The 98,704-nt window shown below is 32.1% G+C and carries 93 protein-coding genes and 3 riboswitches; of the genes, 25 read left to right on the forward strand and 68 right to left on the reverse strand.

The window, feature by feature from the left end:
• The 5 genes from F553_RS0103695 to recG form a co-directional block, all read right to left on the reverse strand.
• Window positions 1–318 (reverse strand): helix-turn-helix domain-containing protein (locus F553_RS0103695; protein WP_018999050.1); only part of this gene is annotated, 318 nt, incomplete at its 3' end.
• 87 nt (window positions 319–405) lie between these two features.
• Window positions 406–1,443 carry an aspartate-semialdehyde dehydrogenase gene (locus F553_RS0103700; RefSeq protein WP_018999051.1) on the reverse strand — a complete coding sequence of 346 codons (1,038 nt, stop codon included), beginning with the start codon at window positions 1,441–1,443 and terminating at the stop codon, window positions 406–408.
• A 26-nt stretch (window positions 1,444–1,469) separates the two neighbouring features.
• Entirely contained in the window at window positions 1,470–2,264 is a 795-nt protein-coding gene (gene dapB / locus F553_RS0103705) for a 4-hydroxy-tetrahydrodipicolinate reductase (RefSeq protein ID WP_008538578.1), read from the reverse strand.
• Window positions 2,265–2,366: 102 nt separating this feature from the next.
• Window positions 2,367–3,053, reverse strand: a complete 687-nt coding sequence (locus F553_RS0103710) for a TVP38/TMEM64 family protein (RefSeq protein ID WP_008538580.1) — start codon at window positions 3,051–3,053, stop codon at window positions 2,367–2,369.
• A gap of 44 nt (window positions 3,054–3,097) precedes the next feature.
• Window positions 3,098–5,179: an ATP-dependent DNA helicase RecG gene (gene recG / locus F553_RS0103715; protein WP_018999052.1), complete on the reverse strand. Its 2,082-nt coding sequence runs from the start codon at window positions 5,177–5,179 to the stop codon at window positions 3,098–3,100.
• Window positions 5,180–5,381: 202 nt separating this feature from the next.
• Between recG and F553_RS0103720 the strand changes: the two genes are divergently transcribed.
• Together F553_RS0103720 and F553_RS0103725 are read left to right on the forward strand one after the other, a co-directional pair.
• Window positions 5,382–5,861 (forward strand): copper amine oxidase N-terminal domain-containing protein, encoded by a 480-nt coding sequence (locus tag F553_RS0103720; protein ID WP_008538582.1) that lies wholly within the window; start codon window positions 5,382–5,384, stop codon window positions 5,859–5,861.
• Window positions 5,862–6,033: 172 nt separating this feature from the next.
• Window positions 6,034–7,188, forward strand: coding sequence for a hypothetical protein (locus tag F553_RS0103725; protein ID WP_018999053.1), 1,155 nt, complete (start codon window positions 6,034–6,036; stop codon window positions 7,186–7,188).
• A 106-nt stretch (window positions 7,189–7,294) separates the two neighbouring features.
• On the opposite strand, the gene F553_RS0103730 is transcribed toward F553_RS0103725, so the two are convergent.
• The 9 genes from F553_RS0103730 to rplU form a co-directional block, all read right to left on the reverse strand.
• Window positions 7,295–8,131 carry a YitT family protein gene (locus F553_RS0103730; RefSeq protein WP_018999054.1) on the reverse strand — a complete coding sequence of 279 codons (837 nt, stop codon included), beginning with the start codon at window positions 8,129–8,131 and terminating at the stop codon, window positions 7,295–7,297.
• Window positions 8,132–8,261: 130 nt separating this feature from the next.
• Window positions 8,262–10,064, reverse strand: a complete 1,803-nt coding sequence (gene aspS / locus F553_RS0103735) for an aspartate--tRNA ligase (protein ID WP_015562740.1) — start codon at window positions 10,062–10,064, stop codon at window positions 8,262–8,264.
• A gap of 22 nt (window positions 10,065–10,086) precedes the next feature.
• Window positions 10,087–11,349, reverse strand: coding sequence for a histidine--tRNA ligase (hisS, locus tag F553_RS0103740; RefSeq protein WP_008538586.1), 1,263 nt, complete (start codon window positions 11,347–11,349; stop codon window positions 10,087–10,089).
• Window positions 11,350–11,373: 24 nt separating this feature from the next.
• Window positions 11,374–12,864 carry a coproporphyrinogen dehydrogenase HemZ gene (gene hemZ / locus F553_RS0103745; protein ID WP_018999055.1) on the reverse strand — a complete coding sequence of 497 codons (1,491 nt, stop codon included), beginning with the start codon at window positions 12,862–12,864 and terminating at the stop codon, window positions 11,374–11,376.
• Window positions 12,861–13,325 (reverse strand): Fur family transcriptional regulator, encoded by a 465-nt coding sequence (locus F553_RS0103750; RefSeq protein WP_018999056.1) that lies wholly within the window; start codon window positions 13,323–13,325, stop codon window positions 12,861–12,863. Before F553_RS0103750 ends, hemZ begins: the two co-directional genes overlap by 4 nt.
• Before the next feature lie 206 nt (window positions 13,326–13,531).
• A complete protein-coding gene (locus tag F553_RS0103755) occupies window positions 13,532–14,599 on the reverse strand; it encodes a branched-chain amino acid aminotransferase (protein ID WP_015562741.1) in 1,068 nt (355 codons plus the stop codon).
• A 280-nt stretch (window positions 14,600–14,879) separates the two neighbouring features.
• Window positions 14,880–15,158 carry a 50S ribosomal protein L27 gene (gene rpmA / locus F553_RS0103760; protein WP_008538610.1) on the reverse strand — a complete coding sequence of 93 codons (279 nt, stop codon included), beginning with the start codon at window positions 15,156–15,158 and terminating at the stop codon, window positions 14,880–14,882.
• A 6-nt stretch (window positions 15,159–15,164) separates the two neighbouring features.
• Window positions 15,165–15,485, reverse strand: a complete 321-nt coding sequence (locus F553_RS0103765) for a ribosomal-processing cysteine protease Prp (RefSeq protein ID WP_018999057.1) — start codon at window positions 15,483–15,485, stop codon at window positions 15,165–15,167.
• Window positions 15,485–15,796, reverse strand: a complete 312-nt coding sequence (gene rplU / locus F553_RS0103770) for a 50S ribosomal protein L21 (protein WP_008538612.1) — start codon at window positions 15,794–15,796, stop codon at window positions 15,485–15,487. The genes F553_RS0103765 and rplU overlap by 1 nt, the downstream gene beginning before the upstream one ends.
• 240 nt (window positions 15,797–16,036) lie before the next feature.
• Between rplU and F553_RS0103775 the strand changes: the two genes are divergently transcribed.
• Both F553_RS0103775 and F553_RS0103780 read left to right on the forward strand, forming a co-directional pair.
• Window positions 16,037–16,930, forward strand: a complete 894-nt coding sequence (locus F553_RS0103775; protein ID WP_018999058.1) for an MBL fold metallo-hydrolase — start codon at window positions 16,037–16,039, stop codon at window positions 16,928–16,930.
• A gap of 109 nt (window positions 16,931–17,039) precedes the next feature.
• Window positions 17,040–17,471 (forward strand): MarR family winged helix-turn-helix transcriptional regulator, encoded by a 432-nt coding sequence (locus tag F553_RS0103780; RefSeq protein WP_008538614.1) that lies wholly within the window; start codon window positions 17,040–17,042, stop codon window positions 17,469–17,471.
• A 68-nt stretch (window positions 17,472–17,539) separates the two neighbouring features.
• On the opposite strand, the gene rnc is transcribed toward F553_RS0103780, so the two are convergent.
• From rnc to F553_RS0103840, 12 genes are all read right to left on the reverse strand, one after another.
• Complete coding sequence (rnc, locus tag F553_RS0103785; RefSeq protein WP_018999059.1) at window positions 17,540–18,250, reverse strand: ribonuclease III; 711 nt, start codon at window positions 18,248–18,250, stop codon at window positions 17,540–17,542.
• 14 nt (window positions 18,251–18,264) lie between these two features.
• The gene (fabF, locus tag F553_RS0103790; protein ID WP_008538617.1) at window positions 18,265–19,506 is read right to left on the reverse strand and encodes a beta-ketoacyl-ACP synthase II; all 1,242 of its coding nucleotides are present in this window, start codon (window positions 19,504–19,506) and stop codon (window positions 18,265–18,267) included.
• A gap of 16 nt (window positions 19,507–19,522) precedes the next feature.
• A complete protein-coding gene (locus F553_RS0103795) occupies window positions 19,523–20,467 on the reverse strand; it encodes an NAD(P)H-dependent flavin oxidoreductase (protein WP_008538618.1) in 945 nt (314 codons plus the stop codon).
• Window positions 20,468–20,554: 87 nt separating this feature from the next.
• The gene (locus tag F553_RS0103800) at window positions 20,555–20,785 is read right to left on the reverse strand and encodes an acyl carrier protein (RefSeq protein ID WP_008538619.1); all 231 of its coding nucleotides are present in this window, start codon (window positions 20,783–20,785) and stop codon (window positions 20,555–20,557) included.
• 48 nt (window positions 20,786–20,833) lie between these two features.
• Window positions 20,834–21,577, reverse strand: a complete 744-nt coding sequence (gene fabG / locus F553_RS0103805; RefSeq protein WP_008538620.1) for a 3-oxoacyl-[acyl-carrier-protein] reductase — start codon at window positions 21,575–21,577, stop codon at window positions 20,834–20,836.
• Between the two features lies 1 nt (window position 21,578).
• On the reverse strand, window positions 21,579–22,523 hold the full coding sequence (fabD, locus tag F553_RS0103810; RefSeq protein ID WP_018999060.1) for an ACP S-malonyltransferase: 945 nt from the start codon (window positions 22,521–22,523) through the stop codon (window positions 21,579–21,581).
• Between the two features lie 42 nt (window positions 22,524–22,565).
• Entirely contained in the window at window positions 22,566–23,513 is a 948-nt protein-coding gene (gene fabK, locus F553_RS0103815) for an enoyl-[acyl-carrier-protein] reductase FabK (protein WP_008538622.1), read from the reverse strand.
• 3 nt (window positions 23,514–23,516) lie between these two features.
• Window positions 23,517–24,521: a beta-ketoacyl-ACP synthase III gene (locus F553_RS0103820; protein WP_018999061.1), complete on the reverse strand. Its 1,005-nt coding sequence runs from the start codon at window positions 24,519–24,521 to the stop codon at window positions 23,517–23,519.
• On the reverse strand, window positions 24,502–25,536 hold the full coding sequence (gene plsX / locus F553_RS0103825; protein ID WP_008538624.1) for a phosphate acyltransferase PlsX: 1,035 nt from the start codon (window positions 25,534–25,536) through the stop codon (window positions 24,502–24,504). Before plsX ends, F553_RS0103820 begins: the two co-directional genes overlap by 20 nt.
• Window positions 25,533–26,108, reverse strand: a complete 576-nt coding sequence (gene fapR, locus F553_RS0103830; protein WP_008538625.1) for a transcription factor FapR — start codon at window positions 26,106–26,108, stop codon at window positions 25,533–25,535. The genes plsX and fapR overlap by 4 nt, the downstream gene beginning before the upstream one ends.
• A gap of 233 nt (window positions 26,109–26,341) precedes the next feature.
• Complete coding sequence (gene rpmF / locus F553_RS0103835; RefSeq protein WP_008538627.1) at window positions 26,342–26,521, reverse strand: 50S ribosomal protein L32; 180 nt, start codon at window positions 26,519–26,521, stop codon at window positions 26,342–26,344.
• A gap of 54 nt (window positions 26,522–26,575) precedes the next feature.
• On the reverse strand, window positions 26,576–27,079 hold the full coding sequence (locus F553_RS0103840) for a YceD family protein (RefSeq protein ID WP_008538628.1): 504 nt from the start codon (window positions 27,077–27,079) through the stop codon (window positions 26,576–26,578).
• 149 nt (window positions 27,080–27,228) lie between these two features.
• Between F553_RS0103840 and F553_RS0103845 the strand changes: the two genes are divergently transcribed.
• Entirely contained in the window at window positions 27,229–28,479 is a 1,251-nt protein-coding gene (locus tag F553_RS0103845; protein ID WP_018999062.1) for a nucleotidyltransferase, read from the forward strand.
• A gap of 15 nt (window positions 28,480–28,494) precedes the next feature.
• On the opposite strand, the gene rodA is transcribed toward F553_RS0103845, so the two are convergent.
• From rodA to F553_RS0103915, 14 genes are all read right to left on the reverse strand, one after another.
• Window positions 28,495–29,613, reverse strand: coding sequence for a rod shape-determining protein RodA (gene rodA, locus F553_RS0103850; RefSeq protein WP_033405476.1), 1,119 nt, complete (start codon window positions 29,611–29,613; stop codon window positions 28,495–28,497).
• Between the two features lie 108 nt (window positions 29,614–29,721).
• Window positions 29,722–30,279, reverse strand: a complete 558-nt coding sequence (gene yfcE, locus F553_RS0103855; protein WP_008538631.1) for a phosphodiesterase — start codon at window positions 30,277–30,279, stop codon at window positions 29,722–29,724.
• Window positions 30,280–30,420: 141 nt separating this feature from the next.
• Window positions 30,421–31,098 (reverse strand): transaldolase family protein, encoded by a 678-nt coding sequence (locus tag F553_RS0103860; RefSeq protein ID WP_008538632.1) that lies wholly within the window; start codon window positions 31,096–31,098, stop codon window positions 30,421–30,423.
• Window positions 31,099–31,109: 11 nt separating this feature from the next.
• On the reverse strand, window positions 31,110–32,057 hold the full coding sequence (locus F553_RS0103865) for a glycyl-radical enzyme activating protein (RefSeq protein WP_018999064.1): 948 nt from the start codon (window positions 32,055–32,057) through the stop codon (window positions 31,110–31,112).
• Window positions 32,020–34,356, reverse strand: coding sequence for a glycyl radical protein (locus F553_RS0103870; RefSeq protein WP_018999065.1), 2,337 nt, complete (start codon window positions 34,354–34,356; stop codon window positions 32,020–32,022). The genes F553_RS0103865 and F553_RS0103870 overlap by 38 nt, the downstream gene beginning before the upstream one ends.
• 118 nt (window positions 34,357–34,474) lie before the next feature.
• A complete protein-coding gene (locus F553_RS0103875; protein WP_018999066.1) occupies window positions 34,475–35,239 on the reverse strand; it encodes a DeoR/GlpR family DNA-binding transcription regulator in 765 nt (254 codons plus the stop codon).
• Window positions 35,240–35,369: 130 nt separating this feature from the next.
• Window positions 35,370–36,563, reverse strand: coding sequence for an ATP-grasp domain-containing protein (locus F553_RS0103880; protein ID WP_026296917.1), 1,194 nt, complete (start codon window positions 36,561–36,563; stop codon window positions 35,370–35,372).
• 53 nt (window positions 36,564–36,616) lie between these two features.
• Window positions 36,617–37,369: an esterase family protein gene (locus F553_RS0103885; RefSeq protein ID WP_018999068.1), complete on the reverse strand. Its 753-nt coding sequence runs from the start codon at window positions 37,367–37,369 to the stop codon at window positions 36,617–36,619.
• 46 nt (window positions 37,370–37,415) lie between these two features.
• The gene (locus F553_RS0103890) at window positions 37,416–38,180 is read right to left on the reverse strand and encodes an alpha/beta hydrolase (protein ID WP_018999069.1); all 765 of its coding nucleotides are present in this window, start codon (window positions 38,178–38,180) and stop codon (window positions 37,416–37,418) included.
• A gap of 348 nt (window positions 38,181–38,528) precedes the next feature.
• Window positions 38,529–38,996, reverse strand: coding sequence for a 6,7-dimethyl-8-ribityllumazine synthase (gene ribH / locus F553_RS0103895; RefSeq protein WP_008538641.1), 468 nt, complete (start codon window positions 38,994–38,996; stop codon window positions 38,529–38,531).
• Between the two features lie 64 nt (window positions 38,997–39,060).
• Entirely contained in the window at window positions 39,061–40,260 is a 1,200-nt protein-coding gene (locus tag F553_RS0103900; RefSeq protein ID WP_018999070.1) for a bifunctional 3,4-dihydroxy-2-butanone-4-phosphate synthase/GTP cyclohydrolase II, read from the reverse strand.
• 18 nt (window positions 40,261–40,278) lie between these two features.
• Complete coding sequence (locus F553_RS0103905; protein ID WP_018999071.1) at window positions 40,279–40,926, reverse strand: riboflavin synthase; 648 nt, start codon at window positions 40,924–40,926, stop codon at window positions 40,279–40,281.
• Between the two features lie 4 nt (window positions 40,927–40,930).
• Window positions 40,931–42,058, reverse strand: a complete 1,128-nt coding sequence (ribD, locus tag F553_RS0103910) for a bifunctional diaminohydroxyphosphoribosylaminopyrimidine deaminase/5-amino-6-(5-phosphoribosylamino)uracil reductase RibD (protein WP_051081842.1) — start codon at window positions 42,056–42,058, stop codon at window positions 40,931–40,933.
• Window positions 42,059–42,188: 130 nt separating this feature from the next.
• A riboswitch (FMN riboswitch) is annotated at window positions 42,189–42,305 on the reverse strand.
• Between the two features lie 60 nt (window positions 42,306–42,365).
• Window positions 42,366–43,172 carry an MBL fold metallo-hydrolase gene (locus F553_RS0103915; protein WP_018999073.1) on the reverse strand — a complete coding sequence of 269 codons (807 nt, stop codon included), beginning with the start codon at window positions 43,170–43,172 and terminating at the stop codon, window positions 42,366–42,368.
• A 247-nt stretch (window positions 43,173–43,419) separates the two neighbouring features.
• Here F553_RS0103915 and F553_RS0103920 point away from each other — a divergent pair, with 247 nt between their 5' ends.
• The 8 genes from F553_RS0103920 (at window position 43,420) to F553_RS0103955 (ending at window position 50,966) form a co-directional block, all read left to right on the forward strand.
• On the forward strand, window positions 43,420–44,397 hold the full coding sequence (locus F553_RS0103920; RefSeq protein ID WP_018999074.1) for a polyprenyl synthetase family protein: 978 nt from the start codon (window positions 43,420–43,422) through the stop codon (window positions 44,395–44,397).
• A 27-nt stretch (window positions 44,398–44,424) separates the two neighbouring features.
• On the forward strand, window positions 44,425–44,754 hold the full coding sequence (gene tatA / locus F553_RS0103925; RefSeq protein ID WP_018999075.1) for a twin-arginine translocase TatA/TatE family subunit: 330 nt from the start codon (window positions 44,425–44,427) through the stop codon (window positions 44,752–44,754).
• An 81-nt stretch (window positions 44,755–44,835) separates the two neighbouring features.
• Entirely contained in the window at window positions 44,836–45,027 is a 192-nt protein-coding gene (locus tag F553_RS0103930) for a twin-arginine translocase TatA/TatE family subunit (RefSeq protein WP_008538649.1), read from the forward strand.
• Window positions 45,028–45,038: 11 nt separating this feature from the next.
• Complete coding sequence (gene tatC / locus F553_RS0103935; RefSeq protein WP_008538650.1) at window positions 45,039–45,833, forward strand: twin-arginine translocase subunit TatC; 795 nt, start codon at window positions 45,039–45,041, stop codon at window positions 45,831–45,833.
• Window positions 45,834–45,875: 42 nt separating this feature from the next.
• Complete coding sequence (locus tag F553_RS0103940) at window positions 45,876–47,336, forward strand: menaquinone biosynthesis decarboxylase (protein WP_018999076.1); 1,461 nt, start codon at window positions 45,876–45,878, stop codon at window positions 47,334–47,336.
• The gene (locus F553_RS0103945; protein ID WP_008538652.1) at window positions 47,329–48,177 is read left to right on the forward strand and encodes a 4-hydroxybenzoate octaprenyltransferase; all 849 of its coding nucleotides are present in this window, start codon (window positions 47,329–47,331) and stop codon (window positions 48,175–48,177) included. Before F553_RS0103940 ends, F553_RS0103945 begins: the two co-directional genes overlap by 8 nt.
• Before the next feature lie 17 nt (window positions 48,178–48,194).
• Complete coding sequence (folD, locus tag F553_RS0103950) at window positions 48,195–49,061, forward strand: bifunctional methylenetetrahydrofolate dehydrogenase/methenyltetrahydrofolate cyclohydrolase FolD (protein ID WP_018999077.1); 867 nt, start codon at window positions 48,195–48,197, stop codon at window positions 49,059–49,061.
• A gap of 33 nt (window positions 49,062–49,094) precedes the next feature.
• A riboswitch (ZMP/ZTP riboswitch) is annotated at window positions 49,095–49,180 on the forward strand.
• A gap of 115 nt (window positions 49,181–49,295) precedes the next feature.
• The gene (locus F553_RS0103955) at window positions 49,296–50,966 is read left to right on the forward strand and encodes a formate--tetrahydrofolate ligase (protein WP_018999078.1); all 1,671 of its coding nucleotides are present in this window, start codon (window positions 49,296–49,298) and stop codon (window positions 50,964–50,966) included.
• 71 nt (window positions 50,967–51,037) lie between these two features.
• Here the strand turns inward: F553_RS0103955 and F553_RS0103960 are convergent, their stop codons facing one another.
• The 7 genes from F553_RS0103960 to F553_RS0103990 all read right to left on the reverse strand — a co-directional run bounded on the left by F553_RS0103960 (window position 51,038) and on the right by F553_RS0103990 (window position 57,385).
• Window positions 51,038–52,222, reverse strand: a complete 1,185-nt coding sequence (locus F553_RS0103960; RefSeq protein ID WP_018999079.1) for an MFS transporter — start codon at window positions 52,220–52,222, stop codon at window positions 51,038–51,040.
• A 130-nt stretch (window positions 52,223–52,352) separates the two neighbouring features.
• On the reverse strand, window positions 52,353–53,006 hold the full coding sequence (locus F553_RS0103965; RefSeq protein WP_018999080.1) for an HAD family hydrolase: 654 nt from the start codon (window positions 53,004–53,006) through the stop codon (window positions 52,353–52,355).
• Between the two features lie 41 nt (window positions 53,007–53,047).
• A complete protein-coding gene (locus tag F553_RS0103970) occupies window positions 53,048–54,190 on the reverse strand; it encodes a mannitol-1-phosphate 5-dehydrogenase (RefSeq protein ID WP_018999081.1) in 1,143 nt (380 codons plus the stop codon).
• Window positions 54,191–54,217: 27 nt separating this feature from the next.
• Complete coding sequence (locus F553_RS0103975; RefSeq protein ID WP_018999082.1) at window positions 54,218–55,630, reverse strand: PTS mannitol transporter subunit IIBC; 1,413 nt, start codon at window positions 55,628–55,630, stop codon at window positions 54,218–54,220.
• Between the two features lie 48 nt (window positions 55,631–55,678).
• Window positions 55,679–56,113: a PTS sugar transporter subunit IIA gene (locus F553_RS0103980; protein ID WP_018999083.1), complete on the reverse strand. Its 435-nt coding sequence runs from the start codon at window positions 56,111–56,113 to the stop codon at window positions 55,679–55,681.
• Between the two features lie 17 nt (window positions 56,114–56,130).
• Window positions 56,131–56,688, reverse strand: coding sequence for a 6-phospho-3-hexuloisomerase (gene hxlB, locus F553_RS0103985; RefSeq protein WP_018999084.1), 558 nt, complete (start codon window positions 56,686–56,688; stop codon window positions 56,131–56,133).
• A gap of 4 nt (window positions 56,689–56,692) precedes the next feature.
• Window positions 56,693–57,385 carry a ribulose-phosphate 3-epimerase gene (locus tag F553_RS0103990; protein WP_018999085.1) on the reverse strand — a complete coding sequence of 231 codons (693 nt, stop codon included), beginning with the start codon at window positions 57,383–57,385 and terminating at the stop codon, window positions 56,693–56,695.
• Between the two features lie 189 nt (window positions 57,386–57,574).
• On the opposite strand from F553_RS0103990, the gene F553_RS0103995 reads away from it, so the two are divergent.
• The 3 genes from F553_RS0103995 to F553_RS12185 all read left to right on the forward strand — a co-directional run bounded on the left by F553_RS0103995 (window position 57,575) and on the right by F553_RS12185 (window position 61,538).
• A complete protein-coding gene (locus F553_RS0103995; RefSeq protein ID WP_018999086.1) occupies window positions 57,575–58,348 on the forward strand; it encodes a DeoR/GlpR family DNA-binding transcription regulator in 774 nt (257 codons plus the stop codon).
• A gap of 62 nt (window positions 58,349–58,410) precedes the next feature.
• Window positions 58,411–58,496: riboswitch (ZMP/ZTP riboswitch) on the forward strand.
• Window positions 58,497–58,583: 87 nt separating this feature from the next.
• Window positions 58,584–59,825, forward strand: coding sequence for an L-lactate MFS transporter (locus F553_RS0104000; RefSeq protein WP_018999087.1), 1,242 nt, complete (start codon window positions 58,584–58,586; stop codon window positions 59,823–59,825).
• A gap of 147 nt (window positions 59,826–59,972) precedes the next feature.
• A complete protein-coding gene (locus F553_RS12185; protein ID WP_018999088.1) occupies window positions 59,973–61,538 on the forward strand; it encodes a serine/threonine-protein kinase in 1,566 nt (521 codons plus the stop codon).
• Here F553_RS12185 and F553_RS0104010 read toward each other — a convergent pair whose 3' ends face one another.
• Entirely contained in the window at window positions 61,539–63,530 is a 1,992-nt protein-coding gene (locus F553_RS0104010; protein WP_018999089.1) for an ATP-dependent DNA helicase, read from the reverse strand. It abuts the gene before it with no gap.
• Window positions 63,531–63,632: 102 nt separating this feature from the next.
• Between F553_RS0104010 and F553_RS0104015 the strand changes: the two genes are divergently transcribed.
• Both F553_RS0104015 and F553_RS0104020 read left to right on the forward strand, forming a co-directional pair.
• Window positions 63,633–64,058, forward strand: coding sequence for a helix-turn-helix domain-containing protein (locus F553_RS0104015; protein WP_018999090.1), 426 nt, complete (start codon window positions 63,633–63,635; stop codon window positions 64,056–64,058).
• A gap of 198 nt (window positions 64,059–64,256) precedes the next feature.
• A complete protein-coding gene (locus F553_RS0104020; RefSeq protein ID WP_018999091.1) occupies window positions 64,257–65,036 on the forward strand; it encodes a hypothetical protein in 780 nt (259 codons plus the stop codon).
• Between the two features lie 58 nt (window positions 65,037–65,094).
• Here the strand turns inward: F553_RS0104020 and ileS are convergent, their stop codons facing one another.
• Window positions 65,095–68,208: an isoleucine--tRNA ligase gene (gene ileS, locus F553_RS0104025; protein ID WP_018999092.1), complete on the reverse strand. Its 3,114-nt coding sequence runs from the start codon at window positions 68,206–68,208 to the stop codon at window positions 65,095–65,097.
• A gap of 512 nt (window positions 68,209–68,720) precedes the next feature.
• Here ileS and cysK point away from each other — a divergent pair.
• Both cysK and F553_RS0104035 read left to right on the forward strand, forming a co-directional pair.
• Window positions 68,721–69,650, forward strand: a complete 930-nt coding sequence (gene cysK, locus F553_RS0104030) for a cysteine synthase A (protein WP_018999093.1) — start codon at window positions 68,721–68,723, stop codon at window positions 69,648–69,650.
• Window positions 69,651–69,769: 119 nt separating this feature from the next.
• Entirely contained in the window at window positions 69,770–71,062 is a 1,293-nt protein-coding gene (locus F553_RS0104035) for an O-acetylhomoserine aminocarboxypropyltransferase/cysteine synthase family protein (protein WP_018999094.1), read from the forward strand.
• A gap of 49 nt (window positions 71,063–71,111) precedes the next feature.
• Here the strand turns inward: F553_RS0104035 and F553_RS0104040 are convergent, their stop codons facing one another.
• The 14 genes from F553_RS0104040 to F553_RS0104105 all read right to left on the reverse strand — a co-directional run bounded on the left by F553_RS0104040 (window position 71,112) and on the right by F553_RS0104105 (window position 88,246).
• Entirely contained in the window at window positions 71,112–71,870 is a 759-nt protein-coding gene (locus tag F553_RS0104040) for an SDR family NAD(P)-dependent oxidoreductase (protein WP_018999095.1), read from the reverse strand.
• Window positions 71,871–71,976: 106 nt separating this feature from the next.
• Window positions 71,977–72,252, reverse strand: coding sequence for a non-specific DNA-binding protein Hbs (locus tag F553_RS0104045; RefSeq protein ID WP_008538666.1), 276 nt, complete (start codon window positions 72,250–72,252; stop codon window positions 71,977–71,979).
• Window positions 72,253–72,471: 219 nt separating this feature from the next.
• Complete coding sequence (gene yabN, locus F553_RS0104050) at window positions 72,472–73,929, reverse strand: bifunctional methyltransferase/pyrophosphohydrolase YabN (protein ID WP_018999096.1); 1,458 nt, start codon at window positions 73,927–73,929, stop codon at window positions 72,472–72,474.
• A 108-nt stretch (window positions 73,930–74,037) separates the two neighbouring features.
• Window positions 74,038–75,690: an alpha,alpha-phosphotrehalase gene (gene treC, locus F553_RS0104055; protein ID WP_018999097.1), complete on the reverse strand. Its 1,653-nt coding sequence runs from the start codon at window positions 75,688–75,690 to the stop codon at window positions 74,038–74,040.
• A gap of 72 nt (window positions 75,691–75,762) precedes the next feature.
• Window positions 75,763–77,700, reverse strand: coding sequence for a PTS system trehalose-specific EIIBC component (gene treP / locus F553_RS12650; protein ID WP_018999098.1), 1,938 nt, complete (start codon window positions 77,698–77,700; stop codon window positions 75,763–75,765).
• Window positions 77,701–77,837: 137 nt separating this feature from the next.
• Window positions 77,838–78,560 (reverse strand): trehalose operon repressor, encoded by a 723-nt coding sequence (gene treR, locus F553_RS0104065; protein ID WP_018999099.1) that lies wholly within the window; start codon window positions 78,558–78,560, stop codon window positions 77,838–77,840.
• Window positions 78,560–81,889: a transcription-repair coupling factor gene (mfd, locus tag F553_RS0104070; protein ID WP_018999100.1), complete on the reverse strand. Its 3,330-nt coding sequence runs from the start codon at window positions 81,887–81,889 to the stop codon at window positions 78,560–78,562. The genes treR and mfd overlap by 1 nt, the downstream gene beginning before the upstream one ends.
• Before the next feature lie 254 nt (window positions 81,890–82,143).
• On the reverse strand, window positions 82,144–82,488 hold the full coding sequence (locus tag F553_RS0104075) for a hypothetical protein (RefSeq protein ID WP_018999101.1): 345 nt from the start codon (window positions 82,486–82,488) through the stop codon (window positions 82,144–82,146).
• A gap of 78 nt (window positions 82,489–82,566) precedes the next feature.
• Complete coding sequence (locus F553_RS11670; RefSeq protein ID WP_018999102.1) at window positions 82,567–82,899, reverse strand: response regulator transcription factor; 333 nt, start codon at window positions 82,897–82,899, stop codon at window positions 82,567–82,569.
• A gap of 194 nt (window positions 82,900–83,093) precedes the next feature.
• A complete protein-coding gene (locus tag F553_RS0104085) occupies window positions 83,094–84,701 on the reverse strand; it encodes a CTP synthase (protein WP_018999103.1) in 1,608 nt (535 codons plus the stop codon).
• A 31-nt stretch (window positions 84,702–84,732) separates the two neighbouring features.
• Complete coding sequence (gene rpoE / locus F553_RS0104090; RefSeq protein WP_018999104.1) at window positions 84,733–85,080, reverse strand: DNA-directed RNA polymerase subunit delta; 348 nt, start codon at window positions 85,078–85,080, stop codon at window positions 84,733–84,735.
• A gap of 39 nt (window positions 85,081–85,119) precedes the next feature.
• Window positions 85,120–86,775, reverse strand: a complete 1,656-nt coding sequence (argS, locus tag F553_RS0104095; protein ID WP_008538679.1) for an arginine--tRNA ligase — start codon at window positions 86,773–86,775, stop codon at window positions 85,120–85,122.
• Window positions 86,776–86,844: 69 nt separating this feature from the next.
• Window positions 86,845–87,258, reverse strand: coding sequence for a YwiB family protein (locus tag F553_RS0104100; RefSeq protein WP_018999105.1), 414 nt, complete (start codon window positions 87,256–87,258; stop codon window positions 86,845–86,847).
• Between the two features lie 79 nt (window positions 87,259–87,337).
• Window positions 87,338–88,246, reverse strand: a complete 909-nt coding sequence (locus tag F553_RS0104105; RefSeq protein WP_051081843.1) for a DUF2156 domain-containing protein — start codon at window positions 88,244–88,246, stop codon at window positions 87,338–87,340.
• Between the two features lie 234 nt (window positions 88,247–88,480).
• Between F553_RS0104105 and F553_RS0104110 the strand changes: the two genes are divergently transcribed.
• From F553_RS0104110 to F553_RS0104130, 5 genes are all read left to right on the forward strand, one after another.
• Complete coding sequence (locus F553_RS0104110) at window positions 88,481–88,882, forward strand: cytidine deaminase (RefSeq protein ID WP_018999107.1); 402 nt, start codon at window positions 88,481–88,483, stop codon at window positions 88,880–88,882.
• A gap of 63 nt (window positions 88,883–88,945) precedes the next feature.
• A complete protein-coding gene (gene deoC / locus F553_RS0104115; RefSeq protein ID WP_018999108.1) occupies window positions 88,946–89,587 on the forward strand; it encodes a deoxyribose-phosphate aldolase in 642 nt (213 codons plus the stop codon).
• Between the two features lie 19 nt (window positions 89,588–89,606).
• Window positions 89,607–90,788 carry a NupC/NupG family nucleoside CNT transporter gene (locus F553_RS0104120; RefSeq protein WP_018999109.1) on the forward strand — a complete coding sequence of 394 codons (1,182 nt, stop codon included), beginning with the start codon at window positions 89,607–89,609 and terminating at the stop codon, window positions 90,786–90,788.
• 14 nt (window positions 90,789–90,802) lie between these two features.
• Window positions 90,803–91,993, forward strand: a complete 1,191-nt coding sequence (gene deoB / locus F553_RS0104125; protein ID WP_018999110.1) for a phosphopentomutase — start codon at window positions 90,803–90,805, stop codon at window positions 91,991–91,993.
• A gap of 26 nt (window positions 91,994–92,019) precedes the next feature.
• Window positions 92,020–93,321, forward strand: coding sequence for a pyrimidine-nucleoside phosphorylase (locus F553_RS0104130; RefSeq protein WP_018999111.1), 1,302 nt, complete (start codon window positions 92,020–92,022; stop codon window positions 93,319–93,321).
• Between the two features lie 57 nt (window positions 93,322–93,378).
• On the opposite strand, the gene ahpC is transcribed toward F553_RS0104130, so the two are convergent.
• The 5 genes from ahpC to F553_RS0104155 form a co-directional block, all read right to left on the reverse strand.
• A complete protein-coding gene (ahpC, locus tag F553_RS0104135) occupies window positions 93,379–93,942 on the reverse strand; it encodes an alkyl hydroperoxide reductase subunit C (RefSeq protein ID WP_018999112.1) in 564 nt (187 codons plus the stop codon).
• 169 nt (window positions 93,943–94,111) lie between these two features.
• Window positions 94,112–95,134 (reverse strand): aldose 1-epimerase family protein, encoded by a 1,023-nt coding sequence (locus F553_RS0104140; RefSeq protein WP_018999113.1) that lies wholly within the window; start codon window positions 95,132–95,134, stop codon window positions 94,112–94,114.
• 3 nt (window positions 95,135–95,137) lie between these two features.
• Window positions 95,138–96,454 carry an L-fucose:H+ symporter permease gene (fucP, locus tag F553_RS0104145; RefSeq protein WP_018999114.1) on the reverse strand — a complete coding sequence of 439 codons (1,317 nt, stop codon included), beginning with the start codon at window positions 96,452–96,454 and terminating at the stop codon, window positions 95,138–95,140.
• 320 nt (window positions 96,455–96,774) lie between these two features.
• Window positions 96,775–98,100, reverse strand: coding sequence for an anaerobic C4-dicarboxylate transporter family protein (locus F553_RS0104150; protein ID WP_008538695.1), 1,326 nt, complete (start codon window positions 98,098–98,100; stop codon window positions 96,775–96,777).
• Window positions 98,101–98,161: 61 nt separating this feature from the next.
• Window positions 98,162–98,704: sugar-binding transcriptional regulator (locus F553_RS0104155; RefSeq protein WP_018999115.1), on the reverse strand; the 543-nt coding region annotated here is incomplete at its 5' end.

Raw genomic sequence — 98,704 nt, forward strand, 5'->3', positions numbered from 1 at the left:
AGAAAATCCATAAGAACAATACAACTTTTCCCATGTAGAAATTGTACCAGTATTAGGAATGGAAAATTTGGCTGCGGTTTGATTTAATGATAAATGATGTAGCCATTTATATTCAATAACTTTTTGCTTAAAGATAGGAGTATATTTACGATTTTTATGAAGAAGTTGTGGAATACCACCATGTTCATAATGAGATATCCATCTGCAAAGAGGAGCTATATCTGGCATGTTTAGAATTTTAGCTACATGAGAAATAGAATTTCCTTTTAAAAGCATTTTAATTGCTTTAACTTTAAATTCATTTGAGTATTTAGTCATAAAAAAACTGCACCTCCAAAAGTTGTTTTGTGTCCAACTTTTGGGGTGCAGTTCATCCATAAACTGCTTTTTATTTATAATTATATATTATTTTTCTAACATATCGTTTTTAATCATGTATTCAGCGATTTGAAGTGCATTTAATGCTGCACCTTTTCTAATCTGGTCACCACAAAGCCATAAGTTTACAGCATTAGCTACAGAATAATCTTTGCGGATACGTCCTACATAAACATCATCTTTACCAGATGTCATAAGAGGCATTGGATATTCCATTTCTGCTGGATTATCTTGAACTGTTACACCATCAAATTTTGCCAAAGCTTCTTTGATAGCATCTAAGCTTACTTCTTTTTCAAGTTCTACGTTAACAGATTCAGCATGGCTACGATATACAGGTACACGAACTGTTGTTGCTGTAATACCGATTTCATCATCTTCTAAGATTTTATGTGTTTCATTGATCATTTTCATTTCTTCTTTAGTGTAAAGATTATCTTGGAACACATCAATCTGTGGAATTAAGTTAAATGCAATCTGATAATGTTTTGGAAGAGAAGCACCTGGTAAAATATTAGCTACTACTTCTTTACCTTCTACAATAGCTTGTACCTGGTCTTCAAGTTCTGCCATAGCTTCTTTACCGCCACCAGAAACAGCCTGATAAGTAGATACTACAATACGTTTAATTCTTGCTAAATCATAAATTGGTTTTAAAGCCATTACCATGATGATAGTGGAACAATTTGGATTTGCAATAATACCTTTATGACGAGCAATAGCCTGTGGGTTTACTTCTGGAACAACGAGTGGAACTTCTGGATCCATGCGGAATGCACTGGAGTTATCAATTACTACTGCACCAGCTTTTACAGCAGATGGAGCAAATGTTTTACTTGCAGCACCGCCAGCAAAAAGAGCAATATCCACATTTTCAAAAGAATCATGAGTTGCTTCTTCTACTGTATATTCTTTGCCCATGAATTGAATTTTTTTACCAGCAGAACGATGAGATGCTAATAATTTTAATTCATTAAAAGGGAAATTTCTTTCTTCAATAAGATTTAAAAATTCTTGACCTACGGCACCTGTTGCCCCTAAAATCGCCACATTATATTTTTTCATTTATATCACCTATCCAATATTAATAATTAGTCCATAATATTATCTAAATTGCAAGTAAGTCCTGCATTAAGACCCATGATTTTTTTACAAGCAAGTACAACACCTGGCATGAAAGAAGTACGGTCAATAGAATCATGACGAATAGTCAAAGTCTGTCCTAAGCCACCAAAAATAACTTCCTGATGAGCTACATAACCTGGAAGACGTACACTATGAATTCTCATACCATCATACTCTGCCCCTCTAGCACCAGCTAATTTTTCTTTTTCATTTTCATGACCTTGTTTATGGCTTTCACGAACTTGTTTAATCATTTCAGCAGTAACAAGAGCTGTTCCTGATGGAGCATCAAGTTTATTATCATGATGAAGTTCAATGATTTCTACATCTGGCATATATTTTGCTGCTTCGCAAGCCATTTTCATCATAAGCACAGCACCGATAGCAAAATTAGCTGCAATAAAGCAAGGTGTATTATTTTCTTTTCCTAAAGCATCTAATTGAGCTTTTTGTTCATCAGTGAGTCCAGTTGTACCAATTACAGGGCGAACATGATTTTTAATAGCGATACTTGCAGTATTAAATACTACAGATGGCTGAGTAAAATCTACCATAACATCTGGATTTGTTTCTTTAATAGTAGCTTCTAAATCAGTGGATACAATAACACCAGTTTTTCCACAACCAGCTTTATCACCAGCGTCCATACCACCAACTATATCTACAGCTCCAACGAGCTTTAATTCACTATCTTTCATTACAGCATCAACTACGGTACTACCCATACGACCGCAAGCACCATTTACAATAACTTTAATCAAAATAATTCATCTCCTAGTAAATTATACGATTTTAACTATGAACAATATTATAATGGGAAAAGACTTTAAAATCAATAGATTTAATCTTAAATATGGACTTTTTTATGCTGTTTTTCTCTCTTTTCTCCTGTTATAGTACCATATTGCACCATAAATAATACATACTAACACTATTACAATCATTAAACGGTCTAAGTTATTTTTATAGTTAACTACATCATGACCTATTACTACTTCAAGTGCAGTAGAGGGAAACTTTCCAATCAAATTTGCCAAAGCATAATCTTTTAAACTAATGCGACTAACAGCACCAAGTGCAGTCAATATTCCAGAAGGAAAATATGGCATAGCACGTAAAATTAACATTATTTTAAATCCATTTTTGCCACTGAATTCATCTGCTTTTTTCAGATATTTAGATTTAGCAATTAATTTTTCTGCTGAAGAACGCAAAATAGTCCTCATCAAAATAAAAGAAATAATAACGCCTGTCGTTTCAGCAAGCCATGATAAAATAATTCCCGGCACTATGCCAAAAAGCAAGCCATTTGCTGTTGATACAAATATTGACGGCAAAAATCCTAAAGCATTTATCAACACATCTAATAAAAAGCTAAATACCATCGCCCATATACCGAATGAAGCGATATAATCCATTGTTTCTTGCATACTACCACTTGTAGCTACACGCCAAAAATCACTATAAAAACTAGGATTTAAAATATAAATAACAACTAATATCGCCACTAACATTAAGACCGTGATTATTTTTATCGTAGACTCTTTCATTAACTTATATCCCTTCTTTATCTCAAAATTTATCTATAAAATATTTACACATCAGAAATCTTTAAAAATCTATGTTTATATTGTAATTCTAATATCTCATTTAACACTTTTTTATCTATGCCATAATCAATAGCTCTTTGAGCTTCTACCCTTGCATTGACTAAGACATTTACATCATTTAATACATCTGCAATTTTTAAATCAGGTAAACCATGTTGCATTGAACCAAAAAATTGCCCTGGTCCACGTAATCGCAAATCTTCTTCAGCTAAAACAAAACCATCAGAGATTTTTTCCATGAGATGCAATCGCTCTAAAGAATTTGCATTCTTACCACGATTAATCAAAATACAATATGAAGCATACTCACCTCTACCAATACGACCACGAAGCTGATGAAGCTGAGCCAATCCGAAGCGTTCAGCGCCTTCAATCACCATAATACTAGCATTTGGCACATTTACACCAACTTCAATTACTGTAGTTGATACTAATACATTTATTTTTCCTGATAAAAATCCCTGTAATAAATCTTCTTTTTCTTTCGGTTTTAATTTACCATGAAGCAAGGCACAATTTAAACCATATAAATAACCTGATGTAAGTTCATCATATATCATTTCTACAGAAACAGCATCACTATTTTCACTTTCTTCAATCAAAGGACAAACTATATAAGCTTGTCTTCCTTTAGCTACTTCATCTTTTACAAATTTATAAATCAAATTTCTTCTATCTGGCATACGCACAAAAGTCCTTATAGGTTTTCTTCCTGGTGGTAATTCCTTGATAAAAGAAACATCTAAATCACCATATACTGTAAGTGTCATCGTTCTAGGAATAGGTGTCGCTGTCATCACCAATACATCTGGTAAAAAATCTTCTCCTTTTCCTTCTAATTTTGCTCTTTGATTTACGCCGAAACGATGTTGCTCATCAGTTACTACCAAGCCTAAATTTTTGAATATGACATTATCTTGTATCAAAGCATGTGTACCAATGACTAAATCTATAGTTCCATCAGCTAAGCCTTCTAATATCTGTCTTTTTTCCTTAACTTTCAAACTACCAGTCAATAAGCCTACATGTATATTCAACGGCTCTAATAATTCTTTTATCTTGCCATAATGTTGCAATGCCAAAATTTCCGTCGGTGCCATCAAAGCGCCTTGGTATCCATTTTCAATAGCTCTTACTAAAGAAAGTATAGCTATTACTGTTTTCCCTGAACCTACATCACCTTGTACTAAGCGTTGCATTTGCACATCTTTTTGCATATCTAAACAGATTTCTTGCCAAACTTTTTCTTGTTCTGCTGTTAAATTAAATGGCAAATTATTTTTTACTGTTTTTACTAATTCACTATTAGATAAAAATTTTATGCCTTTATTTTTTACCTGATGTTGCTTTTTCAACAGTAATAAACCTGCTTGAATTAAAAATAATTCTTCAAAAATTAAACTTTTCTTCGCTTTTTCTAATTCTTGCCTTGTCTGAGGAAAATGTATTTTCTTTATAGCTGTTTGTTTATCCCATAAATCGTATTTTTCACGAATAAAATTTGGTACTACATCTTTTACCAAAATATCTTGAGTACAGACTTGTTCTATTAGATTGCGAAAATCCTTTGGTTTTATATAATCTGGAATTGTATATATGGGCATAAAAGCACAAGGATTAATATTTTCTTCACTATCTATATTATCGTTATTTATAATGTCAAAAGAAATAATCTGACTTATAGCAAGTTGACCATATCCACCATAGGCATAGCCCACTTTGCCATGTACAAATAAACTACTTTTTTGTACCTTTAATTTCTTTTTTAGATAATCTTGATTAAAAAAATTAAGCTGAACAACACCTGTATCATCAGCTAACATAATCGTTAATAATTTTAAACCTCGCCTTGTATTTTTTTCTGCCATAGCCATAATTTTACCTTGAATATTTACCACTTCACCGACTTTTATTCTGCCGATAGAAACAATTTGACTTTGGTCTTCATAACGACGAGGATAATATGTGATTAAATCATATATATTTTCAATGCCTAATTTTTTTAAAGCCTGTGCTTTTTTAGGACCTACACCTTTTAAAAACTGTATATTTTCTCGTATATCCATTTATTACACCTATCTATAAAAATTAATTTTAATTATAACATATCTAAATATAGACTGCTTTAACTTAATTTTAATCTTATTTTAATTTTTTTGTAATTGATTTTAAACTTAATTATGCTCTAATATGTATTTGAGATGCATTAACAATTTATCTCTAATCTAAAATAAATTTTACAATCTACAAAAATCAGAAGGTGATTTAATGAAATTAATTTCTCGCTTATTACTTCTATCTTTTTTTGCTTTAGCCGTATTTACCTATATTCTACCTGTAGAAGCCACTTCTACTAATCAAGAAAGTACACCAACCCAACAAGATGAAATAATCGTCAATGGTACTAAAATCAATTCTTACCCTATTATAATTAATGATTGTACATTAGTGCCAGCTCGTGATGTCTGCAAAAATTTAGGTTTCACCATATCTTGGGACAGCGACGAACAAACAGCTACTATTAACAGTAAAAATATGAAATCTACTGTAAAAATTGGTCAAGATTTATATACTGCTCAAAGCACTATTGCCCTTGGCATGACTGCACCTATCTCCCTTGGTTCTGGGCCATTGCTCATCAATGACAAATTATACATTCCAGCAGAACTTTTCCGCATTTTACAAGGAAATAATCCAGAAAGCTTGATTTACAATAATCATCAAATCCTTTTAAATACTATTGAATAAATTAAAAATCATTAAGATATATATTTTATATTCTTAATGCTTTTTTTATCTATTTTTTGCAAATTATTTACCTAGATTTAGCCAAAGCTAAATTAAAATTATACATTCACTATATATACTAAAATCAACTTAAAAATATTGCTCAACCGTTAGCAGATTGGAATGTTGATATATGCAAAATTTGTCTCGTCGTAATTTCTTTAAATTAGGTGCTGGTGTTTTAGCTGGAGCTGCACTTTTCGATTTAACAGGCTTAAATCATAAAGCTTTCGCTCAAAAAATAACACCTTCTAATTTTAAAATAAATCCAATTAAATTATCTGATTTACCACCAGCTACAAAAGCACCACTTAACTCACAGCTTGTCAATAATGCTTATGATTACATAATCTCTAGTGTGGAAAAAATAACAGATAATAAACTTCGTCAACAAACATTAAATTTAATCAAAGATACACGTCCTAAATTTATGCAATTATACACATCTTCTACAGATGTAACTAATATTTACAATGAACTTGCTAATAAAGGCTTGATTGATACTTCCATCATCAGCCCAGAACAATTATTTCCACCACTAAAAACTAATAAAAATCCACAAGATTTCATTTCTGCTCCAGGCAGTGGCTATGCTAGCCATCATTCTTATCCTGGAGGACTTCCAACTCATACAGCAGCCAATTTATCTATTTCTGAAGGCGTAGTCAATACTTATAAATTAATCTTTGGTTATGCTGTAAATACTGATATTGTACTTTCTGCTCAAGCTTTACATGATTTAGCTAAACCATGGGTATTCCAGTGGAATGAAGATGGAACTTGTCTTCCTGAATATTCCATTGCAGGTACAGGAGCACATCATATTTTAGGGCTTGTTGAAGCTATTTATCGCAATTTACCTGCTGAAGAAATTGTCGCTCAAGCTTGTGCTCATAATCACCCTGGCAGTGATAAAGACGAAGAAAGTGTAGTTAACTGGATTAAAGCAGCAAGTATTATTGCTCAAAAAAACCCTGTAAAATATGGTTTACTTGATAAATCTGGAGATAAATTACCTACACCACAACATCAAGAAGGTTATATTGTCCACTTAGGCGACCATGACTGGGTATTAAGTGGTATTGTTGCTAAAAACACAGTAATTTACCTCAAAGAAATTGCTAAAACTGATTACAATTTCTCCGATAAAGATTTAAATGGTAAATTATTCAATGATTTTAGAAATTATATTGGTGCACAAGTTTCCTTCATGTATTTGCATAATCTCATGGCTCAAAATGGTCTTGAAGATGTACGCAATCTTGTTCATCAAATAGTTTTAAAATAAAATATTAAAATCTTACCTATCCCAATGACTCCTCTTATTGTCATTTATATAAAAGCCATAACTCTTTAACCCTTAGAGTTATGGCTATTTTCTTTATCTAAAATTATCAGTGATGTGAAAAGCCTTCTCCAGTTACTTCTCTTGCATCAGAAATAATAAAGAAAGCATTTTTATCTATATCCAAAGTTAACTCTTTTATTCTACTCACCTGTCGCATAGTAATCACTACATAAATGACTTTACGATTATTCTTAGTATATGCACCCTGTCCATAGAGAAAAGTAACTCCTCTATCTAATTCAATCATAATCGCGTCTGCTATCGCTTCCGGTTTTTCTGTAATTATCATGATGGATTTTCGCATATTAAAACCATCAATCATCTTATTGGTGAGTACACCACCTAAATACATACAAATAAAAGTGTATACTGCAATATTATAATCAAATAACCATACACTAGATAAAATAATCAAACAGTCTAAAACAAATACCATCGTTCCGACATTATATGAATATAATTTTTTAATCAGTGCTGCTATTACATCTACACCGCCTGTATTACAATTACTGCGAAAAATCAGACCAAATCCAATACCTGAGATAACGCCTCCTACAATAGCACATAACATAGGCTCTGATAATGGTGGATAAGCGTTTAAAAAAGCTGTTAAATCCAAAGCAACAGAAAATAAAATTGTGCCTAAAATTGTATCAAAAAAATACAATCTGCCAAAATAACGATAAGCAATATATAAAATAGGAATATTTAACAAAAAGTTCATTATCCCAATCGGCAAATTAAATAAATAATACAAGATAAAGGCAATCCCTGCTAACCCACCAGATAAAAAATTCATCGGTATTAAAAATAAATTATAAGCAGCGGCAGCCAGTAAACACCCAATAATAATTATTACATAACGCATAGCATGATTTAACATTAAAAACCCTCCTATCATTTCATAATAAAAATACTATATAAAGAAAAAAGAACAGACCAAAATTGTCTGTTCTTTAATCATAAATAATTCGCTAATCGCTAAAATTATTCATTCTTTTTAATTTATCTAATTAGTTTTCAGCTTTTTTCTTAGGAGCTACAGCAGTACGAATAGAAAGTTCACGTAACTGTTTTGCATCAACTTCAGAAGGAGCTTGTGTCATCAAGCAACCAGCACTTTGAGTTTTAGGGAATGGAATAACATCACGAATAGAATTACGTTTAGCCATGAGCATAACCATACGGTCAAGACCAAATGCAAGTCCGCCATGTGGAGGAGTACCATATTTGAAGGCATCAAGCATAAAGCCGAATTTTTCATGAGCTTGTTCTGGAGTTAAGCCGATTGCTTCAAATACTTTTTCTTGAGTATCGCTATTGTAAATACGAAGGCTACCGCCACCGATTTCTACGCCATTTAATACCATATCATATGCTTTTGCTTTTACGCGACCTGGGTCAGTTGTGAGATATTGTACATCTTCATCACGTGGTGCAGTGAATGGATGATGCATAGCTTTCCAACGTTTGTTTTCTTCATCATATTCAAACATAGGGAAGTCAACAACCCAAAGGAATTTATATTCATTTTCGTTAATAAGACCACGACGACGGCCCATTTCAAGACGTAATTCGCCAAGAGCTTGAGCTACTACAAGTGGTTTATCTGCAACTACGAGTAATAAGTCGCCTGTCTGAGCATTAGTTGCTTCTTTAATTTTCTGGAATGTTTCTTCACTGTAGAATTTTTTGAATGGAGATTTGATTTCTGTTTCAGTGTACTGAATCCATGCTAAACCTTTTGCACCATATCTTTGAGCATATTCTACAAGACCATCAAGTTCACGGCGAGGAATATTTGCATAGCCATCAACTTTGATAACTTTAACCTGTCCGCCATTATCAAGTACAGATTTAAATACTTTAAAGTCAGAGCCTTTAACGTATTCGGAAATATCCATGAGTTCCATACCAAAACGGATATCTGGTTTATCAGAACCATATCTTTCCATAGCTTCGTCCCAAGTCATACGTAAGAATGGAGTCTGTACTTTTTCGCCGATAGTTTTTTCAAATAAGCCGGATACTAAACCTTCCATTAAGTTTAAGATATAATCTTGGTCAACGAAGGACATTTCAATATCGAGCTGAGTGAATTCAGGCTGACGGTCAGCACGTAAGTCTTCATCACGGAAGCAACGTACGATTTGGAAATATTTTTCATAGCCAGCTACCATTAATAACTGTTTGAAAATCTGTGGAGATTGTGGTAATGCATAGAATTTACCAGGATTTACACGGCTAGGAACTAAATAGTCACGTGCACCTTCTGGAGTACTCTTTGTAAGCATTGGTGTTTCAATTTCTAAGAAACCATGTTCATCAAAGTAATCACGCATTAATTTTGTAACGCGATGACGAAGCATGATATTTTTTTGCATTTCAGGACGGCGAAGGTCTAAATAACGATATTTTAAACGAACGTTTTCATCAACATCAATACCATCTTGAATATAGAATGGAGGAGTTAATGCTTTATTTAAAATACGTAATTCTTCAGCATAAATTTCAATTTCGCCAGTTTCCATATTTGGATTTATTGTTTCTTTATCACGTAAAGAAACTTTACCACGTACAGCTACTACGAATTCAGAACGAAGGGATTCTGCTTTTGGAAATTGGTCTGCACCAATTTTATCTTCAGCAAAAACGAGCTGAACAAGGCCACTTCTATCACGTAAATCAATAAAAATAAGTCCACCATGGTCACGACGGTGAGATACCCAACCGCATAATACTACTTCTTGACCTTCGTTTGTGGCACGAAGTTCACCACAATGGTGAGTTCTTTTCATACCTTCCATTGTTTCCATTTTACTAATTCCACCTCAATAATTATTTTGTTAATGTAGTGAGTTTATTAAGCAATTCATCTATAGAGATTGTTTCTTGTGTACTTTCATTCATATTTTTAAGTACAACAGAATTTGCTTGCAATTCATCTTCACCTAAGATAATAGTGAATTTTGCATTAGCTTTATTTGCTTGTTTCATTTGAGCTTTCATACTACGTCCTGCAAAGTCCATAGCAGCTTTAAATCCACCTCTACGCAAATTAGCTAAAATTTCAAAGGCTTTTGCCTGTACAGTATCACCTAAAGCTACAATAAATACATCTGTATCATAATTAGTTTCAGGTAATAAATTCTGCATTTCAAGAGCGAGCAATACTCTTTCAAGACCTGTAGCAAAACCTACAGCAGGTGTAGATTTACCGCCACATTCTTCAATAAGACCATCATAGCGTCCACCACCTAAAACGGCAGATTGAGCACCAAGTGGTACATATTTTAATTCAAATGCAGTCTTAGTATAATAATCAAGACCACGTACAAGACCTGGATCTAATTCAAATTCTATACCAGCAGCTGTTAAGAATTCTTGTACTTTATGGAAATGATCATTACATTCATCGCAAAGACAATCAGTAATAGCAGGAGCGTCTTGCGCCAATTCTTTACATTTTTCATTTTTGCAATCTAAAAGACGCATTGGATTTCTATCATAACGAGATTTACAATCATCACACATCTCATCAATTACAGGTTTGAAAAATTCTTGTAATCTTTGACGATATACAGGTCTACATTTTGGACAACCTACAGAGTTTAATAATAATTTTATATCTTTAAGCCCTAAATCTTTTAGGAACTGTACAGCTAAAGAAATGATTTCAGCATCAACTGCTGGATTTGCTTCACCTAAAGCTTCTACACCAAACTGATGGAATTCACGATAACGACCAGCTTGTGGGCGGTCATATCTAAACATTGAACCGATGTAGAATAATTTGCATAAATTTGTATCTGCATATAATTTATTTTCTAAGTAAGAGCGTACTGCTGCTGCTGTATTTTCAGGACGAAGAGTAATGCTTCTATTACCTCTATCTGTGAAAGTATACATTTCTTTTTCTACAACATCAGTAGTTTCACCAATACCACGTTGGAATAATTCAGTATGCTCAAAAATAGGTGTTCTGATTTCACGGTAACCATATTGACCGCATAATTTTCTAATTAAATTTTCAAGATATAACCAATTTCCTACTTTATCTGGAAGTATGTCTTTCGTTCCACGAGGAGCTTTTGTCAACATATAAAATATCACCTCTACATATTTTTAATCGCCATAAGCTTCTTTTAAAAGCATTGCTCGGCGTTCAATATATTTATCTATACTATTTAAATAAGTATATAAATCTTTTGCATTAAATGATGTTTGTAATCTCTTACCTGGATAAGTAATCTTACTAGTTGCTGCACCGCCAACACCTAAAATAGTCTGGCGTTCACCCATTATTTGAATATTATAAATGCCTTCTTGACCCTTTTTGCTATAACCTACATTTTCTAATTGACCACTCATATATCCTTGACGATAAATATAATATGGAATTAAACCATATTCATCAATAGCATTTGTCATTATCTTAGCCATAGCTTGAACCGTTTCATCATCAGGCAAAACAATATTATCTCTTATAAGCTTTAATTCTGAACCTTTCTTTAGTGCCAAAGCATGCAAAGTTATATCATCTGGAGCTAAATCAATTACTTTATTAATCGTATCTTGAGCATCTTTTATATCTTCACCAGGAAGCCCAATGATTAAATCAGCATTCACATGTTTTATACCAGCTTGACGCACTTGTTTAAATGCACGCAAAATATCTGCTGAAGTATGTTTTCTACCAATTAAAGATAATGTTCTATCTTGCATTGTCTGTGGATTTACACTAACTCTATCTGCACCATATTTTACTATGGATTTTGCTTTTTCAAGACTTAAAGAATCAGGTCTGCCTGCTTCCACAGTGAACTCTTCAACATAATCGCCTTTAAATGATTTAGCCACTAAAGATAATAAATCATCAAAATCATTTTCATTTAAACTTGTAGGAGTGCCTCCACCTACATAAATACTTTGTACTTTAAAATCATATTGTTCTATTAAAGCTTTAATTTTAGTAATTTCATAATTTAAAGTCTGCAAATATTTGCGAGTCATCTCGCTACTTGGCAATATACTTGAAGGAAAAGAGCAATATAAACAACGTGATGGACAAAATGGAATTCCTACATAAACACTGATGAGTTTTGGGTCATTTGCTTTTGCCAAAAAAGGTAATTGTAAATAAGCAATATCTGTGATTAGATTAGCTTTATCTATTTGTACCTCATAATCACCTTGTAAACGTCCTATCACACCTTGACGGTCTAATCCTTGTTCCATTAAACGGTGTACGATTTTTGTTGGTCTAACTCCATGAAGTATTCCCCAAGGAGCTTTTTTAGCTTGTAAATCTTCGCAAAAGATATGATATAAATTTAATTTAATTAAACGATTAGTCCCTGCTTTTACACTTTCATCATCATGTAAAAAGCTTTGTCTTGTATAAGTCCATAATTTTTCATCTTTACGCAAAGTCAAGACTGTTTTTACACCATTTAAAGCCACATCATCATATATATTCTCTATTTTCAATTCATCGTAATCGAAAATAGTATCATCTGCATCATTTATTTCTACTTTAAATAATACTAAAATCTCTTTTACTATCTTTACAATAATTTCTTTTGTACTATTTAAATAAAATGTTTTTATTTTCACGATTTCATTTCACGCTTTTTCTGACAATCTTCACAATAACCAAAGAATTTTAACTGATGGTCTACAATTTTGAATTTGCATGTATCTTCTATTTTTTCTTCGAGATTACCTAAAAGGTCATCTGTGAATTCTAAGACTTTGCCACATTCTACACAAATTAAATGATGATGTTGATGTTCATTAGGACTTGCATCATTTAATTCATAACGACGGCAACCATCGCCAAAATCGAGATAGTTTAAAATATTTAAGTCGCTCAATAATTCTAAACTACGATATACTGTAGCTAAACCAATTTCGCATTTTTGTTCTTTTAAAATAAAATGCACATCTTCAGCGCTTAAGTGCTGGCTAGGTCTATCTAAAAAAATTTGCAATACTATTTTTCTTTGAGGAGTTAATTTATATTGAGGACCCGCTAACTTTTGCTTTAAATCCTCCATAGTTATTTTTACAGGCACTAAAAACCCTCCTTTAATCTCTGTTAGTTTCAAATATATATATTTTAGCAAAAATATACTTATATTACAAAGTTTTTATTATGATTATTATAACATTTTCTCAAAAAAGCTTTCAACTAAAGTATTATCTAACAAATTTAAAACAAAAAAGCCCCCGAAAAAATAATCTCTCGAGAGCTTTTTTATATTTTATATCTTTAAGAAAATTAGTCTACAGTTGTTACTTTATCAATGAAGCCATGAATATCTTTTTCTTCACCACTTTGAAGTCCTGTGATATAATTGAACATTTTTTGAGCAAATGGTCCAATTTTACCATCATTGATAGTCATTACTTTATCTTTATAGCCGAGTACACCAACAGGGGAAATTACAGCTGCTGTACCAGAACCGAATACTTCTTCTAATTTACCGTTTTCGTAGTCTTCTACTAATTCATCAATAGTGATAGGACGTTCTTCTACTTCCATGCCCCATTCTTTAGCTACAGCAAGAACAGTTCTTCTTGTGATACCATTTAAAATAGTACCATCTAAAGCAGGAGTTACGATTTTACCATCAATTTTGAATAAAATGTTCATAGAACCAACTTCGCCGATGTATTTACGATGTACACCATCTAACCACAATACTTGGTCATAACCATTTTTGTGAGCTTCAAGACCTGCATGGAGGCTTGCTGCATAGTTAGCTGGAGTTTTTGCTTCGCCTAAACCACCTTTTGTTGCACGAACATATGTATCTTCTACCATGATTTTTACTGGAGCAAATCCATGTGCATAGTAAGCAGCTACTGGAGAAAGAATGATATAGAATTTATATCTTTTAGATACGCTAACACCTAAGAATGGGTCATCTGCAAAGATGAATGGACGAATATAAAGGCTCTGACCTTTTTTATTTGGCACCCAATCTTTTTCAATAGTGATTAATTGATGAAGAGCATCATATACTAAATCAACATCAATTGGTGGAATATCAAGAATACGAGCTGAATTATTTAAACGATTTAAATGGTCTTTAGTACGGAAAATAACTACATCTTTGCCCTGACGGAAAGCTTTCATACCTTCAAAAATAGCCTGACCATAATGAAGTGTTGCATTTGCTGGGCTAACTTTTATTTCTTCGTAAGGTACAATCTGAGCATCATGCCAGCCTTGACCTTCATCATAAGTCATTTCAAACATATAATCTGTAAAATGTGTTCCAAAACCAATAGTGGAAACATCAACTTTTTCTTTTAATGTTTTTGTTTCAACAAATTTAACCATAATTACATCTCCCTAATTGATAGTGTATTCATTGTACAACTTATCTATTACATAGTCAAGAAAAAAGTTTACATATTTACATATTTTTTACCAATAAAATAACTTTTTATGCTGATTATTCTATCTTTATAGCTTAATAAATTATTATAACAAGGATAAAATAATATTTATTTTATTTAAACTTCGCCAATAATGTAAAATAGAAAATCTAATAAATTTTATCATTATAAAACAAAAAAGCCGTAACCTTTTAATAAAAGGCTACGGCTTTATTTCTTAATTATTCAGCGTATACACTGATTTGACGGTTGTAACGACCTTTACGTTCGAAAGCAACACGACCAGCAATTTTAGCGAATAAAGTATCATCTTTACCGATGCCTACGTTAGCACCTGGATGGAAATGAGTACCTCTCTGACGAACTAAAATGCTACCTGCAGTAACGATAGTACCAGCATGTTCTTTAACGCCAAGACGTTTAGATTCGCTATCACGACCGTTACGAGTACTACTAACACCTTTTTTATGAGCGAAAAGCTGTAAATCAAAATTGAACATTCAAATTCACCTCCTGATATTTAGAACAGAAACGTTTTTTGGATTAGATTTCTCTATTTCCGCAAAACCAAGTACAGCTACAGCAAAGACAGCTTCTGTTAAATCATCAGCTTTATCTTTCAGAGCCACACTTAAATATCCGGGCTTTACATCATAATTTATTTCACGATGTAAATGTTTTGCCAAACCTAAAATAACTGACTGAGCCAATGCAGAAATCCCAGCACATACAATATCTTGACCATATGCGCCTGCTCCTGCATGTCCTTCTACTAAAAGACCGATGACTTTATTATCATCTTGACGCATTACAGATATTTTTATCATTATGCTTCGATTTTTTCAATAGTTAATTTAGTGAAAGGCTGACGATGACCCTGACGACGACGATAGTTGGATTTAGCTTTGTATTTGAAAACTAAGATTTTTCTAGCTTTATCTTGTTTTTCAACTTTTGCAGTGATTTTAGCACCTTCAACAACTGGAGTACCAACTTTAACATCTGCATCATTAACAACAGTTAAAACCTGATCAAAAGTTACAACATCGCCTTCATTAGCTGCGATTTTTTCAACAGTGATAACGTCACCTTCGGAAACACGATACTGTTTTCCGCCTGTCTGGAAAATAGCGTACATTCAATTACACCTACCTTAATTAATACTCGCCAATTACGGTTAGTCAAAGACTATTTATAAACCTTTTTGTGCGGTTGGGAAACCTTAATTTCTTAAGGCTTACATCTTGAAATTCTATCATATTTAAACTAATAATGTCAATAAAATTATTAAATAAATAAAATTATTATTTGACAATAATACGTATACATACTAATATAATTTTATACGTATACGTACTATTATAAAGGAGGATTTTTTATGTATTATATTACCAAAGCAAAAAATATTTTATTTGCACTCTTTTGCTGTTGTATTTTATTATCTAATGTTGCTTATGCACAAGATAAATCGCAAACAGCCCCACCACCTAATTTACCTAGTGAATTATTTGATAATACTCCTCTAACACCTACAAAAGTTTTTGACAATCTTTATTGTATAGGTACAAAAAGCGTTGTAGTTTGGGCATTGCAAACTTCTGATGGAATCATACTCATAGATTCAATGTGGGATAATAACGACGCCCAATTAATCATTGATGGCATGGAAAAATTAGGATTAAATCCACAAAATTTAAAATACATCTTGATATCTCATGGTCACGGTGACCACTATGGTGGAGCACAATACTTAAAAGATAAATATAATGCTAAAGTCTTTATGAGCAATACTGATTTTTATTATATGAATAATACTTTTGATGGAGCAAATGGTTCTCGTTCACCAAAATGTACTGTAGATGAATTTTTAACAGACGGACAACAAATTACCTTAGGTGATACTACTGTTACTGTCGTATCCACTCCTGGTCATTCTCCTGGTTGTGTTTCTTTTATCTTCCCTGTAAAAACTCAAGGTAAAACTTATATGGCTGCTCAATGGGGTGGCACAGGTATTCCTAAATCTATGGAAAACAAAGTCCAATATAAATCTTCCCTAGAACATTTTGCTCAATATTGTCATGATAATAATGTAGTTGTTGAAACTACTGCTCATTTATTCGCTGATAACGGTTATGCTAAATTAAATAATGTAGTAAATTCTACTTCCATAGAAAATAATCCATTTTATCTAGGTCAAAAAGGCATTGATAATTATCTCAATAACTTATCTTTAGAAATAGATAGAGCTATCTCTAATTCTATAAAATAAATATCTAAATATAAAAAAGGAGTCTAAATATCTTAGACTCCTTTATCTATCTTCACCTTTATATTTTATGTTACAATAAAATATATTTAAAACTTGAGGTGTTATTTTAATGTTTCTTGAAAAATCTTTAGGATATACAATTTGTACCATAGCTAGAAAAATTCATCAAAATTTGACACATAAATTTTCCCCATATAATATTACGCCAGAGCAATGGGTAGTATTAAATCAAATTCACATCAATAAAAATATATCTCAAAAAAAATTAGCTGATATTATCCAAAAAGACCCTAATAATGTAAAAGTTCTTGTTGACAAATTAGAACAAAAAGAATTAATTAAGAGAGCTTCCAACCCTAACGATAAAAGAGCGTTTTTTTTATCTACAACAAATAAAGGTATCGAGCTTATTGATACTTTAAATGAAGTGGATATTTCTGTAATTTCTGATGTAGAAAAAAGCTTAACTAAAGAAGAAAATATTTTATTATTAGAATTGTTATCTAAAATTGAAAAAAATTTTTCATCTTCTTCAAAATAAAATATTTACCATCAAGTAAAAAAGGTTAAGACAAATGAGTATATCTCATCATCTGTCTTAACCTTTTTTTATTTCTCTATACCATATTTTTTTAATGCTTCATAAGCTGCATGTTGTTCAGCTTCTTTTTTAGTAGTGCCTTTTCCTTTGCCATCAATTTTTTTATCAACAACTACAGCAAATTCAAAAGTTTTTGCATGGTCTGGACCTGTTTCTGCCAATAATTTGTACTCAACATGTTGTCCTTTTGCCTGCACTACTTCTTGCAAAATAGTCTTATAATCTTTTAAATTATATCCATATTTTACAGCAATAAATTCTTCATTTAATTTATCAAGCACATATTCGTAGGCAGTCTGCCAACCTTGGTCTAAATAAATAGCTCCAATAATTGACTCAAAAGCATCTGCTAAAATTGATGGTCTATGTTCTCCACCAGTTAAGCGTTCGCCTTTACCCAATAACAAATATTGCCCAACATTTAAATTCATAGCAAGTTTCGCTAAACTTGTCTCACAAACAACAGAGGCACGAGCTTTTGTCATTTCACCTTCAGGCATTTGCGTAAAAGTTTTAAATAAATATGTGCTAGAAGCTAATTCTAAAACAGCATCACCTAAAAACTCCAAACGCTCATTATGAAGACTATGGTCTTTAGCCTCATTAGCATACGAGGTATGTGTCAAAGCTTGATTTAATAAATTTAAATCATTAAACTTAACACCTAATCTAACGACTAATTCCCCTAATTTTTGTTTGCGTTTTTCTGATAAATTCATTTATAAAACCTGATTTACTTAAGTTTTTTCAATAAAATAGCTGCATTATGACCGCCAAAACCTAAAGAATCAGAAATAGCTGCATTGATAACTCTTTCTCTAGCAACATTTGGTACATAATCCAAATCTAATTCTTCATCTGGAGTTTCATAGTTGATTGTAGCAGGCATAATATCATTTTTAACAGCTAAAGCTGTAGCGATACATTCAATACCACCAGCAGCACCGAGAAGGTGTCCTATCATGGATTTAATAGAGCTGATAGATAATTTATACGCATGATCACCAAAAGCACGTTTAATAGCTGCTGTTTCAGTTCTTTCATTCAATGGAGTAGATGTACCATGAGCATTGATATAATCAATATCTGTTAATTCAAGACCTGCATCTTTTACTACATTTGTGAAACAACGAGCAGACTGTTTTGCTTCTGGATCTGGGCTAGTCATATGATAAGCATCAGAAGTTGAAGCATAACCTGCGAGCTCAGCATAAATTTCAGCACCACGAGCTACTGCATGTTCATAGCTTTCTAAAATAACAATACCAGCACCTTCACCCATGATAAAACCACTGCGGTTTTTATCAAATGGACGAGAAGCTTTTTGTGGATTGTCGTTCATATCTGTGCAAAGAGCTTTCATAGAAGCAAAACCTGCTACTGGAAGTGGAGAAATACACGCTTCTGTACCACCAGCAACCATTACATCTGCTTCACCGCGCTGAATAACACGCATAGCATCACCAATAGCATTTGTACCAGTTGCACAAGCTGTTACAGGGCAAACGCTAGGGCCTTGAAGACCAAATGTAATAGAAGTCATGCCTGCTGCCATATTGCTAATCATCATAGGCACGCAGAAAGGACTTACACGACCTGGACCTTTAGTGAATATAGTATTGTATTGATCATGTAATGTTTCAATACCACCAATACCACTACCAATAAATACGCCAATACGTTCTTTATCTTCTTTAGATAAATCCATATTTGCATCTTCAAACGCAAGTTTAGTTGCTGCAATAGCAAATTGAGTATATCTATCCATGCGTTTTGCTTCTTTTCTATCGATAAAATCAGCAGCATTAAAATCTTTTACTTCTGCTGCAATTTGAGCTTTAAAATCACTAGCGTCAAAATGTGTAATTTTATCTATACCGCTTTTACCTGCAAGAAGACCTTGCCAAAAAGCATCTTTACCAATACCGATAGGGGAAATTGCTCCTAAACCAGTAATAACTACTCTATTTGTCAAAACAAACACCTCTCATTTAATCTATTGCCGCAACTTCCGATTTTATTCTAGAAATTATCTCTCTAACTGGCAATATTTCTTTGATTCTGTGTATATATTCGCCTGTAAATACCAGACCATTTTCTACGTCTCCCTGTTCTGCACGAATCAATGAATCAATTATACAGAAATTATGTTTACAGCTCTTTAAACATGCTTTACATCCTTTTGGAGGAACTGGGCCTACCATTATTTTATCTGCAAATGGATTTCTTACAGCACGTCCTGGAAGACCTACTGGGCTGTGTATAACTACAATGTCGTCCGGTTTAGATTTTAAATAAAATCTTTTTAAAGCCGGAGCTGCATTGGATTCTTCACTGGCAGCAAAGCGTGAACCCATTTGTACACCACTTGCGCCCATCTTTATAAGATCAACAATGTCTTGACCGGAAAGCACTCCGCCTGCTGCAACAACAGGAATATCCACAGCTTTTGCGATATCAGGAATTAATTCACGTATAGATGTACTAGTTCCTAAATGTCCGCCAGCTTCTTTTCCTTCAACCACAATAGCAGCAGCGCCAAGACGTTGGGATATTTTCGCTAATTTAACAGATGAAACAATCGGTACGATTGGTGTACCAGATTCTTGTCCAAGACCAAACATATCGCGGGAAAATCCTGCACCAGCTACTACAAGGTCAATACCTTCTTCGATAGCAGTTTTTACAATTTCACTAAAACCTCTAGCTGCAACCATGATGTTAATACCAATAATTCCAGACGTTAAAGATCGCGCCAAGCGAATTTCATACCTTAATTCATCAGTAGGCATACCAGATGCAGCAATCAAACCAATGCCGCCTTCATTAGCGACAGCAGCTGCAAGTCTTGCCGTTGATAATCTAACAGCCATGCCCCCCTGAATAATAGGTACTTTTGCAATTTTATTGCCAATTTTCAATTCAGGAAGTTTCAAAAATAACTCCTCCAATCCGCTTTTCTTCTATTATCTTTAGAAAGTCCCGTGGAGTAACCACGGGACTTTTCTAAGGAAACGCTAAAATTATTTATTTTGGTCTATATAGGATACAACGTCCTGAACTGTTTTAATTTTTTCAGCAGCTTCGTCAGGAATTTCAATACCGAATTCTTCTTCGAAAGCCATGATTAATTCAACAATGTCAAGAGAATCTGCACCTAAATCGTCGATGAAAGTAGAATCGATATTAACTTCATCAGCTTCAACGCCTAACTGATCAACAACGATATCTCTTACTTTATCAAAAGTAGCCATTCCTCGTCACCTCCTCCTCAGAATAACCTTTTATTTATTTATTCATTATTACATTACCATACCGCCATCTACATTGACAACCTGTCCTGTAATATATGAAGCCTTATCAGATGCCAAAAATACTACTGCATTTGCAATATCTTCTGGCTGACCCATTTTGCCAAGTGGAATAGAGCCCACTACTTGAGCCTGTGCTTTTTCTGGCATAGCTGCTGTCATATCAGTAGCAATAAAACCAGGAGCTACAGCGTTAACGGTAATACCACGACTAGCCATTTCACGAGCTAAAGATTTTGTAAAACCAATTACACCAGCTTTAGCAGCAGAATAATTTGTCTGACCTATATTTCCCATTATACCAGAAACAGAAGTCATATTGATAATTTTTCCAGAACGTTTTTTCATCATATATTTTGCTGCTACTTTTGTACAGTTAAAAATACCTGTTAAATTTGTATTAATAACAGCATTCCAATCCTGAGATTTCATACGAATGAATAAACCATCACGAGTTATACCCGCATTATTTACTAAAATATCAATCTGTCCAAATTCAGCTATTACTTTTTCTACCATTTCACTAGCAGCCTGTTCATCACTAACGTCAGCTTGAACAATCATAGCTTTGCCGCCCATATCAGTAATTATATTCTTTACTTCTTCAGCAGCAGCCACATTTCCTGCATAATTGATAGCTACAGTAGCACCTTCTTTTGCAAGTTCAATAGCAACTGCACGACCAATTCCACGAGATGCTCCTGTTACTAACGCAACCTTACCATCTAAAAGCATATTATCGAACCTCCTTGAAATAGTCAAGAGTTTTTTCAAGAGATTCTATATTTTCTACGTTTAAAGATTTCAATTTACGGTCAATACGTTTATTAAATCCACATAAAACTTTACCAGGACCTACTTCAACATAAGTATCAGCACCAAAATCTTTCATTGTTGCGATACAATCTTCCCATTTTACAGGGCTTGCAGCTTGTTTTACAAGACTTACTTTGATATCTTCTGCTTTTGTTAAAGCTTCAGCTGTAACATTTGTTACTACTGGAATAGTAGCATCAGATACAACAACTTTATCAAGTTCTACAGCAAGTTTTTCAGCTGCAGGTTCCATTAATTTACTATGGAATGGTGCACTAACTGGTAAAATAACACATTTTTTGGCACCAGCTTTTGTCATTTCTTCACTAGCTTTTTCTACACCTTTAGCAGTACCTGCAATTACAATCTGACCTGGGCAGTTGAAGTTTACAGCCTGTACTAAAGCAGTGCTTGCACTTACTTCTTCACATATTTCTACAATTTTATCACGATCAAGACCAATTACAGCTGCCATTCCGCCTTCACCAACAGGAACAGCTTCTTGCATGTACATACCACGTTTATGAACAAGATATACTGCATCTGCAAATTTTAAAGAGCCTGCTGCTACAAGTGCAGAGTATTCACCTAAACTATGACCGCCTACGATTTCTGGAGCAATTCCGTTTTCTTTTAATAATTCGTTACAAATAACGCTCATAGTCAAAATAGCAGGTTGAGTATTTGCTGTAAGTTTTAAATCTTCTGCTGGTCCGTTAAAGCACATGTCCATGATGGAGTAACCAAGTGCTTCATCAGCTTCTTTAAATAACTTTTTCGCAATATCATATTTGTCATAAAAATCTTTACCCATTCCCACTACTTGAGAACCTTGTCCTGGAAATAAAAATGCGAGTTTACTCATTTAGTAATCACCCTTTCGCCATTATTTTTATAAATTTATTATTTATTTGCAAATGTTTTGTGTGTTTTCCATCACTTTAGCAAGATTATTTACGATATCATCTATAATTTCTTGAACAGGTTTTATTTCGTTTAACATACCTGCAATCTGCCCAATCATTACAGAACCCATTTCTACATCGCCTTTTCTTGCTGCAAGATTTAATCCACCTGCACCTAATTTTTCAATTTCTTCAACTGGTGCATTTGCTTTTTCTAATTCATCAAATTTACGAGTTAATTTATTAGCTATAACACGTACAGGATGTCCTGTAGAACGACCTGTTACAACAGTAGAACGGTCTTTTGCACGTAAAACTAATTTTTTATAATTTTCGTGAGCGATACATTCACTAGAAACTACAAATCTTGAACCCATTTGTACGCCCTGAGCACCAAGAGCAAATGCTGCCATCATGCCACGAGCATCAGCTATACCACCAGCTGCGATAACTGGGATATCTACTGCATCTACAACTTGAGGCACAAGTGTCATTGTAGTGATTTCACCTACATGTCCGCCACTTTCTGTTCCTTCGGCAATGAGTGCATCAACGCCAGTACGAGCTAAACGTTTTGCAAGTGCGACTGATGCAACAACTGGTATTACTTTAGTACCAATTTCTTTAAATGCAGGTATATATTCACCAGGATTTCCTGCCCCTGTTGTTACAACTGGTACACGTTCATCAAGCACTACTTGAATAACTTCTTTAACAAATGGAGACATAAGCATGATATTTACACCAAATGGTTTGTCTGTCCATTGTTTTACTTTTTGAATTTCAGCTCTTAAAAGATCAGGAGGCATATGTCCAGCACCAATTATTCCAAGACCACCAGCATTAGATACTGCAGCTGCTAATTCAGCTGTACCAAGCCAAGCCATACCACCCTGAAAAATTGGATATTTAATATTTAATAATTTACAGATAGGATTATTTTCGAACATTGTTTAGTCCTCCTTAGCCCATTTCATAATGCAAGATGCCCATGTAAGACCTGCACCAAAACCAGAAAGAGCTATGATTTCGCCTTTTTTCAATTTTCCAGATTGATAAGCTTCAGCCATTGCAATTGGAATAGATGCCGCTGATGCATTACCATATTTTTCTATATTTACAAATACTTTATCCATTGGTAAATGCAAACGTTTTGCTGCAGATTCAATAATACGAATATTTGCCTGATGCGGAATTAAATAATCAATATCTTCTTTTTGTAATCCAGCACGTTCTAAAGATTTCATTACTGTAGAACCCATTGCTTTTACAGCAAAGCGGAATGTTTCTTTTCCGTTCATATGCAAGCAATGCATATGATTATCTATAGATTCTTGGTCTGCTGGATGTTTACTTCCCCCACCTGGAATTTCAATAGTGGTAGCGCCACTTCCATCAGCACCCAAATCAAAAGATAACATACCATAACCTTGTTCAACTTCACCAAATACAGCAGCACCTGCTCCATCAGCAAAGATGATACAAGTATTTCTGTCGTGCCAATTTACAAATTTAGATAATGTTTCAGCACCTACAACTAATACTTTTTTGTTAACGCCAGTTTCAATAAACTGTGTTGCAATTGCAGACCCATAAACAAAACCAGAACATGCCGCAGATAAATCAAAAGCTGCTGCATTTTTAGCTCCCAATTTTTCTTGCAAAATACATGCTGTTGATGGGGTATTACAATCGGCAGAGATTGTCGCTACTATTATCATATCTAATTCTTCAGCAGATACTTTCGCATCTTCTAAAGCTTTAATAGCAGCTTTATACGCTAATTCTGATGTTGGCTCATCTTTTGCAGAAATACGTCTTTCTTTGATACCTGTACGTTCTGTTATCCATTCGTCATTAGTATCTACTAATTTTTCAATATCTGCATTAGTGAGGATTTTTTCTGGAACATGATATCCTATTCCAATAATGCCTGCACTATTTAACTTCAGTGTCATGGCTCCAAATCTCCTCCTTGTCTATATTGTCTCGAATTTGAGTTATTACATCTTTTTGTACAAATTCACTGGCCTGTCTAATAGCGCTACAAATAGCTTTTGCATTAGAACTACCATGAGATATTATACAACAACCATTTACTCCTAGTAAAGGAGCTCCACCATATTCAGAAACATCTATATCTTTTCCTAATTTTTTTAAGGCAGGCATTAACATTAATGCTCCTAATTTAGCTAATATACCACCCTTATTTATGGCTTCTTTAGCTAAACTAACTAAAGTTTTTGCTAAACCTTCAGCAAATTTTAAAACAACATTTCCTACAAATCCATCGCAAACTACCACGTCAAATTGACCTGTTGGTACATCTCGACCTTCAGCATTTCCTTTGAAATTAATAGTTTTCATGCTTTTTAACATAGGATATGTCGCTTGAGCCTGTTCATTGCCTTTAGTTGCTTCTTCACCAATATTTAATAAACCTACAGCTGGATTTTCTAATCCTAGCATACATTTGGCATAGATTGACCCCATCAATGCACTTTGGCAAAGATGCTTTGGTTTACAATCTACATTTGCACCTGAATCTAACAATAAAGTAACGCTACCTTTTCCTGTAGGTATAGGTGTAGCAATTGAAGGTCTATCAATTCCCTTTATTCTGCCTAAAATAAATAACGCTGATGCTGCTGCTGCACCTGTATTGCCTGCAGATAATACAGCATCACATTTGCCTTCTTTTACTAAACGAGTAGCTACAACGATAGAAGAATCTTTTTTTCTACGCACTGCTACTCCAGGGTGTTCACCCATGCCCACTACATCACTAGCATGATGAATGGAGATGGTACTTTTTCTCCATTCTGGATAATTTTTATCTAACTCTTTTTGAATTTGAGTTTGATCACCGACTAGTACAATTTCACAATCATAGCGTTTAGCTGCAAGTATTGCACCTGCTACAATTTCTTTAGGTGCAAAATCTCCGCCCATAGCATCTACTGCAATTTTCATACCTCGGATCCTCCATTATCTTCTAATGAAACAAGAATAAATTTTGCTCTAAAAACTTCTTCTGTAACATTTTTAATTTTCACCCAAACAAAGAATTTATTTCCTCGTTTGTGTTTTAACTCTGCTTTAGCGATTAATTTATCGCCAACACGAACTGGAGCTTTATATTTTATATTAGCAACACCTGTTACCGCCATGGGAGCATCAATCAATGCTAATGCTAATGAATTTGCCTGTGCAAACATATATGCACCTTTTGCTATTTTAGTTTTTTCAAAAACCATATCTTCAGTGATATTCATTAGCGAAATGCCTGATTTTCCCAATTCTAATTCTAATAGTTCCCCAGAAACTTCACTACTACTAATAGATTTAACTTTTTTCTGCGTAGCTTCAGCTAATTGTTTTACTCGCTCTCTAAGCTCTGGTATACCTAGCTCTAAACGGTCTAACCTAATAGTCTGTATACTAACATTCAAAAGTTTTGCCAATTCCTCATCCGTAAAGAAGGGTTTGGATTTCACATAATCTATTAATAGACTTTGTCTTATTCGCTTTTTTTCACGTGTCATCCTTCACACCAACTTTTAGTACCAGATAATATAATCAGTTACAATTGGTTATTATACAAACTTTTTTTCTAATTGGCAAGTATAATTTCCCTTAACTAATTGACTATACAAGATAAAATCCAACTCAAAAATACATTTATTTTTACTATAAAATAAAATATGCTCCCTTTATAGATAGAGAAATTTAATATCACTATATCTATAAAGGGAGCATACTAATTCGCTCCAGAAAATTATTCTGCAGAAGCGATAACTTCTTTACCATCATAATAACCACATTCAGTGCAAACATGATGAGGCATTTTTGGTTCATGACACTGAGGGCATGCAACATAACCAGGAGCTTCTAATTTCCAGTTAGCACGACGTCTGTCACGACGAGCTTTTGACATTTTACGCTTAGGTACTGCCATTTACTACACACCTCCTTAAATAACTAAAGGTTCTTCAAGCTAAATTGCTTTTACCTATTTTTTCAATAAATCCTGCAAAGCTGCAAGTCTTGGGTCAATACTTTCCCTATTGCAACCGCATTCGGTTTTATTCAAATTAGCACCGCATACACTACATAATCCTTTGCAATCTTTGGAACATAAATGTTTTGTCGGCTGAGCAGAAATTATAATATCACGCACTAAATCGCCGATATTAATAATATCGCCGTCAAAATGATTTATCTCTTTAATTTTTGCAAATTCTTCATCTCTTGTATATTCTTCCGCAAAAGAATATTCACTTTTTGTCTGGAAATATTCTAAGCATCTATCACAAATCTCTGAAATAGTGCAAAAAATCTTTCCCTCTAAGCGAAAACAAGTACCAGTATTAGTTGCGGTTCCTTTGACCATGATGGGACCTTCTAATTTACAATCATCTAAAAGTGGCCCAATGTCTTCGGGTTTTGCATCAAAACTAAAAGCCTTTTCATGACCAATTTGTTCAGCTATTTCCGATACATTTATTTTCATCATTGCAATCAACCTCAATTCATTATAGCCGTAGCTATATATTTTGTCAAACAATCCAAGTAAAATTTTTAGGAAAAATTTTACTTCTATGCTAAAATATTTTTTATCGCTAAAAAAATTATAAAATAAAAATCAAAGAAAGTGAATTAAAAATGTCAATAACTGGAATTATTAGTGAATATAATCCATTTCATAATGGTCATAAATATCTCATTCAAAAACATAAAGAAAATTTTCCTGACAGTTATTTCATCGCTGTTATGAGTGGTAATTTCACACAACGTGGAGAAATTGCCTTAGTTGATAAATGGCAAAGAGCTAAACTTGCTGTAGCTAATGGCATTGATTTAGTCATTGAACTTCCTTTTGTATTTGCCGTTCGTAGCGCCCAATATTTTGCCAAAGGTGGCATTGATTTACTGCATAAATTACACTGTGTAGATACTATTTGTTTTGGTAGCGAATACACTAATGAAAAAGAGTTAACATTTATTGCTCAAACTTCTCAAAGTGAAAAATTTCAACAAATGTTAAAAAATAAACTTGCTGATGGTCAATCATATGCTGCTGTAACTAGTGAAGTTTTAAGTAATCTCACCAATATTTCTGAAGATATTTTAAAAGCACCTAATACTATTTTAGGCATTGAATATTTAAAAGCTAATTTAAATTTAGAAAAGCCTTTAACCGTAAATATTATTCAACGCATGAAAGCAGAACATAATGACTTGAATTATCAAGAAAATTTTGCTAGTGGTACAGCCATTCGCCATTCTTTATATACAAATAATAGCAACTTTTCCAAGCTTAAACAAGTTGTACCAGATGAAACTTATTTTCTTTTGCAAGAAATTCATCAAACAAAAGATTTACCTCATTTAGATTATCTGTTTACTAATTTAATCAGTAAATTACGACTAGCTAAACTTGATGAATTAACAAAAATTTATGGTATTCGCGAAGGATTAGAATATAAATTGTTAAAAACTGCCAATGAAGCTATCAATTTACAAGATTTCTTTCAAAAATTAAAATCGAAAAGATATCCTTTGACAAATTTACAACGCTTAACATTATATTTACTACTAAATATAACTAAAGACCTTATACAAAGATTTGATGATACAGGCGCTTTATATGCCCGTGTTTTAGCTTTTAATGATAAGGGTACAGAATTACTTAAACAAATGAAAAAAAATGCTTCTATTCCTATTATAACTAAAACAACATCATATTTAGACAGCAAAAAACGTTGCCAACAAAAATTGACAACGTTTGAAGAAATGTTAGCTATAGATACTTACGCTACTGAATTATATAATTTATGCTTTAATCCGTTTAAACCATATGGAAAAGATTTCACTACATCTCCATATTATTTTAAAACGAATAATGAAAATTAATTTTTCAACTAAAAATTAAAAGTGTAAACTTTGTTGCTTCATATGAATATTCATCAATAAGCCTAAACATGTTACATTCGTCAACAATGAACTTACACCATAACTCATAAGAGGAAGTGGTATACCTGTTACTGGCATAACCCCCATTGTCATACCTACATTTACTAATAAATGGAAAGCTAACATAGAGGTAATTCCTGAAGCTAATAACATACCAAAAGCGTCTTTACATTCTCGCGCTATTTTAACACCACGCCACAATACGATTAAATACAGACATAATAAAAATGCTGCACCAATAAAACCAAATTCTTCACCAACTACAGCGAAAATAAAATCCGTATGATTTTCAGGCAAGAAATTTAATTGACTTTGTGTACCGCCAAAAAGACCTTTACCAAAAAGCATTCCAGAACCAATAGCTATTTTCGATTGTATAATATGATATCCCGAGCCTAATGGATCAACATTTGGATCAATAAATACCATAATACGCATTTTTTGATAATCATGTAAAAATTGCCATATTATTGGCAGCATTGCTAAAAAACCACCAAATACAATACCTAATATTTTTAAACTAATACCAGCTACAAAAATCATTCCCAAGAAAATAGCTAAGAATACTAAGCCTGTACCCAAATCCGGCTGTTTTGCTACTAATAAAAACGGCACCAAAACGAATAAAGCAACTGGTATTACCTCTCTCCATTTACTCAAATGTCCAATTCTACTTTCTAATAATGACGCCAAAGCAATAATCATGATTATTTTAGAAAACTCAGAAGGCTGTATACTCACAGGCCCTATCTGTATCCAACGCTGTGCTCCTAATGCTGCATGTCCAAAAAACATAACAGCAAGTAACATGATTAAATTGAATATATATATCTTACTACCCCAATTTTTCAAAGCTCGATAATCAAAAAAATTCGTTATCATAAAAGCCCAAATCAATCCACCAACTGCAAACATACCTTGCCTTTGTAAATACCAATATCTATCGTCACTAGGTGTATTTACATGAGTTGCACTAGCTATTGTAATAAGACCTATTATTAAAATTCCAATGACTGCTAAAGTCAAAGGTAAATCCAACCGACGCAGTGTTCGATGCTCTCTAATATTGAACATAATTACCTACCATTTCTTCTTTTCTTCTAAAAATACTAATTACCTATACAAAATAATAGAGGATACAACTGATTTCATTTGTATCCTCACTTATTATAGCAATTCTTATCATAATGTCAAAGTCATTATCACTTCATCTGTATCTATATCGATAATTTTAATAGTTTTATCCTCTAATACAGCTACAGTTGCTCTATTATCTTCACGTTTACTAAGTGATGGAGAACCCGGATTTAAAAATACTGTATTTCCTCTTTTTTCTAAAACATTGATATGCACATGACCAGAGATGAAAATATCTGCTTTTAAAGCTTTAGCCATTTTATCTTTTGCTTCATCTGTTTCTACATAATGACCATGAGTAGTAACTATTTTTAAACCTTCTGCTACTACATAAGTATATGGTGCTTGAATTGGCATGTCTAATACTAAAGTGTCAACTTCACTATCACAATTACCACGGCAGATAACTACAGGCATACTACAAGCATTTAATTTTTCTGCAAGTTTGGCAGGATTATAATCGGAAAGCATAGGATTTCTTGGTCCATGATATAAAACATCTCCTGCATGAATAATCATATCTGCATCTTTAAAATATTTATCAAAAGCAAGTGAAAATCTTTCATGACAACCATGTGTATCGCTAATAATTCCAATTTTCATATCAAAGCACCTCTTTATCTTTATAATAAAATTATTCTAGCATTTTTCTAAAAAAAAATACATACTTGCACTTGTCATTCTAAAAATATCTTTCTAACAAAAAAGATTTCTTGAAAATTCAAGAAATCTTTTCTTCTTTTATTAGAGATTATTCATAGTTTTATTTTCGCCACAAAGAGCTTCAAAGTCTTTTACAAATACATCAACTGCACATCTTGCAGCATCAACTTTGATGAGATTTTCAATTACATCTGGAGCAATTGTGCTTGCACCTACACCATATTTAGCAAGCTCTAATACTTGTTGGGAATTTTTAAAACTTGCAGCTAAAATTTCAGTTTCAAGACCTGCATTTTTCAACATATCATGAATATCTTTTGCCACTTGAATACCATTTGCACCTAAATTATCAATACGATTTACATATGGTGCTACATATTTTGCCCCTGCTTTACCTGCTAAAAAGCCTTGCATCTGATTGTAAATTGCAGTACCTGTGATATTTACGCCTTCTTTAGCTAAAGCTTTGATTGCTTTTAATCCTTCTGGAATTACAGGAATTTTGATAAAAGTATTTTCACCTAATACTTCACGCATTTTATAAGCTTCTTTAATCATACCTTGTGCATCTTTAGAGATAACCTGTGCATGAAGTTCAGCTTCACTGCCGATAAAAGCTCTGATTTCACTTAAAACATCAAAAGGATTTCTTCCTGCTTTTTTCAAAATTGAAGGATTTGTTGTAACACCATCTACAGGATAATATTCATACATTTTTTTAATAGCATTAATGTCAGCATGGTCAACTAAAATTTTCATTATTATCGCTCCTATTCAATAATTAAATTTTTTATTCCATTTTGTTTAGCAATATCATAAAAAAATTGCAATTGTGCATTGCTATACAATTTAGGATTTTCTGTAAAATAATATTTTTTATCTAAATAACTATATTTAGCTTTTGCTAATGGATTGTAATTTAACAATTCATACTTTACTTTATCATAACAACTACTAATAAATCTACTGATTTGCTCAATATTTTCTTTTGTAGCCGTCAATGTTGGAATAAGCGGTGTTCTTACAATCACACAATCTTTTTTATCAGTTTGCAATAAAAACTTTAAATTATCTTTTATTACTTGATTATCTACATTTGTACATTTTTTATGCCAATCGTTATCAAAAATTTTTAAATCAGTATAAAATTCATCAACATATGGCAATATTTTTGCTAAAACTTCTTGTTTGACAAATAATGATGTTTCTATCGCTGTATGCAAATTCTTTTGCTTACATGCTTTTAATATAGCTAAAGCAAATTCATGTTGGAATAATGGCTCTCCTCCAGAAAGCGTAACGCCTCCACCATATTTAAAAAAAGCTTCATCTTTCGTTATTTCTTGCATAATTTCTGGTAAATTATAGTATTTACTATCAAATTGCAAGGCTCTTGTTGGACATTCTTCTATTACCTGTAACCAATTACTATCTTGCTGACGATTTAAATTCATCTTATCATCTACAAATTTTATCGCATCATTTTGAGCAATATGTTCACAAGTCTTGCACTTTATACATTTATTCTCTAGATATAATATTTGCTGTTTATAATCCAATCCTTCCGGATTTTGACACCATTTACAACGAAGGGGGCAGCCCTTCAAAAATACAGTTGTACGAATTCCTGCCCCATCATGCACAGCAAAACGCTTAATATCAAAAACTAAGCCTTTATCTTCAGACATTATCATATGTTGTTCTGGCGATGATTTCATTTTGTAACTCCCCTGCAAGCTCTGTAAAATACGCTGTATAACCTGCTACTCTAACAGTGAGTGAACTATATTGTTCTGGATTTTTTTGAGCTTTTAGTAAATCTTCTCTACGCACTACATTAAATTGAATATGCGGTATTTCTAAATCGACAAAAGTTCTTAAAAAATTAGCAAATTTATCTATACCTGTCTGTGTTTGGAAAAATTCTGGCAAAAACTTCATATTCAATAATCCGCCATTTGTCGTCAAATTATTATCTAAACGGGAAACAGATTTCAGTACTGCTGTTGGACCATTTAAATCTCTACCATATACAGCAGACATACCACCATCAGCTAATGGAGTTTGCGATAAACGACCATCTGCACTAGCTCCTAAATTTTCACCCATAGGCACATGAGCACTAACTGTATACATGCCCATATGATAAGCTCCACCTCGATAATTTGTAAATTCTCTGAGTTTTGCTCTGAATTTTCTAGCCCATTTAACGCCTAATTCATCCACCCAAGCAATATCATTGCCATATTTAGGTACATGATTTAATAATTTTTGACGAAGAATTTCTTGATTAACAAAATTATTTTTCAAAGCTTCTTCTAAAACTTTTGCTGATACTTTTTGTTCATCAAATACTAATTGTTTTATCACAGCTAAACTATCTGCCAAATTAGCCACCTGAATAAATTGTATTCCCGATAAATTATATTTTGCTCCACCTTTTGTTACATCAATGCCTTTTTCCATGCAATCATCGATTACACTAGATAAAAATGCTGTTGGCAATATTGCAATATGACCTTTTTCCACAGCTTCACAACAAGGAATCATCTTTTCTACAAAATAATTCATTGTTTGCTCTAAAGCTATTTCTAAATCTGCAAAAGTTTTATAAGTACTAAGTGAGCCCAAATCAGGTGCCATCTGTTTATCTGTCAATAGACATCTACCATGATTTAAAGTTAACTCTAATACTTTATTCATATTGAACATAGCCGCATCACTCCAACCAAGATTATTGCCCTGAGTTGTGAGTTCTACACAGCCAACAATAGCATAATTCATAGCATCTTGATGAGTTACACCTAAATTTTCCATTTCCTTAATGATAGCTTTATCATTGAAAAATTGTGGCATTCCACTGCCTTTGGCTACTACACGAATAGCATGTTTTAATAATTTATCATTAGTTTTTTCATGAAGTCTTACCGATAAATTAGGTTGTGGCAAGCCTAAATCTTCTTGTGCTGATAAAAATAGTTCTGATAAATCATTGCTAAAATCATTACCCTGTTCATCTACACCGCCAACAGCTATATTAAAGCCAATAGGAAAACCTGCAAAGTATTTTGCACTATGCTGATTGCGTAAATAAACAATTTCATTGAATTTTAACCATAGACATTCAATAATTTCTAAAGATTCATCTTTAGTTAAAATATTATTTTCTATATCTTTTATATAATATGGATATAAAATTTTATCCAATCTACCTGGAGAAAAACTAGACGCATTACTTTCCATATGCAAAATCACGAATAAAAACCATGTAGCCTGCACAGCTTCATGGAAAGTTTGCGGTGGTCTTTGGCTGATATTTTTACAAATATCGGCTACTTTTATTAAGCTAGCTCTATTTTTTTCATCAGTTTTGGCAGTAGCAATCAATAAATCATGATAACGAAGCATAAAATCTTGTACTGCTTTCATCACAATAATTATTGCCTGATAAAAATTTTTCTTATCTTCATCTGCATTCTCATAATGATTTTGAGCATCTTCTAGTAGACCGCTGACCCCTTTTTGCAGCCACTTTTCTACATTTGGACAAATATGTCCTTGTGCATGGTCTGTTTGATTTATTTTTACTACTTTATTTATCGCACTTATTTCTTGTCCAAAATTTTGTTTTATTACATCTTCTAGACTTTTGCCCTTCCAATAAGGTACTATCTGTTCACGAAAAATTTTTATATCTTCATCTCTTACTAAAAATTTATCTTGTTTTCGTGTTGGAATAGTTTCATACTCTCTATCCACCCAAGAAATACCGCTTTCAGGGAAAACAACGCCATAGCGCACACCTTTAGTGCGATTTCCCACTATCAATTCTTCATTTTCTATACCGATTTCTAATTCTCGCAAAGCATTTGCTAGTGCATAAGCTCGTTTTAAAATTATAGGTTCATTTTCATGTTGTTTATATGTTTTTGTAATAATTAATGCTTGTTCTATACTGACATATCTAGGTTGGGACAACATTTTTTCTTTTAAAATTTGTACGCGCTCTTTTATCATAAATACACTCTCCTCAACTATAAGCAACTGTCAGAAAATTCCATTCATTAATTTTATTATATAAAATTTCTTATTATTGTCAACAAGTTTATATTATTTTTTATTATTTATTATTATTTTATCTGCTGATAATTTCTATATTATATTTTAACAATTCTTTTTCTTCTGTTTCCGTCAAATTCTCATCAGTAATTATTCCTTGAAAATCTTCGATATTAGCATATTTATAACTTCCCGATTGTTTTAATTTTTCACTTTCTGCCATCATATAACTTTTTCTACTAATATTTAACACTTCTTTTTTCGTAATACCATCATTTGCCATATAAGTAGTTACTGCATTATCGTAAATATCTACACTGACAACACCCATAAAAGCTAAATCAAAACGGAAATTTTTCAACATCTCTATTGTTAAGCTGCCCACAAAACCATCTTTGCCAAAATCAAATTCTCCACCGATAAAAATTACTCTTATATTTGATTTTGCCAATATATTCACTATCTCCAACATATTCGTTACAATAATAGCCTTCAAATCACTTTTAGCAATGAGATAAGCCAGCTCAATATTTATCGTAGATATATCTAAAAATACAACATAATCATCTTTTATCAAGGATAATGCTTTTTGTGCTATCTTTTGCTTAGCTACTAAATTAATGGATTTTCTTTGTGTAGCAAATTCGCGATGCACATTTTCTTTTATTAATACAGCTCCGCCATACGTTTTTTTCAATTTGCCTTGCTGAGCCAATAAAGCTAAATCCTTGCGAATTAAATCCTCACTGACCTTAAATTTTGCACTCAATTCTTTTACTTTCACGCGACCATTTTCTTTTAATTCTTGTATAATCAAAGCATGTCTTTCTTCTACAAACACTTTTATCACCTTCAAAACTAAATTATTCCCCTTATTATTTTACTGCATAGCCTAAAAATCCAAAATAAAAAGATGAGATATCTATTTAAAATATCTCATCTTTTTTGTCTTTTATATTTAGTTTTAAAGTTTATCTACAAGCTAACACATCATTATAAAAAGCGTCCATTTCTTCTTTTGTATTGAAATTAGCTATATACATTTGATTTCCCATTGCCCCAGAAAGAGCATCAGCTACTCGTCCTGACATCTTCATGTTAGCGCCGTATTTATGCATTATATCTTCATCACTCATCACGAAGTTTTTACCATCACGACGACCAGCAAATGCACAAAAAGCAGTCTGACCAATTCCTCTTAAGGAACTATCATATGCTATCATATCTGCCCATATTTTATATACATCGGTACTTTGTGAAAAGTTCATCATGTCTGGGCTAATACCGCCACTTGGTCTCATATTTACTTCAAGCCCAATGAGTTCACCTTTTCTACCTAAACCTTCATGGTCTTTCAATAAACGGAAAAATTCAAAATGCACAAAACGACTTTTTACGCCAAAACTTTTTACTGTCGCTCTACCCATAGCACGTGTATCATCAGCTAAATTATTTAAAATATAAAAAATACTATTATCTGCATTATTTACTACATCCATGAGTGACATTGGTGTTACATTACCAATCTCAAAAATTGGCTCCCCATGAGAATTGATAATCGCATCATAAGAATTTATCTCTGCATATATGTATTCTTCCATAATATATTCTATGTGCGAAAATTTTGTTGCAAAGAAATATGCCACTTCATCTTGATTATTGAGCTTATATGTGAAGCTAGCACCCACACCATTATTAGGTTTTACAATTACAGGATAACCAACTTCTTGAATAAACGCCATACAATTTTCCCAACTATCCACAATATGATAACGTGCTGTAGGAATGCCTGCTCTAGCATAAAATTCTTTCATTCTAGACTTATATTTTACCTTTGGCATATCTTCATTGTGAAAGCCAGTTTTAATATTAAAATCTGTACGCAATCTAGCATCACGTTCTAACCAATATTCATTATTAGACTCTAACCAATCAATTTCACCATATTTATTTCTAAAGAAATCTACTGCTCTACAAACTTCATCATAATTTTCAAGACTGCCAACTTTATAATATTCATTCAAACTATCTTTTAGTTCTGGGCATAAATTATCATAAGGAGCATCGCCTATACCTAATACATTCAAACCATTATTTTTTAATTCTCTACAAAAATGCCAATAATTTTCTGGGAAATTAGGAGATATAAATATAAAATTTTTCATGATAATATCATAATATCCTTTCTTTATAATATCTTTTTTCATCTCTCTTCATCTCAACCTAGTAAATACGGTACAAAATAAGCTACTTGTTTGTGCCACCAATACCAATCATGACTACAATCATAACCCCAATAATCTACCCAAGTATTAATATTTTTTTCTCTTAAAATATCATCAAGTTGACCTGTTGAAGAAGGTATTTCCCAAGCTCCTTTGCCTACGCAAATCACAGATTTTTTTAGATTATATAAATGAATATATGGATGGTCATATGGCATATTTTTTAAATAATCCACAGGAGAATTATTATAAACAATATCGTCCATATAGCCATCAAATCCATAGCTTGCAGTGTAAATACCACTTAATGCCAATAATCTATCAAATAAATCTGGTCGACGATAAAATAAATTTGTTGCATGTGTAGCACCTAAGCTACAGCCAAAGACCATTATTCCAGGATAACCAGTCCAACCATTGCGCAAATTCACCATATCTCGCATAAAAGGAACCATTTCATCTGTAATATATCTCATCCATTGTTCATGACGTTCTGCTCTCCATCTTGGGTCAGCGCCTTTATTTGACCATGTTTCTTTATCCATTGTATCTATGGAAAAAACCATCACTTGACCGCTTTCTATCCATGGAGCCCAAGTATCTGTCATTTTAAAATTCTCAAAATCAAAAAAACGCCCATCTTGACAAGGAATATATAAAACTGGTCTACCTGCATGACCATATACTTTAAATTCCATATCTCTATTTAAATTATAGCTATATCTTTTAAAATACTGTACTTCCATAAACTATCACTACATATAGTAGCTAAAATTCACCTCTTATTATTTTTTATTTTTCATATAATAAAGTTTCAACAAAGAAAGGAATTTGTTTTTCCCAACTTGCTTCACTATGCGTACCATTTGGTACAATGCGAGCATTCAATCTGATATTTTTTTTCATCAACATTGAAGATATCATCGCAAATTTTTGTATCATATGTTTGTATCGTGGAAGTTCCTCTGTACCATAATCCATATAAACTACAGTATCTGGATTAATATTAGCGTTTTTTATCATTTTGGCTAATTTTTGTGGACCTGTCCATATAGATGGTGATAAAGCTGCCGCTCTAGAGAATATATGATTGTATTCAAGTATTGCATATAAACTCATTAATCCTCCCATGGAGCTTCCTGCGATAAATGTATTATTTCTATCAGAAAGTGTGCGGAAAGTATTATCAATTGTTGGCTTTAATTCATTGACAAACCAATCCATAGTAATTTTCCCTAAACTTTTGATATTCCCAAATGTTTTATCTTTAAATGGATACGGTGTATATTCTTTTAATCTACCATTATCTGGATTTTGATTACAAGCTGGAGCCACTACTATCATTTGTGTATTTGTATATTCAAGATATTCTTTTAATCCCCATGATTTTCCATAAGTGGCATCGCTATCAAAAAATACATTTTGTCCATCAAACATATATAATACAGGATAATATTCGTCTGGTTTTTCATTATAAGAATTTGGAAGATATATATATAATTTCCTATTTTCTTGGCCTGTTAATTCTGGTATAGTTATATCCCATACATCAATCACAATTATCACCATTACTGAAAACTTATAAATTACTTTATAAGGTTACACCTTTTCAATAAATCCTTTCTTTTTTGCTTAAGTATTTACTTAATACTCAACGTGGTAACTTACGTTTTAAAATAATAAAATTCATTTAGAGATTATAAAACTCATCATGTCTAATCTCAGGAGATTTTAAGGCTTCTAGAGAGATTTTTTATTAAATATACCATATTTCAAAACAAATTTCAACACCAACCCTAAAATTACATGTAAACATGTAAACTAATAATAATTAAATAAAGAGGATATTTCTATATGTTTTATAAAAATATCCTCTTTAATATTTATCTATATTTATTTAAAATATTATTTTATTTTCTTTAATAAGCTTGCCATTTCCATAGCTGCCATAGCTGCATCGCTACCTTTATTACCTGCTTTTGTACCAGCACGTTCTACAGCTTGTTCGATATTTTCAGTAGTTACTACACCAAAAATAGTAGGTACGCCTGTACTCATTCCTACTTGAGCTACACCTTTAGATACTTCATTACATACATAATCATAATGAGTAGTTGAGCCACGAATAACAGCACCTAAGCAGATAACAGCATCATATTTTCCTGTTTGTGCTAATTTTTTAGCTACTACAGGAATTTCAAATGCACCTGGTACCCAAGCAACATCAATATCATCTTCATTTGTTTCATGACGACGAAGTGTATCAATTGCTCCAGATAATAATTTACTTGTAATGAACTCATTAAAACGAGCTACTACAATACCAATTTTTAAATCTTTACCATTTAAATATCCTTCTAATATATTAGCCATTAAAAAAACCTCTTTTCTTTATACTTAATATTTGTATTAAAGATTATTATTTAGTATCTATTTATTATTTTAATAAATGTCCCATTTTTTCTTTTTTCACTTTTAAATAACCCGCATCATATTTATTAGCAGGGATTTGAAGTGGTACTCTTTCTACGATTTCTAAGCCAAAACCTTCAAGACCTGCTCTTTTAGCTGGATTATTAGTCAATAAACGTATGCTAGATAAACCTAAATCTTCTAAGATTTGAGCCCCAATACCGTATTCACGTTCATCAGGAGCAAAACCTAATAAAACATTTGCTTCAATTGTGTCTTTACCTTGGTCTTGAAGTGCATACGCTCTGATTTTATTTGCAAGACCTATGCCACGACCTTCTTGACGAAGATATAATAATACACCTTCACCAGCTTCTTCAATTTTTTGCATTGCTAAATGAAGTTGATCGCCACAATCACAACGCATAGAACCTAATACATCACCTGTTAAACATTCAGAATGAACGCGTACTAATACATTCTTTTTATTTCTTACATCGCCTTTGACAATAGCTAAATGACATTTTCCATCTAATTTGCTTTCATAAGCCATTACTCTAAAATGACCAAATTTATTTGGAAAATCTGCTTCAGCTACTTTTTCTACCATTTTTTCTGTAGTTTTACGATATTCTACTAATTGAGCTACAGTTATAAATACTAAATCATGTTTTTTGGCAAATTCAATTAAATCTGGAGTACGAGCCATATGACCGTCTTCCTTCATGATTTCACAGCAAAGACCTGCTGGTTTTAAACCTGCTAATTTTGCTAAATCTACAGTAGCTTCTGTATGACCAATACGGCAAAGTACGCCACCTTCTTTAGCACGAAGAGGGAACATATGACCTGGACGACGTAAATCTTCTGGTTTTACATTATCATCAATTAAAACTTCAACTGTTCTAGCTCTTTCAAAAGCAGAAATACCTGTAGTTGTATCTACAGCATCAACAGATACAGTGAAAGCTGTTTCATGATTATCTGTATTGTGGCTAACCATCTGATTTAAACCAGCTTTATCAATGAGTTCGCCAGACATTGGCACGCAGATTAAACCTTTTGCATGAGTAGCCATAAAATTGATGATTTCTGGAGTTGCTTTTTCAGCAGCTACGATTAAATCGCCTTCATTTTCACGGTCTTCATCATCTGTTACTAATACCATTTTACCTTGTTTAAATGCTTCAATAGCTTCTTCAACTGTATTGTATTTAAATTCCATATGTCTATACCTCATTTCTTAAAAACCATTTTCACGTAAAAAATCTAAACTCAATGATGATGATTTTGGTTTATCTTGTTTAAAACTCAATAATCTTTCTACATATTTACCCACGACATCATTTTCTACATTAATTATCGAACCTACTGATTTACTAAGTAGTGTTGTAACTTCAGATGTATGTGGTATTAGCGATACTGTAAAATTATCTTCACCTAAATGTGCTACAGTAAGACTTACTCCGTCTAAAGCAACAGAACCTTCAGAAATGATATATTTTAAAATTCTATCATTAGCTGTTAAAGTAACACGTGTAGCATTATCATCTTTTTTCATTTCAATAATTTTAGCAGTGCCATCAATATGGCCACTTACAATATGACCGCCCAATCTACTTGATAAAGTCAAAGCTCTTTCTAAATTGACTTTATCGCCAATTTTTAATAAACCCATATTCGTCTTGCGCATGGACTCTGGCATAACATCTGCTATAAAATAATCACTTGCTAAAAAAGTAACTGTTAAACATATACCATTTACAGCAATACTATCACCTAATTGTGTATTTTCTAAAACTTTCTTAGACTTAATAGATAATTTTATAGAATGAGTGCCTTTTGCTATAGCCTTTACAACACCGATTTCTTCTACGATACCTGTAAACACTGTATCACACCTTATCTTTATCTACTCTACCTATGATTAAAATATCTTCTTCTAATTTTTCAATTTGGATATCTTTTAACGCTAGAGCTTCTTGTAAATTTAAAATACCTGTTCCTGCTACAGGAGTTTTCGCTTCTTTACCGCCAATAATTTTTGGGGCAATAAAGAAATATACTTTATCTACTAATTTTTTTGCAACAAAACTTCCGCTTAAAGTAGCACCGCCTTCAACTAAAATGCTACAAATATTTTGTTGTCCTAAAATATCTAGTAATTTTTCTATATCTACTTTATCATTTTCATCTTTATCCACTACAATGACATCAACATCTTGAGCTTGTAGTTTTAAAATTTTATCTTTATCCGCTTTATCTGTAGTAGCAACAATAGTTTTTGCTGATTTATCTTGTACTACATTAGCATTTATATCAATTTTTAAACTGCTATCTACAACAATTCTAATTGGATTTTTTCCGCCATCTACTCTAGCAGTGAGCATAGGATTATCTTCTATCACAGTATTAATTCCTACCATGATACCATCATAAATATCACGTAATTTATAACCATACGCTCTTGATGTTTCATTTGTTATCCATTTTGATTGACCTGTTGCTGTAGTAATTTTTCCATCTAAAGTCATAGCAGCTTTTAAGACTATAAATGGTTTTTTATGTTCAATCCATTTAAAGAATACTTCATTTTGTTTACGCAGTTCATCTTGCAAAAATCCATATTCCACATGAATACCTGCATCTTCTAAAATCTTAAAGCCTTTACCTGCAACTTTAGGATTTACGTCCAATAAACCGCCATATACATTTTTTACTTTTGCTTCTACTAAAGCTTTAGCACATGGTGGTGTTTTGCCATAATGAGCACACGGTTCTAATGTTACATATACATCAGCACCTTGAGCTAATTCTCCTGCTTGATTTAAGGCATGAACTTCAGCATGTGGTGTACCTGCTTTTCTATGCCAGCCACAACCCACAATCCGATTATCTTTGACAATAACAGCACCGACTAAAGGATTAGGGGAAGTTCTACCGATTGCATTTCCTGCTAACTGCATGGCAAGTCTCATATACTTTTCATCGTAACTCAAAAAATCACCATTCTTTCTGTTCATTCTTTGGTTATAATTTTTAAAGAATTAAACAAAAAAGGCTGTTAAATGCATTGCAAATAACAGCCTAATCAGCTTTATATTATAAATTAATTATCTATACTAATTCACTTTTATAAACTAATTTATAACTTTCCATCTTTTCTCATCCAGACTATACTGTCGGCTTTGGAATTTCACCAAATCATGCAAATAATTGCTCGCGGGCTTTACCGCCGGTAGGGAATTGCACCCTGCCCCAAAGACTGCTTTATTTAGTTACAAGAACATCATAGCACTTTACTATGAATAAATCAATATTTATTCTTTATTATTTCAAATTTATTACATCTAAATCATCAGGTACATATAAATTTCCATAATAATATTGTTTACCTTCATCAGTGTATAATTCTTTGCGTTTATCTATATGTTTATCTTCTGTATGATATAAAATCAAATTTTTAACTTGTAATTGTTCCGCTAATTCACAAGCTTCTTTTACTGTACTATGGTGTTTTTCATATGGTTTGAAAATATCTCTATCTCCATATAAACAAAATGCTTCAGATAATAAATAATCAGCATTTTGAGCATAAATTTCACAGACTTCATTATATGGTTCATCACCTAAACAACATAAATTCATGCCATCTGCAAATTCAGCACTAAAACCAAATTGCTTTTCTTTTGTAGATAAAATATCAAAGAAAATGACTTGCATATTTAAAATTTCTCTTTGGTCGCCATCTTCAACCACATCAAAAATAATATTTTTGCCAATTTGTGCTAAATCTTTCTTTTTCAAAGTCAAATTTGCAATAGTTTCTACTACCATTTTTACTTTATCATGACAATAGATATGTAACTTGCCTTCATATTTTCCTTGGTTCATCAAAGTAGCTATCTTACGCACTACCCAAATTACACCGAGAACATGGTCTGTATGCGCATGTGTAATAAATAAGTGATGGATTTTTGTCATATCTATTTGCGCTTTTTCTAATTGAGCTAAAATTCCATTTCCGCCACCAGCATCAACTAAAAAATATTCATCATCTATATTTAAGGCAAAACATGTATTAAAACATTTTGTAACCATAGCATTGCCTGTTCCTAATAAGATTAATTTTCTCATAGCTAGCACCTCTATTAACATAATAGTTGTTAGTATTTATTATAGCACAAAAGAATAAACTCTGGGTTTATTTCCTACATTTCATCTATGTATACAAATACTTACCTATAATAATACATAACCTAGTCTGTTACTTTTTATTTATCATTAAAGAAAGCCATATAATAATAATTTATTATTTACTAACATGTCTATTTTGTAGTAAACTTAATTAAGTTAGTAATTCGAAATATGCAGGTGATATAATTTGTTAACAAAAAACAAAATGTTCTTCATTATTAAGAAAGATTTATCATCGCTAGAAAATTTATTACATGAGACGGTTACATCTCCTGTTGACCTTATAACTGATATCGGAAATCATCTTATAAGCTCTGGCGGAAAACGTATTCGACCCGCCTTATATCTTCTGGCGACAAAGAGTAATCCTAATTTAGATAAAGATTATGTAATGCCTCTTGCTATGGCACTAGAAATGATTCATACAGCTTCTCTTGTTCATGATGATGTTTTAGATAATGCAGCTACTCGCCGTGGTTCTGCTACTGCCAATGCAAAATGGGGAAATAATATAGCCGTACTTACTGGCGACTATCTATTTGCTAAAGCATTTGCAGCCATTGCTAAAAATGATTATGGCACGCGAATTTCTGAACGCTTAGCAACTATTGTCTGTGATTTAAGCGAAGGCGAAATCTTACAAAACCATTTTGGTTATACAATTCCAGACTCTATTGATATTTATTATGAACGCATTGCCAAAAAAACAGCTAATTTTATTGCTACTAGCTGTGAAATCGGTGCAATTGTTGCTAAATTATCAGCAAAAGAAGTTGATGCTCTCCGTGAATACGGTTATTGTATCGGTATGGCATTCCAAATAGTTGATGATATTTTAGATTTAACCTCTGACTCTAAAAAAATCGGCAAACCTGCTGGAAACGATATTTTGCAAGGTGTAATCACTCTTCCTGTAATTCATGCCTATAAGCATGGCGAAAATAGCGAAGAGTTAAAAAATATCATCGAAAATCGTCAAATGAGCTTAGAAGAATTAAATCGTGCTATTAATATCGTAAAAAATTCCAACAGTATTGATTTTGCAAGACAAACTGTTACAGAATTTTTAAATCGCGCTAAAAATATTCTACCTGATAGCTTACCACAGCCAGTTAGAACATCTTTCATTGAAATAGCTGATTTTATTGGTAGCCGTGATTATTAAAATAAAATTTTTACTGAGGTGACTTAAATGTTTGGTATTGGTTTTCCTGAACTTATCCTTATTTTAATCATTGGTCTTGTAGTATTTGGTCCTGGCAAATTGCCTGAAATTGGTCGTGCTGTAGGTAAAGGCTTACAAGAATTTAAAAAAGCCACTTCTGAATTATCAAATTCCGTTAATAATACTACTAATAACGCTTCTATAACTCCTACACCACCTAATCCAGCTAACCCAGAACAACCAGCTGTAGCTCCTGTCTTCATGCAAGAAACTGCTACAGAAAAAAATACTACTACTGCAAAAACAGAAACAACAACACCTAAAACTCCAGTTGAACCTGAAAAAACTACTAAATAATCTATAATAATTGACAACTACTTTTTAAATTATATTCTTTATTTAGTACTAAAAATAAAAATAAAAGTAAAGGTGATTTAAATGTATAGTATTGGTATTCCTGAACTTGTATTAATCTTGGTTATCGCTTTAGTTGTATTTGGTCCTGGTAAATTGCCAGAAATCGGTAAAGCTGTAGGCAAAAGTCTTCGCGAATTCCGTTCTGCTTCTACAGAAGATAATACAAAAACTATTGATGCTAAAAATGAAGACGAAAAAAAAGATAAAAAGTGAGGTAGCAATTTATGTCTCAAGATATGAACGAACATACTTCTGCTAATACTGTTACTGCTTCAACTTCAGAAAATCTACCAACAACTGAAGTTAACGAGCAGACAACTACAAATAATGGCAGTATGTCCATTATTGCTCACCTTACTGAGCTTAGAAAACGCCTTATTCGTTCACTAATTGCTATAGGTATTGGTAGCTGTGTTGCCTATTATTTTATTGAAGACATAATGCACATCTTAACAGGCCCTGCTGGAAAGCTTTATTATATGCAACCAGCAGAGGCATTTTTTACTTATATTAAAGTTGCTGTATTTGTCGGATTTTTACTTGCTCTACCTATAGTTTTATATCAAATATGGCGATTTGTTTTACCTGCCTTGATCGGTATGGAAAGATATTTAATCTCCGTTATCGTGCCTATTTCGCTAATTTTATTTTTAGCTGGTTTAGCCTTTTCCTTTTTCTTTGTCATGCCAGCTGGGATAAAATTCTTAATGGGCTTTAGCACTGAAGAACTTCAACCTATGTTTTCGCTAAAACAATATTTTGACTTTGTCATTGCCTTTTTATTGCCATTCGGCTTTATCTTTGAAATGCCTTTAGCCATTATATTATTAGCCAAAGTAGGTATTATTTCTTCAAAATTCTTAGCAAAACAACAACGCATTGTAATCTTTTTAACTTTTGTTGTTGGCGCTATTATCTCCCCAACACCAGATGTTTTTTCCCAATCTATGATTGCTATACCTATGATTTTACTTTATGAAATAAGTTATGTCATAGTTCGTTTTGCTATGAAAAAATAATGTTAATCACTTACGCAATATAAATATAAAGGAGCGATTTTTTTGGCTTTTTATGATTTAAGAGAATTCATCAACACTTTGGAGTCTCGTGGTATGCTCAAACGCATCAAAACTCCTGTTGATTGTAATTTAGAAATCACTGAAATCACTGACCGCGTTTCCAAAATGGAAGGCAAAAAAAATGTAGCTTTATTATTTGAAAATGTAAAAGGCTACGATATGCCTGTACTTATGAATGCTTTTGGTAGTATGGAACGCTTGGCACTTGCTTTTGGTGTAAATGATATTGAAGAAATTCCTAATGAACTTCGTGAAATCTTAAGATTACCTTATATTTCCCTTCAAAATAAAATGGATTTAATCCACATTATTCCAACTGCAAAACGTGCTATTAATTTCCCTAAATATGTAAAAAAAGCACCTTGCCAAGAAGTAGTTATCACAGATAATCCTACTTTAGATAAATTCCCTATTTTGAAATGTTGGCCTCAAGATGGTGGTCCATTCATCACTTTACCACTTGTATTCACTCGCAATCCAAAAACAGGTAAACGCAATGTTGGTATGTATCGTTTACAAAAATATGATGGTCAAACAACTGGTATGCACTGGCATCTTCATAAAGATGGTGCTAGTAACTATCGCGCTTATCAAGAAATGGGCAAAGATAAAATTGAAGTTGCAGTCGCTATCGGTACAGACCCAGTAATCACATATGCTGCTACTGCTCCACTTCCTCGTGACATTGATGAAATGGTATTTGCAGGCTTTTTACGTAAAAAATCTGTAGAAATGGTAAAATGTAAAACTGTTGATGTTGAAGTACCAGCTTGCAGTGAAATCGTACTTGAAGGATATGTAAATATCGGTGAAACTCGCCGTGAAGGTCCTTTCGGCGACCATACAGGTTATTATTCATTAGCTGATGATTATCCAGTATTCCACATCACTTGTATAACACATCGCAAAAATCCTATTTATTCTGCTACTATCGTTGGTAAACCTCCAATGGAAGATTGCTTCTTAGCTAAAGCTACAGAACGTATTTTCTTACCATTATTACAACAGACTTTACCTGAAATTCGCGATATCAATTTCCCTCTTGAAGGTGTATTCCATGATTGCGTAATGGTATCCATCAAAAAAACATATCCACAACAAGCTAAAAAAGTAATGCATGCTATTTGGGGTATGGGACAAATGATGTTCACCAAAATGATCATTGTCGTTGATGAACACGTTGATGTTCAAAAAGAAAAAGAAGTTTGGTGGCGTGTTTTTAACAATATTGATGCTAAACACGATATTGTAATGGTTGAAGGTCCACTTGACGCCTTAGACCACTCCTCACCAATGGCAAAATGGGGTACAAAAATAGGTATTGATGCTACAAAAACATGGCCAGAAGAAGGACATACTCGTGAATGGCCTGATGAAATTAACATGTCTGACGATATTAAAAAACTTGTAGATGCAAAATGGCAGGAACTCGGTCTTGAGTAAATTATCTGCTCATATTAATAATATAGCTCTTCATCATTCTGTATTTGCCCTACCCTTTGCTTATATGGGATTATTCCTTGCGGCAAAGGGTATCCCTACTTTTCACGATTTTTTATGGGTAACACTTGCAATGATAGGAGCTAGAAGCTCTGCTTTAGCTATGGACAATCTTGTCGATTTGAAATTTGATAAACAACAAAATCGCATGTCCAAGCGTCCATTAGTTACTGGAGCAATTAAACCTATTGAAGTAATTATCCTCATCATCGTCAGTCTTTGTATATTTTTATATTCTGCTAGTCAACTAGCTCCTATTTGTCTAAAATTAACACCAATTTGTTTATTTTTCTTATTATTTTATCCGTATACGAAAAGATTTACTTTTCTTTGTCATTATTTTTTAGGTGTAGCTTTAGCCATGGCACCTGCTGGTGGATATATCGCTGTTACAGGTGAATTGCCATTTGGTATTATTTTATTAAGTGGTGGCGTTTGTTTATGGATTGGTAGTTTTGATGTAATTTACGGTAGCCAAGACCGCCAATTTGATTTAGACCATAAACTTCATTCTATGGCAACACAATTTGGTGTAGCTAATGCTCATAAAATAGCAGCTTTTTTCCATTTTATTTCTATTTTATGTTTTATCGGTGCTGGAATCTATTTTGATTTATCCTTTATTTATTATATTGGTGTATTAATAGCTATCTTGACATTAATTTATCAACATAGCCTCATCACTCCATATGATTTCAGTCGTTTAACTCAAGTTTATTTCATGCGCAATGGCATTGTTTCTATTGTCATTTTTGTATTTACATTAATTGATATTTTAAGTTAATAAAGAAGGTGTTATTTTTGAGTGCACAAATTTTATCCGGAAAAATATTTGCTAGTGAATTTAAAGAAGAAGCAAAAAAACAAGTTTTAGCTTTAAAAGAACAATATAATATCACTCCTGGTCTTGCTGTAATTATCGTTGGTGAAAATCCAGCTTCTAAAGTTTACGTAAATAATAAACATCGCACTTGCGAAGAAGTTGGTATCTATTCTGAAGTTATAAGCATGCCTGCTGATACAACAAAAGAACAACTCATCGCCAAAATTGATGAATTAAATTATCGCCAAGAAATTCATGGTATTTTAGTTCAATTACCACTTCCAGAAGCTATTGCTAAAGAAGAAGCAGATATTTTAAATGCTATTTGCCCATTAAAAGATGTTGATGGCTTCCACCCTGTTAATGTTGGTAAATTGATGATTGGACAAGACGATGGCATGATACCTTGTACTCCATATGGTTGTTTAAAAATGCTTCAATCTGCTAAAATCAATATAGATGGCGCACATGCTGTTATCGTTGGTCGCAGTAATATTGTGGGTAAACCTATGGGACAATTATTACTCGCTCAAAATGCCACAGTTACTATCTGTCATTCACATACTCACAACCTCAAAGAAATTTGTCGTTCTGCTGATATTTTAGTGGCAGCTGTGGGCAGACCTCATTTTATTACTGCTGATATGATAAAACCTGGTGCTACTGTAATTGATGTTGGTATCAACCGCATTGCACCTAAAAAATTAGTTGGTGATGTAGACTTTGATAATGCTGTAGAAGTAGCTGGTGCTATCACACCTGTTCCAGGTGGCGTAGGTCTTCTCACTATAGCTATGCTCATGCAAAATACTATCAATGCTGCAAAATTACAACTTGCTAAATAAATTTGCCTTTGTTATAATAAAAGCATAATTTCATAAATAGTATGGAACTGACGGATTTTAGTGGAATTAACCACATGAACCGTACTATTATCAAAAAGTCGACCGTCTGGGCATAATAATATATGCTCAGGCGTTTTTTTATGCCTAAGCATATGTTTGGCAAAATTTATATTGCCTTTTTCCAAAATATATAATACTATCAAATTAGTTTAATTATTGGAGGTACTAAACCACATGAAAACAGACGTGCAAATTGCTCAAGAAGCTATTATGGAACCTATTGGTAAAATTGCTCAACATCTTGAAATCCCAGAAGATGAACTTGAATTATACGGAAAATATAAAGCTAAAATTTCTTTAAACTATTGGAACACAACTCTCCAACAAAAAGAAAATGGTAAACTTATTCTTGTAACAGCAATTAATCCAACTCCTGCTGGTGAAGGTAAAACAACTACTAGCATTGGTCTTGGCGATGCTCTTCATAAACTTGGCAAAAAAACTGCAATCGCTCTTCGTGAACCTTCCTTAGGTCCATGCTTTGGTATGAAAGGCGGTGCCGCTGGCGGTGGTTATGCTCAAGTAGTGCCAATGGAAGATATCAATCTTCATTTCACTGGCGATTTCCATGCTATAACATCTGCTCACAATTTACTTGCTGCTGTTATCGATAACCATATCCAACAGGGCAATGCTCTTGATTTAGATGTTCGTCGCATCACTTGGAAACGCGTTGTCGATTTAAATGACCGTGCTCTTCGCAATATCATCTGTGGTTTAGGTGGTAAAGCTCATGGCGTACCACGCGAAACTGGTTTTGATATCACTGTTGCATCTGAAATGATGGCTATTTTATGCTTGACTTCTGACCTTGAAGATATGAAAAAACGTCTTGGCAATATCATCATCGGTTATACTAGAAGCGGTCGTCCTGTTCGCGCTGAAGAATTAAATGTAACAGGTGCTTTAACTTTATTATTCAAAGATGCAATTAAACCAAACCTTGTACAAACTCTTGAAGGCACTCCTGCTCTTATCCATGGTGGCCCTTTTGCTAATATCGCTCATGGTTGCAATAGTGTAATGGCTACTAAATACGCTTTAAAAATGGCTGATTATACTGTTACTGAAGCAGGTTTTGGTGCTGACCTTGGTGCTGAAAAATTCCTTGATATCAAATGTCGTTTCACTGGATTTAAACCTGATGCAGTAGTAATCGTTGCTACTATTCGCGCTTTAAAAATGCATGGTGGACTTGCAAAAACTGAACTTGCTACTGAAAATATCGAAGCACTCAAAAAAGGTATGACTAACCTTGCTAAACATATTGAAAACATTCAAAAATTCGGTTTACCAATCGTTGTAGCTATAAATGCTTTCCCTACTGATACAGAAAATGAACTTCAAGAATTAAAAGCTCTTTGCGAATCTATGGGGGCTTCTGTAAGCATTTCCGAAGCTTGGGCTAAAGGTGGCGAAGGTGCTATCGACCTTGCTCAAAAAGTTATTGAAGCAACTGAAAAACCTTCTAACTTCCAATACATGTATGATGTAAATGATTCTATCAAAGATAAAATCAATGCAATCGCTACAAAAATCTATGGTGCTGATGGCGTAAATTACACACCTGCTGTAGAAAAAACTATCGCTGAATTTGAAGTTGAAGGTCTTGATAAAATGCCAATCTGCATGGCAAAAACTCAATATTCCTTAAGTGATGACCAATTCAAATTAGGTGCACCAACAGGATTTAAAATCACTGTTCGCGAACTTCGCATCAATGCTGGCGCAGGCTTTATCGTAGCCTTAACAGGTAATATCTTAACAATGCCTGGTCTTCCTAAAAAACCTGCTGCTGAAAATATGGATATCGATATTAACGGAAAAATTACTGGTTTATTCTAATTTTCTACGTTAATTATTAATTAAAAATCAAAACCCCAAAAGTTAATTTAAATAAACTTTTGGGGTTTATTTTATCCTCTTTTATTAAATTTAGTCATATTTTTTAACAATCTAAGATTGATAATCATAGCGATAATGGCAAAAATCGCACCACCTAGACCAACAAAAGGCATAGGTGCAAAATTTATGATTATTCCACCACAAGCTGAACCTAGCGCTATACCTGTATTAAACGATACAGGATTTAATGCAGAAGCTAAAGTTATAGCTTCTGGTTTTTCTCTTGTGGCTGTCTTCAAAAAATGCAATTGCGCTGGTGAATTTTGTAAATACATTATCACACCCATGAGTAAAATATTTATCAAACCTAAAACTAAATGATAACTAGTAAAAATAAGTGCAAGCAAACATAGAGCTTGTAAGAAATATACCATTGGCATTTTCTTCATGCCACCTAAACTAGCTATTCTTCCTGAAAGTAAATTACTGATAATCGTACTAATACCAAATAAGCTCAATACTAAACTTGTCATGGAAATAGGAATTTGTATATATTGCTGTAAAATCGGTGTCAGATATGTATAAAATACATAACTTCCAGCAGCACCACAGATTACAATAAGCATACCATAATTTATACGCATACTTTTCAATAAAATAAATTGATTACATAAATTTGTTTTTTGTCCACTGCCCACATTTGGTAAATAATGCCACAACATCAATAAAATACATATACTAACTACAGATAATAATATAAAAGTCATTTGCCAACTAAATATTTGACAAATAATCGTACCTATAGGCACACCAAAAACAGAGGCTATACTAAAACCTGCAAAAATCCAACTGATGACTTTTGGTTGATATTGAACAGTCGCTATTTCAGAAGCAAATGTCATCGAAATAGATAATATTGTTCCTGAAATCATCGCAGTTATAATTCTGGCTAATACTAAAATATAATAATTACTCGCTAAAGCACATAAAAAATTTCCTAAGATAAAACATATTGCTAATATCAATAATACATAATATCTGTTATAAGCACTGACTGCTGCTGTGATAAACGGAGTGCCTATTGCATAAGCAAAAGCAAAAACTGAAATTAAATTACCCGCCATAGTCAACGAGCAATTTATATCATTTGCTATATCAGGCAAAATACCCACAATTATAAATTCACTCGTTCCTAAAATGAAACTCAATAAAATTAAACTTAAGACAGCCATAGTATTATATGTTTTTTGTGCCATCAAGATAATCTTCACCTTCTCTAAAATACAAATTTATTTAAACATAAATTATACTTATTCAAAGGAAAAAATCTAGTATTTACAACCATTATTCATCATTTAAACTACAAAAATCACGATTTTGACTATATTAATTAAAAGTTTTTAATAAATGTATAACATCTAACAATGATTTACATTCTTTAAAATATAACTTTTTAGTTTCTTCATCTGCTGGTAATATATCAGGTATCATTATAGATTTTATTTTTGCTCTATGTGCTGCTAATATACCCATTCTTGAATCTTCTAATACTATTACTTCATCAGCTGGTAAATTTAATTTCTCTAAAGCTTTCAAGAAAATATCCGGTAATGGTTTAGATTCTTTTATCTCATCTCCACAAATAATATCATCAAATCTATTATATACATTTGCTCTTATTAATACATTCTCTGCTACCTTTCTATATGATGATGTTGCTACTACTTTTTTTATTTTTTCTTCATCTAAATAATTCAATAGTTCTATTAACCCCAATTTAACTGGTACACCATTTTTCTCTAAATAATCATTTACTACTTTTTTATGCAAATTTATAATATCTTTTATCGGAATGTTATCTCCTAAATATTCCTCAAATACTTTTATAGCTTTTTTCTTTTCTAATCCAATTGTTTTTGATATTATTTCTTCATTTAAATTAATATCATATTTACTAAATATATCTATTAATAATTTATTACTAATAGTTTCAGTATCTAATATTAATCCATCCATATCAAAAATTAAACCTTTAATCATTATCTTGACTCCTAAAAAAAAGCAGGATAAATCCTGCTTTTTTATTTTAATTCATTATATTTTTTTACAATAAGTTGTACTAATCTAGAATTTCTATTTAATTTACTATATTTTTCTAAGGCTTCTTCTACACCATTTTGTAATATAAAATCTTGTAATTCTTTCGCTTCTACATCTTTATCATTTTTAAAATGTAATGCACAAGCAATCACTGTTGATAAAGCTACTGGTTCTATATTATTTTCTAATAATTGTTTTGCTGGAGCTATCAATCTTTCATTTTCACCAATTTTTCTAATTGGTGAACGAGCAACTCTTAAAATATCATCTGAAATATATTTACTAGAAAATCGCTGTATTATCTTGTTTATATACGCTTGATGCTTTTCTAAATCAAAACTATATTTCTTTACTAACAATTTAGATGTTTCTTTTGTTACCTGTCTAACTATCTCCATTATTTTTTTATCTTGTGTAGCTTCATATACTGTTTTCTTGCCATACATATATCCTAAATATGCAATTGAAGCATGTGTTGCATTTACTGCAAATAATTTACGTTCAATATAAGCTTGTAAATTATCTACATAAGTTACTCCACATATATTAGGTTTACTTCCAATAATATTTGAACCATCTATATCCCATTCGAAAAATTCTTCTGTTTCTACTAGTAGCTTTTCTTCATTATTTTGTATGGGAACAATCCTATCTACTGCTGAATTAGGAAAACTAATATATTTTTTCAATTCTTTTATTTTTAATTCATCAAAATGTTTATATACCAATTCTTCTAGTTTAGAACTAGCACCTATCATATTTTCACAAGCTATAATATTTAATGGTTTTTTATTTTTTATAATACGTTCATTTATTCCTTTAGCAATTACAGGGGCAATATATTTTAAAATATTTGCTCCCAATGCAGTAGTTATTATATCTGCTTGTACAATTTTTTTTACAACCAAATCTATATCATTACTATTAACTGCACTAATATTTTCTACCTCAATAAATTTTGGAGTGTCACCTACTAATTTAATTCTATATTTTCCTAAATTATTTATATCATCAATTACAGTTTGATTTACATCTAAAAAACAAATTTCATAGCCCGATTCATATAATAATTGACCAATAAATCCTCTACCTATATTACCTGCACCAAAATGTACGGCTAACATATTATCACTATCCTTATTATTTAATGATTACTTATTATTCTCTTGTTTTATTCTTTCAATAAGCATATCGATATTAGTATCTTTTAAATAATTTTCAATAGTTATAATTTCTTTGTTACCAGAAACCATTTTTGCTCTATCATACAAATTTTTATGTGTTACAATTAAATCTACATTTTCTGGTACTTTTTCAATAGCAAAATGTTCTACTTTTATATCAATTCCCATTTTAGCTAATTTTTTCTTTAATAAACTAGCTCCCATAGCACTACTACCCATACCAGCATCACAAGCATAAGCTATAAAAGATATTTTATTATTAGAACTATTTTTTCCTGTTGTAACACTATTAAATAAATCTTTACCTTCTTGCTTCATTGCTTTAGATTGTATCATTGATGCATTCAATTCTTCATCGTTATTAACTTTTGATACTTTTAAAATAAATGAAGTTATAACGAAACTAACAATAGCAGCTACTAATACACCAGCTATTACACCTAAAAAATTCCCCTTTGGTGTTAATGCTAAATATGCAAAGATAGAACCTGGACTTGGTCCAGCTGCTAAACCTACACCAAACAACTGAAATGTAAAAATACCGCATGCCGAACCACAAATCATGGATATAATTGTAATAGGTTTCATTAATACATAAGGGAAATACATTTCATGTATACCGCCAAAGAAATGTATTATGATTGCTCCTGGTGCCGTACTCTTGGAAGCCCCTTGACCAAATACTGCATATGCCAACAATAAACCCAAACCAGCTCCTGGATTAGATGCAACCATAAAATAAATAGATTTCCCTGTGTTTAAAGCATCTTGCATTCCTAATGGATAGTATACACCTTGGTCAATAACATTATTTAAAAATAATACTTTTGCAGGTTCATTTATTAATGCTAATATTGGTAAAATACCTGTACTAACTAATGCTTTGATTGCAATACTTATAATATTATTTGCTTCTTGTACTGCTGGACCAATAAATGAATTAGCTAATAAACATAAAATAAAACCTATAATACCCAATGAAAAGTTATTTACTAACATCTCAAAACCTGTTGGAATTTTATCTTCTATCATTCCATCAAATTTTTTAATAATATATGCACTTAATGGGCCCATAATCATAGCCCCTAAAAACATTGGAATATTTGCTCCTACAATTAAACCAATAGTTCCAATAGTACCTGCAATACCACCTCTAGTGTCATAAATTAATTTACCTCCAGCATATGCTAACAACAATGGTAATAATGTGCTAACCATAGGTCCAACTAATTTATTAAATTGCTCATTTGGAATCCATCCTGTAGGAATAAACAATGCTGTAATAAAGCCCCACGCAATAAAAGCACCCATATTAGGAATTACCATAGCTGTTAAAAAACCACCGAAAGCTTGTATTTTAGCTCTTACATTTGATTGCATTATTTGTACCTCCTATTAAAAATAAAAATTACTATTGCATTAATATAATTATTCAGAAAATAAAATCTCTTTTATTTGATTTTTATTATGAGCACGTCTTATGGCCTCTGTTTTCTCATCATCAACTAATAGATCTGCTAACTCAGCCATCAATTCTAAATGACCTTCATCTTCTTTTGCTGCTAGTACAATAATTATATCAACATCATTTTCTTGTGGAAATATTACTGGTGTTTTCAATTTAAGAAATGAAATTCCATTTTCATTTACACCATCTTCTGGTCTAGCGTGTGCCAAAGCGATATGTGGCATTATAATCATATATGGACCATTCTTATATACACTATTTATCATAGCTTCCACATAAGATTCTTTTATTATATTTTTTTCTAATAAAGGTTCTGATGCTTGTTTTATTGCTAATTCCCATGAATCAAATTCATCTGTTAAAATAATATTATTCTTTAAAAATTCTTTTAACATATTCTTACCTCAATTTATTATTCTAAATTAGCATGATATTGCCACAACGATTTTAAGTTAATTTGTTTTCTTTCTACTATCATTTTAGCTACTATATCACCTAATAATAATAATGATTGTTCAAATAAACTAGACATTGGCTGATTTGAAGATATTTCGTCTTCTAAATATAATTTTGTTTGTACTGGAATTCTAACCATTAAATCTGTAATTGGAGCTAACGAGCTATGAGGATTTGAACCAATATGTATAATTTTTCCACCTACGCTCTTAGCTTTTTTTGCAATAGCCACTGGTACTAATGATTCACCACTACCTGAACCTACAACCAAAATATCTTTATCTGTCATTGCTGGTTCATTAATATCTCCTACAATATGCGTTTTTATGCCTAAATGTGCAAGTCTTTTTGCAAAAGCCTCTAACTCTAGTTTTACTCTACCAACACCAATAAAAAATACTTTATCTGCATTAAACAAATAATCTATTAACATATCTATTTGTTTTTCTTCTACTTTACTCAAAGCTAAATAGCATTCATCAATAACAATTTTAGTAGTTTCTCTATAATTCATAATTCTATTCTCCTAATGATTTTTTTATTACATTTTGCGCTTCTTGATAATTTTCTAAATAAGAAAAACCTTTTCTAAATATACTTTTACTGCCTGCAACTAATACATCAGCTCCAGCTTCAATCAATTTAGGCATTACTTCAAAAGACACTCTACCATCAATAATTATCTGTGCATTTGACCCTATTTTATTTAATAAATCTTTACAATCTCTTATTTTATCTATTGCATAAGGTACCATTTCTTCTGATTTTCCACCAGCATATCCAGGATTAATTGTCATTAATAAAATATAATCGCAAGCTTTCGCAACATATTCAATAGTGGATAAGGATGTTGCTGGTGCTAAAGCTATTCCAGCCTTAATTCCTGCTTCTTTTATAATTTGCAACATTTTTTCTACATGAATTGTAGCTTCGCTATGAAAAGTTATACTTGAAATATCCATTTTTACAAGCTCTTTAATGAAAAACTCATTATAATTAGACATAATATGAACATCAAAATCCATATTACTTTTAGCCTTCAATTGCTTTACAATATCTATTCCAATTGGCATACTTGGACTAAAATGAGGATCTATTAAATCCACATGTAATGATTTCATTCCTGCTAAAGATAAATCTTTTACTTCTTTTTCTAAATTACATAAATCCGCACAAATTAATGATGGTGATATTATTATTTTTCTTTTCATGATATCCTCCAATTAGCAATTTTTAACAACATTATTGTTGTTTTTTCTTGTTATGTAGATAATATCATTGCTATTCTAAATTGTCAACACTATTTTAGTTGTTTTTTATTGCGATTTTTAATTTTTCTAAAAATTTTTGACAAGTTCTTTTAAGAATAATAAAATAAATATAAAATAGAGGTGAAATACATGTCAAAATTAATAACAGCTGAACGTAGAAATAAAATAGCTGAACTTATAATTTCTAATGGTAGTATAAAGGTTGGCGAACTTGCAAAAACTTTTGCTGTTTCTACAGAAACTATACGAAAAGATTTAATATACTTAGATAAACAAGGCATTATAAAAAAAAGTCACGGTGGCGCACTGTCTTCTTTAGAAGTAATCGAAAAACCATTAGAAGATAGAAATATGGAAAATTATGATGCTAAATTAGCAATTGCTAATGAAGCACTAAAATTTATTAAAGATCATTCTGTTATTTTTATTGATGCTGGTAGTACTACATTATGCTTAGCTAAATTATTATATTTAAAAAAAGGTTTAACGATTATTACAAATTCTGTAAGTGCTTTAAATGTATTATCTAATAGCGACAACATTGTCCATCTTAGTGGTGGTCAATTAAATAACACTACTATGGCACTTGAAGGTTTTGGTGCAACTAGTTTTCTTAGTAAAATAAAAGTAGACGTTGCTTTTTTAGGTTCTAGTGGATTTAAAGAACATTTTGGTCCTACTTCTATAGATTTTTCTGATGCCGAAGTAAAACGTATAATGATTAGAAATTCTAAGCAGAATTTTGTTTTAGCTGATAGTAAAAAATCTCGTTCTACTGCGATGGTAGAATATGCTACATGGAAAAATATTGATTTTTTAATTACCGATGATAACATTTCTGATAAAGAAATTGATTTTTTACAAAAAAATACAACTGTTTTAGTTGTAAAAACTAAAACATAAATGAAATTAATTTTATTCTTGACATAGATTAAATATTTGTTATAATAAAGCTATCAATTGAATAAGCACTGTGGAACTGACGGATTTTAGTGGAATTAACCACATGAACCGCATTGCTATAGAAAAGTCGACCGTCTGGGCAAAGAAAATTTTTGCCTAGATGGTCTTTTTGTTTTTAGGCATAAGTTTTCTTGTATTTTATAATTTTTTATTTTTACGAAAGGAAGATTATATAATGAAAAACAGATGGCTTATCGCATTATCCGCAATTGGTATTCATATTTGTATTGGTAGTGTTTATGCTTGGAGCGTACTTACTAAGCCTATCATGGCTCAAATGGGCTTTAGTCTTCAAGAAACTACATGGACATTTTCTATTGCAATTTTATTTTTAGGTTTATCCGCTGGTTTTCTAGGAACATTTGTTGAAAAAAATGGCCCTCGTATTAGCGGACTTACTGCCACTGCCTTCTTTGGTATTGGTATATTTGGTACAGCTTTAGCTCTTCATTTACAAAGCCTTATTTTACTTTACATCTGCTATGGTGTAATCGGTGGTATTGGTCTTGGTATTGGATATATCACTCCTGTTTCCACTCTTGTAAAATATTTCCCTAAAAGACGTGGATTTGCTACAGGTCTTGCTATCATGGGATTTGGTTTTGCAAGTTTAATTGCTGGCCCTATCATGCAAATTCTCGTTAGCAATTTTGGCTTAGTAACTAACTTCATCATTTTAGGCTGTGCTTATATATTAATCATGGGAGCTTCTTCTTTATATCTCGCTCCTCCACCAAAAGAATTCGTAGAAAAATACTTACCTACAACTGTTAAAACTTCTAATTCTATGGTTGAAATAAAACAATATAGCGTAGCTGAAGCTACTCGCGATTGGAAATTCTATGCACTTTGGTGGATATTCTTCACTAATATTACTTGTGGTATTGGTCTTTTAGCTGTAGCTTCTCCTATGGCTCAAGAAGTAGTTCATATGAGCCCAATTACTGCTGCTTCTATGGTTGGCGTTATTGGACTTATCAATGGTTTTGGTCGTATCGCTTGGTCTAGCGTTTCCGATTATATCGGTCGTAGAAATACTTATATTTTATTTTTCTTGATTGAAATTTTTGCTTTCTATGCACTCGCTAATACAACTGAAGCCTTTTTCTTCCAATTATTAGTTTTAATCATTGTTTCTTGCTATGGTGGTGGCTTCTCTTGTATGCCAGCTTATTTAAGCGATTTATTTGGCACAAAACAATTAAGCGCTATTCATGGCAGAATTCTCACAGCTTGGGGCATGGCTGGTATTGCAGGACCACTTTTATTATCCTTTATTCGTGAAACAACTCAAAGTTATGCACTTTGCCTCTATGTATTCGCATTTTTATTTATTATCAGCTTCATCATAGCTATAATATTAAAAATAAAAACAACTAAAAAAGAAAAACTCATTTCAAGCAAAACTATTGCTTAAGAAAAAAACTCACTCTAAATAAAGCCTAGTAGTTAAAATTAAACTAACTACTAGGCTTTATTTATATGCTAAAATAATATTAACTATCAATATAGTTAAATCTCATTAATAAAAAATATATGTTTTTTATAGAAAGGTTAATTTATTATGTCTGAGCTCTTCCATGAATTTTTATCTACCAATTTTACAATAACACAAGAAATAAAAAAATCATCAAAGAGTAAAATTGTTTTAGCTATTAATAAATTAACAAATCAACCTTGTATTATAAAATATCTTCATCACACTACAAGTCCTTATAGCGAGTTAAAAAAACTCTCACATAATTGTTTTCCTGAAATATATTATCTATATCAAGATGAAAACATCACTATTATTGTTGAAGAATACATCAATGGACGCACACTTTTTAATATTTTAGAACAACAAGAACAACTTTCTGATGATATTATCAAGAAAATAATCATTCAATTATGCGAAGGATTAAAAATTTTACATGAACATAATATTTTACATCGCGACATAAAACCTTCTAATATAATGCTCACTAAAGATAATATCGTTAAATTAATCGACTTTGATACAGCTCGTCTAATCAATCCTGATAAAACGTATGATACAGAATATCTTGGTACACGTGGATATGCTCCCCCTGAACAATACGGCTTTGCTCAAACAGATATTCGCAGTGATATCTATGCTTTAGGTATAACTTTACAAAAACTTCAACCTAAAAATAAAAAACTCCAAAAAATCATCAAAAAAGCGATTAAATTCGATCCTGACAGACGTTACCAATCTGTAAATGAAATTTTGCAAGAATTTGTCCCTATGGCAACATGGAAAAAATTCTTAATCACTTTAAGTGTTATCCTGCTTACATTAATTTTAATCATCATCTCTTATAGCTATTATTTAAATAAAACTTCTGAGACACCTACAGATTTTGATATTCAAAAAATTGAAGATAATCTAAAACAACTTCCTGAAAAAATTGATACAGAAAAAATAAAGCAAGAAATTAAAGATTTACCTCAAAAAAATCCTTTTAATGATATCAAGCTAGAAAATAAATCATCTACTCCTAAAAATAATGAAACGACTCCTTCTTCGCCTGCTCCAACAGCTACGCCTAATGATGAAAAAAATCAGTCTACTAATCAAAAACCTAGACGAAAATACACTAGAGAATATTTAGCTGAGCATGTCCCATTTACTTATGATATTGATGGCAGTTTTAGCCCTACGACTTTATCTTGGCAAGATTATGGAGATTATATCGGAGGTAGAGGTACTTTACATTTTAAAATAGTAAATAATACAGATATTGATTTACCCCTTAACTATGAATTTGTAACTCATGGAATGAAAATACCTACTTCAGCCGTTACTATAAGTGATAATTTATCTCTTACTGATTTAGATATCTATCCTGGAGATGGTATCTATGGTGCAACAACTATATTTATCCTTCCTAAAAAAGATATCTCACCAAATGAAGTATGTGAAATATGGATTGATTTAAGTCAATGTAAATTATACGATAAAACGCTTTATGAAGATTTTTCTAAAAAAGTTGATTTAAGCAATGGACTTCCAACAAATAGCACTCTAGATAAAGATAAAAATGGTCCCTACATGATAGATATAAGCTTTTATTCACCTATACTAGATATTATCTATCTTTATAATGATGAATTTCCTGTTTATTAATCATAAATTATCATAAAAACTTTGTAATTCTTTTAAGCTATTTGTTCTTTGTTTTATCGGCAAAGCTTGCCATACTTTTTCTTTATAATTTGCCTTTGATTTATCACCTAGACGCGAATCAATGATAGATACTATGCCTTTATCTGTTTTATTGCGTATTAATCTACCTACACCTTGTTTTAATTTAATAATCATCTCTGGAACTAATACTTCCTCTAAAGGATTTTTACTGCGTTTACATTTTTCATTGATGATTGGTTCTGGCAGTGGGAATGGCAATTTATAAATAATCAAATTCGAAAGTGCTATACCTTCTATGCTTATACCTTCCCAAAAAACTCCTGTTCCTAGTAACACAGAATTTACATCTTGCTTAAATTTATGAATTAATTGTTGTTGTGAAGATATTTCATTTTGTTTAATTAAAGTATAATTTAAATTCAAAGCTTTTAGCCTTGTATATACAGCATTCATATCCGCTTTAGATGTAAATAAAATCAAAGCCTTTCCTTGAGAAATATCCAATATTTTTTTCACTAAATCTATGCTTTCATCAATGAATTTTCCTCTATCTTTACTAGGGCTTGTAATATCATCTGTATAAAAAAGTTTTGCATGTTTATCATAAGCAAATGGCGAATATTTCACTTCTGATAATATGCTATCATTTATTGGAAACATTGTATTTTGTATAAAATAACTATATGCTTTCGTCAAATCTTCATTGGCTAAATTCGTCAAAGTCGCCGAAGTAAAAATTGTATGGAAATTTTTTCTCAGTTTTACTCTATCGCCAAAAAATAATTCATTGATTTTTTCATTTACATTTGTAGGACAAAGATATATTATTGGATTTTTAGCCTCTTCAGCCCAGACAATATAGTTTTTTTCATCTTGCCATGCTTTGAAAAAGTCTAAAATAATCTCCATATCACTATTGATTTTTCCGCCAGTTTTGCGAATACTTACAGCATGTGCTATCATTATTGCTTCTGCTATTTTATATACATTTTGCAATAAATCAATCGGTATATTTATCTTAAATCTATCAGCATCTTGATGTTGTTTTTGTGCCTGTTGTATTTGATATTTTATCTGCTTATCTATTATCCTAAAAATTTTATCTATATCTCTAAATACACTATCTATATTTTTAGCTAAATTAGGTGGTATTTTTTTTATGCTTAAATAGCATCTTTTCAATGTATTTACCAATTGCTTTCTAGTCAACATATCTGTATATGAAGAACGCACTTTATCTTCCAAATTATGAGCTTCATCAACGACAATCAAGCTTAATTCTTCTGTAAATAAACCATCTTTCATCTCTCGTTTTAAACGCAAATCAGTAGTGAGCATATCTTGATTGCAAATAATTATACCCTTTGTCTTTTTCAAATTTAAACGTAAATTATGGTAATGACAAACATCTCGATATTCACAATATTTACATTCACGATAATTATAATTCTTAATTCTAAATTTCTGCCATAAATCTAAAGGAAGTTCAATATTCCAATCACTTGGCTCTTTACCACCTTGATTTATACATTCATATATTTTCTCATATTGCTTTAAATTTGCTCTATCATCAAAAAATCTTTTAAAATGATATCTACAAATGAAATTAGTCATACCTTTAGCCAATAAAACTTCTGGAAATATTTGTAATTTCTCCATGATATAGCGTATATCGCCTTGTAATTGTTCCTGCAAAGTGATAGTTGAAGTAGCTATTACCACTGGTTTTTGTAAATAATAATTGTAATAAATAAGTGGCACCAAATAAGCAAAAGATTTTCCAATCCCTACACCTGCTTCTACCACTAGATTTTTCTTTTGACTTATGGCATCTACTATTTCACAAGCCATCTCTGATTGACCTTCACGAAATTCTAAATTATTATTTTCCATTTCAGGATTTTCAAAGAAAAAACTATATACTTTTTCTCCAATTTCTCGTAAATATTTAGCTTCTAATTTTGATTGCACTATTTTTACCTCTACTATCTATAATTTAATCAATATTGCATTCTTTAAAATGTTATTTTATTATAATATAAATCAATTAAAAATAACAAAGGAAGTATTTTTATGGGAGTAATCACAGATAAATTAGGTGCTGATTTAAAACAACAAAAAGATATTCACACTTTTTTAGAAAATAATAAAGATAAATTATTAGATATGAACTTACCTAAATATCTAGATGAACTTTTAGCGCAAAAAAATTTAACAAAATCAGATGTTATCAAAAAATCTGGTCTACCTGTAACTTATGCTTATAAAATTTTTTCAGGGCAAAAACATACTGCTAGAAATCGCATATTAGCTCTTGCTATAGCTATGCAATTAAGTATTGATGAAACAAATCATCTTTTAAATCATGCTGAACATAGTTCTTTATACCCACGCAATCCATGGGATACTATAATCATGTATGCACTTCAAAGACATTTAAGCGTAATTGAAACAAATATATTATTGACTGATGCAAAAGCTTCTCCTTTACTAGAATAAAACTTTTAGGCTAATAAATTTTTCTTTTTATTAGCCTATTTTTTATTCTATATAATGTATTTTGTATTTTTATTTTTTTCATTAATTTAAATATAGAAAATTATTGCAAAATTTAATTAAATAGTGTATTATTATAAATCATAACTGCAATAACAAAAATTAATCGTTATATAAATTTTAGTAATGGAGGTTTTTTATATGTCTTTTTTAGAAGCTGGCACAAAATATTTAAAAACAATAGAATCTTATGATAGACTTTCCGCAGTAGAAAAAATTGAAGCAAATCATTTATTATTAGCTTATGAAGAACTCATGAAAGACGATTGTTATCGCCTCTGTTTAACTGATTTACATCTATTATTGCGTCTTACTGAAAGTGGTCAAGCAATTTGTCTTCAAGACCCTGAGCTTGCTCACGTTATTTTCGTAAAAACTATTGAGTTATCTCCTTATAATAAATTAGTTTTGCGCCATTATAGTGAATTTTTGAACATACATGGCTGGGATTTAGAATCTATTCAACTCAGTAAATTCCTCAAACAAAATCAATTAAAAGAAGCTCAAGATTTTGCTTTAAAATTGGATATCTTCCTAGATGGTATGCCTATCAATCAATTTAGAGACCCTAGCGCATTGACATCTTTCATCAAAGGTAATTTCACATCAGTATTTAGTCATATCGCTAAACGCTATTTGAATTTCATTCATCAAAAAATTAATTCTAATAAACGCAATTTCACTGAAGATATGAATTGGCTCAATAGCAAGATGAAATTATTCATTCCATATATTGATAAATCCGATTTAGATATTTTACATGAATTCACAGAAAAAGGATTAGCTAAATATATAACTTCTAATGAAGTTTCCTTTATGCTTTTCAAAAAAAATATGGAACTTGAACCATATAATCGTAAAGTAACTGATAAATTTTATAAATTACTTAGCTTAAATCGTCATAGACAATTTGGCTATTAATATTTTCAAATAAAAAAGGAAGTCTATATAATAGACTTCCTTTTTATTTTCATATTTATTATTTTACGCCTAAAGTTACTTTTTCACCATTGATATTCCATTCTTTAGTGAAGCCGTCTAATTTATCGTAAACAAGTTCATCTGCTAAAGTAATTTTCTTAATTGTTTCTGCATTATCCTGCATTAATTTAGCAATTTTTTCATTACCTTGAGCAAATACTGTAATTCTATCAGTTACTTCAAAGCCATTTTCTTTACGCATTGTCTGAACTTTACTGATGATTTCACGAACGAAACCTTCTTCAATGAGTTCATCTGTCAATACTGTAGAAATAGCAATTGTTACATCACCATCACGTTGAGCTGCAAAACCTTCTGTTTGAGTCATTTTTACATCAAGGTCTTCAGGTACAAGTGTGATTTCACCAGAAGAAAGTTCTAATTTCAATGTTTTTGTAGTTTCAAGTTCAACTTTAGCTTTTTGTCCATCAACTTTAGCTAAAGCAGCAGCAATTTCTTTCATCTGTTTGCCGTATTTTGGACCTAATACTTTGAACTGTGGTTTGATTTCATAGTTCAAATATTCGTCCATATTATCTTTGAATTCTACTTTTTTAACATTTAATTCTTCTTCTACAATTTTTGTATAGAATTCATTGAGTTCAAATGGAGCTTTTACATACATAAGAGCGATTGGCTGACGGTTTTTGATATTTGCTTCATTACGAGCAGCACGACCTAAAACTACAGCTTTCAATACTAAGTCCATAGTTTTTTCAAGTTCGCTATCAATGAATGCTTCATTTGCAACAGGATAAGCACAAAGATGTACACTTTCTGGTGCATCTTTTTCACTATTTAAAACAAGATTTTGATAAATAGCTTCTGTCATAAATGGAATCATTGGAGCTGCGAGTTTAATAACTGTTGTAAGTGCAGTATATAAAGTCATGTAAGCATTGATTTTGTTTTGGTCTGTTTCTTTAGCCCAGAAACGATCACGGCTTCTTCTTACATACCAGTTAGAAAGTTCATCTACAAATTCTTGAAGAGCTTTTGCAGCTTCTGTGATTTTATAGCTATTTAAATCTTCATCTACAGTTTTAATTAAAGTATTAAGACGAGATAAGCACCATTTATCTAATACAGAAAGTTTATCATATTCAAGGCTGTATTTAGATACATCAAATTTATCAATATTAGCATAGAGTACAAAGAATGCGTAAGTATTCCATAATGTACCCATGAATTTACGTTGACCTTCTTGAACAGCAGCATCATGAAAACGATTTGGAAGCCATGGAGCACTATTTTCATAGAAATACCAACGGATAGCATCTGCACCATGTTGAGCTAAAGCTTTCATTGGTTCTACTGCATTACCTTTGGATTTACTCATTTTACGACCTTGAGCATCTAAAACGTGACCTAATACAATAACGTTTTTATAAGGAGCTTTGTCAAAGAGTAATGTGGAAATAGCGATTAGAGAATAGAACCAACCACGAGTTTGGTCTACTGCTTCAGAGATGAAATCTGCTGGGAATTGTTCTTCAAAGAGTTCTTTATTTTCAAATGGATAATGCCATTGTGCAAAAGGCATGGAACCAGAGTCAAACCAGCAGTCAATAACTTCTGGAACACGATGCATTTCTTTACCACAATGAGGACATTTAATAGTTACAGCATCAATGAATGGACGATGTAATTCAATATCATCAGGGCAATTATCAGACATGGATTTTAATTCTTCGATAGAACCGATTGCATGTTGATGACCGCATTCACATTCCCAGATATTAAGTGGAGTACCCCAATAACGGTTACGAGATAAGCCCCAATCTTGAACATGTTCGAGCCAATCACCAAAACGACCTTTACCGATAGATTCAGGAATCCAGTTGATTGTTTTATTATTAGCAATTAATTTATCGCGAACTGCTGTCATGCGAATAAACCATGTTTCACGTGCATAGTATAAAAGTGGAGTATCGCAACGCCAGCAATGTGGATAACTATGTTCAAAGTTAGGTGCAGAGAATAATAAACCTTTTTCTTCTAAGTCTTTTAAAATTTTTGGATCTACTTTTTTTACAAATACGCCTGGCCAATCAGTATCTGCTGTCATGCAACCTTTAGCGTCAACGAATTGTACGAAAGCAATACCATATTCACGGCAAACACGGGAGTCATCTTCACCGAATGCAGGAGCCATATGAACGATACCAGAACCATCTGTAGTTGTTACATAATCATCACAAGTTACAATAAATGCTTTTTTGCCATTTAATTTATTTAAAGCATATGGATAAAGTGGTTCATATTCTTTGTATTCAAGAGATTTACCTGGCATTTCTTCGAGGATTGTATAATCTTCGCCTAAAACTTTTTCGCAAAGTTCTTTAGCCATGTAATAAGTGTAATCGCCTTGTTTTACTTTTACATAAGTGATTTCTGGATTTACACAAAGTGCAAGGTTAGATGGAAGTGTCCATGGAGTAGTTGTCCATGCGAGGAAGTAAGCATCTTCACCTTTTGCTTTAAATCTTACAAATGCAGATTTTTCTTTTACATCTTTATATCCTTGAGCTACTTCGTGAGAAGAAAGAGGTGTACCACAGCGAGGGCAGTATGGAACGATTTTATGACCTTTATATAAAAGACCTTTGTTCCAAATTTCTTTTAATGCCCACCATACAGATTCAATATAATCATTATGGTATGTAACATATGGATCTTTCATATCTGCCCAATAGCCTACAGCTTTGGAGAATTCTTCCCACATACCTTCGTATTTCCAAACGCTTTCTTTACATTTTTCTACGAAAGGTTCAATACCATATTCTTCAATTTGTTCTTTACCATTGATGCCTAATAATTTTTCAACTTCAAGTTCTACTGGAAGACCATGTGTATCCCAACCAGCTTTACGGATAGTTTTATGACCTTTCATAGCTTGATAACGAGGAATCATATCTTTGATTACACGAGTTAAAACGTGTCCAATATGAGGTTTACCATTTGCTGTTGGTGGTCCATCATAAAATGTGAATACATCTGCATCTTCATGTTGATGTACTTGTTTTTTAAATATATCATGTTCTTCCCAGAATTTTTCAATTTCTTTTTCGCGTTCTACGAAATTTAGATTGGTATCAACTTTGTTATACACAAAAAAGCCTCCTCTGTATACAAATAATAAATAAAAATTCCAGTATATGAAAAAAACTCTTGCCAAATAGGACAAGAGCAACTGTAATACATAACTAAAAAAAGCCTTCACCCAAAACAGGATGAAAGCTGTGCTGTCATTATACCACCTATTTCACATACCAACATATGCAACCCCTTTAACGGAGGGACCCGACACGGTCTATTCTTAAAAATTAATTTCAACCTGTAACTCCAGAGTGATTTTCCATTAAAAACTACTTGTACCAATTTCCAGCAATACATGGCTCTCTGTAACTTTTATTTTTAATTTACTATCTCTTTCATTGTTTTTCTTCTTTGTACTATTGTGTACGCTTGATATAATATCACAATAATAGAAAATGAGCAAGAAAAAATTTACCCTAAACAGTTTACAATTATACAAAATAAAATTGACAAATATAATTTTATCGTTTATAATTCATTCATACTTATTCACTATGAAAATACATATTAAAGGAGGTCATTACCATGAAAATTTATCATAATTTTATGGAACTAGTAGGTCATACACCTCTTGTTCAAATCAATAATTATAGTAAACTCCATGATATAAAAGCTAATTTACTAGTGAAATTAGAATATTTTAATCCTGCTGGTAGTGCTAAAGATAGAATTGCCAAAGCCATGATTGAAGATGCTGAAAATCGCGGTATTTTAAAACCTAATTCCACTATCATTGAGCCAACAAGTGGCAACACTGGTATTGGTCTTTGTGCTGTAGCTGCAAGTAAAGGTTATAAAATCATCATCACTATGCCAGAAACAATGAGTATTGAACGCAGAAAACTCATGAAGGCTTATGGCGCTGAGCTTGTATTAACAGAAGGTAGCAAAGGCATGGCAGGAGCTATCCAAAAAGCTGAAGAATTAGCAAAAGATATACCTGATAGCTTTATTCCTGGACAATTCACTAATTTAGTCAATCGCCAAGCTCATTATATGACAACTGGCCCAGAAATCTGGCAAGATACCGATGGTAAAGTTGATATCTTCGTTGCTGGTATTGGTACAGGCGGTACTTTAAGCGGTACAGGAAAATATCTCAAAGAACAAAATCCTAACATAAAAATCATTGGTATTGAACCTCAAACTTCTGCTGTATTAACAGCCGGTAAAGCAGGTGCTCACAAAATTCAAGGTATTGGCGCTGGCTTTATACCAGATACTTTAGATACCTCTATCTATGATGAAATCATAACTGTGGACAATGAAGTATGTTTTATAGCTAGTAAAGAACTTACCAAAACAGAAGGTCTTTTGACTGGCATTTCTTCTGGTGCCGCACTTTGGGCAGCTACTCAAGTTGCCAAACGTCCAGAAAATGCTGGCAAAAATATTGTTGTGCTTCTTCCTGATACAGGTGAACGTTATCTCTCTACACCATTATTTGAAGAATAATATTTCAAACTCAATAACATCATCATATTGTAAATATTTTTATGTGATGATGTTATTTTTTTATAAGATATTCATAGTTTTATAATAGGATAAATATATTTTAAAAGGAGAGTTTTCTGATGACAAAAAAATTAGATACAAATAATTGGGCTTTTGAAACTAAACAATTACATATAGGTCAAGAAATGTCTGATCCTATAACAAATTCTCGTGCTGTACCCATTTATCAAACGACCTCTTATGTATTTGATAATTGCCAAGTAGCTGCTGATAGATTTGCCTTAAAAGAAGGCGGTAATATTTATGGTAGATTAACTAATTCCACTCAAGAAGTATTAGAAAAACGCATTGCTAGCCTTGAAGGTGGTGCAGGAGCTTTGGCTGTAGCTTCAGGCGCTGCCGCTATAGCCTATACAATACAAGCTCTCGCTAAAGTAGGCGACCATATTGTCTGCTCAAAAACAGTATATGGAGGAACATATAATCTTTTTGCTCATACTTTAGTGGATTTTGGCATAAATACGACTTTTGTTGACATTCATAATCTAGATGAAGTCGAAAATGCTATCACAGAAAATACAAAATGTATTTATTTTGAAACTTTAGGCAATCCTAACAGTGATGTTGCCGATTTAGAAGCTTTAGCTAATTTAGCACATAAATATAATATTCCTGCTGTTGTAGATAATACATTTGCAACACCATATCTTGTACGACCTATCGAATATGGTGTTGATATCGTCATTCATTCTGCTACTAAATTCATCGGTGGTCATGGTACTTCTCTAGGTGGAATTATCGTGGATAGTGGCAATTTCGATTGGGAAAAAAGTAATAAATTCCCTTCTTTAGTCGAAGCTAATCCTAGTTATCATGGAATTTCTTTCACTAAAGCTACAGGAAAGCTCGCTTTTATCACTAAAGTTCGTGCCATTTTACTTCGAGATTTAGGCGCTTGTATCTCTCCATTTAATGCATTTTTACTTTTACAAGGATTAGAAACTTTATCTTTACGTGTAGAACGCCACATACAAAACACACTTAAAGTCATTGAATTTTTACAAAATCATGATAAAGTTGAAAATGTTAATCACCCTTCTATTACCTCACGCTTCGACCATGATTTATATCAAAAATATTTACCTAATGATGGTGGCTCTATCTTCACATTTGAAATCAAAGGCACAGATAAAGACGCTCAAATTTTTATCGATAGACTCCAATTATTCTCCTTACTTGCCAATGTCGCAGATGCGAAATCCCTCGTAATTCACCCAGCTAGCACTACTCACTCACAAATGACTACAGAAGAATTATCTGCTTCTGGCATAAAGCCAAATACAATTCGCCTTTCTATAGGTCTTGAAAATATAAATGATATTCTCCGTGATTTAGCTCAAGCTTTAGCATAATAACAAAGCCACATTATATTATTTAAATTTAATATAATGTGGCTTTTATTTAACAAGCTGTAATTCCGCCATCAACGCTCCATACAGCCCCTGTTACAAAACTAGCTTCTGGACTTGCCAAAAAATAAATTACATTTGCTACCTCTTCTGGTCTGCCTATTCTTCCTATAGGATATAAACTACTCGCTTCTTTTATGCCTTCTTCCACATCACCTGCAAATTGATTTCGCGTAAGTGGTGTATCTATATCTCCAGGGCAAACACAATTTGCTCTGACCTTATACGGTGCTAATTCCAAGGCTAAAGCTTTTGTAAATACGGTCAAACCACCTTTAGAAGCACAGTATGCACTGCAAAAGAAATTTCCATTAATGCCTGCATCAGAAGATACATTTACAATAGAAGCATTCTCTCCTTGTTTCTTCAAATAAGGAACAGCATATTTAGATAAAAAATAAGCCCCTTTTAAATTTATACTCATAATTCTATCAAATTCATCTTCTTCTACATCTTCAATAGCATTTTCCAGATAAATCCCTGCATTATTCACTAAAATATCTAGTTTTTTATATTTCTCAATCACTGTATCTATGACGATTTTACAATTTTTAGCACTGCTGATATCTGCTTGAATAAAGTCGCAAAATACATCTTTTGTGATAAATGATTTTAAATATTTTCTAGCTTCTATATATTTATCTTTATTTCTACCTACTAAAATCACATTTATTTTATTTACTAAAAATTTTTTAGCACATTCAAGACCAATACCAGATGTCCCACCTGTGATTAAAGCTATTTTCTCCATAAACTTCACCATTTCTTCATCATTCTAAAAAATAAAGCCGAGTCTAAATATCACATGATATTAAAAACTCGACTTTATCATTTCTTAACGTTTATTCAATTAAGAATTACTGATTTACAGCTTCTTTTAAAGCTTTACCAGCTTTGAATACTGGGTTTTTGGAAGCAGGAATTTCGATAGTTTCGCCAGTCTGTGGGTTACGACCTTTACGAGCTGCACGAGTTCTAACTTCGAAAGTACCAAAACCAATAATTTGTACTTTGTCATCTTCAACAAGAGCTTTTTGTACACTTGCAAAAACAGCGTTAACAGCTTTTTCTGCATCTTTTTTTGTTAATTCTGCTACTTCAGCAACACTTGCTACTAATTCGGATTTATTCACGAAGATAGCCTCCTTTAAAATTATTATCAAATATAATTGTTCGCCGCTAAAGAGGTATTTCCTCTAAATAAGAGTCTAATTTATATATAAATTACGGCAAAACTCTTATTTTGTAAGGATTATTTCACAACATTAAATCCTTATATCATGAGATTATAAAACCACCTTATTATCTCATCATATAAGGACTTAATCAAGTCCTTATTTATATTTATTTAATTATTTTTCATCTTGAAGTTTAGCTTCTTGCCACAATTCATCTAAATCAATCAAAGATAAACTTTCCCAATTTTGTTGTTTAGCTTTTACTTTTTCTTCAATATAGGAAAATCTTCTTCTAAATTTGCGATTTGTGCCAGTTAAAGCCACTTCTGGATCTATTTTTAAGAAACGAGAAATATTTACAATTGTAAATAAAACATCTCCTAATTCTTCTTCTATCTTTTCTTTTTGTCCATCGACAATAGCTTCTTCTAATTCACGAAGTTCTTCTTCTAATTTATCCCATACAGGATCAATGTCTGGCCAATCAAAACCTACTTTTGCTGCCTTATGTTGCAATTTATAAGCAGCCATAAGTGATGGTAAATCTTTTGGCACTCCATCTAATATAGAAGTTCTTTCTGTTTTTTCCGCTTGTTTGATAGCTTCCCAATTAGCTACAACTTCGCCTGCATCTTTTACATCGACATCACCGAAAACATGTGGATGACGGCGAATTAATTTTTCAGTTATACCATCGATAACATCTTGCATAGAGAATAACTTAGCTTCTTCTGCCATACGAGCATGGAATACTACTTGCATCAATAAATCGCCAAGTTCTTCACAGAGCAATTTTTCATCTTCTAAATCTATAGCTTCAATAACTTCATAAACTTCTTCAATCAAGTTGCGACGAAGAGATTTATGTGTCTGCACGATATCCCATGGACAACCGCCAGGACTACGAAGTGTTTTTACTACATCTTCTAATGGCTCTAAATCAAAAGTTTGCTCATTTTTTGGCATTTTCCCTATATATAAACTTGTCAAATGGTCAATATGAGGCTGACGGTCTAGTTCATATAGAGGAATTTCGCGAATTTCTTCATCTGGCAAACTCAAATTGCGAATGAATGTCACTGGATAATCTTCTGGATAATTTTCCATCAAAGTCAATTTTGTATCTGAAGCTACATGCTGATTATATACTTGTGTAATTACAAGTGCTGATGGCATTTCACTTGGTAAGTTTTCTAAATCGCAAGCATCTAAAATAGTGAGCCCATCAATAGGGTCTATATTTAAGCGCTGATATAAAACTTCCATAAAGCTCATACCTGGCATGATGTTTAATTTCACATCAGCTTCTTTGGCTTTTTGTCTAATAATCACTACTGTTCTTTCTGCAACAAGTGGACTACCTGGAACAGCATATACTACATCATGACCATTTTTAGCTTCTTCAATCAATTTTTGAGCAATGCTATTGTACACGTCATCAAAAGAAGCCCCTTGTTCATAAAATTCATCACAAGAAGTATAAACTACATTTCGTTTATCTAATTCAGCTACTGTAGGGTGAATAGCAGTACGCAAAATCAATTTATCTGTATTTGTTATTTTATCCCAAGTATCTAAAGTAATAAGACCAAAATCGCCTGGTCCTAAGCCTACAATTGTTATTTGTCCCATATTATACCTTCCACTTCTTTCAGAAAAAAAGTAACCGCTGTGGAAAACCGTGCGGTTACTATGGATTGTGATTACTATAAATATAAAGCAAGAAAAGTGATTTGTCAATCAAAGATTGCAATAAACTAAGGTTTCATAAGGTTTTAATGCAATTTTTTTTGCTTTTACTTCATTTTTATAATTATTTAATATGCATTTGTAATTTGAAAGGTCATATGGCAATTCTATTTCATATGTTGTTGGATAGAAATTACAGATTACAATTAATTTTTGACCTTTATAATTACGTTCATAAGCAAATACTCTTTTATCTTCGCGAAGTAATGGTTTTATATCTCCATAAGCTATCACATCATAATTTTTACGCAACTGAATTAATTTTTGATAATAATAGAAAATAGAGTCCTTATCTTCTAAACTATTTTTTACGTTTATCTCAGTGTAATTATCCGCTGTCTGTATCCAAGGAGTTCCTGTTGTAAATCCTGCATTTATACTATCGTCCCATTGCATAGGAGTTCTTGAATTATCACGGGAATGTACATCTAAAATCATCAAAGCTTGCTCTTTTGTCATGCCTTTATCTTGTAAAATTTGATAATGATTTAAACTTTCTACATCGCGATATTGTTCAATGGATTTAAAATGAGGATTAGTCATTCCAATTTCTTCACCTTGATAAATATATGGTGTTCCTCGCAAACAATGTATCAATGTTGCCAACATTTTGCCTGACTCTTTATGGTATTTATCATTACTACCAAAGCGAGATATTACACGTGGCTGGTCATGATTGCACCAAAAAACAGCATTCCAAGCATTATTTTTTTCCATATTTATCTGCCAATCAAAAATCAACTGTTTCAACTTCATGAAGTCAGTTGGTACAAGTACCCATTTTTCATTGCCCATAAAATCCACTTTTAAATGATGGAAAGTAAATACCATAGAAAGTTCGCCTGTTTTTTCACCAGCGTATTTATAACAATTTTCCATAGTAGTGCTACTCATTTCACCAACAGTGATGATATCTTTGTCTTTTGCAAAACTATCTCTAGCTAATTCTTGTAAAAATTCATGAATGCGTGGCCCATCTGTATAAAAACTTCTACCATCTCCATCTACAGAGAAATCATCCTCAAAACCAGCCTTACTGATTAAATTAATGACATCAAAACGGAAACCTTTTACACCTTTTTCCATCCAAAAACGCACGATATTTTTTACTTCTTCACGAACTTCAGGATTTTCCCAATTTAAATCAGCCTGTGTTTTGTCAAATAAATGTAAATACCATTTATCAAATTTCTCCACATATTCCCATGCAGGGCCACCAAATTTACTATTCCAATTTGTAGGTGGTTGATTATTTGCTTTACCTTGTTTGAAGAAAAAGTAATTTAAATATTTTTCTTCTCCTGCCATAGCTTTTTTAAACCAAATATGTTCTGTGGATACATGATTGAATACCATGTCCATCATCAAATAAATATTGCGTTTTTTCGCTTCAGCAATTAAATTTTCTACATCTTCCATAGTCCCATAACTAGGGTCAATATTATAATAATCTGCCACATCATAGCCGTTATCATTTTGTGGTGATACATAAAATGGAGTAAGCCAAATATAATCAACACCTAGAGTTTGTAAATAATCTAATTTTTCGATTACACCTTTTAAATCGCCTGTACCTGTACCATTTGTATCTTTAAAAGATTTTGGATAAATCTGATATACTACTTTCTTTTTAAAATCATTCATAGAAAAAATGCCTTCCTTCTAATGTTTTACCTCATCAAAATTTATTTATCATCAAATACCATCTATAGATAATTATAATTTTATTATATTTTCATCTCCAGCTTTTACAGCTACATTTTCTTGTAAAAGTTCGACTTTACGTCCATCTGTAAATACAATTGGTGTTACTAAAGATTTTCCTTGAGATTTTACATAATCTATATCTACATTAACTAAAACATCACCTTGTTTTATCTTTTGACCAGCCTGTACTTTTACATCAAAACCTTTTCCATCAAGTTCTACTGTATCCATACCGATATGAATTAAAATTTCTTTACCATCATTTGATTTTAGACCATAAGCATGACCTGTTGGGAAACATACCATGACTTCACCAGAAAATGGAGCTACTACTTTCCCATCTTGCATTTCAATAGCAAAACCTTCGCCCATAGCACCGCTAGCAAAACCTTTATCTTCAATATCACTTAATTTTTTAGTAATACCTGTTATTGGTGCTTGGAAATTTTCTGCTACTGTATCTACTTTATTTTCTTCACTATCAGTATTTTCAGTTTCTGTAAATTCTGCTTGTTTAATATCCACACCAGAGACATCTTCGCTAGTTAATTTTTTCTTACCCACAACTGTAGTCAAAATAAATGGGATACAAAAAGCTACAATCATAGCGATAAAAAACATAAACATAAATTGAGGTTTAATAGATAAAATGCCCGGTATACCGCCAACACCTATAGAACTTGCCATAACTCCACTAGATACAGAAATCATAGCTGCAATACAAGAGCCAACTAAACCACAAATAAATGGAAAACCATATTTTAAGTTTACCCCAAATAAAGCAGGTTCTGTAACACCTAAATAACAAGAAATACAAGCTGGAACATTAATTTGTTTTGCACGTTCATTTTTGCGTTGTAAGAAAATCATAGCTAATACTGCTGAACCTTGAGCGATATTAGAAAGTGCTACCATTGGCCATAAAATAGTACCATTGAATTGACTCATAAGTTGAAGGTCAATAGCATTTGTCATATGATGCAAACCTGTGATAACAAGTGGAGCATAGAAGAAACCAAATACACCAGCAAAAAGCCAACCAAAACTAGAAGTAAGACCTGCATAAACAGCATTGGCAATAAAAGAACCGATAGCCCAACCAATAGGGCCTACTACTGTATGTGCCAAAATTACAGCTGGTATTAAGCTAAATAAAGGCACAATTATCATAGAAATATAATCTGGTGTTATGCGACGCCAGAATTTTTCTAAATAAACTAAAATAAATGCAGCTAAAATAGCAGGTATTACTTGTGCTTGATAACCTACCATTTCAATTTGAACAAAACCAAAATCCCATACAGGAGGAACAGTTCCCGGTGCCATATTATAAGCATTTAATAATTGTGGAGATACTAAAGTCAAACCTAAAATAATACCTAAAATTTGTGTAGTTCCCATTTTTCTAGTGATAGACCATACAATGCCCACTGGTAAGAAATGGAAAATCGCTTCACCTATCAACCATAAAAAACTATATAAACCTGCAAAAAACTGAGAAGTTTCGACTAAAGTTTTTGTACCATCTTCAACTAATTTAATATCACCAATAACCGATCTAAAGCCTAATATAAGACCACCACAGATAAGTGCTGGAATAAGTGGTGTAAATATTTCTGCTAAATTTGCCATCAACTTTTGTACAAATGTCTGATTGGATTTTGCTGCCGCTTTTACTGCATCTTTACTTACACCATCAATGCCTGCAATTTTAGTAAATTCATTATAAAACTCACTAACTTCATTACCGATAATAACTTGGAATTGTCCTGCTTGAGTAAAAGTTCCTTTTGCTGATTTTAAACTTTCAATTTTTTTCACATCAGCTTTTTTCTCATCAATCAATACAAAGCGCATACGTGTTACACAATGTGTTACCGCTTTTATATTATCTTTACCTCCGATATATTCTAATAATAATTTTGCATCTTCTGTAAATTTCGACATAATATCCTCCTTAATCTCTCAAAGCCCCTTAACTTGTACGTACATCTATCAAACATCTTAAATATATCATGTACGTACAAGTTTGTCAATCATAAAAAAATACCTTATAACAAAAAGTTATAAGGTAAATGAGCATATTAAATAAAATTTTGTCTTGTTCTACGTGCAAAATCACTAAAGCGAAATTTATCTGGTCTATGTCTAGATAAAGTGTATTGAAATAATGTTGTATCTTCTAAAAATACGAAAGAAGCTATATTAATCAACATATCATAATTTTTTAAGTCCATTAATTTCTCATCTCGAGAATTTATAGCTCTACATGTTATCTCTTTTTTAGCATAGCCAATTCTTAAACCTAAAGTATTTTCAATGTATTCATATAAAGAATTTTGTACTATATTCACTGTTAAATTAGATACGATATCAGCATTCAAAATATCCGTATCAAAAATCACAGCTTCTCCATTTATTTTACGTACACGTTCTATATACCAAACTTTAGTACCATTTTTTAGCATCAATAATTTTTTTATTTCTTCATCTGGCTCAATACATTCACAAGTATGCACGATAGTTTCAACTTTGCCTTTTATATCACTTGCAATTTCTTTAAAACTAGTAAGCCCTGATACTGGAAAATTAAATCTATTGATATCTAATACAATTGAACCTTTTCCCTGTGATTTTTGAATATATCCATTTTGAGATAATAATAATAATGCTTTTCTAATTGTATCTCGTGAAGCTTGATATTTATTTTGTAAATCAAATTCACTAGGCAATTTTTCTCCAGCTTTAATTTTATTATTTTCAATCAAAGCCAATAAATCATGATAAATACTTTCATATTTTTTCATTATTTTTTCTCCTCTTTTTTAAGAGTCATCTTCTGTAATTTTTCACCTGTTAAAACTTTTACTACTTTTAAACATAGATTTATTATATGTTTTTTATTTATTGGCGTAATTTTTATCTGTATCGTATTTTGTTTTGGCACAAATTTTAATAAATTATCAAATTGCTTTTTCGCTAAAAGCATATTTTCTGGCTCTATATTTGGCGCCTTATCAAAACATATTTCCACAAAAGCAGGTTTTTCAATAATAGATTTTATTTTTAATTTACGAGCATAATTTTTCAAGCGTGCTACTTGCATTATTTTCTTTACAGGTTCAGTCAATGCACCAAAACGGTCGATTAATTCTTCCTCTAATTGGTCTGCATGTTCATCTGTTCGTATCGCTGCAATGCGTTGATAAATTTCAATCTTATTAGTGGCGTCATTTATATATTCTCCATCTAAATAAGCATCTTCTTTCAATTCAATTATCGGTTCTACTACTTTTTCTGGCTCTTTACCTGTTTGCAATGTTTCTACTGCTTCTTCTAATAGACGACAATACATCTCAAAACCTACACTAGAAATATGACCATGTTGTTGAGAACCTAATAAATCGCCAGCACCGCGAATTTCTAAATCTCGCATAGCGATTTTAAATCCAGAACCTAATTGAGCAAATTCTTTTATTGCCTGCAATCTCTTTTCTGCCATTTCAGATAAGATTTTATCTTTCTGATAAATAAAATATGCAAATGCCATTTGTTTTGAACGACCTACACGACCTCGCATCTGATAGAGCTGAGATAGTCCAAAATAATCTGCATCATAAATAATTATAGTATTAGCATTTGATACATCTAAACCATTTTCAATAATGCTTGTAGCCAATAAGATATCGTATTTTCCTTCATAAAAATTGAGCATAGCCCTTTCTAATTCTTCTTCACTCATCTGCCCATGAGCTATCCCTATTTTTACATCAGGAAGCATAGATAATAAATGCAAATACATCTTATCTATAGTTTCTACTCTATTGTAAATAAAATATACCTGACCGCCACGGCGAACTTCACGCTTAATAGCATCTTTGATAATCATATCATTATTTTCAATTACATAAGTCTGCACAGGGAAACGCTCCTGTGGTGGAGTTTCGATAACAGACATATCTCTAGCACCTACAAGAGACATATGCAGTGTACGTGGTATAGGCGTTGCACTCAAAGATAATACATCGATATTTTTACTTATGCGTTTTATTTTTTCTTTTTGTTTTACGCCAAAACGCTGTTCTTCATCAACAATCAATAAACCTAAATCTTTAAATTTTACTTTTTTATCATTCAAAATAGCATGAGTACCAATCAAGATATCAATTTGACCTGTTGCTAAATCTTCTAAAACTTTCTTTTGTTCTTTTGGGCTATTAAATCTACAAATAATACCAATTTTCGGTCCAAAGTCATTAAAACGATTGCTAAAAGTCTGATAATGTTGTTGCACTAATACAGTAGTCGGCACTAAAACAGCAACTTGTTTATTGCTCATTACAGCTTTAAAAGCAGCTCTAATGGCTACTTCTGTTTTACCAAAACCTACATCACCGCATAAAAGTCTATCCATAGGAACAGATTTTTCCATATCAGCTTTTATCTCTGCTATCGCTTTTAATTGGTCAGGAGTTTCTTCATAAGGAAAAGCATCTTCAAATTCTTTTTGCCATGGCGTATCTGGAGCAAATGCAAAACCTTTACCATTTTTACGTTCTGCATAGAGATTGATTAAATCTTTAGCAATATTTTCTACAGAAGCTTTTGCTTTTGCCTTTGCTTTTTTCCATGCTGTACCATTCATCTTAGATAAACGAGGTACATCACCTTCAGAGCCAATATATTTTTGGATTAAATGCACTTGGTCTGTTGGCACGAATAATTTATCTGTACCGCTGTATTTTATATGTAAATAATCACGATGAACATTGCCTATTGTCAATGTTTCCACACCTAGATATTTACCAATACCATGATTTACATGTACAACATAATCGCCAATATTTATATCTCTAAAATGAGCTATTTTATCATTTTTATTTTTACCCGATTGACGAGGTCTTAACTTTTTCTTTTGACGACCCAAAATATCTTTTTCTGTGATTACCACCAATCGAGATTGAGGGAATTCAAAACCATTTAAAAGTGAACCTACGATAAATGTAACTCTATCTTTGGATAATTCTTTTGGCTCACTTTCTCGTGATACAGGTATTTTTTGTTGCTCTAATACATCTTGTAAATATGCTATTTTTGTCTTATCGCCCAAACAAATCAATATTTCATTTTTTTGTTCTAGCCAATTTTTAATTTCTTCACCTAATAAATGCATCTGCTTTTGAAAAGGTGCTGTAGATTTTACTGCTACACTGATGAGCTGTTCTGGCTCTGTATCTGCTATTCGTTGCATCATCAAAGACATATAAATAATATTATGCTTTTTTGCAGAAGTTAAAATATAATTCCAGTCATAGACAAATTCTTTTATCTCAGGATTTTCTTTTATACTGCCTTCAACAGCTTCTTTTAAATGTAGTGGTTCATCTAAAATTACATTACAATCTTTATTTAAATAAGATAAAAATATAGCTGGTGAGCCTGTATCGTCCATTTGCATCAATGGCAAGATTTCACATTTAGCTATATTGCGCAAAGAACGTTGACTATCTATAGCAAATTCACGTATGGACTCTATTTCACTGTCAAAAAACTCAATACGTATAGGCGTGTCTGAATTTATAGGATAAATATCTATAATTCCACCACGAGCGCTAAATTGCCCTATTTGTTCGACTTTATCTACACGTTCATAACCTAAAGATACTAATTGTTCTAAAATTTTATCATGTTCATATTCTTTATTAAGTTCTATTTGCACACTAGAATTTTCAAAATCCTGACGAGACATGTCTTTTTGCATAGCAGCATTTGTAGTCGCTAAAATGATGACAGGCTCTTTTCTAGTGAGCATTCCCAAAATTTTCATTCTTTTAGCTTTTAATTCTAAGCTTTTTGCTGTAGCACTTACAGACATGACATCTAATGCTGGCAATTCCCAAATAGATGCTTCTGGCAATAATGAAGAAAAATCATTGTACCATTCTTCTACACCATCTTGATTATGTGTAATAATAATTGTCGTTTTAGGATTTTGTTTATATGCATTAGCAATAACTATATGTTTTTGTGTACCTGCTAAGCCATAAATATAATTTTGACCATAATCTTGATTAAAACATTCATTTATCTTAGTTAAAGTTACCTCTTTAGCTAATGCAGGAAAGAGTATATTCATTCATTTATCAACCTTTTCTCTATTGACTATTTTAGATACGATAAAGGGGACTGTACAATCTTGTACAGTCCTCAATAAAACATAATATTCAACTTATAAATATATTACTATATTTACACTTCATTGTATATAGTAATGCAAATATTACAATTGTCTATTTTCTCAAATATCTAACTAAAATAACTAAAAGATATTTATAAAAAAAGTGTATAAGCATAAAAACTTATACACTTGATAAAAAATCCCTAAAAATACTAATTTGAAGCATTTTTCTGTTTTATTCCTATTAAAACAGAAAAAATAGAAAACATTATAAACATGAAACCATAGACAAAAACGATTTTATGATTTGTAAAATTAAACAAACCTAAAAAACCTGCTAAGGCATAAAAAACAGCACTTATAAAAGCTCCGCTATAAGCGTCTCTTGTATTTATACAAATTAAAGCTGCAATCAACGCCACAAAAGAAATTATTATCCCTATATTACCTATACCATTACTACTTTTTACTGTGGCATAAGCCCCACATGATTGAAAAGCCACAAATACAAAAAGCATAATCGTAACTATACCTATAATTAATCGTATATCTTTCAAAAAAATTCGCCTCTTTTAATTCTTATCACTAAAATAATCTAAAATCACTACATTTGCCCTAAAATAAATTCAAAAAAATCAATACTTATCTAAAATATTATTCTTTAAAGCATAATTCACTAAATCTGAATTCTGTTTGCAGTTCAGCTTAGTCATTATTCGCGTTTTATATGTTGAAATAGTTTTTACAGATAAACATAATTTTTGTGCTATATCCGATAAAGAATATCCTCTAACTATATAGTTTAAAACCTCTTCTTCACGTGAAGATAAGCTTTCTTTTTTCGGTGGAATATACATCAAACTATCTAATAAACTATTTGCATCATTTTCTGCTAAATAACGTCTTCCTTCAGCTAAAGTTCTTAATGCTTTAAATAATTCTGTATCTAATGTATCTTTACTTGACATACTCCCCATGCCTAAAGGCAGGGGGAGTATGTCAATAATTATTCCGTAAATAATTATCGCATATTCTGTTTATTTGTTATATCGGCAAAATTCTGATTTTTTTGTAGGAATTTTTCTGATAGCACTATAAGAAAAAAACTTATAAAAAAAATAGAGTAGAGAATTTATCTCTACTCTATTTAATAGCATATTTATTATTTACCTACAGCTAAAGCTGCTTTTACAAAGTCACGGAATAATGGTTGTGGATTATTTGGACGAGATTTTAATTCTGGATGGAACTGAGAAGCTACAAACCAAGGATGATCTTTTACTTCTACGATTTCTACAAGTCCATTATCTGGGCAAACACCAGCAATTACAAGACCAGCATCAGTGAGTTCTTGTTTGAATTCATTATTAAATTCAAAACGATGACGATGACGTTCATGAATTAATTCACTGCCATAAGCTTCATAAGTTTTTGTACCTGGTGTTACTTTACATGGATAAGAACCAAGTCTCATTGTACCACCTTTATCTTCAACATTAACCTGAGAAGACATTAAAGCAATTACTGGATGATTTGTTTCTGGATTGAATTCAGAGCTATGAGCATCTTCCATACCACATACATGGCGAGCAAATTCAATAACAGAACATTGCATACCAAGGCATAAACCTAAGAATGGAATTTTATTTTCACGAGCGTACTTAATTGCAGAAATTTTACCTTCAACACCACGGTCACCAAAACCACCTGGTACTAAGATACCTTTACAACCTGCAAATACGTCGCTTAAATCTGTGCCTTCTTTTTCAATTTCTTCTGCATTAACCCATTTAATTTTTACTTCAGTAGAATTATAAATACCTGCATGATGTAATGCTTCTGTAACAGAAATATAAGCATCTGGTAATTCTACATATTTACCTACAACAGCAATTTTCACTTTGTTTGCAGGATTTTTAATGCGATGAACCATGCGTTCCCATTCTTCCATATGAGCTGGGCGATAATCCATTTCTAATTTTTCAAGAACAATTTTATCAAGACCTTCTTTTTGCATCATTAAAGGTACTTCATAAATTGTAGAAGCTGTCATATTCTGAATAACTGCATTTGCATCTACGTCACAGAAAAGAGCTAATTTTTCTTTCATATCTTTAGAAAGTTCTTGTTCTGTACGGCAAACAAGAATATCTGGCTGAATACCAATGCTGCGAAGTTCTTTTACGCTATGTTGAGTTGGTTTTGTTTTTAATTCACCAGCAGCAGAGATAAATGGAATTAAAGTTACATGAATGTATAATACATCATGTTTACTTACTTCTTTTTTAACCTGACGAATAGCTTCGAGGAATGGAAGACTTTCGATATCCCCTACTGTACCGCCGATTTCAGTGATAACTACATCTGCATCATCATGAGCAGCAACGTCATATACACGTTGTTTAATTTCATTTGTGATGTGTGGAATTACCTGAACTGTTTTACCAAGATAATCACCGCGACGTTCTTTATTTAATACAGACCAATAAATTTTACCAGTAGTTACATTAGAATTTTTGGTAAGATTGATATCAATAAAACGTTCATAATGTCCAAGGTCAAGGTCAGTTTCTGCTCCATCTTCTGTTACGAAAACTTCACCATGCTGATAAGGACTCATAGTACCTGGGTCAATGTTAATATATGGGTCAAATTTTTGAATTGTTACTTTAATACCACGGCTTTTTAATAAACGACCTAAAGAAGCTGCTGTGATACCTTTACCTAAAGAAGAAACTACACCGCCAGTAACAAATATATACTTTGCCATTTAAAAATACTCCTCCTCTATATATCTAAAATTATGCTTTATCTGTATCGTCTTGAATTCCTTCTAATAAAGAAGTGCGACGTCTGTTGGACATTGCTTTCATCTTACTAGCACTAGAAGAACTACTAGAAACACTACTACGTTTTGTTTCTGGTGGATTCCATTCTACAAGACCCCACATACCATTACCTGTATGTTGAAAACGAGCGTCCATATTAATAAGTGTATATACTTCAGATATAGAAGCAGATAAGGACTGCACTGGTTTACATTTTTTCTCTATTACTTCTAAAATAAGGTCTTTAAAAAAGATAGGTTTATTAGCTAAATTTAAGATATAGTATGCTACATCTGTTTCTGAACTATGCAGAAAATCCATCAAGTATTTCCTCCCAATTATCATTTACATTAAAAATTATTACATTTTTTCTGGTGCATTAACACCTAAAATTGCAAGTGCATGAGCTAACACATATTTTACTGCTAAGCAAAGAGCAAGTCTTGCTCCTGCTAATTTTGCATCTACACCTAAAATACGACATTTATTGTAGAAACTATGGAACATAGACGCTAAATCATGTACATATGTTGCAATACGATGTGGTGCTTTATTTTTAGCTGCTGTTGCAATTTCATCTGGATAAGATAATAACTTTTTAATTAAAGCAATTTCTGCTTCATCTGTCAATAAAGAAAGCTGTGGATTTTCAGTTGTTTCAATACCAGCTTCTTTCATTTGACGGAAAATACTACAAATACGAGCATAAGCATATTGAACATAGTATACAGGATTTTCATTAGATTGAGATTTTGCTAAGTTTAAATCAAAATCAAGCTGACTGTCTAAAGAACGCATAATAAAGAAGAAACGAGCTGCATCAGCACCTACTTCTTCGATCAATTCAGATAAAGTTACGCTTTGACCTGTACGTTTAGACATTTTTACAAGTTCACCATCACGATAGAGGCTTACCATTTGTAATAATAAAACTTCTAAATCATCAGCATTATAACCGAGCGCTGCCATTGCTGCTTTTACACGGCAAACATAGCCATGGTGGTCAGCACCCCAAATATTGATGAGTTTATCAAATTTACGTTCAAATTTATTATCATGGTATGCAATATCTGCTGCTAAATAAGTAGGAACGCCATTATCACGGATAACTACGCGGTCTTTATCATCACCATAAGCAGTGGATTTTAGCCATAAAGCACCATCTTGTTTATACATGTTGCCATTAGCTAAAAGTTTATCACAAACAGCATTAACAGCATCTGGATGAAGTGTTCTTTCACTGAACCATACATCAAAATGAACATTAAATGCAGCTAAATCTTCTTTTAATGCTGCTAATTTTTCTTTTAATGCTAATTCTTTAAAGATGGATAATCTTTCTTCATCAGACATATTTAAATATTTATCACCATCTTTAGCGATAATGCGTTTTGCTGTTTCAATGATGTCTTGACCATGGTAACCATTTTCTGGGAACTCTACTTCTTTACCCAATAATTCAAGATAACGAGCATTTACAGATAATGCCAAGTTATCAATCTGTTTACCAGCATCATTTATATAATATTCACTAGAAACATTATATCCTGCTGCACGCATAAGATTTACTAAAGCACTACCAAAAGCAGCTCCACGACCATGACCTACATGAAGTGGACCAGTAGGGTTAGCACTTACATATTCTACTTGAATTCTTGGTGTTTCTTGTTTTGGTAAATTACCATATTCACTGCCAGCTTTTAATAAATTAGCTAAAGCATCATAAATAACATCAGATTTTAAGTAAAAATTAATAAATCCAGGTCCTGCAATTTCTGTTTTTTCCAAAAAAGTAGCATCTAAACGGCTTACAATTTCTTCAGCAATTTTTCTTGGTGCTACATGAAAAACTCTAGCTGATTGCATAGCAATATTAGATGCGAAATCACCTAATTCTTTCTTTGGTGGTACTTCTAAAATAACAGTAGGTAACTGTCCTTCAGGAAGTGCCTGCTCAGCTATAGCTTTTGCAACTGCATCTTTGATGGCTTGTATAAGCAAATCTTTAGTATCCAATCAAAATCCTCCTAAGTTTTATATTTATCTCTATATTAATTGTATATTAGCAATATATCATTAGTAAATTCAATTTGCTGGCTCTAATCTAATCATAAGTTCATTATCACTTTGCCAACTATTATTTATATATAAAGCATAATCTATTTTTATAGTAGATTTCATGCCTGTAATTATTTCCAAACGATGTGTCTTTACCTTCATTTTTAAATTACCATAAGGTGTTATATAATCGCTTACACTTTCTTTTCCTTCGACAAAAACTTGCTGTTGTTGTACGCCACCAGTTCGCATAAGCGTCAGGCTATCTTTTTGTATTTTCAACATCGTTGAAGTTTCTTTTTCTTCATTTAAATCTTTTTCTTTATAAATGACATACAAAATACCATTTTTTGTATAAACATTAGCCAATGCCTTCATTTTTATTGTATTTTGTTTATCATTTTTTTGTTTACTGTTAATTTTAACAATAACTTTGTTCATTAAATAGATAATCTCCCTATAAACACATTAAGTTTTATTATAACTTAATCTTTATACCTTGCCAACTGTATTTAGAGAATTATCCTTTAAAAATAGCTGTAAATTTTTTAATCATCTTCACAGGGCGATAAGACTCTTTTGCTTTTCTTAAACCTTCAATACCCATATCCTCTTCACGATTGATATAAGTCATATCTTGCCAAGTATTAGCTACAAAAGCTTGATTGATAGCTGTATATGCACCATTGACATCTGGATCAGCTTTCTCTACGTGAATAACAGCTGTGTCTTCATTTAACTGCTCACCAAAAGTAAATGCCATTACTTTATTAACTAAAAATAATGCTCCACCTTTTAATTTTAACTGCTCAAAATTATTAAGCACTTCAATGATAGCATCTCGTTCAGCTCCGATAAATGGGTCATCAGGAGTAAGCGCTAAACGTTTTTTATACCAGCCATTAATCGTTATCTTACATAATGTTATTATATCATTATTAATTGGCAAATATTTAGCTTCTGGATAATTTTTTCGGAAACTATTCAAATGATTTTTCTTAGAATGGAATTTTCTTCCTGATAAATTTATTAAATCTATAGCATTATAGACATAATCATCATCATCGCGATTAGTTGAAAACTCAAATTCTCCATTAGGATAATTTTTTAATTCTTCAACGATATTTTCTTCTAAGCCAGAAAGTGTGAATTCTATATTCTTATCATTAAAATATGCTTTTAATTTATCAATAGCTTCAAATAATCTATCTTTTTTACAAAGTGGCTGAAGTGCAAATTCACTGTCATGGAATTTAGCTTTGAAATATAAAATATCATCTTCAATGCACCACATAATGTTATAAGCTTTGCGCCACATAAATAAATTTGTAAAATTCAAATGAGAATTTTCATGATAGTTTAACTTAAAAAAGCTATCTAATCTATCTTTATCGTTTATAGTCAATTCATTAAAAATAATTGTAATCACCTTCTTTTTTTAATCTAAAAATACATTATAGCAAATTTTAATTATTTAAATCAAGAATTCTCATTCTTAGTTTATAAATTATCTTTTTAAGCTAACAAAAAATTTTTGAAATTATTTTCATTTTGATATTTACATTTGTTCAACAATAAATTATAATAAGCTTAAGAAATGAAACTTGAATTTTCTTTTTATTTTAAATTTTAATATTAAATAGATTAATGGGAGGATTTCATCATGATAAATTGCGATTTATTAGTAAAAAAAGCTTATGAAGGACGTACTAATGCCTATGCTCCATATTCTAATTTTAAAGTAGGCGCTGCTGTACTCACTGAAGACGATACAATCTATACTGGTTGCAATATAGAAAATGCTTCTTACGGAGCTACTAATTGTGCAGAAAGAACAGCCATTTTCAAAGCTATTTCTGAAGGTCATCAAAAAATTAAAGCTATCGCCATTGTTGGTGTAGAAAATGATTACACTTATCCATGCGGTATCTGCCGTCAAGTAATTGTAGAATTTGCCACTAAAGATATAAAAATCATCTTAGGCAAAAGTCCTACAGAATATATTGTAAAAACTATGGACGAAATCTTACCTGGTGCTTTCACTAAAGAAGATTTAAAAAAATAAAAATTATCCTTCATTAATATAAATAAAAAATATATGAAATAAACATCTAAAGGAGTATTTATAATGAACATCAATAAATTAATCGACCACACAGCTTTAAAACCTAACACAAATAAAGAAAGCATTTTAAAATTAATCGCTGAAGCTAAAACTTATGATTTTGCTTCCGTTTGCGTAAATCCTTGCTGGGTTGCACTTGCTCATCAGGAATTAAAAAATACAGATGTTAAAGTATGTACTGTAATCGGCTTCCCTCTTGGTGCTAATACTACAGAAGTAAAAGTTTTTGAAACTAAAGATGCTATTGAAAAAGGCGCTCAAGAAATTGATATGGTAATCAATATCGCAATGCTCAAAGATAAAGAGTATGATTATGTAGAAAATGAAATTCATCAAATCGTAGAAGCTGCTAAAGATAAAGCTATCGTAAAAGTAATCATCGAAACTTGCTTATTAACTGATGAAGAAAAAATCAAAGCTTGCGAACTTTCTCAAAAAGCAGGTGCTGACTTTGTAAAAACTTCTACTGGTTTTTCCACTGGTGGTGCAACTGTTCATGACATCGCTCTCATGCGTAAAACAGTAGGAGCTGAAATGGGGGTAAAAGCTTCTGGTGGTGTTCATACTCATGAAGAAGCTCTTGCTATGGTAGAAGCTGGTGCTAACCGCATTGGTGCTAGTGCTGGCGTTAAACTTCTAAAATAAAAACACGGAGGATATCATCATGCAATATATTATTGGTATCGCTGGCCTTGCATTAGTTTTTGGTATGGCTTTTATTGCTAGTAATGATCGCAAAAAAATAAAATACAGACCAATTTTTATAATGCTTATCCTTCAATTTATTTTAGGATTTTTACTCTTAAATACTTCTGCTGGTAATGTATTAATCAGTACCATTGCTAACGGTTTTACAGCACTTTTAAATTGTGCTAGAGAAGGTATCAACTTTGTTTTTGGCAGATTAGCTAATCCTGATGATCCTATATTCTTTATGAGTGTTTTAATGCCAATCACTTTTATCTCGGCTTTAATTGGTATTTTACAGCATTGGCATATATTGCCTTTTATCATTAAATATATAGGCCTTGCTTTAAGCAAAGTAAATGGCATGGGTAAACTTGAGTCTTACAATGCAGTAGCTTCCGCTATCTTAGGTCAATCTGAAGTATTCATTTCTGTAAAAAAATTGCTTGGCCCACTTCCTGCTAATCGTTTATATACTCTATGTGCTTCTGCTATGTCCACTGTCTCTATGTCCATCGTCGGTGCATATATGGTCATGATTGAACCTAAATATGTAGTTACAGCTCTTGTTTTAAATCTTTTTGGTGGATTTATAATCGCTTCCATTATAAATCCCTATGAAGTTAAACCTGAAGATGATATTCTAGTAGTAGCAGATACCAAAAGACAATCTTTCTTTGAAATGCTCGGGGAATATATCTTAGATGGTTTTAAAGTCGGCGTTATTGTATGTGCTATGCTAATCGGTTTCGTTGGTATTATCACATTAATCAACAATGTATTTTTAGGAATTATTGGCATTTCTTTCCAAGAAATCCTAGGCTATTTATTCTCCCCATTTGCCTTCTTCATGGGAATTCCAATGGCAGAATGTGTAGATGCTGCTAGCTTGATGGCTACTAAAATAGTCGCTAATGAATTTGTAGCTATGATGCAACTTTCTAGTGGTACAGTTATTCTCTCTGCAAAAAGCGTAGCTATTGTATCCATCTTCTTAGTATCCTTTGCTAATTTCTCCTCTATTGGTATTATTGCAGGTGCAGTTAAAGCCCTCAATGAAGAAAAAGGTAATGTAGTAGCTTGTTTCGGACTTAGATTGTTATATGGTGCAACATTAGTTAGCATTTTAAATGCTACAATTGTAGGCTTAATAATTTAAGGTTAGGTGATACTATGAACAACATTAAAAATTTTAAACGCATTCATGTTATAGTTATGGACTCCGTTGGCATTGGCGAAACTCCTGATGCTGATAAATTTGACGATATTGGTGCAAATACACTTTTGCATATTTCCACAGCTAAAAATGGTTTAAACGTACCAAATCTTGAAAGATTAGGTCTTTCTAATATATACAAACTCAAAGGCGTAAATACTGTTCATCCATCTCTTGGATATTATACAAAAATGCAAGAAGCTTCTTGCGGTAAAGATACAATGACAGGTCATTGGGAAATGATGGGACTTTATATAGATAAACCATTTCAGGTCTTCCCTGATGGTTTTCCTGATGATTTAATCGCTCAAATCGAAAAATTCTCTGGTAGAAAAATCGTTGGCAACTGCCCTGCAAGTGGTACAGAAATCATTAAACAATACGGCGAACATCAATTAAAAACTGGAGATTTAATCATTTATACTTCAGCCGATTCTGTACTTCAAATTGCAGCCCACGAAGAAGTCATTCCTCTTGATGAACTCTATCGCATATGTCAATTCTGTAGAGATATCACACGTGAAGGCAAATATCAATTAGGTAGAATTATCGCTCGTCCTTATATTGGCACTTGCAAAGAAAACTTCACTCGCACAGCTAATCGACATGACTATGCTTTAAAACCATTTGGTAAAACTGTGATGAATAGCCTTCAAGATGCGGATTTTGCTTCTATCGCTATCGGCAAAATCCGCGATATTTTTGATGGTGAAGGTGTTACCAAAGCTATCCGCACAGTTTCCAATATGGACGGTATGGATAAATTTATAAATATTTTAGATGAAGATTTTACAGGTCTTAGCTTCACAAATCTCGTAGATTTTGATGCTAAATTTGGTCATCGTCGTAATCCTATCGGATATGGTGATGCTATCGAAGAATTCGATGCTAGATTGACAGAAGTTTTTGCTAAAATGCATGATGATGATTTACTCTTAATTACTGCTGACCATGGCAATGATCCAACATATAAAGGCACTGACCATACTCGCGAATATGTGCCATTATTAATCTATAGTAAACAATTAAAAAATTATGGTAGCCTTCCTATCAGAAAAACATTTGCTGACTTAGGTGCTACTATTGCGGATAACTTCTCTATTGAAATGCCACAACATGGGCAATCATTTTTAAACGACTTACAATAATTTGAAAAAAGGAACGGTGCTTATTTATGCGTATGGTAGATATTATTGAAAAAAAACGTGATGGCAAAGAATTAACAACTGCGGAAATTAATTTCTTTATCGAAGGATATACAAAAGGAGATATTCCAGATTATCAGGCAAGTGCTTTGGCTATGGCTATTTATTTCCAAGATATGAATGACCGTGAACGTGCTGATTTAACTCGTGCCATGGTAGAATCTGGCGATACCATAGACCTTTCTGGCATTGAAGGTATTAAAGTTGATAAACATTCCACCGGTGGCGTTGGTGATACTACCACTCTCGTATTAGCTCCGCTCGTTGCCTCTCTTGGTGTACCTGTAGCCAAAATGTCTGGTCGTGGCTTAGGTCATACTGGTGGCACAATCGATAAATTAGAATCTATCGCAGGCTTTCATGTAGAGCTCACTCGCGAACAATTCATTGATTTAGTAAATAGAGATAAAGTGGCTGTTATCGGACAAAGCGGTAACTTAACTCCAGCAGATAAAAAATTATATGCACTTCGTGATGTAACAGGCACAGTAAATTCCATTCCACTTATCGCAAGCTCTATCATGAGTAAAAAAATCGCAGCTGGTGCTGACGCTATCGTTTTAGACGTAAAAACTGGCGATGGTGCTTTCATGAAAACTCAAGAAGATGCAGAAGAACTCGCTCACGCTATGGTACGCATCGGTAATCATGTAGGCAGAAAAACAATCGCTATCATCTCTGATATGTCTCAACCTTTAGGCTTTGCTATTGGTAATGCTTTAGAAGTAAAAGAAGCTATCGAAACACTTCAAGGCAAAGGTCCAAAAGATTTAACTGAACTTGTTTTAACTTTAGGTAGCCAAATGGTAATCCTTGCAGGTAAAGCAAAAACTAGCGAAGAAGCAAAAGAAATGCTTTTAGATGCAATTCACAGCGGAAAAGCTTTAGCTAAATTCAAAGAATTCTTAGCAAACCAAGGTGGAGATGCTTCTATCGTTGATGATTTAACAAAATTACCACAGGCAAAATATAAAATTGAATTACCAGCAAAACAATCTGGCTATATCTCCAAAATGGTAGCTGATGAAATCGGTGTTGCTTCCATGATTTTAGGTGCAGGACGTGCTACAAAAGAAGATGTAATCGATTTAGCAGTTGGTCTTGTACTTCATAAAAAAGTTGGCGATAAAGTAGAAGAAGGCGAATCTATTCTCACTATCTACAGCAATCGTGAAAACGTTGAAGACGTAAAACAAAAATTATACGACAATATCTTTATCGCAGATACAGCTACAGCTCCAACATTAATTCATACAGTTATCACTGAATAAATAACCCCTAAAAAAAAGACTGCTATGGGCATATATCCCAATAGCAGTCTTTTTTCATTAAATATTTCCAACTAATTCAATACTAGGTTTTAATGTTTTAGCACCTGGTTTCCATCTTGCAGGACAAACTTCGCCACCATGTTTAGCTACGAATTGAGCAGCCTCTACACGGCGAAGCAATTCATCAGCATTTCTGCCAACACTTCCCATGATTACTTCATAAGCTACAATCTTGCCTTCTGGATTTACGATAAAACTACCTCGCTCTGCAATACCATCTTCTTCAATCATTACATCAAAAGCTCGTGCTAATAATCCTGTTGGATCTGCAAGCATTGGATATTTAATTTTCTTGATAGTATCAGATGCATCATGCCATGCTTTATGCACAAAATGAGTATCACAAGATACACTATAAATTTCACAATCTATATTTTTAAAATCAGCATATTTATCAGCTAAATCTTCAAGTTCAGTCGGACAAACAAAAGTAAAATCAGCAGGATAAAAGAAAAATACTGACCATTTCCCTAAAACATCAGCCTTTGTTATTTCACGAAATTCACCATCAACAAAAGCCTGAACCTTAAAATCAACGATTTCTTTATTAATTAACGACATCTAACTATCCTCCATTTAAATAATATTTTCTAATTGATAATGATTATTATTTTATGTTAATATAATATCATTTTATTTTCTATTAGTCAATAATAATTATCATTATCTTTTATGAGATAAAAAAAGAGATATTAATAATTATATTAATATCTCTAGGCAAAATATATTATTATTTTAAACCAGTAATTACGCTAAATGTTTTTTCTTCATCAGGTTGTAACATAAGTAGACTGCCAGCTTTTTTTGCTGCTAAAAATCCTTCTGGTCTACATGTTCCTGGAATGATACAAGAAGATACTTGCTGTTCTGGTGTGTACATAATCCAACGTGTACCATATTTAAAATCTTTAGTTGAAAATTGTGTTTTAAAACCATAGCCTTCTGGAGAATTAATCTCTACTATAGCTTCATCTGTGTATTTATCAAGTCTATCAGCTAAAAATACTACTTCTGTGTTATATAAATCAGGATTTTCTAATTTAGTCAAAGTTTTCCCTTCAACTTGTGCTTTTTTTATCTCATCAGTATAGTCAAACCATTCTTTTGTAGGTTTTATATGACTAGGAATACTTTCACGCAATTTAAAAGCTTCATCTGGTATATTAGCTTTGAATTCACCTTTATCCACATAATGGTGATTTATATGACACATATATTGTAGTGGCATTTCTACGCTTGTAAGATTTTTTACTTGCATACTGATTTTTATATTTGCATCATTTGCTTTCAAACTTACACTAGGCCTAGCTAAATATTTAAAACCAAAACCTTGGCAATATTCATATTCACCGCCAATAATAACTTCATCTTCACTAAATTCAAGCCATGCAGTATCTAAATCAGCACAGCAAAATTCACCATGCATGGGATGTGTATCTTCATTTGATGGACAACCATTAGCTAAAAGACCTGAATGAAAAGCAAAACAACCATAAGTATCTAAAATATTATTCACCTTTCTTGGTCTAGAAAACATATTTTTCATGGTTAAATCAATACCATCAAATTCAACTCGCCAAATCATCTGTCCCATATAAGGAAGAACAATTATTTTACCACGAGAATTTATTACTTCTATCGCTTCTACATCTGAGCTATATTTAAATAAATTTACTTTAAATTCATCATTTTCCATGATAGTTTTTGCGTTTTCAGCAAAAAAACCACGCTGTAAATATATTTTTGTATTCATGAATTAACCCTCTTTATTTTCAAGTTTCATTTTGTGATAGAAATACCAACCTATATAAGCAAAGCAGAAGAAATTCACAATAAAGGAAAATTGCATAGAGCCTACCATGTCGGATACAAAACCTTGCACTGCTGGCATAACAGCACCCCCGATGATAGACATTACAATTATTGCACCTGCAGTTTCTGTATATTTTTTCTCTACAGATTTTAATGTTTCGGCATAAATAGTTGCCCAGCAAGGTCCGAGTAAAATACTGATAGCTACTGCTGCATAGATAGCTGTTAAATTTGGAATAAATGCTACATATAAAATTAAAATACAACCAATAATAGCATAAATTAATAAAACTTTATTTACAGAGAACTTAGTCATCAAGAAATTGGCAATAAATTTACCAACAAAGAAACAAGCAAAGCTAATTACCATGAAATCTGCTGCCATACGTTCATTGATATGCGGCATTAAATCTAAAGCTAAACGAATAGTAAATGACCAAACTGCAACTTGCATACCTACATATAAAAATTGAGCTACAATACCTTTTTTAAATAAACTATTACCAGAAAGATATTTTAAAGTTTCGCCTAAAGTTACTTTTGGCGTATTTTGATTATTTGCTACTTCTTTTACTTTACATTTTGGATATTTAGTGATTAAGAATAAAATAAAAATAGCTACTAAAATACAAATCATAATTTTATAAGGCTCTAAAGTATGTTGTAACATCTGTAATCTGAATAAATGAATTTGATCTGGAGTCATTTGAGCCATCTGACTTGCTAAACTTTCACCTTCTTGGAAAACTAAATATTTACCAAGTAAAATACCAGATGCTGAACCAATTGGCTGGAATGTTTGGCTAATATTTAAGCGAAGTGTTGCATATTTACGAGGGCCAAGCATAGTACTATAAGTGTTAGAAGCTGTTTCCAAGAAACCAAGACCAATAGCAATGGAGAAAATAGCTACTAAAAACATAGTGTAAGTCGCCATCATAGAAGCTGGGAAAAATAAACTACAACCACCGATATAGAAAATTAAACCAATCATAATTGCTAATTTATATGTAGTTTTACGAATAACTACAGATGCTGGTATAGAAATTAAGAAATACCCACCATAAAAAGCACTTTGTACTAAAGCACTAGCAAAATCGCTCAAAGTAAAAACTGATTTAAATTGCGTAATCAAAATATCATTCAAACTAGCTGCCGCACCCCAAAGTGCAAATAAACAAGATAATAACACAAATTGGAATATTGGGGTCTTATTCAAATAACCATCATCATACTGAATTAATTTACTACTTTCTGTCATTTTTAACTCTCCTTCAAATTAATCATAAATCTAAAAAAACTTAACCTAAAAAATAAATTATAAATCTTCCTCCTAGCCATTTTTATTTTTTATTATGCCTAATCACTTTTAATAAAACGTTTTACTAAAAATTATAAAATAAAATATATATCTAAAAATATGATATATATTTTAATAAAACGTTTTACTAAAACTCAAACCAAAATTTACATTCATATAATAACATGTATATTTCAGTAAGTCAATATTTTCTAAAAATTTTTATTCTACATTAAATTATAACAAAGACCCCACATAAATAAAAATGTGAGGTCTTAATATTAAAATATAATATATGCTATCGCTAAGGATAATACTGTAGAAGCTGCCATAGATACTAATCCTGGGATTAAATAACTATGGTTAAAGCCGAAACGACCAATTTTAGTTGTACCTGTACGGTCAAAAGCAACACAACTAATTTGAGCACCACCTGGTATGATGAATACTGCACAAGTTGCTGGAATAAGACCAATTAATACTTCTGCTGGTAATCCTAAGGATACACCAATTGGCATTAAAGCTACGGCTGTTGCTGCTGGACTGTATAATACCATAGAAGTAACAAATAACATTGCACCAAAAAGCATAGGATATTGTATCAATGTTTGAGCAAATACATCTGTAATAAATTTTAAATGTGTAGCAAAAAATGTATCAGTCATCCAAGAAATACCTAAAATACCTACTGCTCCAATAAGACCAGATTTAAATACAGAACCAGAGTCTAATTTATCTCTAGGTACACGACAAACTACCATGATAATAGCACCAGTAGCAAGCATCATGATTTGTAATAAAGTTGGTACAGAAATAGGTTTTCCACCTGGGCCAATATTTGGCAATAAATCAGGGTGAGAAGTCATTCCCACAATAATAGCAATAGCTAATAAGAAAATAACTACAGATACTTTTGCTGATGTAGTAGCATTTTGTGTATCTCTTTCCAAAACATAATCTTCTTGGAATTGACCTGTAGCTACACGACGTTTAAATTCTGGATCATCGGCAAGTTCTGCTCCACGTTTGTACACGAATAAACAACCTACTAATACCCCAATCAAACATGCCGGCACTGTAACTGCAAGTAAACTAAGTGGAGTAACACCGATTGGTGCTGTAATTGCAATCATAGCCGCAGCAATCGCACTTGTAGGACTAGCACAAACTGCCATATTAGATGCAATAACTGACATAGACATAGCACGTTCTGGACGAACTTTTGCATTAATCGCAATTTCTGCAATAACTGGATATACAGAAAAAGCTACATAAGAAGTGCCACAAATAACTGTGAAAATATATGATACTAATGGACCTAAAAAAGTAATAGCACTAGGTTTTTTACGAAGAATTTTTTCGGCCATGGATATCATATAATCAAGACCGCCTGCACCTTGTAATAAAGATACACATGTAATAACAGTCATAATGATGAATACTACGCTTGTTGGCATTTCTCCTACTGGAAGACCAAAACCTAAAGTCAAAATAGCAAGACCAAAACCACCTGCTACACCAAGACCAATACCACTAAAGCGTCCACCGATAGCTAAACAGATAACAATAACTGCTAATTCTAACCAAAAACTAAAAATGAAAATCAACCCCTTTTTTATTTTTAGATGATATATATTAAAATACTTAATATATCAAATTATTAATCAATTAATCCTTTAATAATTCTTCTGCTGTATATTGATCTGTAACTAAAATATTTGCAAATTCACCTTTTAATGCTGCTTTTATTGCTGTTATTTTTCTTTGGCTGCCTGCTACTAATATACGTTTTTCTTTAGCCTTTAATTCTTCTAATTTTATTCCTACTGTACGTTCATCTAATTCTTTATCACAAATATTTCCTTGAGCATCAAAAAATCTTGAACAGATATCGCCTACTGCTCTATTTTGTATAATATCTCTATCTTTTTTATCAATATAACCCAATCTAAATAATAAAGCGTCATTTTTTACAGTACCTACTGTAAAGACAGCAATATTAGCCTGTCGTCCTAAATCTAAAATCTTTTTAATATGTTTATCTTTTTCAATTAATTCTTTTATCTGTACCGTATCAAACATTACTGGAAGTGGTAAATATCGTCCTACTGTAGAAAACGCTTCTGAGAATAATTCTACTACTTCGTAAGCATATGTATTGCTTTGTGAATGACTTATTCCACCTTTTAATTGTACAATCTGCACGCCTTT

This window comes from Megamonas rupellensis DSM 19944 (genome assembly GCF_000378365.1).
In the GTDB taxonomy this organism is placed as follows: domain Bacteria; phylum Bacillota; class Negativicutes; order Selenomonadales; family Selenomonadaceae; genus Megamonas; species Megamonas funiformis.

Bases quoted from the DNA above. Each gene is read 5' to 3' on its own strand.
- F553_RS0103980 (WP_018999083.1), bottom strand. From the start codon at position 56,113: ATGTTAAAAGAATTTTTAAAGAATAATATTATTTTAACAGATGAATTT.
- fapR (WP_008538625.1), bottom strand. From the start codon at position 26,108: ATGACACGTGAAAAAAAGCGAATAAGACAAAGTCTATTAATAGATTAT.
- treP (WP_018999098.1), bottom strand. From the start codon at position 77,700: ATGTCGAAATTTACAGAAGATGCAAAATTATTATTAGAATATATCGGA.
- F553_RS0103765 (WP_018999057.1), bottom strand. From the start codon at position 15,485: ATGATAAAAATATCTGTAATGCGTCAAGATGATAATAAAGTCATCGGT.
- F553_RS0103800 (WP_008538619.1), bottom strand. From the start codon at position 20,785: ATGGCTACTTTTGATAAAGTAAGAGATATCGTTGTTGATCAGTTAGGC.
- F553_RS0103885 (WP_018999068.1), bottom strand. From the start codon at position 37,369: ATGGAAGTACAGTATTTTAAAAGATATAGCTATAATTTAAATAGAGAT.
- F553_RS0103755 (WP_015562741.1), bottom strand. From the start codon at position 14,599: ATGGTTAAATTTGTTGAAACAAAAACATTAAAAGAAAAAGTTGATGTT.
- F553_RS0103970 (WP_018999081.1), bottom strand. From the start codon at position 54,190: ATGTTAGCCGTACATTTTGGTGCAGGTAATATAGGTAGAGGATTTATT.
- treR (WP_018999099.1), bottom strand. From the start codon at position 78,560: ATGAAAAAATATGAAAGTATTTATCATGATTTATTGGCTTTGATTGAA.
- F553_RS0104035 (WP_018999094.1), top strand. From the start codon at position 69,770: ATGACAAAAAAATTAGATACAAATAATTGGGCTTTTGAAACTAAACAA.
- rpmA (WP_008538610.1), bottom strand. From the start codon at position 15,158: ATGTTCAATTTTGATTTACAGCTTTTCGCTCATAAAAAAGGTGTTAGT.
- rnc (WP_018999059.1), bottom strand. From the start codon at position 18,250: ATGAATTTATCAGAAAAACGCAAACAAAAATTAGGGGAATTAGTCGTT.
- rpoE (WP_018999104.1), bottom strand. From the start codon at position 85,080: ATGGATTTTCTGCATAGTTCAGAAACAGATGTAGCATACTATATCTTA.
- F553_RS0104000 (WP_018999087.1), top strand. From the start codon at position 58,584: ATGAAAAACAGATGGCTTATCGCATTATCCGCAATTGGTATTCATATT.
- F553_RS0103900 (WP_018999070.1), bottom strand. From the start codon at position 40,260: ATGGAATTTAAATACAATACAGTTGAAGAAGCTATTGAAGCATTTAAA.
- fabK (WP_008538622.1), bottom strand. From the start codon at position 23,513: ATGTTCGAAAATAATCCTATCTGTAAATTATTAAATATTAAATATCCA.
- treC (WP_018999097.1), bottom strand. From the start codon at position 75,690: ATGAATGATTTTAAAAAGAAAGTAGTATATCAGATTTATCCAAAATCT.
- F553_RS0103820 (WP_018999061.1), bottom strand. From the start codon at position 24,521: ATGACACTGAAGTTAAATAGTGCAGGCATTATTGGAATAGGATATCAT.
- F553_RS0103990 (WP_018999085.1), bottom strand. From the start codon at position 57,385: ATGAAAAGAAAAATAATAATATCACCATCATTAATTTGTGCGGATTTA.
- F553_RS0104110 (WP_018999107.1), top strand. From the start codon at position 88,481: ATGATAAATTGCGATTTATTAGTAAAAAAAGCTTATGAAGGACGTACT.
- aspS (WP_015562740.1), bottom strand. From the start codon at position 10,064: ATGGAAACAATGGAAGGTATGAAAAGAACTCACCATTGTGGTGAACTT.
- F553_RS12185 (WP_018999088.1), top strand. From the start codon at position 59,973: ATGTCTGAGCTCTTCCATGAATTTTTATCTACCAATTTTACAATAACA.
- fucP (WP_018999114.1), bottom strand. From the start codon at position 96,454: ATGACAGAAAGTAGTAAATTAATTCAGTATGATGATGGTTATTTGAAT.
- F553_RS0103960 (WP_018999079.1), bottom strand. From the start codon at position 52,222: ATGGCACAAAAAACATATAATACTATGGCTGTCTTAAGTTTAATTTTA.
- F553_RS0103955 (WP_018999078.1), top strand. From the start codon at position 49,296: ATGAAAACAGACGTGCAAATTGCTCAAGAAGCTATTATGGAACCTATT.
- hisS (WP_008538586.1), bottom strand. From the start codon at position 11,349: ATGTTGACAAAAGCTCCTCGTGGAACGAAAGACATACTTCCAGATAAA.
- ribH (WP_008538641.1), bottom strand. From the start codon at position 38,996: ATGGCTAATATATTAGAAGGATATTTAAATGGTAAAGATTTAAAAATT.
- F553_RS0103775 (WP_018999058.1), top strand. From the start codon at position 16,037: ATGTATTATATTACCAAAGCAAAAAATATTTTATTTGCACTCTTTTGC.
- F553_RS11670 (WP_018999102.1), bottom strand. From the start codon at position 82,899: ATGTCAAGTAAAGATACATTAGATACAGAATTATTTAAAGCATTAAGA.
- recG (WP_018999052.1), bottom strand. From the start codon at position 5,179: ATGGATATACGAGAAAATATACAGTTTTTAAAAGGTGTAGGTCCTAAA.
- F553_RS0103860 (WP_008538632.1), bottom strand. From the start codon at position 31,098: ATGAAAATTTTAGTTGACCATGCTGACATTAATGCTATTAAAAAAATG.
- F553_RS0103915 (WP_018999073.1), bottom strand. From the start codon at position 43,172: ATGAGAAAATTAATCTTATTAGGAACAGGCAATGCTATGGTTACAAAA.
- rodA (WP_033405476.1), bottom strand. From the start codon at position 29,613: ATGTTCAATATTAGAGAGCATCGAACACTGCGTCGGTTGGATTTACCT.
- F553_RS0104100 (WP_018999105.1), bottom strand. From the start codon at position 87,258: ATGAACAAAGTTATTGTTAAAATTAACAGTAAACAAAAAAATGATAAA.
- plsX (WP_008538624.1), bottom strand. From the start codon at position 25,536: ATGAAAATTGCAGTAGATGCTATGGGCGGAGATTTTGCACCTAAAGAA.
- F553_RS0103965 (WP_018999080.1), bottom strand. From the start codon at position 53,006: ATGATTAAAGGTTTAATTTTTGATATGGATGGATTAATATTAGATACT.
- ahpC (WP_018999112.1), bottom strand. From the start codon at position 93,942: ATGTCGTTAATTAATAAAGAAATCGTTGATTTTAAGGTTCAGGCTTTT.
- yfcE (WP_008538631.1), bottom strand. From the start codon at position 30,279: ATGAAAATTGGAATTATTAGCGATACACATGGTTGTCATGAAAGATTT.
- tatC (WP_008538650.1), top strand. From the start codon at position 45,039: ATGTCTCAAGATATGAACGAACATACTTCTGCTAATACTGTTACTGCT.
- fabG (WP_008538620.1), bottom strand. From the start codon at position 21,577: ATGCTTTTAGATGGTAAGGTTGCGTTAGTAACAGGAGCATCTCGTGGA.
- F553_RS0103730 (WP_018999054.1), bottom strand. From the start codon at position 8,131: ATGTTAAATCATGCTATGCGTTATGTAATAATTATTATTGGGTGTTTA.
- F553_RS0103880 (WP_026296917.1), bottom strand. From the start codon at position 36,563: ATGAAAAATTTTATATTTATATCTCCTAATTTCCCAGAAAATTATTGG.
- F553_RS0103995 (WP_018999086.1), top strand. From the start codon at position 57,575: ATGTCAAAATTAATAACAGCTGAACGTAGAAATAAAATAGCTGAACTT.
- F553_RS0104015 (WP_018999090.1), top strand. From the start codon at position 63,633: ATGGGAGTAATCACAGATAAATTAGGTGCTGATTTAAAACAACAAAAA.
- F553_RS0103930 (WP_008538649.1), top strand. From the start codon at position 44,836: ATGTATAGTATTGGTATTCCTGAACTTGTATTAATCTTGGTTATCGCT.
- yabN (WP_018999096.1), bottom strand. From the start codon at position 73,929: ATGGGACAAATAACAATTGTAGGCTTAGGACCAGGCGATTTTGGTCTT.
- tatA (WP_018999075.1), top strand. From the start codon at position 44,425: ATGTTTGGTATTGGTTTTCCTGAACTTATCCTTATTTTAATCATTGGT.
- F553_RS0103865 (WP_018999064.1), bottom strand. From the start codon at position 32,057: ATGAAATCATCGCCAGAACAACATATGATAATGTCTGAAGATAAAGGC.
- fabD (WP_018999060.1), bottom strand. From the start codon at position 22,523: ATGAGTAAACTCGCATTTTTATTTCCAGGACAAGGTTCTCAAGTAGTG.
- F553_RS0103870 (WP_018999065.1), bottom strand. From the start codon at position 34,356: ATGATAAAAGAGCGCGTACAAATTTTAAAAGAAAAAATGTTGTCCCAA.
- F553_RS0103725 (WP_018999053.1), top strand. From the start codon at position 6,034: ATGCAAAATTTGTCTCGTCGTAATTTCTTTAAATTAGGTGCTGGTGTT.
- ribD (WP_051081842.1), bottom strand. From the start codon at position 42,058: ATGAACAGAAAGAATGGTGATTTTTTGAGTTACGATGAAAAGTATATG.
- F553_RS0103720 (WP_008538582.1), top strand. From the start codon at position 5,382: ATGAAATTAATTTCTCGCTTATTACTTCTATCTTTTTTTGCTTTAGCC.
- rpmF (WP_008538627.1), bottom strand. From the start codon at position 26,521: ATGGCAGTACCTAAGCGTAAAATGTCAAAAGCTCGTCGTGACAGACGT.
- F553_RS0103975 (WP_018999082.1), bottom strand. From the start codon at position 55,630: ATGCAATCAAATGTAAGAGCTAAAATACAAGCTTTCGGTGGTTTTTTA.
- deoB (WP_018999110.1), top strand. From the start codon at position 90,803: ATGAACAACATTAAAAATTTTAAACGCATTCATGTTATAGTTATGGAC.
- F553_RS0104040 (WP_018999095.1), bottom strand. From the start codon at position 71,870: ATGGAGAAAATAGCTTTAATCACAGGTGGGACATCTGGTATTGGTCTT.
- deoC (WP_018999108.1), top strand. From the start codon at position 88,946: ATGAACATCAATAAATTAATCGACCACACAGCTTTAAAACCTAACACA.
- F553_RS0103700 (WP_018999051.1), bottom strand. From the start codon at position 1,443: ATGAAAAAATATAATGTGGCGATTTTAGGGGCAACAGGTGCCGTAGGT.
- cysK (WP_018999093.1), top strand. From the start codon at position 68,721: ATGAAAATTTATCATAATTTTATGGAACTAGTAGGTCATACACCTCTT.
- F553_RS0103780 (WP_008538614.1), top strand. From the start codon at position 17,040: ATGTTTCTTGAAAAATCTTTAGGATATACAATTTGTACCATAGCTAGA.
- mfd (WP_018999100.1), bottom strand. From the start codon at position 81,889: ATGAATATACTCTTTCCTGCATTAGCTAAAGAGGTAACTTTAACTAAG.
- F553_RS0104140 (WP_018999113.1), bottom strand. From the start codon at position 95,134: ATGAATACAAAAATATATTTACAGCGTGGTTTTTTTGCTGAAAACGCA.
- hxlB (WP_018999084.1), bottom strand. From the start codon at position 56,688: ATGAATTATAGAGAAACTACTAAAATTGTTATTGATGAATGCTATTTA.
- F553_RS0103845 (WP_018999062.1), top strand. From the start codon at position 27,229: ATGTCAATAACTGGAATTATTAGTGAATATAATCCATTTCATAATGGT.
- F553_RS0103840 (WP_008538628.1), bottom strand. From the start codon at position 27,079: ATGATGAAAATAAATGTATCGGAAATAGCTGAACAAATTGGTCATGAA.
- F553_RS0104130 (WP_018999111.1), top strand. From the start codon at position 92,020: ATGCGTATGGTAGATATTATTGAAAAAAAACGTGATGGCAAAGAATTA.
- F553_RS0104120 (WP_018999109.1), top strand. From the start codon at position 89,607: ATGCAATATATTATTGGTATCGCTGGCCTTGCATTAGTTTTTGGTATG.
- rplU (WP_008538612.1), bottom strand. From the start codon at position 15,796: ATGTACGCTATTTTCCAGACAGGCGGAAAACAGTATCGTGTTTCCGAA.
- F553_RS0103710 (WP_008538580.1), bottom strand. From the start codon at position 3,053: ATGAAAGAGTCTACGATAAAAATAATCACGGTCTTAATGTTAGTGGCG.
- F553_RS0104085 (WP_018999103.1), bottom strand. From the start codon at position 84,701: ATGGCAAAGTATATATTTGTTACTGGCGGTGTAGTTTCTTCTTTAGGT.
- F553_RS0104020 (WP_018999091.1), top strand. From the start codon at position 64,257: ATGTCTTTTTTAGAAGCTGGCACAAAATATTTAAAAACAATAGAATCT.